Below are 112,639 nucleotides of genomic sequence, written 5' to 3'. Positions count from 1 at the left end.
CCGGTCGCTGACCGAGAAGCGCGAGTCGATCGGCATCGTCGACGTCATCAAGGCCGAGGACATTGCCGATTTCCCCGACAACAACCTGGCGGAATCGATCCAGCGCATCCCCGGCGTCGCCATCACCCGCGACCAGGGCGAAGGCCGCAACATCACCGTGCGCGGCCTCGGCCCGCTGTTCACCCGCGTGCGGATCAACGGCATTGAAGGCCTGTCGACGACCGGCGGCGCGGACGCGAGCGGCGGCGCCAACCGCAGCCGCCAGTTCGACTTCAACGTGTTTGCATCCGAACTGTTCAACCAGATCACCGTCCGCAAGAGCGCATCGGCCGATGTCGAGGAAGGCGCGCTGGGCGCGACCGTGGATCTGCAGACCGCGCGGCCGTTCGATTACAAGGAAGATCTGCTGATCGCCGGCAACGCGCAGATCGGCCTCAACGATCTGTCGGGCGCGGTCGATCCCCGCCTGTCGGCGCTGTTCTCGACCAAGCTGGCCGACGGAACGATCGGGATCCTCCTCTCCGGCTCCTACAGCGAGCGCGGCATATTGGAGGAAGGCCCGTCGACGGTCCGCTGGGAACGCGGCAGCGACAATGGCGGCTTTGCCGCCGCATCCACCCGCCCACCGGGGCGACGGCCCCCGGCTTCGGCTTCTTCCATCCGCGCATCCCGCGCTATGACAGCTTCCGCTACAAGACCGAGCGTCTGGGCCTGACCGGCTCGATCCAGTGGCAGCCGAGCGACGAGACGCTGCTGACCTTCGATGCGCTCTATGCGAACTTCAAATCGCAGCGCACCGAGCAATATCTGTCGGCCCTGTCGTTCAGCCGCTCGGGCACGGGCAAGCCGCAGACCGTCATCCTGCCCGGCGCGGTCGTCGATGCGACCAACAGCCTGGTCGCGGGCACGTTCAACAATGTCGATGTGCGCGTCGAAACCCGGTTCGACCGGCTGGAGACCGAGTTCCAGCAATATACGGCGACGCTGCATCAGGAACTGGGCGATCGGCTGCGCATCGATCTGCTGGGCGGCTATTCCAAGTCGGATTTCTCGAACCCGATCCAGACGACCGTCGCGATCGATGCGAACAACATCCAAGGCTATAGCTACGATTTCCGCGACAGCCGTTTCCCGCGCTTCGGCTATGGCAGTTTCGATCCGGCCAATGCCGCGGCCTATACGCTGGGCGAAATCCGGCTGCGGCCGCAGTTCGTGCAGAATGATTTCCGTGTCGGCCGTGTCCAGGCAGAATGGGACGCGCTCGATACGGTGAAGCTGCGGCTGGGCGGCGATTACAAAAGCTATGGGTTCGACTCGCAAGAGTTCCGCCGCGCGCTCGAAACCGATGTCGCCGGCCTGCTGGCCCCCGGGCAGCTGGCTGGCCTGACGTCGCCCTATTCGTTCAGCCGGGGTACCCCGCTCAACGGATCGCCGCGCACCTTTGCCGCGCCGGACATTGATGCGTTCGACCGCACGCTCGGTATCTATTCGAACACCGGTCGCTTTGCGCTCACCGGCATCACCAACCCGTCGGCGCGTGGCAGCTTCCGCACGGTCAATGAGCGCGATCTGGGCTTTTTCGCCCAGGCGGTGTTCGATGGCGAAGTTGCAGGTCTGAAGGTCAAGGCCGATGCCGGCGTGCGTTGGGTCGAAACGCGCCAGAACTCGACCGGCTATACCAACACCCCGACCGGCTTCCAGCTTGTCGAGGTGACGCGCACCTATGACAATTGGCTGCCCTCGGCCAATGTCAGCATCGAGTTTGCCGAAGGGCTGATCGGCCGTATCGCAGCCGCCAAGGTGCTGGCACGGCCCGATATCGGCACGGTCAATCCCGGCGGCGCCTTTTCGATCAGCGGCGGCAACCGCACGCTGAACTTTGGCAACCCGTTCATCGATCCGATCGAAGCCAATGACGTCGACATGTCGCTCGAATGGTATTTTGCGCCGGAATCGGCGCTGATTGTCGGGCTGTTTTACAAGGACATCTCAAGCTTCGTCGCCACCTCGACCCAGGCGCTGCCGTTCAACCAGCTCGGCCTGCCCAACGCGCTGCTCGACGGCACCGGGGTGCTGCCGACCGACCTGTTCCAGGTCACCCAGCCGGTCAACAGCCGCGGCGGCGACCTGAAGGGGATCGAAATCGGCTTCCAGGCGCCGTTCCGCTTCCTGCCGGGCTTCCTTTCCAACTTCGGCATCCAGGCGAACTACACCTTTGTCGACTCCGACATCGAATATCCGCTGTCGACGGCGGCGGGTGCGCCGGTCATCATCCAGCCGCTGGTCAACCTGTCGCGGCACGGCGCGAACGGCACGCTTTATTATGAAGACAAGCGCTTCTCGATCCGTGGTTCGGTGGCCTATCGCTCCGGCTTCCTGACCAACGTGCCGGGCCGCAACGGTGTGCCCGTCGGCACCGCGCCCAACTTCAACGCCAGCTCGGGCCAGCCGACCTTCAACGATGTCGAAGGCACCAAGGGCACGATCAACGTCGATGCCGCAGCGACGCTGAAGCTGACCGAGAATGTCACGCTGACCTTCGAGGCGATCAACCTGACCGACGAATATATCGACCAGTTCATCGACAGCGCTGCCGACCGTCTGAGCGTCTATCATCATTTCGGCCGGCAGTTCTATTTCGGTGCCCGGTTCAAGTTCTGATCCGCACAGGCGCGGTCACGGCCCCGTTCCGGTTCCGGCTCGGCCGGGACCACCAGCGGGGTGGTGACCGCAGCCACGGGAAACCGGGCTGGTTGACGGATCGGTCACATCCATGCCCCGCCCACCCTCTTGCCCGGCCGGTGACGATCGGGCAGGAGCAATGGCACCGGGCGGTTAGCTCAGTTGGTAGAGCATCTCGTTTACACCGAGAGGGTCGGCGGTTCGAGCCCGTCACCGCCCACCATCAAAATCAGCAAGTTGACTGGATTTCCTAAGATCGCCTGGGAATGCCGGTGGTCGGTATCGCGCGTTCCGTTCAGTGCGGGCGCCAGCCCAGTTCATGGGCCTGTTCAAACCACCGCAACAGCCCGACCAATGCTGACTCGGACAGATCGATGAATATCCGCCGGCCATCATCGGGATCGGCGCGCCGCACCAGCAGGCCGTGATCGGTCATCATCCGGATCCAGCGCAGCGCTGTGGTCGACGGCACATTGGCCGCGATGCACAGGCTCGACACGGCGACAGACACCCCTTCCAGCCGCGCAGCCAGCAGATCCAGCATCATGTCCCAGGCCGGATCGGCGAACAGCGCATCGCTGAACGCCTGGCCGCGCAGCCGGCGCAGCCGGATCATCGCCCGCACATGCCGCGCCAACAGCCGCGGCGGCGCGTCGGCCACCTCCTCCGCCCCGTTCCTGAGCGCGCCCGACATATCGGCAAGCGCAGCGGCAATCCGTGCGGTTTCGTCACTCAGCCGGCTCAGCCGCTCCGCCTCATGGCGCAGCCCCTGCTCGAACAGGCGCTCGCGCGCGGGGAACAGCACGGATCGCAGCGCGGCCAGCCGGTCGAACGGCGACGGATCGCACAGCAGTTCGACCTCACGCGCGGTCACCGTCGCCATCACCGTGTCGATGAGGGCGGCAGGGAAGCAGATGAGCGGGCGAACCCGCCCGATCCGCGCGGCCTCGTTCGCCCATTGGAGCAGCTCCAGTCCCCAGGCCCCGGCCCAACCGTCAAGCTCGATGACCACCGCTGCTGCCCGGACCTGCGCATCGAGCCGCGCGCGGCCTTCGGCCAGCGGCGCCGTGCCGACCACACGTCCGCCGGCATCGGCGACAAGATGCGCCGTCAGCGCCCGCGCCTCACCGCGATCGGCCACGACAATCACCGCCGGCGCATCGGACCATGGTTGCTCGGCGTCGATGCCGCGGTCCAGCGCTTGAATCTGCCGCTCAGGCGCGCCGATCAGGTCTTCGCCCGCCATGATCCCGTTCCCCATATGATCGGGGAAGACTGGCGCGATCCGGCCCTTCTGTCAGCCCAAGCATCCGAAGCGGATGCGGTTTCGGGACGCGTCAGAAATGCCGTCAGTCGAGTGACTTGACGATTTCCTCGACCATTTTCTTGGCATCCGCGAGCAGCATCATCGTGTTGTCGCGGTAGAAAACCTCATTGTCGACACCGGCATAGCCGACGCCGCCCATCGAGCGCTTCACGAACAGCACGGTCTTCGCCTTTTCGACGTCGAGCACCGGCATGCCGTAGATCGGCGAGGTCTTGTCGGTCTTGGCCGCCGGGTTGGTGACGTCGTTCGCGCCGATCACGAAGGCGACATCGGCCTGGGCGAATTCGGAGTTGATGTCCTCCAGCTCGAACACCTCGTCATAGGGCACGTTCGCTTCGGCGAGCAGCACGTTCATATGACCCGGCATGCGCCCGGCAACCGGATGGATCGCATATTTGACCGACACGCCCTTTTCCTTGAGCTTGTCGCCCATCTCGCGCAGCGCGTGCTGCGCCTGGCTGACGGCCATGCCGTAACCGGGGACGATGATCACGCTTTCAGCCTCGCCCATCAGGAACGCCGCATCCTCGGCCGAGCCGCGCTTCCACGGCCGGTCGGTCTTGGCCGCGCCCGCACCGCCACCGCCGGCATCGGCACCGAAGCCGCCGGCAATGACCGAAATGAAGCTGCGGTTCATCGCCTTGCACATGATGTAGCTGAGGATCGCGCCAGAGCTGCCGACCAGCGCGCCGGTGATGATCATCGCCGAGTTACCGAGCGTGAACCCCATCGCCGCCGCCGCCCAGCCCGAATAGCTGTTGAGCATGGAGACGACGACCGGCATGTCCGCGCCGCCGATCGGGATGATGAGCAAAAAGCCGATCACGAACGCGAGCGCGGTGATCCACCAGAACAGCTGCCCGCCGCCCGCCGCCGCGCCTTCGCTGAGCGTGAATGCAACGATCAGGCCGATGATCGCCCCGCCAATGCCAAGATTGAGCAGATGCCGCGCCGGCAGCAGGATCGGCGCGCCCGACATGTTGCCGTTGAGCTTCAGGAACGCGATCACCGACCCGGAAAATGTGATCGCGCCGATGGCGACACCCAGGCCCATTTCGATCCGGCTGACCGCCAGGATCCGCCCGGCCGCATCGGTGATGCCGAACGCCTCGGGATTGAGGAACGCCGCCGCCGCGACGAGCACCGCGGCAAGGCCGACCAGCGAATGGAAGGCGGCGACAAGCTGCGGCATCGCGGTCATCGCGATCCGCCGCGCCATCACGATCCCGATCACCGCGCCGATGCCGATCGCCCCGGCAATCTCGATCAGCCCGGCACCATGATGCTGCCACAGGGTCGTCCCCACGGCGAGCGCCATGCCCGCCATGCCATAGCGGTTACCCGCCCGGCTGGTCGATGGGCTGGACAGCCCGCGCAGCGCGAGGATGAAACAGATGCCCGCGATCAGATAGGCGAGCGCGACGAGCGGGTTGGCCGGTGCGGCTTCATGCATGGCGCTTACCGGTCCTTCTTCTTGTACATGGCGAGCATCCGCTCGGTGACGGCAAAGCCGCCAAAGATGTTGACCGACGCGAGCACGACGGCGAGCAGCCCCAGCCATTTCGACACCGCGCTGCCCCCGGCGGCGCTGGCGATCAGCGCGCCGACCACGATCACCGATGAAATCGCGTTCGTCACCGCCATCAGCGGCGTGTGCAGGGCCGGCGTCACCGACCAGACGACATAATAGCCGACGAAACAGGCCAGCACGAAGATCGACAGGATCGAAATGAAGGTCATCGGGCGTGCTCCGCAGCCGGATTGTTCGAAAAGGCGCGCCGCCAGGCGACGGCACGCGAACAGGAAGAAACCTGCAAGGCAGGACGGGGACCGGCCATCATCGCCAGCACCGCCACCGTCACCCCAACAGCCTTGCATTCACCACCTGGCCGCCCCGCGTCAGGCGGATGGCCTCGGTGATCTCGTCCTCGTCGGGCAGCACGGGGGCTTTCGCCTCCTTGTCCCAGAAGGCCGACAGAAAGTTGAACAGGTTGCGCGCGAACAGCGCCGAAGCGTCGGCGGCAAGCCGGCTCGGCACGTTCCTGTGGCCGACGATCCTGACGCCGTGGCGCACCACCACCTCGCCGGCAACCGCGCCCTCGACATTGCCGCCCTGCTCGACCGCAAGATCGACGATCACACTGCCCGGCTTCATCGACGCGACCTGCGCATCGCTGATCAGCCGGGGCGCGGGGCGGCCCGGGATCAGCGCGGTGGTGATGACGATATCCTGCTTGGCGATGTGCGCGGACACGAGTTCCGCCTGCGCGGCCTTATATTCATCGGACATTTCGGTGGCGTAGCCGCCCGAGCCTTCGCCCTCGATGCCCTTCACATTTTCAACGAAGATCGGCTTTGCGCCCAGCGACAGGATCTGTTCGCGGGTGGCCGAGCGGACATCGGTGGCGGAAACCTGCGCGCCCAGCCGGCGGCCGGTCGCAATCGCCTGCAGGCCGGCGACACCCACGCCCATGACGAACAGCTTGGCGGCAGAGACCGTGCCCGCCGCCGTCATCATCATCGGAAAGGCGCGGCCATATTCGGCAGCGGCATCGAGCACCGCCTTGTATCCGGCCAGGTTCGACTGGGACGACAGGATGTCCATCGACTGGGCGCGGGTGATGCGCGGCATGAACTCCATCGCCAGCGCCTCGACGCCCAGCGCGGCATATTGATCGACCCGCGAGCGCTCCCCGAACGGATTGAGGCCGGCAACCAGCAGCGCGCCGGGCTTGACGCCCTGCAGGCTGTCGGGCGGCGGCCCCTGCACGCCGAGCAGGATGTCGGCCCCGGCAATCGCCTCGCTCCGCGACGCAATCGTCGCGCCGGCGGCGGCATAATCCGCATCGGCGATCTGGGCACCGGCACCGGCACCGGACTCGACAATCACTGCCGCGCCGAGGCCGATGAACTTCTTGATGGTTTCAGGGGTTGCGGCGACGCGCTTTTCGCCGTCCGCATGCTCATTCAGGACGGCGATCCGGGTCAAGGCGTCAGCCCGCCACCAGGCCGACGACCACGGCCGTCACGATCGCCACCAGCACCGATCCCCACTTCACCATGCCGATAAAGCCCGAATAGGTTTTCTGTTGCGCGTGGATGTCGCCGTTGATCGCCATTGCCATTCCATTTCGTTGCACGTGTCCTCCGGTCTTAGCCAGCAAGGCCGCGCCACCGCAAGGCCCGTTTTGGCCTGCGCTTAACACCCCCTTTACGGTGCCGACTGTATCAGGGCTGGACAGTTCTGACGCAGAAACGAGGAACAAATGGCCCGAGGCGATACACGGATGCTGATGCTGGTCGATGACGAACCGGCCCAGCGGCGTCTCGTCGGCGCCATTGCCGGCCGCGCGGGCTGGCGTACCTTGTTCGCGGCCGACGGGGCCGCTGCGCTCGACATTCTGGCGACGCAGGACGGCATGCTGCTCGATGCCGTGCTGATCGACCAATATGGCCCCGGCGAACAGACCATCGATCTGATCGCGACGCTCCATGCCCGCCGCCCGGCGCTGCCGATTCTGCTGCTGACCGCGCATGGATCGATCGACGTGGCGGTGGCGGCGATGCGCGGCGGGGCGAGCGATTATCTGATCAAGCCGATCGCGCCGGACCGGCTGCTCGCCGCGCTCGATGCCGCAACCGCCAGCCGCGCCAATGTCGGCGAGCTGCGCCCGCTGACTGAAAAGATCAATGTCACCCTCGGCTTTGACGAGATTGTCGGCTCCGCGCCGCAATTCCGCGCCGCGCTGGCGATTGCCGCCAAGGCGGCACGGGCGCGCGTGCCGGTGCTGGTCGAAGGCGAAAGCGGCGTCGGCAAGGAGGTGGTCGCAGAGGCGATCCACGCCGCCAGCCCGCGGGCGAAAAAGGCGCTGGTCGCCGTCAATTGCGGGGCGATCCCCGCCAACCTGGTCGAATCCGAACTGTTCGGCCATGAACGCGGCGCGTTCACCGGGGCGTTTGAAAAAAAGATCGGCCGGTTTCAGGAAGCCGATGGCGGCACCCTGTTCCTCGACGAGGTCGGGGAGCTGCCGCTCGATGCGCAGGTCAAGCTGCTGCGCGTCCTGCAATCGGGCGAAATCCAGCCGATCGGCGCGCGGGTGACCCGCGATGTCGATGTGCGCGTGATCGCGGCGACCAACAAGAAGCTGGTCGATGAGGTCGCGGCGGGGCGGTTCCGCGAGGATCTCTATTACCGGCTGAACGTCGTGCAGGTGACGATCCCGCCGCTGCGCGAGCGCAAGGGCGACATCCCCGCGCTTGCCCGCCACATGCTGACGCGGATCGCCGGCCAGCCGGGGATGCGGAGCCTGGGCATCACCGACGAGGCGCTGGCGCTGCTGATGGCCTATGACTGGCCGGGCAATGTCCGCCAGCTGCAGAACGCGCTGTTCCGCGCCGCCGTGCTGTGTGACGGCGATGCGCTGACCTCAGCCGATTTCCCGCAGATCGCGCTGCACACGATGGACGGCCTGCCCCAGGCGTTCGCGCCGCAGGGCGGGATCGGCGTCACCCTGTTCGAACCGGATGGCCATATCCGCAATCTGGAAGCGATCGAGGCCGATGTGATCCGCCTTGCCATCGGCCATTATCGCGGGCGGATGACCGAAGTCGCCCGGCGGCTGGGGATCGGCCGGTCGACACTGTATCGCAAGCTCGGCGAACTCGGCATCGGAGACGCTGCCGCCTGATCCGCGCCCAGAAGACGGCGCCCAGAATACCGCGTTCAGAAATCCGCGTTCAGAACACCGCGCTCAGGGCCTGATCGCGCAGGCCGCGCCACACGCGCAGCGCCTGCACCGTTTCGGCGACGTCATGCGCCCGGATGATCTGCGCGCCCTGCTCCACGCCCTTCAGCGCCAGCGCAACCGAACCGCCCAGCCGCTGGTCGGCCGGGGCTTCGTTCGACAGCGCACCGATCATCCGCTTGCGGCTCGCGCCCAGGAACAGCGGGCAGCCAATGCCGTGCAGCAGCGCCAGCCCGTTCAGGATCGCGAGATTGTCGGCAAGCGTCTTGCCAAAGCCGATACCGGGATCGACCATGATCCGCGCCTTTGGAATGCCCGCCGCCTCGACCGCCGCCACCCGCGCCGCCAGCCAGTCGAACACATCGAACAGCGGATGGGGGCCGAGCGCGCGGTGGTGCAGATCGCGCGGATCGCCGGCATGCATCAGCACGACCGGGCAGCCCGCGCCGATCACGGTCCCAAGCGCACGGTCGTCGCCGAGCAGTGCGGACACATCGTTCACGATCACCGCCCCGGCATGAAGCGCCGCCGCCATCACCGCGCCGTTGCGCGTGTCGACCGAAACGGCAACCCCGGCCCGGGCGAGCAGCTCGATCACCGGCACAACGCGGGCAATCTCGTCCCCTTCCCAGACCGGCTCCGCGCCCGGCCGGGTCGATTCACCGCCGACATCGACAATGGCCGCGCCCGCTGCCGCCGCCATGACGCCGGCCGACGCCGCCGCTTCGGGATCGCCGGCATGGGCGCCGCCATCGGAAAAACTGTCGGGCGTGACATTGAGGATCGCCGCCACCTGGGGCTGATCGAACCGGATCGTGCGTTCGCCAAGCAGCAGCGGCGGGCGCGGCGCGGCCAGCGCGGCGCGCACCGGCTGCACGGCATCGGGCAGCGTATCGGCCTCGGCAACCGGCACCAGCCGGCGGGATGCGATGCGCCCGTCCTCGACGACCGTCAGCTCATAGGCGCTGTGCCACACCAGCCCGCCGGCCAGCCGGGCGACCTGCCCGTCAAACCCGACCGGCGTGTCGACGAACCCGGTCGGGCGCAGATAATGGCTGGCCGTCACACGGCAGCTCAGGGCTGGGTGGCGAGCAGATGGGTCTGGCGCAGCGCGTCGATGGGTTTCAGCCCGTCGCCATCCTCATAATGCCAGAAGGTCCAGCCGTTGCAGGACGGCGCCCCCTGAAGGATCGCCCCCAGCCGGTGGATCGATCCGCTGCCCCCGTCGCTCATCAGCGATCCGTCCGCCCCACGGTGGCGCGGAACCGGCGCCTGGCGTCGGTCAGCACGGTGCCGGGGCGGATCATGCCGGTTTCAACCAGCAGCCCGAACGCGACGCGCGGCGCGGCGGCGGGCGACTGCATCGTGCGCAGCGCCGATTCATCGAGCGGCAGGGCAGCGGCGATGCGTTCGCGCGCCACCTCGACATAATCGGCCTCGCGTTCGATGCCGATCCAGCGCCGGCCGAGCCGCTTGGCGACCGCGCCGGTGGTGCCGGTGCCGAAAAACGGATCGAGCACCACATCGCCCGGCTTGGTGCAGGCGAGCAGCACGCGGTAAAGCAGCGCTTCGGGCTTCTGCGTCGGATGCGCCTTGGTGCCGCCGCGCTTCAGCCGTTCCTGGCCGGCGCAGATCGGCAGCAGCCAGTCGGAGCGCATCTGCAGCTCGTCATTGAGCGTCTTCATCGCCCGGTAGTTGAAGGTGTAGCGCGCATCCTCGCTCTTCGACGCCCAGATCAGCGTTTCATGGGCGTTGGTGAAGCGCGTGCCCTTGAAGTTGGGCATCGGATTGGCCTTGCGCCAGATGATGTCGTTGAGGATCCAATAGCCCGCATCCTGGATCGCCGCGCCGACGCGGAAGATGTTGTGATAGCTGCCGATCACCCAGATCGTGCCATTGTCCTTGAGGATGCGCCGCGCCTCGGCCAGCCAGGCGCGGGTGAAGCGGTCATAGGCCTCGAAGGTGTCGAACCGGTCCCAGTCATTGGTGACGGCGTCCACCCGGCCGCCCTCGGGCCGGTAGAGGTCGCCGCCAAGCTGGAGGTTGTAGGGCGGATCGGCGAAGATCATGTCGACGCTGCGCGCCGGCAGCGCGCGCATCGCCGCGATGCAGTCGTCCATCAGGATCTGGTCGAGCGGCAGCGCCGACGCGGCGCTTTCAGCCGCTTGCGTGCGCGCGCGACCGCGCCGTTCGATCTTCGTCAAAACGCCCATAAAATGTTCCTGCATCCGGTGTTGACACCGGCATGAGTCACCGCGACTCGGCGGTCAACCGGGAACAGGGCGGGAACGGAACCGCCGGCCCGGCCGCATCGGGCCATGGCCACAACCGATTGAGTCCGGCGTTCATCGCGGGACTCAACGGCTTGTGGTGTGACCCAAAAGACTCAGGCCCGCCAAGAATATCGACCGCTGAAAAAAAGCCGACGGTCAGCCGGATGCCACCGCTTCCCCTGCCCGCCCGGCCCGCAAAGCTGCGGCCACCGGCGCAAAGCTGGTGCGGTGCAGCGGGGTCGGGCCAAGGCTGCGCAGCGCCGCCATGTGCACCGCCGAGCCATAGCCCTTGTGCGCGGCAAAGCCGTAGCCGGGGTAAAGCCGGTCGGCGGCGATCATCATCTGGTCGCGTTCATGCTTGGCGATGATCGAGGCGGCGGCGATCGACAGGCTCAGCCGGTCCCCGCCGACCAGCGCCCGCGCCGGCCTGTCCCAGCGCGGCAGCCTGTTGCCGTCGACAAGCACGAATGCCGGCTGCATGCCGAGCGCATCGACGGCGCGGGTCATGGCGAGCATGGTGGCGGCCAGAATGTTCAGCCGGTCGATCTCCTCGACCTCGGCCACCCCCAGCCCGACCTGGGCACAGCCGCGAATGGCGTCGGCCAGCGCGGCACGGCGCGCCGCAGTCAGCCGCTTGGAATCGTCGATCCCGTCCGGCAGGCCATGATCGGGCAGGATGACCGCGGCAGCGACCACCGGCCCGGCCAGCGGCCCGCGCCCGGCCTCGTCAACCCCGGCCACGGGCGCGGGGCAGCCCTGTTCGTGTGACCTGTCCGGCACCGGCTCAGCGCCCGACCAGATCGAACGGCACCACGCCCAGCGCGTGGCCCACAGGCCCATGGCCATGCCCCAGCCCCGGCGCTGCGGCCAGGGCCGCGCGGACGAACGCGACCGCGCGGGCAAAGGCGTCCTTGGGCCCCATTCCCGCCCCCAGCCCGGTCGCGAGCGCCGCGGCAAAGGTGCAGCCGGTGCCATGGCTGTGGCGCGTGTCGATCCGGGGGGCTTCCACCCGCACAATCTCGCCGTCCGGGCCGATCAGCCGGTCGATAATCATGTCGCCTTCGCCATGCCCGCCCTTGGCCGCGAGCAGGCAGCCATGGGACAGCACCGCCGCCTCCCCGCCCAGCGCCGCCAGTTCGGGCAGATTGGGCGTCACCACCGTCGCCAGCGTCATCAGCCGGGACAGTGCGGCAACCGTCGCCGCATCGGCAAGCCGGGCGCCGCTGGTGGCGACCATTACCGGATCAAGGATCACGGGAACCGCCATTCCGGCCAGCCGCGCGGCAACGGCATCCGCCGCCTCGGCCGAACCGATCATGCCGATCTTGACCGCATCGACACCGATATCGCCGGCGACCGCATCGATCTGCGCGACGATCATCTCCGGCGGCACCGGCATCACCGCATCGACGCCGCGCGTATTCTGCGCGGTGATCGCGGTGACCGCGGTCATCGGATGCGCGCCCAGCATCGTCACCGTGCGGATATCGGCCTGAATGCCCGCGCCGCCGCCCGAATCCGACCCGGCAATGATCAGGATGCGCGGGATCACCCGGGGAACCGACGCGCGGTGTCGGCGGGGTGGCGGGCGAGCGCCGCGCCGGTGCGGGTCGGCCGGTCGAGCAGCTCGCCGCCGCAATTCGGGCAATGCTCGTCGAGCGCGTCCGCGCATTCGGCGCAGAAGGTGCACTCGAACGAGCAGATGAACGCGCCCGGCGCATCGGCCGGCAGATCGGTGCCGCAGCGCTCGCAATCGGGGCGCATGGCCAGCATCAGGCAACCTCCGCCACGGCTGCGCAGATGCTGTCGACGACGCGCGCGACCTGATCGGCGTCATCGCCCTCGGCCATCACGCGGATGAGCGGCTCGGTGCCCGACGGGCGGATCACCAGCCGGCCCTTGCCTTCCAGCTCGGCCTCCGCCGCGCCGATCGCTGCCTTGACGCGGGCATCGTCGAGGGGCCGCCCGCCACCGAAGCGGACATTCTTCAAAAGCTGCGGCACCGGGTCGAACTGGCGCAGCAGCTCGCTTGCCGGGCGGCCGGACTGGACCAGTTCAGCGAGCACCTGCAGCCCCGCGCCCAGCCCGTCGCCGGTCGTCGCATGATCCGACAGGATGATATGGCCGGACTGTTCGCCGCCGACATTGAACCCGCCGGCGCGCATCCTCTCGAGCACATAGCGGTCGCCGACCTTGGTGCGTTCCAGCGTCAGCCCGGCCGCCGCCAGCCGGCGTTCCAGGCCGAGATTGGACATCACCGTCGCGACCAGCCCGCCGCCGCGCAGCTTGCCGGCCCGCGCCCAGCTGGTCGCGATCAGCGCCATCAGCTGGTCGCCATCGATGATCCGCCCGGCCTCGTCGACGACGATCAGCCGGTCGGCATCGCCGTCGAGCGCCAGGCCGATATGCGCGCCGCTGGCGACCACGGTTTCCTGCAGCGTCTGTGGCGCGGTGGACCCGCAGGCCTGGTTGATGTTGGTGCCATTGGGCTGTACGCCTAGCGGCACGACCTCGGCCCCCAGCTCCCACAGCGCGGCGGGGGCGACCTTGTAGGCAGCGCCGTTCGCGCAATCGAGCGCGACCTTCAGCCCGTCCAGCCGCAGCCCCTCCGGAAAGCTTGATTTGACCGCATGGATATAGCGCCCCTGCGCATCGTCCACACGCCGCGCCCGCCCGGTCCGCTCGGCGGCGGCGAGCAGGGGTTCGGCGTCGAGCAGCGCCTCGATCGCCAGTTCGTCATCATCGGACAGCTTGTAGCCATCGGGGCCGAACAGCTTGATGCCATTGTCGGCAAAAGGATTGTGGCTCGCTGAAATCATCACGCCCAGATCGGCGCGCATCGACCGGGTGAGCATCGCCACCGCCGGTGTCGGCATCGGCCCGACCAGCACCACATCCATCCCCACGCTGGTAAAGCCCGCGACCAGCGCCGGTTCGATCATATAGCCCGACAGGCGGGTATCCTTGCCGATGACCACGCGGTGGATATGGTCGCCGCGCAGGAAATGCGCGCCCGCCGCCATCCCCACCCGCATCGCCATTGCCGCCGTCATCCGGTCGGTGTTCACCCGACCGCGAATGCCATCCGTGCCGAAAAATTTGCGCGCCATGCCCGTCCGTCTCATGAATGTGGCAAGACCCCTAGCGCGAAGGAGAGGCCAGTGAAATATCGCACCCTGGGTCAGGGCCTGGAAGTCTCGGCCATCGGGCTCGGCTGCATGCCGATGATCCGCGACGGCAACATCAATTATGGCGGCCCGGCCGATCCCGGCGAGGCGATACGCACCATCCATGAAGCGATCGATCTGGGCGTGACCTTCCTCGACACGGCCGAGATTTACGGGCCGTTCCAGAATGAGGAGCTGGTCGGCGAGGCGATCCGGGGCCGGCGCGACCGGCTGGTGATCGCGACCAAATTCGGATTCCGGTTCGACGGCGGCCAGATCACCGGCGTCGATTCGAGCCCGGCCAACATCGCCCGCGCGGTCGACGGATCGCTGAAGCGGCTCGGCATCGACACGATCGATCTTTATTACCAGCACCGCGTCGACCCGGCGGTGCCGATCGAAGAGGTGATGGGCGCGCTGGCCGACCTCGTCCGCGCCGGCAAGATCCGCCATGTCGGCCTGTCGGAAGCCGGGCCGGCGACGCTCAGGCGCGCGGCGGCGGTGCATCCGGTCACCGCGCTGCAAAGCGAATATTCGCTGTGGGAACGCGATGTCGAAAACGACATCCTCGCCACCTGCGCCGAACTCGGCATCGGCTTCGTGCCCTATTCGCCGCTCGGGCGCGGTTTCCTGACCGGCCAGATCCGCAGCCGCGCGGACCTGCCGGCGGGCGACTGGCGGCACAATGATCCGCGCTATTCGGACGAGAATCTGCCGGCCAATCTGCGCATCGTCGATGCGATCGGCGCGGTCGCCGAACGGGTGGGCGCAAGCCTGGCCCAGGTCGCGCTCGCCTGGCTGATCGCGCAGGGGGAACACATCGTGCCGATCCCGGGCGTCAAGCGGCGCGAAACGATGCGCGACAGCGTGGCGGCGGCCGATCTGGTGCTGAGCAGCGCGGATCTGGCCGATCTATCGGCTGCCGTGCCGCCCGGCGCGGCGGCGGGGCCGCGCTATGGCGAGCGCGGGCTGCGGATGGTCAGGCTGTAACCGCTGCCGCGTCCCCGGCCGTTGCCCAGATGCCGACGGTCGGGGCACCCGCAACCGGGTGCAGCCATGTGGCGGCGAGCCACAGCAACACCCCTGCCGCCAGCACCCGCCAGCCCGGCCACATCGCGCTGGCCGGTGCCGGCCCGGTAAAGGGTACAAAGGCCGTGCGCGCGCGCCAGCCAGGCCAGAAATCCGGCTGGAGCCGCGATTTCTTGGCATCCTGACCGGCGGCACCCGTGAGCGCGAGCAGTGCGATCCCCCCGGTCAGGATCAGCACCGAGGGCTGCGGCCAGATCAGGCCGTGCACCAGCGCCCATAGCGCAAAGCCCCACATCATCGGATGGCGGGTGATCGCCAGCACGCCGCGCGGACCCGACGAATCGTGCGGCATGCCCGGCAGCGCCGGATTGCCGACCATCGATCCCGCAAGCAGGATGCTGGCAACCAGCATGATCCCGCTTGCGACCGGCCATGCCCAGCCGGGCGGCGACCACAAAAGCGCCTCCGGCCCGATGCGTTTCAGCGCCCAGACCATCAGCCCGAAGGTCGCAAAGGCGACCAGCGAATACAGGCCCTGAAAGCCCTTTTCGCCCAGCCGGGTGACAAGCGGCGCGCGCAGCGGATGCGACAGGAGCAGATGGGTGCCGACAAAACCACCCACGCCAAGCCAGACCAGGCCCAACCCGTTCATCCGCCCCTCCCCGTTCGTTTTCGCCCCGTTCGTTCCCGACTATCCGGCCCGCCGCACCTCAGCGCTGATAGGCCTTGGGCAGATCGCCCTCCTGCGGCTGCAGATAGCGGTCGCGCAGCCGCGTCTGGCGGGTGCCGAGCGGCTGCTCGACGCCGTCGATCCACACCCGCTCCGCCTTGCTCTGCAGCTCAAGCGGGTCGCCGCTCCACAGCACCACGTCGGCGCGCCGGCCCGGACGCAGCGAGCCGATCTCGCCGCCCAGCCCCAGCGCCTCTGCGGGAGCGGAGGTGATCGCGGCCAGCGCATCGCCCCAGCTCATCCCGCCCGCGCCCGGAATGCGCGACAGCGCGACCAGATTGCCGGCATATTGGGCGACATAACGTGCCTGCCGCGCCTCATTGTCGTCGATCATGCCGATCCCGACCGTGACGCCGGCCGCGCGCAGACGGCCGATATTGGACTGGGTAGCGGCCAGCATCTCGAACGATGCCGGCAGATCGTTGAGCGCCGAGGCCAGCACCGGCACCCGCGCCGCCGCGATCTCGCGCGCGACCATCCAGCCTTCGGACGCGCCGACGAGCACGAGGCGCAGCGCGGCGAACTCGCGCTTCAGGCGCAGCACGGTCAGGATGTCGGACGCGCTTTCGACATGGACGAGCAGCGGCACGCGCCCGTCGACCACCGCCACCAGAGCGGCGGCATCGGCCGCCGGCAGCAGCGCATCCTTGCTGTCGCCGCCATAGCCGGCCGGATTGCGGGCATAGGCCTGCGCCGCGCGCAGCTTGGTGCGGAACTCGAGGATCGCCGCCGGACGGCTGCCCCCGGCCTCGCGCGCGCCCGCCTCTCCCAGTTCGACGAACTGGAACGCGCGCGGCACCGTCACCGCGTCCATATCGTCGCCGGTGTCGATCACCGCGCCCTGACCGGCAAAGATCTCGTTCGCGGTTTCAGGCGCAACGACCGCACGGGTCACGCCGCCCGCGCGGCTAACCGCGATCGCCGACACGCGCGGGTTGATGCCCGGCTCGATGTCGATTGCCGCCGAATAGGGCGAACCGCGCGCGGCGGTGTCGTTGGTGTCATCGACCGCATCGACCTCGACCAGGCCAAGGCGGGTGAAGCCGGCGACAAAGCCCGGCGCCACCCATTTGCCCCTGGCGTCGATCACCCGCGCCCCCGCCGGCACCGCGACCGCGGCACCTGCAGCAACGATGCGCCCGTCGCGCAGGATGACAGTACCCGTGTCGATCGGTGCCGATCCGTCGCCCAGCGCCACGCGCCCGCCGACAATCGCGATCGTCTCGGCCCCGGCGGGGACCGCAGCGGCCAGCGCCGCCCCCAGCATCAGCAGCGCCTTCATTTCGTGTCTCCCTCACCGGGCTGGCCCAGCTCGAAATCGCTCACCGGACGGCGTTTGGGATCGAGCGCGTCATAAAGCAGCGCCCCGTCGATCCACACTTTTTCCGGCCGCGTATAGACGCTGAACGGATGGCCGTTCCACAGCACCAGATCGGCCATCTTGCCGGGCTTGAGGCTGCCGGTGCGGTCGGCAATGCCCATCGCCCGCGCCGGGTTGATCGCCAGCCAGGTCCAGGCGACCTCGTCGGGAATGTCGATGCCGATCCGGCGGCCATTGGCGATCGCCTTGGCGGTTTCCTGATTGAGCCGCTGAATGCCGTTCGCATCGTCCGAATGGGTGATCGCGCACGCACCTGCGCGGTGGACGAGCGGCAGATTCTCGTTGATCGCGTCATAGGCTTCCATCTTGAAGCCCCACCAATCGGCCCACAGCGCCGAACAAATGCCATTGTCGCGCAGCAGATCGGCGATCTTGTAGCTTTCGACCGCGTGATGGAAGGTCGAGACCGTGTAGCCGAACTCCTTGGCCATATCGATCACGATGGCCATTTCGTCGGCGCGGTAGCAGTGATTGTGGACGAGGATCTCGCCCGACAGCACGCCGCGCAGCGTGTCCATCGCGATGTCGCGGGCCGGCGGCTCACCGCCTTCCTTTTCATATTTGTCCCAGCGCCGCTTATATTCCTGCGCCCGCGCCCAGGTCTGGCGGTCGACCGCGACATTGCCCATGCGCGTCGCCGGCATCTGGTTGCGCGAGCCATAGACGCGCTTGGGATTTTCCCCGCACGCCATTTTAAGGCCATAGGGCGCGCCCGGAAACTTCATGCCCTGCATCGTGCGCGACGGCACGTTCTTGAGCGTGACCGAACGGCCGCCGAACAGATTGGCCGATCCCGGCAGGATCTGGAGCGTGGTGACGCCGCCATTGGCAAGCGCGCGCGAAAAGCCCGGATCCTGCGGCCACACGCTGTGTTCGGCCCACACCTCGGCACGCACCGGGCCGGTCGCTTCATTGCCGTCCGAATGCGCCTGAACGCCGGGCGACGGATAGTCGCCCAGATGGCTGTGAATGTCGATCACGCCCGGCGTCAGCCATTTGCCGGTGCCGTCGATGACCATGGCGCCCGCTGGCGCATCGACCGTCTGGCCGACGGCAACGATCTTGCCGCCGGCAAACAGCGCCTGGCCGCGTTCGATCCGCCCGCCCTCGCCATCGAAAATGGTGACGTTGGTCACCACGGTCGCCACGCCCGGATAGGGCTTGTAGGTCGACGGGAAAGGATCCGGATTGATCTTGAACGGCGCGGCCTTGGCGGTCGCCGGGGCGGGCTTTGCCGACGCGGTCGCGCAGCCGGCAAGGGTCAGCGCGACAAGGCTGGCCGTGGCGAGTTTATTGAACACCATGCATCCACTTCCTGATGATCGGTGAGAAGACGAGCAACACCACGCCAATCGCCATCGACGCGATGCCGATGGTCGAAAACACGCCTGCATAGGTTTCGAGGCTGACCTTGAGATTGGTCACCTGCCCGCCGACCGTCTCGACGCTCGCCACCTGGGCGACGATGCCGGCGACATATTGCGCAACCGAGATCGACAGGAACCACACGCCCATCATCAGCCCGACGATGCGGGCGATGGACAGCTTGGTGATCATCGACAGGCCGACCGGCGAAATGCACAGCTCGGCCGCCGAATGGATGAAATAGAGCCCGGCCAGCCACCAGATCGCGACCTTGAAATCAGGCCCGGCAAACTGCGCGCCCCAGACCAGGAACAGGAAGCCCGCGCCCACGCCCATCAGTGCGATGGCAAACTTGATCGGGATGGTCGGTTCGATCCCGCGCTTTGCCAGCGCGTTCCACAACAGGCTGAACACCGGCGCGAGCGCGACGATGAAGAACGCGTTGAAGAACTGGGTCTGGCCGGCGGAGATGCTGAACAGGCCGAAGATCGACAGATCGGTGTTGCGGTCGGCAAACAGGGTCAGCGACGAACCGGCCTGTTCGAACAAAGTCCAGAACACGACGTTGAACACGATCAGCGTCATCGCCGCCAGCATCATCTGGAACTCCGCCCGGCTGCCCGCGCGCGCCGCCCAGATCAGGATGCCCGGCACCGACACGAGAAAGGTGCCGAACAGCAGCTTGCCCATCAGCGGCAGCGACATCAGATAGCCGATGATCCCCGCACCCGGTTCGGGCCGGGGCGCGCCCATCAGGTTCCAGAACAGGAACAGCGACACCGGCACCGCGGCAATCGCGCCCAGATAAATCAGCATCGTCCGGTCCGGGCCGTCGGTCGCCGGCGTTTCGCCATAGCCGGACAGGCGGCCGCCATCGAACTGGATCAGGCTCCACGACGCGAGCATCCCGATCGCCGCGAGACCAAAGCCCGCCCACCAGCCGACGGTGTCGGCGAGCAGCGGGCAGAGCAGCTGCGAAAACAGCGAGCCGAGGTTGATGCCCATGTAGAAAATGGTGAAGCCGGCATCGCGCCGCCGGTCGCCCTGGGCGTAAAGCTCGCCCACGATGGTCGAGATGTTGGGCTTGAAGAAGCCGTTGCCGACGGTGACCATCGACAGGCCGAGCAGCATCAGCAGCACGAAGGTCGTGTCGCGGTCGGCCGCGCTTTCAAAACCGCCCTTGGCGATGGTGCGCGCAACCGACCCGTCGGCCCGCAGCAGCGCGACGCTGCCATCGTCATTGCCCTTGATCAGCAGCCGGTCGGCGCCATCGATGACATAGCGGCGCTCGTCATTGCCGCTCGTCGGGCGGTCGACGACATTCTCGGTCTGCACCTCGTAACGCTGCCCGTCGATCAGCGCATGGGGCTTGGCGGTCTCGCCGCCGAAGCACAGGATGAAATAGCCGAGCGCCATCAGGATGGCCCCGAACTTCACCGATTTCTTCGCGCCCAGATAGCGGTCAGCGAGCAGCCCGCCGATCAGCGGGGTCAGATAGACCAGCGCCGTGAAGCCGCCATAAAGCCCGCCGGTCGTCTGGTCGCTGAACAGGAAATGCTTGGTGAGATAAAGCGCGAGCAGCGCCCGCATCCCGTAATAGCCGAAACGCTCCCACATCTCGGTGGTGAACAGCCGCGCCAGCTGCCGGGGATGGCCGAACCATTCCGCGCCGCCTGCCGCCTCCGGCGCGCCCGACGCGCCGGCATTGACATTGACCATGTTTGAAACTGCTCCCTGGATAGTCTCTTTCGACCGCCTGACGCGGCTCTGTGACACGCGACCCTAGCGTCGAAACGCGCGCTGTGAAGCGCTAACTTGTTCACCGCCCGCCCGGCGGGGTTCAGGGCAGGATCGGCGCGCCAGCCGCCTGAAGCGCGCGGATGCGCGCAATCTCGGCCTCGGCCTTGGCGACGCGGGTGCGCCAGCCGTCATGCGTGCCGTCGGAAAATATGCCGGGATCGGCGCGGCGGCCGAACCTTTCCCAGAAAGCGGGCGCGGCGGCGATGTCGAAACCGGCGCGCGCCATCAGGTAGAGCGCCCAGCGATCGGCTTCCTCCTCGGTCGCGCGCACCCGCGACGCGCCCTTGCCCAGCCCCGCGAACAGCCCGCGCGACACGCCCGCGGCGTCGAGCCGCGCCTTGTGGCCGAGCAGATTGTGCGCCAGCTCATGCGCGATGATCAGCGCCAGCTCGTCATCGGTCGCGGCAAACTCGGCAAGCGCCCCCGACACCTGCACATAAACCCCGTCGGCCGAGGCGTTGAGCCGCCCGCCCGGCTGAAGCTGGAACCGCGTCCGGCACCCCGGCGTGGCCCCAATGCGAACGGTGAGTGCCGCACCGTCGCGGATGAGGCCAAGATTGAGCGTGCCGCGCGCCAGTGCGGCCTCGATCTGCGCCTCCACCCCGGCCATGCGGTCGAAACCGCGCGCCTTGTCGGCCGGCGGCACCGCTGCACCGTCGATCGCGACGAGCATGTCGCCGGGCCTGAGGCCGGCGACGGCGGCGGCGCTGCCGTCGAGCACCGCGACAATGGTCGGCAGATCGCCAAGGCCGAGCGCCGCCCGGGCGGGCGCGCGCAGGTCGGGCGCATATTGGACGATGTCCTGCACGATCAGCCCGGGGCTGCTGAGCGTCGCCGTGCACGGCCCGGCCCGCGCCAGCCGGTCGCCGATCCGCGCGACACGCACATCCTCGGCGATCAGCGCGCGCAGCCCCGCCGGATCGGCGGCCTCCGGACCGGCGGCGGTCAGGGCGAGAAGAAGCACAAGCCACATCGCCCAAGCATAGCCGCGCGATTGCCCGCCGCCAGCCCAGCTGTTAGCGGCAGGGCATGAGCTTCAACGACCTGTCCTCCCCGCAATCGCTGCTTGCCACCCGCCGCTCGGGCAAGCCGCGCGACATGATCGCCCCCGGGCCCGATGCCGGGCAGCTGCACGCCATTCTGTCGGCGGCGATGCGCGTGCCCGATCATGGCAAGCTGGCGCCGTGGCGGTTCGTCGTGATCGACGACCGCGCCGCGTTCGCTGCCCTGCTGCAGGATGCGTTCCGCGCGCAGCGAGGCGATGCCGCGGCTGGCGGCAGCGACGTCGCCGCCATCGACCAGTTCGCCCGGCACGCGCCGACGCTGGTCACCGTGCTGTCCACCCCCGTGCAGCCGAGCAAGATCCCGCTCTGGGAACAGCAGCTGTCGGCGGGCGCGGCCTGCATGAACCTGGTCACCGCCGCGACCGCGCACGGGTTCGTCGCCGGCTGGCTGACCGGCTGGGCGGCATTTGATGACAAGGTGTGCGCCGCGCTTGGCGGGCGCGAGGGCGACCGGATCGCCGGCTTCGTCTTCATCGGCTCGCCCGGCCAGCCGCTCGAGGAACGGCCGCGCCCGGTTTACCACGATATTGTCCGTCACTGGCCGTGACCGGACTTGACGTGGCGCACTGTGTTAGGGCAGTGATGCACATATGAGCAGCAGCGAGCGGCCCGTCTATCTCCAGCTCCGCGACCGGATCGCCGATGCGATCCTTGAAGGGCGCTATGGCGACGGCGACATGCTGCCCTCGGTCCGCGCCTTTGCCGCCGAACAGGGGGCCAACCCGCTGACCGTCGCCAAGGCCTATCAGCTGTTCCAGGAAGAAGGGCTGGTGGTCGTCCGCCGCGGCGTCGGCATGTTCGTGGCCGAAGGCGCGACCGAGCGTCTGCTCGAAAGCGAACGCCGCGCCTTTATCGACCAGCAATGGCCCCGCATCCGCGGCGTGATCGAGCGGCTGCGCATCGACCCGGCGGAACTGTTCGCCCGCGCCTGAAGCCCGGTCCGGCCCGTTCAGGGCTTCCGCGTCATCTGGCGTTCAGCACCGGATCGGCTATAGGGCAGCGCCATACCGCCTCATGGCGGCCCCGAAAATCTGCGGATTTGGCGAGAACGACGACATCATGGTCCTTGGTCTTTTCCGACGCGCCCCTACACCGCCCCCCGCCGCCATCCCCGCCGGCCAGCGCATCTATGCGATCGGCGATGTGCATGGCCGGCTCGACCTGCTCGATGATCTGCTGTTCCGCATCGACGCCGACGACCGCGCACGCGGGGCCGCCGACAGCCAGCTGATCTTCCTCGGTGATCTGGTCGATCGCGGCCCGGATTCGGCCGGGGTGGTCGAACGGGTCCGCGCGCTTGCGGGCAGCGGCCGCAAGGTCCGGGTGCTGATGGGCAATCACGAGGAAGTGTTTTTGAAGGCGCTGACCGGTTCGGCCGAGGCGCTGCGCTTCTTCGTGCGGATCGGCGGACGCGCGACCATCCTCAGCTATGGCCTGAGCGAGGACGAATATAACGCGCTCGATTTCGAAGAGCTGGCCGCGCGGCTGGCGGAGATCGTGCCGGCGGCCCATGCCGATTTCATGCGCGGCTTTGAAGACCGGATCGTCGCTGGCGATTATCTGTTCGTCCATGCCGGCATCCGCCCGCGCGTGCCGCTTGACGCGCAGCAGGGCGGCGACCTGCGCTGGATCCGCGGCGACTTCCTCGATTATCGCGGCGATCACGGCCATGTGGTCGTGCATGGCCACAGCATCACCGACGATGTCGATCAGCAGCCCAACCGCATCGGCATCGACACCGGCGCCTACCAGTCCGGCCGGCTGACCGCGCTCGGCCTTGAGGGCGCGGAGCGCTGGTTCATCCAGACCTGATCCGGAGCGGCGCCCCCGGAGGCAACGCCCCCGGGGAACACCCTGCCCACCGGCCCCGTCAGGCGGCGAGCGTTTCCGCATCGAGCTGGTAGAACAGCGCCGCGCCGCCGCGCGCCGCCGCCTCCAGCCCTGCCGCCTCGGGCACGACATGATCGAGGAAATAGCGCGCCGCGACCTGCTTCAGCGCGGCAAAGCCGGGATCGCTCGCCTCGGTCGCGGCGATCCGCGCCTGCCGCGCCATCAGCCAGCCGGCGGTCGCGACCGACAACATGGTGGTCAGCGGATAGGAGCCGGCAAGCCGGTCTTCGACCGACGCCTCGTTGCCCAGCATCCAGCGCGCGACCGATTCGATGCCGTCGACAAGCGCCATCAGCCCGGCCTCGTCCCCCGCCTCGGCGCGGATGTCGGCGACCAGTGACGCGAACACCTCGCCCCCCGCCATCGGCAGCTTGCGGTTGACCAGATCGGCCGCCTGGATGCCGTTGGTCCCCTCATAGATCGGGGCGATGCGGATATCGCGGTAATGCTGGGCAGCGCCGGTTTCCTCGACAAAGCCCATGCCGCCATGGATCTGGACGCCGAGCGAGGCGACCTCGCAGCCGATATCGGTGCCCCAGGTCTTGGCGAGCGGGGTCAGCAGGTCGAGCCGGGCGCGCGCCGCATCGTCGCCCAGATGGGCGCGGTCGGCCTGGCCGGCCGCGTAATAGACGAGCGCGCGCGCCGCCTGGGTCAGCGCGCGCATGCGCACGAGCATCCGGCGCACATCGGGATGTTCGATGATCGGCTGGCCGAGCTGAACCCGGTCGCGCGCATAGCCCAGCGCCTGCTGGGTCGCGCGCTCGGCGATCTGCACGCCCTGCAGGCCGACATTCAGCCGCGCATTGTTCATCATCGTGAACATCGCGCGCATGCCGGCCATTTCCGCGCCGATCAGCCAGCCATGGCAATCGTCATTGTCGCCAAAGCTGAGCGTGCAGGTGGGCGAGGCATTGATGCCCAGCTTGTGCTCGATCGACACGCAGCGCACATCGTTGAACGCACCGGGCGTGCCATCGGCATTCAGCCGGTATTTGGGGACGAGGAACAGCGAAATCCCCTTGGTGCCCGCCGGCGCGCCGGGGGTGCGGGCAAGGACGAGATGGACGATATTGTCCGTCAGGTCATGCTCGCCAAAGGTGATGTAGATTTTCTGCCCCTTGATGCGCCAGCTGCCATCGCCCGCCGGGGTCGCGCTGGTGCGCAGCGCGCCGACATCGGACCCGGCCTGCGGCTCGGTCAGGTTCATCGTGCCGTTCCATTCGCCGCTGATCAGCTTCGGCAGCCAGGTCGCCTGTTGTTCGGGCGAGCCATGCGCGACCAGCGCCTCGATCGCGCCCGGGGTCAGCATGTTGATGAGCGAAAAGCCCATATTGGCCGTGCCCAGATCCTCCATCACCACGGTCGCCAGCGCATAGGGCAGGCCCTGACCGCCAAAGGCCACCGGCCCGTTGATCGATCCCCAGCCGCTGTCGACAAAGGCGCGATAGGCGGCCCGATAGCCTTCGGGCATCGTCACCACGCCGTCCCGCCAGCGCGCGCCGACGGTATCGCCGATGCGGTTGAGCGGCGCATATTCGCCCGCCGCAAAGGCACCGGCGCCTTCCAAGATCGCATCCACCGTATCGGGGGTCGCATCGGCAAAGCCGGGGTGCGCGGCCAGTTCCTGGATGCGCACGACATGATCGAGCACGAAACGCTGTTCGGCAACGGGCGGGGTGTAGGTCATGGGGCTCCTTGAGAATGGCTCGGCAAGGCTATAGCGCGGGGCGGTGAGCCGCTCAAACACCCGCATCATCCCGGCGGATGCCGCCGGCATCGCCGAAGCCGCCGCCCTGATCCGCGCAGGTGCGTGCGTCGCCGTGCCGACCGAGACGGTCTACGGCCTCGCCGCCGACGCGACCGATGCAGCTGCGGTCGCCGGCATCTACGCGGCCAAGGGGCGGCCCGCGTTCAACCCGCTGATCGTCCATGTCGCCGACATGGGGATGGCGGAGGAACTGGCGCAGTTCGACGCCGCCGCGCGCGCACTCGCCGCGCGCTACTGGCCGGGGCCGCTCACCCTCGTGCTGCCGCATCGCGGCACCCTGCCCGCCATCGTCACCGCCGGTCTGCCGACGGTGGCGCTGCGCATGCCCGCGCATCCGGCGATGCGCGCGCTGATCGCGGCGGTCGGCCGCCCGCTCGCCGCGCCATCGGCCAATCTGAGCGGGACGATCAGCCCGACGCGCGCCGCCCATGTCATGAAGACGCTGGCGGGGCGGATCCCGCTGATCCTCGACGCCGGGGCGACGGCAGCGGGGCTTGAATCGACGATCGTCAAGGTTGCGGACGGTTGCACCCGGCTGCTGCGCCCCGGCCCGATCGGCGCGGATGAGCTGTCGGCGGTGGTGCCCGACGGACCGGCGGCGGTCGAAGCCCCCGGCCAGCTGAGCAGCCATTATGCCCCGCACAAGCCGCTGCGCCTCGATGCCGAAACCGCGCTGCCGGATGAATATCTGATCGGCTTCGGCGCCGTGGCCGGCGATGCGACGCTCAGCGCCGATGGTAACCTTGTCGAAGCCGCCGCCCGGCTATTCGACCTGCTCCACCAGGCCGACGAATCGGACCGGGCGCGCATCGCCGTCGCGCCCGTGCCGGCCAAAGGCCTGGGCCTTGCCATCCGCGACCGGCTTGCCCGGGCCGCCCATCGGGGGTGAATGATGACGACATTGGTGACCGGTGCTGCCGGCTTTATCGGCTTTCACCTGGCCGACCGGCTGATGGCGGCCGGCGAAACCGTGATCGGCATCGACAGCTTCGTGCCCTATTATCTGCCGCAGCTGAAGGAAGATCGCGCCGCCGAACTGGCGCGGCGGCACGGGGCGCGCTTCCGGCTGATCCGCTGCGATTTCGCCGATCATGATGCGCTCGGCACCGCGCTGGCCGGGCTCGATTTCGCGCGTATCGCCCATCTCGGCGCGCAGGCGGGCGTCCGCTATTCGATCGAAAACCCCCGCGCCTATGCCCAGGCCAATCTGGTCGGGCATCTGAACATGCTCGAAGTGGCGCGCGAACGCCGGGTGCCGATGGTCTATGCCTCGTCCTCGTCCGTCTATGGCGGCAACACCCAGCTGCCGTTCCGCGTCGAGGACCGGGTCGACCATCCGGTGTCGCTCTATGCCGCGACCAAAAAGGCCGACGAGCTGATGAGCGAGACCTACGCCCATCTCTACCGCATCCCGCTCACCGGCCTGCGTTTCTTCACCGTCTATGGCCCCTGGGGCCGGCCGGACATGGCCCCCTGGCTGTTCACCGACGCGATCCTCAGCGGTCGGCCGATCAGCGTGTTCAACCATGGCGACATGCGCCGCGATTTCACCTTCATCGACGATATCATCGACGGGGTGGTCGCCTGTCTCGATGCGCCGCCGCCCGATGACGGCCAGCCCAAGGCCGGCGGCAGCGTCGCCCCGCACCGCCTCTACAATATCGGCAACAGCCGGTCCGAGCCGCTGACCCGGCTGATCGACCTGATCGAACAGGCCTGCGGCCGCCCGGCGATCCGCGAGGAAAAGCCGATGCAGCCCGGCGACGTGAAGGACACTTTTGCCGATGTGAGCGCGATTGCCGCCGATCTCGGCTATCGCCCCCGCACGGCGCTCGATCAGGGCATCCCCGCCTTTGTCGACTGGTTCCGCGCCTATCGCGGCGGCTAGAGCGTTTTCGAGCCGGGTGGAACCACCCGGCGGCTCGCAAAACGCGGCAAACAAAAGCCCCGAGCAGCCGATCCGATGCAATCGGATCGAGAGCCGCTCGGATCCGGACGGATTACTGCCACCGCCCGGGACGCAAGGAAGAAACATCCGGGACGGATCATTATCCAGCTTTGGTCTTGCCTGACGCATGGTCTGTTGTCCTAAGGACAAGCCATCCACTGTTCTCAGACAGGGACATGCGGGGGCGTTGATGGCCAGGATCATGTTCATATTCGGCACTCGGCCGGAAGCGATCAAGCTCGCCCCGCTGATCTTGGCGATGCGCGATGACATTCGGTTCGATGTTTCCGTGTGCTTTACCGGCCAGCACCGCGATCTGGCGTGTGCGGCATTGCAACTGTTCGGCATCGTCGCCGATCATGCGCTCGATCTGATGGTCGAGGGCCAGCCACTCGACATTCTGTTCGGCCGGCTGCTGGCCGAAACCGGCGCGGCGATCGACCGCATCGCCCCCGATCAGGTGATCGTGCAGGGCGACACGGCCAGCGCCCTCGCCGGGGCGCTCGCCGCCCATTACCGGCAGCTGCCCGTCGCCCATGTCGAAGCCGGGCTGCGCAGCGGTTCGCTCGATCATCCCTGGCCCGAAGAGGCGCACAGGCGGATGATCGCCACGGTTGCCGGGCTGCATTTCGCGCCCACGCGGCGCGCGGTGCAGGCGCTGCTCGACGAAAATGTGCCCGCTGCCCGCGTCCATCTGACCGGCAACACGGTGATCGACGCGCTGGAGCAGATGCGCGACCGGCTGCGCGGCGATCCTTCGCTCGGCGCGCGCGGGCGCGATCTGGTGGCCGGGGCCGGGGACCGCCCGATCGTGCTCACGACCTGCCATAGGCGCGAGACGCTGGGGGAACCGCTTGCCGGCATTACGATGGCCCTGCGCGCCATCGCGGCGCGGGGGGCCGCGCACATTCTGATGCCGGTCCATCCGGCACCCGAGGTCCGGCGGATCATCACCGACCGGCTGGCGGATGCGCCGGGCATCAGGCTTGTCGAGCCGCTCGACTATGCCTCGCTGCTGCACGTGCTGGACTCCGCCCGGCTGGTGCTGACCGACAGTGGCGGCCTGCAGGAAGAAGCCCCGGCCATGGGCGTGCCCGTGCTGATCCTGCGCGAGACGACCGAGCGCACCGAGGCGATCGATGCCGGGGCCGCTGAGCTGGTCGGCCGCGCGCCCGAACGGATCATCGCTGCGGCGATGCGTCATCTCGGCCAGCCCGGCGGGAAACGCGCGCCGCTCTACCCGTTCGGCACAGCAGGGGCCGCGCGGCGGATCAGCGAGCTGCTGGCGGCGGCCCGGACCCGCAGTCCGGAGCCCGCCTATGCCGACCTGCCGGCCTGAGACGCCACGAAGCCCTGAATCCTGTCGACCGGCGAGCCTTCAGCCGCCCCGGCCGACCATCGCCTCGGCAAAGGCGCGCACATCCGCGCCGATGTCCACCCGTTCGAGCGCCAGCGCGAGATTGGCCTGCACGAAACCGGTCTTGTCGCCACAGTCATAGCGCGCGCCGCGAAAGGTGCGGGCGTGAAAGGGCTGCTGCCCGATCAGCTGGGCGAGCGCGTCGGTCAGCTGGATCTCGCCGCCCGCGCCGCGTTCCTGGGTTTCGAGCACCCGCATCACCTCGGGCTGGAGCACATAGCGCCCGATCGCCGCCAGCCGCGACGGCGCGGTGCCGGGGGCAGGCTTTTCAACCAGCCCGCGCACCTCGGTCACATCGCCGCTCACCGCGCCGGGATCGACGATGCCGTAACGATGGGTCTGGCTGTCCGGCACCTCGAGCACCGAAATCACGTTGCCGCCGGTCTCGGCATAGGTTTCGGCAAGCTGGCTGATCGACGGACAGGCGGGGTTCCACAGCAATTCGTCGACCAGCAGCACCGCAAACGGCTCGTCGCCCACCAGGTGCCGCGCGCACCACACGGCATGGCCCAGCCCCAGCGGCTCCTGCTGGCGCACGAACGCCATCTGGCCGGGCGGCAGCCGGGTGCCGGCAAGCGGCGCCAGCGACTTGCCGCGATCGGCCATCGTGCGTTCCAGTTCATAGGCGATGTCGAAATAATCCTCCATCGCCGCCTTGCCGCGCCCGGTGACAAAGATCAGCTGCTCGATCCCGGCAGCCAGCGCCTCGTCGACCGCATATTGAATGAGCGGCCGGTCGACGACCGGCAGCATTTCCTTCGGCACCGATTTGGTGGCCGGCAGGTTCCGGGTGCCGAGGCCGGCCACCGGGAACACCGCCTTGCGCAACGGTTTCATCGCCCCTTCTCCCCTGTGTGCTGGCGCGCGCCATAGCCAAGACGCCGGGCTCGCGCCACGCGTTTCAGCGCTTCAGCCGCTCGGCAAAGCTCTTGCGGAACTTGCGCAGTTTGGGCGCGACCACCGCCATGCAATAGGGATTCTGGTCGCCCATGCGGGCGAAATATTCCTGATGATAATCCTCAGCCGGCCACCACGGGCCATCGGCCTCGATCCTGGTCACGACCGGATCGGCCCAGTCCGCCTGCGCACGCGCGATGGCGGCGCGGGCCTCGGCCTCCTGTTCGGGCGAATGCGGAAAGATGGCCGAGCGATACTGGGTGCCGACATCGTTGCCCTGGCGGTTGAGCTGAGTCGGATCATGGGTGGCAAAGAAGATGTCGAGCAGGTCGCCATAGGCGATCACCGCGGGATCGAACACGATGCGCACCGCCTCGGCATGGCCGGTGTCGCCATTGCACACCTGCTGGTAGGTGGGGCTGGCGACATGGCCGCCGATATAGCCGCTTTCGACCGACTGGACGCCGATCACATCGTCAAACACCGCCTCGGTGCACCAGAAGCATCCGCCGGCAAAGGTCGCAGTCTCGTCCGCCATGGCCTGTCCGTTCCCGTCATCCTGACTGTCCGCCGGCTGAGCTGCCGGCAGGCGGCCGATTTGGGTATCGGCCCGCCAAAGGCAAGAAAAAAGGGGCGACCCTTTCAGGTCGCCCCTCCATAAACTTGCCGGAAAGGCTGAAGCTTACGGGCTGTTCGGCTCGTCGTCGCTGTCGGTCGCGATCACGATGCCCGCGACAACCGCGGCAGCGGCCAGAACGGCGATGATCAGGCTGCCACCAGCCAGCTCATTACCTTCAACCTTTTCACCAGCGCGCACCGAAGCGCCGCTGACCGAGAGCTTCGACGCCGAAGCCTGAGCCGCCATGGCGGCCGAGGGCACGGCAATCATCGACAGCGCGGCAATCGCCACGGTCGCTGCTTTACGGAAACCCATTCTGGACACTCCCTTTATTAACTTTCGGTCCGTTCGATGGCTTTGGCACGAAGCCCTAACCGATTCAACCATAAACTCGCCACGCTCGACTGCACAAGCTGTGCTCCCTTGAACAAGTCGCACACCCTGCACCGCCCGGCGCATGAGAAACACCGCCCACACGCGCGATCTCGCCTAACCGGCCAAAGGTTAAGATCCTGTTACGATATCAGCGTTCCGTCATGGATTCTGCGGTTGTCTTCAGAATCGGCTTGGTCAGATATCGGAAAACGGTCGTCTCGCCCGTTCTGATCTCGGCCGTTGCCGTCATCCCGGGCTGGATCACGATCTTTTCGCCCGCCCGGTGCGGCCGCATGGTGCGCGGATCGGCGGTCAGCTGCACGCGGTAATAGCTTTCCTGCGCGCCATTCGCCGCCTGACCGGTCGTCGTGTCGGGATTGACGAAGGTCACCCGCCCCTCGGCCCCGCCATAGACGGACGAGTCATAGGCATCGAACTTCACCGACGCGCTCTGCCCCGGGCGGATGAAGGCGATCTCTGCCGGCGAGACGCGCGCCTCGACGATCAGCTCGGCGCGGTCGGGCACGATCTGCATGATCTCCTCGCCGGCGCGCACGACGCCGCCAATGGTCGCGACCTTGAGGTTGCTGACCAGGCCCGACACGGGTGCGCGCAGCTCGGCATTGCCCAGATCGTCGGTGCGCTGCGTCAGCGCCTGTTCCGCACTTGCCAGTTCCTCGCGCACCCGCACCTGTTCGGCCTGAAGCTCCTCCAGATAGCGGCTGCGGCGGCTGGCGATCTGCCCCCGGAGATCGGTAACCTGCCGTTCAAGCCGGATCAGTTCGGCACGGGCGACGTCGCCGCTGCCGACAAGCGGCCGGTTCAGCTCCAGCTCCTGCCGCGCGAGCGACAGCTGCGCCGAAAGCGCGCCCACATCGGCAGCCAGCGCCTGCCGCCGCCGCGTGAGCAGCAGCCGCTGATTCTCGACCACCTCCGGATAGGCGGCAAGGTCCGCCGTCGGCACCAGCGCGCCCCCGGACAGTTCGGCTTCGATCCGGGCGAGCGCCGCGCGCAGCGCCGCCACCCGGGCGCGCCCGTCATCCACCGCAGCCCCCGCCTTGACCCGGTCAAGCGCGACAAGCAGCTGCCCGCGCTCGACCCGCTGGCCGTCGCGCACCAGGATGCGGGTGATGACGCCGTCAGTCGCCGCCTGGACGACCTGAACCCGCCCCGAGGGGATGACCTGCCCGCGCGCACGGGTGATCTGGTCAAGCTCCGCCCAGATCGACCAGACCAGAAAGGCGATCACAGCGACGCTCGACAGGCCGATGATCACAATAGATTCGCGATGCCGCATCATTCCGCCGCCTGTTCCCCGCCAGACTGTTCGGCCCCGCCAGCCCGTTCATGCCCCCGATTGCGGGCGCACCGGCATCGCCGGTTACCGCCCGCCCCTCACCCGCGCCGCCGGTCTCGGGCCGCCGCGCCGATTGCTGCAGCCGCTGCAACACCTCCTGGCGCGGCCCGTCGAGCGCGACCTGCCCGCCGACCATCACGATCACCCGGTTGACCAGCGACAGCAGCCGCATCTTGTGGGTCACGACGACCAGCGTGCTCTGCACCCCCAGCCGGGCGGCGATGGCACTGAGCGCCGCGCCCTCGACAGCGTCATCGAGATTGGCGGTCGGCTCGTCGAGCAGCAGCAGATCAGGCCGCGCCAGCAACAGCCGGGTCAGCCCGGTCAGCGTCCGCTGCCCGCCTGAAAGGCCGCGCCCGCCTTCGGCGATCTGCAGATCAAGCCCGCGCGGGTGGCCGTTGATCAGGTTGATCAGCCCGGTCTGGGCCGCGGCGGCCATCACCGCATCGTCGCCGGGATTTGACAGGCCAAGCAGCAGATTGTCGCGCAGGCTGCCATTCACCAGCCGATAGTCCTGCGGCAGATAGCCGACATGCCGCCGGAGCACATCGGGCGCGATCTGCCCGGCATCCAGCCCGCCAATCTGCACCCGCCCGGCCTGGGGCGCGTAAAGCCCGGCCATCAGCCGCAGCAATGTGGTCTTGCCCGATCCGATCCCGCCGATGATCGCCACCCGCTCCCCGGCCGCGATCTCAAGCCGGGGCACGACAATGCCGTCCCGCGCGCCCGGATAGGCGAAGCGGACGCCCTCCATCCGGACCGCCGCTTCGACCCGCGCGGGCCTGAGCGTGCCGGCATCCGGCCCCTCGTCGGTCGGCAGCCGCAAGATGTCGTCGAGCATCTTGAGCGAGGCGCGCGCATAGCCCCATTGCACGATGAAGTTGGGCAGCTGGGTGATCAGCGGGCCGTTGACCCGCCCGGCGACGATCGCGCAGGCGATAAGCGCGCCGGTGGTCATCCGCCCCTGCGCCACCTCGACCGCGCCAAAGGCGATCAGCGCGACATAGGCAAGCTGCTGCAGCGTCGAGAAGATCGATCCCGCCGCCGAAGTCCAGCGCTTGACCGGGTCTTCGGCTGCATGGACCTCGTCCATCAGGCTGTTCCAGCGCGCCAGCAACCGCCAGCCGCCGCGATTGGCCTTGACCGTTTCAGCCGCGTCGATCGATTCGACGAGCAGCCCGTTCTTGCGGTTGGCGCTGATCTGCGCCCGGTCGGTATCGCGCCGGATCAGCCGCGCCAGCCCCCAGGCGATGCCGAGCGCGACCGGCAGGCTGATCAGCGGGACGAGCGCAATCGGCCCGCCCAGCGCGAAGATGACCAGCACGAACAGCAGCGCAAAGGGCAGATCGGCAAGCAGGAACAGCGAGCCCGACGACATCACCGCGCGCACCTGTTCCAGCCCGCGCAGCTGCGCCGCCATGGTGCCGACACCGGGCGGCCGCGCGTCGAGCCGCACCGCCTGGGCGCGGGCGAAGAAAAACTCCGACACCTCTTCGTCGATCCGCGCCGCCTCGCGCTCCACCATCAGCGCACGGGTCGTGCGCAGCGCGAAATCGAGCAGCAGCGCGATGATCACCCCGATGGTGAGCACCCACAGCGTCGAATAACCAGCGCGCGGGATCACCCGGTCATAGATCTGCATCGAATAGAGCGAGGTCGCGAGCGTGATGACATTGGCCATGATCGTCGCGATGGTGGCCGACACCAGCACATCGCGCCGCGCCATGATCGCCCGCCAGAACACCCGCGCCGCCGCAGACGGCGTGCGCCGCGCCGCAATCGCGGGGAAGCGCGGTTCATAGAACAGCGCGTCGTCGGGCCGCTCGACCGTCAGGCCGCTGCCATCGCCGCGCAGGCGCAGCCGGCTTTCATCCTCCCATTGCTCGGCAATCGCCCAGCCGGTCTGGCCGCTCCACATCAGCAGCGGGAAATGCTGGGCGCGCGGGCGCGGGCCAAGCCGCTGCGGCGCCGCCCAGCCGGCAGCGGCGGCCAGTGCGACCAGCCCGTCCGAACCGGCAAGGATCGCCGGATCGAGATCGGGCGCCACCCAGTCGGGCGGCAGATCGACGCCCCGATCATGGGCGATCGCGGCAACGAGATCGGAAAGCGGCAGGGTCATGACGGGTCCACGCTCAGGGCTGGATGCCGGGCTCGAGATCGGGCCGCCAGCTGCAGGTGCGCAGGGCAATGCGCGCGGCGGTGGCCATCGCGCTGACCTCGGCATCGTCGGCGGCCAGTTCGGCCTGGGTGGTTTCAAGCGCGGCGTTCATCACATCGAGCCACGACCGGCGGCCGACGACGAACTGGCGCTGATAGCTGTCGGTCACCGCGCGCGATGCGGTGGCGGCCACGCCGCTGCTGGCGATGCGCTGCCGCGCCGCCTCGTTCTCGGCAAAGTCGGCGTTCAGCTGGTCGCGCAGGTCGCGCTCGACCGCGCCGACGCGCAGTTCGGCGGCGTCGCGGCGCAGGCGCGCCGCACCGGCGCTTTCGAACTGCGACAGCCCGCCATTGACCCCGGCGCGAAACACCAGGCCGACACGCTCGCCGGTGACTTCGTTGCTGGAAAACACCGCGCTCAGGCGCGGCATGGTCTGCGCACCGGCCAGCTTTGCGTCGGCGCGCGCCACCAGCGCCTCGGCGATCAGCCGCTGGCGCACCGGCGAACAGCTGATCGCCCGCTCGGCCGCGCCGGCGGACGACGGATGGTCGCGCGCCGGATCGTAAAAGGGAATGGCCCCCGGCTCATGCCCGACATCGCCCAGCAGCTCGCGCAGCCTGACAAGGCTTGCCGTGCGCAGCGCCTCGGCAGAGGCGCGCTGATCCTCAAGCTGGGCGGTGCGCGCGCGGGCAAGCTCCAGATCGACGCTCGGGCTGACCGACTGTTCGACGCGGCGGCCGATCGACGCGACCAGCCCGCGATGCTCGGCGAGCCCGCGGTCGAGGATCATCAGCCGCCGGGTGGCGCGGGCCAGATCGAAATAGGCGTTGGTGAGCCGGAGCGCGACGTCGAGCGCATTTTCATCGACCTGCGCCGATGCGAAGCGCTGGACGGCACGTGCGCGGTCGATCGTGCCGCCGATGCGGCCGCCCTGCCAGATCGGCTGTTCGACGGCGAGATTGAGCGAGAGATTGTCGCCGCGCACCACCGGCGCGCCGCCTTCAAAGCTCAGCGCCTCGACCGACAGGCTCGGCCCGCGCTGCCATTTCGCCGCCTTGACGTCACCGCCCGCCGCGCGCAGCCCGGCACGGGCCGCGGCAACCGCGGGATGGCTTTCGACCGCGCGCGCGGCAAGATCGGCCAGATCGGGGGCAACCGGCGGCGGCCCGACCGGCCGCGCCGGACCCGCATCGGGGGCAGCCGCCGCGTCCGGCCCCTGCACCGGCGGAACCGGGGCAGGCTGGGCGAACGCCGCCTGCGCGAGGGCCGCGTGCAGCAACAGGCCCGTCGTCCAGCGCGCAAGGCCTGCCCGTGTCATTCCGCCCTGCATCGTGCCGCCCTGCATCGTGCCGCTCTGTGTCAAACCGGTACAGCTCATCAGGTGCCAAGGCCTAGGCCAGAACGCGCGCCTGCGCCAGTGCGGATGCGGTCGTTTATCCCGCGTCGTCCGCATGCTGGTTGCCGGACCTGTCCCCAAGCTGACGCTCATGGACGATCCTTGCCGGCGCGATGGTCAAGATCGCGTTAACCAGCGCCTGCGCGCAGTTCCGCTGCCTTCCTCATGCAGCCCGGTCGCGCGCCTTGGCACGGGCGCGATAGGCGTGCAGCAGCGGCTCGGTATAGCCGCTTGGCTGGCGCGCGCCCTCGAACACCAACGCGCGCGCCGCCTGAAACGCGATGCTGGCGTCCGGGTCCGGGGCCATCGGGCGATAGGCGGGATCGCCTGCATTCTGGGCATCGACCTTGGCCGCCATGCGCCGGAGCGCGGCATCGACCTGCTCGGCCGTGCACACGCCGTGGAGCAGCCAGTTGGCAAGCGCCTGCGCCGAAATGCGCAGCGTCGCCCGGTCTTCCATCAGCCCGACATCGTTGATGTCCGGCACCTTGGAACAGCCCACGCCCTGATCGATCCAGCGCACGACATAGCCCAATATGCCCTGGGCGTTGTTGTCCAGCTCGCGCGCGACATCGGCTTCGGTCCAGTTGCGGCCAAGCGCCAGCGGGATGCGCAACAGCGCGTCGCGCGGCGGCGGCGCCTCCCCGGCCAGCCGCGCCTGCACGCCGAACACATCCACCTGATGGTAATGAAGCGCGTGCAGCGTCGCCGCAGTGGGGCTCGGCACCCAGGCGGTGTTCGCGCCGCTTTGCGGGTGCGCGATCTTCTGGGCGAGCATGTCGGCCATCATGTCGGGCGCTGCCCACATGCCCTTGCCGATCTGCGCCCGGCCCGAAAAACCGGCGGCGAGCCCGATGCGGACATTGCGGTCCTCATAGGCGCGGATCCAGTCGCTCGCCTTCATCTCGCCCTTGGGCACCATCGGCCCCGCCTCGATCGAGGTGTGGATCTCGTCGCCGGTGCGGTCGAGAAAACCGGTGTTGATGAACACGATGCGGTCGCGCACCGCATGGATGGCGGCGGCGAGATTGGCCGAAGTGCGGCGCTCCTCGTCCATCACGCCGATCTTGAGCGTGTGGCGGGCCAGCCCCAGAATGTCCTCGACCGCATCGAACAGCCGGTCGGCAAAGCCGGCTTCCTCCGGCCCGTGCATCTTGGGCTTGACGATATAGACCGAGCCGGTGCGGCTGTTCCTGAACCGGCCCAGCCCCTTCAGGTCATAAAGCGCGATCGTCGACGTCATCACCGCATCGACAATGCCCTCTGGGGCCTCGCTGCCATCGGGCAGCAGGATCGCGGGCGTCGTCATCAGATGGCCGACATTGCGGACGAACAACAGGCTGCGCCCCGGCAGCGTGCGTTCGGTGCCGTCGCGCGCGGTGAACGCCCGGTCGGCATTCAGGTGGCGCGCCCGCACCTGCCCGTCCTTTTCGAAGCTGGCCGACAGGTCGCCGCGCATCAGCCCCAGCCAGTTGGCATAGGCAGCGACCTTGTCCTCCGCATCGACGGCGGCGACCGAATCCTCGAGGTCGACGATCGTCGTCAGCGCCGCTTCCAGCAGCACATCGGCGATGCCCAGCGGATCGTCGCGGCCGATCGGGTGATTGCGGTCGACCAGCACCTCGATATGCAGGCCGTGATGGCGGAACAGCGGCGACGCCCCGCGCCAGCCGACCAGCGCGGGGTGATCGCCCCCGTCAAGCACCGCCGCCCAGCCCGGCAGGGCTTCATCCAGAAAGGCGCGGGCGCGGGCGATCACCTGTGCGCCGCGTTCAGCGTCATAGCCGCCGGGGCGCGGCGCGCCGGGCAGCGCATCGGTGCCGTAAAAGGCGTCATACAGGCTGCCCCAGCGGGCATTGGCGGCATTGAGGACGAACCGGGCGTTGAGCACCGGCACCACCAGCTGCGGCCCGGCGAGCCTCGCAATCTCGTCATCCACCCCGGTCGTGCCGATGGTGAAGGCCGCCGGTTCGGGCACCAGATAGCCGATTTCGGTCAGGAAAGCCTGATAGGCGGCCGGATCGACCGGCTGGCCGCGCCGGGCGCGGTGCCAATCGTCGATCTGCTGCTGCAGCGTTTCGCGCACGCCGAGCAGGCGGCGATTTTCGGGCACCAGCACGGCCAGCAGATCGGCAAAGCCGGTCCACCATGCCGCCGGATCGAGGCCCAGCCCGGGCAGGACACGGTCCTCGACGAACGCGGCGAACTCGCCCGCGACCCTCAGCCCTGCCCGTTCGATCCGTTCCATGATGTCGCCCCTCCCCCCAGATGTTGCGGGCCGCGACCGTGCCGGGATCGCCCCGCTGCTGTCAACGGCGGCCATTTTCGCCGCGCGGACGTTCATGGCGGCTGTTTTCGCCCTGCCGCCGTTCATGGCGGCTATTTTCGCCCTGCCGCCATCCATGGCGGCCATTTTCGCAATGTTAATCGCCGCGCGCCTATGCGGACGGGCGGAGCAGAAGAGACATGGCGGACAAGATGACCATCTCCACGGCCGGGACGTTCCGGCTCGACGACCGCCGCAGCTTCCGCCACCCGCTGGCCATCGCGACCCGGGTGCGCGAGCTGGGCGGTGCCAACTTTCCCATCATCCTGCGCAACCTGTCGGCTGTCGGCTTTCAGGGCGAATGCCGCACGGCGCTGACCGTGCCGAGCGTGATCGCGCTCAACCTGCCGCCGCTTGGCGAGGTGCGGGCGCGGGTGCGCTGGGTGCGCGACGAGATCGTCGGCGCGGAGTTCATCGAACGGCTGGAAATAGAGGATGTCGACCGGGTGCTGGCCGCCGCCCCGACCCGCTGCTGGGACCGGCCCCGGAAACCGGCACCGCCGGGGTCTGACCACCAGGCCCGCGCAACCCGGAGCGGCGCTCAGCTTTCGAGAAACGGTCTTTCGACGCGGATCATCCCGTCGTCCAGCGTCGCGGCGTGCATCGGCGCCATCACCGTGCGCCCGTCTTCGCGGCGGATGTCGATTACATCCCCGGCCCCGAAATTCTCGACCGCGACCACCGTGCCGAACTGCGGCCCGGTGCCGGCCTCGTCAACCGGATGGACGGGCAGGCCGATCAGATCGGCATGATAATATTCACCCTCGGCCAGCGGGGGCAGTTCGCTGCGCGCCACGGTCAGCGCGGTGCCGCGCAGCGCCTCGGCGGCGCTGCGATCGGATATGCCCTCGAACCGGGCAATCGCCCCCGGCCCGGCCGCGCGGACGCTCAACAGCCTGAGCGCACGCCCGGCAGCGTCGAGCGTCCGGTAACGGCCGAGGGCCTCGGCGTCGTCGGTGAACAGCTTCAGCCGCACCTCGCCGCCAAGGCCGTGTGCGCCGGTGATCGCCGCCAGCGTCACCCGGCGCTCACCGCCCGGAACCGGCGCGGCAGCCGGGGTGGGTGCCGATGCCCCCGCCCCGCCATTCGCCCGGTCCCGCGCAGCGGCCATGATCAGGCGTCAGCCGTGCCGGCGTCGTCGGCAGCCGGCGCTTCCTCAGCCGGAGCGGCAGCCGCTTCGGCGGCGGCAGCAGCCTTGGCCGCACGCTCTTCGGCGCGCTCCTTGGCCTTTTCGCCCGGCTCGGCCTTGTTCGGGTTGTTGCGCGCCGGACGCTCCTTGATGCCGGCGGCGTCGAGGAAGCGCAGCACGCGGTCGGTCGGCTGCGCGCCAACGCCCAGCCAGTAACGGGCGCGGTCGCCGTCCAGCTTCACGCGCTCGGGCGAATCCTTGGCGAGCAGCGGGTTGTAGGTGCCGATCTTCTCGATGAAGCGGCCATCACGCGGCGCGCGCGAGTTCGCCACGACGATGCGGTAATAGGGCCGCTTCTTCGCGCCGCCGCGCGCCAGCCGGATCGAAAGTGCCATGTTACGTCTTCCCTTCAGTTAAATCGGTTGATCACTTCTTCTTCAGAAAATTCTCGAAGCCCGGCGGCAGATTGCCCGGCCCGCCTAGCCCCGGCAGCCCCGAAGCGCCCGGAGACCCAAGGCCCGGAAGCCCGGCCGGGCCGCCCTTGCCGCCCAGCATGTCGGCCATGCCGCCGGGAAGCCCGCCCGGCCCGCCGCCCAGCGCACCCGCCAGACCGCCGCCCTTGCCGAACATTGCCGCCAGCCCCTTCAGCCCGCCCATTTTCTTGATCTTCTTCATGGCATTGGCCATTTCCTGGTGCATCTTGAGCAGCCGGTTCACGTCCTGCACGGTCGTGCCGCTGCCCTTGGCCACCCGGATCTTGCGCTTGGCGTTGAGCAGATCGGGGCGCGCGCGCTCCCTGGGCGTCATCGAGGTGATGATCGCGTCCATCCGCACCAGGATTTTTTCATCGACAGCGCCCGACGCCATCGCGGCCTGCGCCTTTTTCATGCCGGGGATCATGCCCGCAAGCGCGCCAAGCCCGCCCATGCGCCGCATCTGCAGCAGCTGGGCGCGCAGATCGTCCATGTCGAACTGGCCCTTGGCCATTTTTGCGGCAAGCTTTTCGGCTTCCTCGACCTGGATCGTCTCGGCGGCGCGCTCGACCAGGCTGACGACGTCGCCCATGCCCAGGATGCGCCCGGCAACGCGCTGCGGGTGGAACGCCTCCAGCCCGTCCATCTTCTCGCCGGTGCCGATGAACTTGATCGGTCGCTCGGTCACCGCGCGCATCGACAGCGCGGCACCGCCGCGCGCATCACCGTCCATGCGGGTCAGCACAACGCCGGTCAGCGGCACCTGCGCGGTGAAGGACTGGGCGACATTGACCGCATCCTGGCCGGTCAGCGCATCGACGACCAGCAGCACTTCCTGCGGCGCGGACACGTCGGCGACGGCGCGCATCTCGTCCATCAGCGCCTGATCGACATGCAGCCGCCCGGCCGTGTCGAGCAGCAGCACGTCAAAGCCTTGCAGCTTTGCCGCACTCAACGCACGGCGGGCGATATCCACCGGCTGCTGCCCGTCGACGATCGGCAGGGTTGCGACCTCGACCTGCTCGCCCAGCGTCGCCAGCTGCTGCTGCGCCGCCGGGCGATTGACGTCGAGCGACGCCATCAGCACCTTTTTGCGGTCACGCTCGGTCAGGCGGCGGGCGAGCTTGGCCGTGGTCGTCGTCTTGCCCGAGCCTTGCAGGCCGACCATCATGATCACGGCGGGCGGATTGACAGCGATGTCCAGCTCGCTCGCATCGGCGCCGAGCATCTCAACCAGCGCGTCATGGACGATCTTGACGACCTGCTGGCCCGGCGTGACCGAACGCAGCACCTGTGCGCCGACCGCCGCCTCGGTCACCTTGTCGATGAAGGTGCGGACGACCGGCAGGGCGACATCGGCCTCGAGCAGGGCGATCCGCACTTCGCGCATCGCGGTGCGGACATCCGCCTCGCTGAGCGCGCCGCGACCGCGCAGCCGGTCAAAGACCCCGCCCAGCCTTTCGCTCAAAGTCTCGAACATCGCCTGCTCCTCTGCCGTCTGGCCAAACAACGCACAAAGCGCCGGTGGGCGAAACCTCGCCGACCAGCGCCGCGCATCGCAGTGATGCGCATCATTGTCCGTCCCAACGGAAACCGTGCGTCCCTACGCGCCCGGGCCGGGAAAATCAACCGCCCGCATTGGCGGACGGGCAACAGGGGCCGGCAACGGGGCCCGGCACAATGACAGACGCCGCCGGCGTGAGGCCGGCGGCGTCCGCGATCCATCGGTCAGGAGTGACCGGCGGGATCAGGCATAGGCAACGCTGGTGCGCACCCGGCGGCGGGCGGCGGCGCCGACCAGGCCGAAGCCACCGATCATCATCGCCCAGGTCGCCGGTTCCGGCACCGCGGCCAGCGCGATGTTGTCGACTTCGAAGGCGTTGCCATACGAGTTGAAGCGCAGGCCGGTCACCGCGGTGCGGGTTTCGCCGGTGAAGTCCAGGCGGACGATGCGGTTGGTGTTGACCGCAGTCTGGTCACCATTGGCCGGGTTCCAGACATCGCTGCCGGTGAAGGTCGCGAGCACCACGCCATCGGCACCCAGCACGTCGAACGAGTTATACTCGTCGATCGAGCCCCACAGGAAGCTGATCGCGTTCAGCGGGTTGAGACCGGTCAGGTCGAACGTCCCCGTGCGGCCATCGGCCGGGCCGACCGAGATGAAACCGCCGGTGCTGCCCAGCGGGCGGGCGCGGGTTTCGGTCGTGGTGGTGAAGATCGGCCCGCTCCAGCGCGGCGTCTCACTGTCGAAATCGAAAATCAGCGCGTTGTCGTCAAACCCGCCGCCCTGATAGACGGCATTGCCCGGCGTGCTCGACAGCACAACGGCAGCGGAGGCGGGAGCCGTGGCAGCAAACGTGGCGGCGGCGGCAGTCAGACCCAGAACGAACTTCTTCATGATCACACCCCTTACAGCGCGAATCGCCACTCCAACGCGGCCGGATCCGCTAAAACTCCCGTCGCCACGCCGGGCTGCGGTTGCCCCCGGAATGCGTCGGTAAGGATTTGTTTACCGATGCCCCGGGCCAAAAATAGCGGCGAACACGGTTAACGCGGGGGCGTCCCATATCGGGGCGTTAACCAGAAACCAGAACAAATAAAAAAGCCCGGCCGAAGCCGGGCTTTTTATTCAGCAATCTGTCAGAAGATCACTTCAGGTGATTGGACAGGTGCTTGTTCATTTCGAACATCGAAACCTTGTCCAGGCCGCCGAAAACCTTCTTCAGCTTGTCGTCGGCCAGAATCTCCCGCTTGTTTTCGGGGTTCTGCAGATTGTTCTTCTTGATGTGTTCCCACACCTTGCTGACCACGTCGCTGCGCGCGATCGGCGCGCTGCCCACGATCGCCGCCAGGTCGGCCGAAGGCTGGACCGGCTTGCTCAGCGCGTTGTTGGCACGTTTCGGTTTGGCGTCCGCCATTTTGATTCCCTCCCTGTGGAAGCCCTGATTTGTGACAAAGAGTGCAAAATGCAAACAGCTTTTTGCAGTTACCCCGGGCTTTGCCGTGACTGGACGGCCCGGCGCGGCCCGGCGCGGCCCGATATGGGCGCATGGCGAAAGCCACCGGTGGCATAAACCGCGCCGCGACGGGCCGCCCCGAACGGGCCATGAACCCCGCGCAAAAGCGCCCATTGCCGCCTATTCCTCCCCTTCCGCGCCGACCGACAGCTTGGTCAGCGGGCGCGGTGCGCTTTCGACCATCGGCATTACATCGACCTGTTTCGGCCCGGCCACCTCCAGCGCCTCGAACCGCCGCGCCTGGGTGAGCACCTGGCTTTCAAGGCTGCCGACAAAGGCGTTGTAGGCAGCGTTTGCCTGTTCAAGGTTGCGGCCGAGCCGCGCGACATGACCGCCCATCGTCGCCAGCCGCGCATGCAGTTCCTTGCCCAGCGCCGCGATCTCGGCGGCGCGTTCGGCCAGCTTTTCCTGCCGCCAGACCGCAGCGACCGTGCGGGCGATGGCGACCAGATTGGTCGGCGTCGCGAGCAGCACCTTGCGCTCGAACGCCCAGTCCCACAGCCCGCCATCCTGTTCGAGGGCGGCGGTCAAGAAATGCTCGCCGGGGATATACATGACGACATAGTCGGCCGCGTCGTCGAACTGCGCCCAGTAGTTCTTCGACCCCAGCTGCTGGGCATGGGTGCGAATCGACGCGGCATGCGCCTTCAGATGCAGGCGGCGCGCCTCGTCATCGACCTGTTCGCTCGCGTCCAGATAGGCATTGAGCGAGCATTTGGCGTCGATGATCAGGCTGCGTCCGCCCGGCAGGCGCACGATCACGTCGGGGCGCAGCCGCCCGTCATCGGTGTCGACCGACACCTCCATCTCGAAATCCACCCCTTCGGCCAGCCCCGCCTGGGTGAGCACGTTGCGCAGGCTCTGCTCGCCCCAGCGCCCGCGCGCCTTGGGGCTGGAGCGAAGCGCATTGACCAGCCGGGCGGTCTCGTCGCGCACCTGGACATGGCCGGCATGCAGCATTTCGACAGCCTTGTGCAGCGCCGAATAGCTGCCGACGCGCTCCTTCTCGACCTGGCCGAGCTGTTCTTCATAGCGTTTGAGCGTCGTCTCGACCGGCTGGAGCAGCGCCTTCAGCCGCGCCTCATTTTGCTGGCCCTGATCGGCCAGCCGCTCGTTCGCGCGCTTCAGGAACGCGTCATGCGCGCTCTCGACCGCCTTGCCGGCCAGATCGCCGAACCGCGCCTCGAGCTTGGCCTCGACATCGCGCAGCTGCGCCAGCTGGGCGGCGAAGGCGCTGGCGCGCTCCTCCTCGCCGCGCTCGAACGCCGCCTTGGCAGCAGCGAGCGCCTCTTTCTCCTGCCGCAGAACCGCCAGCTCGCGGTCCTGCGCCTCGACGCGCGCGGCAACCGGTCGCAGCCCGGCCGCTTCGCCCAGCGCCGCGTCGCGCTCGCGCGTCACCTCATCGAGCGTCAGGCGCAGCAGATCGGCCTGGCGCGCCCGCTCCCCGGCCATGGCCAGCTCGCGCTCCGCCTCGCCATGCTTCAGACGCAGCGAATCGAGCTCGGCGCGCAGCCCCCCGATCGGCCGCGCGCCCAGCACATGGCCGAGCACGACGCCGATGATCGCGGCGGCAGCGACGACAGCCAGCAGCAACGGATCCAAAAGCCCTTCTCCCCAACGGAACGAAAGGCGAACTTAGCCAAAGCTTCCGCGCCGGGCAAGCGGCCCGGCCCGGCCCGGCGGAAAACCGGCTCAGGCAGCGTGCTGGCGGATCTTGGCGAGCTTTTTCAGCACCATCTCGCGCTTCAGCCGCGACAGATGGTCGATGAACAGCACGCCGTTCAGATGGTCCATCTCATGCTGCAGACAGATGGCGAGCAGCCCGTCCAGCTGCTCCTCGCGAACAGTGCCGTCACGCTCCTGCCAGCGGGCGCGGATCACCGCCGGCCGCTCGACATCGGCGAACTGCTCGGGCACCGACAGGCAGCCTTCCGAATAGACCTGCAGGTCTTCGGAGGTTTCAAGGATTTCCGGGTTGATGAACACGCGCGGCGCCTTGACCGGCTTGCCGTCCGCATCCTCTTCCTCCTGCAGGTCGATGACCAGCAGACGCTTGGCCACGCCGACCTGGATCGCCGCCAGGCCGATGCCGGGCGCGTCGTACATGGTCTCGAACATGTCGTCGATCAGGGTCTGCAGCCCGTCGTCGATCGTGTCGACCGGGGTCGAGATCTGGCGCAGGCGCGGGTCGGGCGTTTCGATGATCGGAAGGATGGCCATTGCGCGAAATTAGGGATGCGCCCGGCAAAGGTCAATCAAGCGCGCCCCGCATGCCCCCCGCTCACATCACCGGCCGCCGTGCGCGCAGGGCCTGGGCCAGCGTGCCTTCGTCCAGATAGTCAAGCTCGCCGCCGACCGGCAGGCCATGGGCAAGCTGGGTCAGCCGCACCGGATGCCCCTCCAGCCGCTCGGCAATGTAATGGGCGGTCGTCTGCCCCTCGAGCGTGGCGTTCATCGCCAGCACCACTTCATCGACGCCGCCCGCCGCCACCCGCGCGATCAGGCTGTCGATGCGCAGATCCTCCGGCCGCACGCCATCAAGCGCCGACAGCCGCCCGCCCAGCACATGATAGCGGCCGGGGAACAGCCGCGCCCGGTCAAGCGCCCAGAGATCGGCGACCTCCTCCACCACGCACAAAGCCCGCGCATCGCGGCGCGGATCGGCGCAGATCGCGCAAGGATCGCTGGTGTCGACATTGCCGCAGATGCCGCAGGTCGCCAGCCGCGCCTCCACCGCCTCCAGCGCGCGGGACAGCGGCACCAGCGCTGTTTCGCGCTTCTTGAGCAGATGCAGCACCGCGCGCCGCGCCGATCGCGGGCCGAGGCCCGGCAGGCGGGCCAGCGCCTGAACCAGCGCCTCGATCTCGGGTGAAGCCATGCGCGGCACAGATAGGGGCTTGCGCGCCGGGCCGCCAGCGGTTTGGAGAGGATCATGCGCCTGATCTTCATGGGAACCCCCGATTTCGCCGTGCCGACGCTCGATGCGCTGGCCGCTGCCGGGCACGACATCGCCGCCGTCTATTCCCAGCCGCCCCGCCCCGCCGGCCGCGGCAAGGCGCTGACCCCCACCCCCGTCGCCCGCCGCGCCGCCGAACTGGGCATCGCCGTGCTGACGCCGGTGTCGCTGAAAGGCGCGGAGGAACAGGCGGTCTTTGCCGCGTTCGGCGCGGACGCGGCGATCGTCGCGGCTTACGGCCTGATCCTGCCCCGGCCGGTCCTGGCGGCGCCGCAGTTCGGCTGTCTCAACGTCCATGCCTCGCTGCTGCCGCGCTGGCGCGGCGCGGCGCCGATCCAGCGTGCGATCCTGGCCGGCGATGCGCTGACCGGGGTGACGATCATGGACATGGAAGCGGGGCTGGACACCGGGCCGATGCGCGCCACCACCCAAACGCCGGTGGCCGGGAAAACGGCGGGCGAACTGACTGCCGAGCTTGCGGCACTGGGCGCGCGGCTGATGGTCGAGGTGCTGGCCGACCTGCCCGGCCATCCGCCACTGCCCCAGCCCGAACAGGGCGTCACCTATGCCGCCAAGATCGACAAGGCCGAGGCGCGGCTGGATTTCGCCGCCGGGGCGGTGGCAGCCGAGCGTCAGGTGCGCGCCTTCAACCCCGCGCCGGGGGCGTTTTTCGAGCTGAACGGAGAGCGGATCCGCATCCTGTCGGCGGCGGTGGAGCCGGTGCCCGGCGCACCCGGCCAGGTGGGCGACGATCGGCTGCTGATCGGCTGCGGTGCCGATTCGCTGCGGCCGGTGCGCGTCCAGCGCGCCGGGCGGGCGGCGATGAGCGTCGATGATCTGCTGCGCGGCTTTGCCGTCGCGCCGGGGACGATGCTGGGATGACGCGTTATGCGCTCACCATCGAATATGACGGGCGGCCGTTCATGGGCTGGCAGCGCCAGGCGCATGGGCCGAGCGTGCAGGAAGCGATCGAGCGCGCCGTCGAACGCATGACCGGGGAGGCCGCGACCGTCCATGCCGCCGGGCGCACCGATGCCGGCGTCCATGCGCTGGCGATGCGCGCGCATCTGGAACTGGTGACGAAGCACCCCGAGCCGTTCCGGCTGATGGAGGCGCTCAATGCGCTGCTGCGGCCCGATCCGGTGGCGGTGATTGACTGCCGGATCGTGCCCGATGACTGGCATGCGCGTTTTTCCTGCACCGGCCGGTCCTATGAATACCGGATCGTCAACCGGCGCGCGCCGCTGACGTTCGAGGCCGGGCTGGCATGGCGCGTGGTTCAGCCGCTCGACGCCGGGGCGATGCACGCGGCTGCCCAGATCCTTGTCGGCCGGCATGATTTCACCACCTTCCGTTCGGTGCATTGCCAGGCCGACAGCCCGGTCAAGACGCTCGACCGGCTGGATGTCGAGCGCGACGCCGATCTCGTCCTCGTCCATGCCGCGGCGCGCTCCTTCCTCCACCATCAGGTGCGCTCGATGGTCGGCTGCCTCGTCATGGTCGGCGACGGCCGCTGGACGGCGGCTGACCTTGCCGCCGCGCTTGCCGCGCGCGATCGGGCGGCGCTTGGCCATAACGCGCCGCCCGACGGCCTGTATTTCGTCGGCGCGCGCTACTGATGGTCAGTGATTCGCCGACCGGGCGGCTTTGCGGCTATAAAAGAAGCATGACGGGCCGATCGATCAGGACGGGCGCGAAGCTGCTGGCATCTGCACTCTTGCTTGCCGCTGCGCCGGCACGCGCGGCCGATGATGTCGCCCAGGTCTGGTATGCGACGCTCGCAACCGGGCCGATTGCAGGCAAGACACTGATCTGGTTGGAAGGGCAGGCGCGGATCGGTGAAGCGCCGCAGCGCCAGCGCCAGTTCATCCTGCGCCCGGCGATCGGACGGCAGATCGGCCGCACGACCCAGATCCATGCCGGCTATGCCTATGTGCCGACCGGAACCGCCGCCCGGCTGCGCGACGAGCACCGGTTCTGGCAGCAGATAGCGTTCCGGATCGTCCGCACCGACCGTATCCAGCTGCTCGGCCGCAGCCGGATCGAGCAAAGGCTGTTCAGCGGGGAGGACATGAGCTGGCGGCTGCGCCAGCAGATCCGCGCCAACCTGCCGCTTGGCGGCAAGGATGGCGTGTCGCTCGTCCTGTGGTCGGAGGGTTTTTTCAACCTCAACGCCCCTGCCCCGCGCTTCCGCACCGGGATCGACCGCTGGCGCAACCAGATCGGGCTCAACATCCCGGTCACGCGCAGCATTTCGTTCGAGCCCGGCTATCTGAACCAATATGTCCGCCGCCGTGGCGAAGATGCGATGGACCATATCTTCTGGTCACAGCTGGTGATCCGCCTCTGACCTGTTGCCGCAGGGGCTGAGCACGCTCTGGCAGGCCCCATCCCGCCGGTTTTGCGATGCAACACGCGCAAAGGATTGCGCCTTCCCGTCCACGCTTTCGCCGATTCCCGTGGCACCGCACAAAACATCTTCTATAGTTAATGTCAGGGGGCGGGCCGCAACCGGCGGACCAGATCGGACAGGCGTGCCCTGGGGCGGAGAAACAGATGTCGAACGGGCAAGCAATGTTGCCGGATGGCGGCGGCGATAAAGTGAAGCTGGGCGGGCTCAGAACCCATATCGGCTTTCAGTTGCGGCGCGCACATGATGTCTCGTTTCAGGCATTTGCCCGCAGGATTGGCGATGACGGCCTCAACCCCGGCCATTATGCGATCCTGTCACTGATCGCCGACAATCCCGGCCTCAACCAGACCGCGCTCAGCCAGGCGACCGGGCGCGACAAATCCACCCTGACCCCGGCAATCCGGGCGCTCGAGCATGACGGGCTGATCGTCCGGCAGCGCTCCCAGTCGGACCGGCGCGCCTATCATCTGCACCTGACGCCGACAGGCGGCGCGTATCTGGACCAGCTGGCCGCCCATGCCGATGCCGTAGACCGGCTGCTCGACGACGTGGTGGGCGAATATCACAAGCCGCTGCTCATCCACCTGCTCGAACGCATCGTCGACGAGCTGGGCCGCGACAATGAGATGGCCGAGCCGGTCACGCCCGGCAGCCTTGCCGCCTGACCGTCAGCATCGCCGTCAGGCCCTGACCCGAAATGCCCGACACAGCAAAAAACCCCGGAAGCACCGGCTTCCGGGGTTTTTGATGGTGGGCGCGGCAAGGATTGAACTTGCGACCCCTGCGGTGTGAACACAGTGCTCTACCACTGAGCTACGCGCCCACGCTGTGGAGCGACGCCTTTAGGGCGCTCCCTCGCCCCTGTCCAGACCGGAAAACATGTTCCGGGCCTGAAAATGCGTCACCGGTCAGACGTTGCACGCATCCTTGAGCGTCTTGCCCGCCTTGAACTTGGGCTGCGACGATTCCTTGATCGACATCGGCTCGCCGGTGCGCGGGTTGCGGCCGGTCGACGCCTTGCGCCGCGTCACGGTGAAGGTGCCGAAGCCGACGAGGCGGACTTCGTCGCCCTTCTTGAGCGCGGCGGAAATGGTGTCGAACACGGCCTCGACCGCTTTGACGGCATCGCCGCGGGTCAGGCCCGCGGTTTCGGCAACTGCGCCGATCAGTTCCTGTTTGTTCATTTGATACTCGTCCCCTTTTCTGGCGCGCCAAGGCAGCGCCTGCATCGGAATCGGGCCAAGCTGGCTACCGGCGGGCCACTAAGAAGAAGCCGGCCCCCGGCGTCAACGACCAATCACGGCAAAACCCGCGTGATCCGCACTGGCGGACGACGAACTGTCGGGAGGCTGGGCGCCAGGGCGGTAACCGGTGGCAGGGCGGCACCATGATTGCCGCCCCGCACCTGACCCGCCTCAGCCTCAGCCCCAACCTCAGTGGCGGACGGCGGGATCGCCCTCGCCCAGCGCGGAGGCGACCGCCACCGGCGGCTGGGCGGCCAGTTCGTCGGCCTCGGTCCATTCAATCGGGGTCAGCGGCGCAGCGAGTGCACCGGCCAGCACCTGATCGACATGGGTGACCGGCACGATGGTCAGCCCGTCGCGGATATTGGCCGGGATGTCGGCCAGATCCTTCTCATTTTCCTGCGGGATGAACACCGTGGTGATCCCGCCGCGCAGCGCCGCCAGCAGCTTTTCCTTGAGGCCGCCGATGGGCAGCACCCGGCCCCGCAGCGTGACCTCGCCGGTCATCGCCACCTCGCGGCGCACCGGAACCCCGGTCAGCGTCGAGACGATCGAGGTCACCATGCCGATGCCTGCCGACGGGCCATCCTTGGGCACCGCCCCTTCGGGCAGGTGGATGTGGATGTCCTTGCGCGCGAACAGGCTGGGCTTGATGCCATAGGCCGGGCTGCGGGCGCGGACGAAGCTGAACGCGGCTTGCACCGATTCCTGCATCACCTCGCCCAGCTTGCCGGTCGTGCGGATCTGGCCCTTGCCGGGCACGGTCACGCTTTCGATGGTCAGCAGCTCGCCGCCGACTTCGGTCCAGGCCAGCCCGGTCACCGCGCCGATCTGGTTCTCCTCCTCGCCAACGCCGTGGCGGAAGCGGCGGACGCCGGCATATTCGGCCAGATTGTCGGGCGTGATCGTCGCCGCCTCGATCTTGCCTTCAAGGATGCGGCGCAGCGCCTTGCGCGCGAGCTTGGCAATCTCGCGCTCCAGCGTGCGGACCCCGGCCTCGCGCGTGTAATGACGGATCAGCGCGCGCAGCCCGTCTTCGGTAATCGCGAACTCGCCCGGCTTCAGGCCATGCGCCTCGATCTGCTTGGCCACCAGATGGCGCTGCGCGATCTCGACCTTCTCGTCCTCCGTATAGCCCTCGACCCGGATGATCTCCATGCGGTCGAGCAGCGGCTGCGGCAGGTTGAGCGAGTTGGCCGTGGTGACGAACATCACGTCCGACAGGTCGATATCGATTTCCAGATAATGGTCCTGGAACTTGTTATTCTGTTCCGGGTCCAGCACCTCGAGCAGCGCCGACGCCGGATCGCCGCGGAAGTCCTGGCCGAGCTTGTCGATTTCATCGAGCAGGAACAGCGGGTTCGACGTGCCGGCCTTGCGCAGGTTGGTGACGATCTTGCCGGGCAGCGAGCCGATATAGGTCCGCCGGTGGCCGCGAATCTCGGCCTCGTCGCGCACCCCGCCCAGCGACTGGCGCACGAACTCGCGCCCCGTTGCGCGGGCGATCGACTTGCCAAGCGAGGTCTTGCCGACACCCGGCGGACCGACCAGGCACAGGATCGGGCCTTTCAGCTTGTTGGTGCGGGCCTGGACCGCGAGATATTCGACGATCCGTTCCTTCACCTTTTCAAGGCCGTAATGATCCTCGTCGAGCACCCGCTCGGCCTCGGCAATGTCGCGCTTGAGCTTGGACTTCTTGCCCCAGGGCAGGCCCAGCAGCACGTCCAGATAGTTGCGCACGACCGTCGCCTCGGCCGACATTGGGGCCATGGTCTTGAGCTTTTTCAGCTCCGCCCCGGCCTTGGCGCGCGCTTCCTTCGACAGTTTGAGCTTGGCGATCTTCTGCGTGAGTTCGGCGATCTCGTCGCCATCCTCCTCGCTCTCATTGCCCAGCTCGCGCTGGATCGCCTTCAGCTGCTCGTTCAGATAATATTCGCGCTGCGTCTTCTCCATCTGACGCTTGACGCGGCTGCGGATCTTCTTCTCGACCTGAAGCACGCCCAGCTCGCCCTCCATGAAGGCGAACACCATCTCCAGCCGCTTGGCCGGATCGAGCTCGACAAGCAGCGACTGCTTGTCGGCAACCTTGATCGTGATGTTGGCGGCAACCGCATCGGCCAGCCGCGACGCATCGTCGATATCGGCCAGCTGCACCGCCGTCTCGGCCGGCAGCTTGCGGTTGAGCTTGGCATAATTCTCGAACTGCTCGACGACCGAGCGCATCAGCGCCTTGGCCTCGACGCCGCTCACCTCCGGCTCTTCGGTCAGGGTGACGCTGGCGTTCAGATGCTCGCCGTCGCGCGACAGCGTGTCGAGCGTCGCGCGCTGCTTGCCCTCGACAAGCACGCGGACGGTGCCGTCCGGCAGCTTCAGCAGCTGCAGCACGGTCGCCAGCACGCCCAGATCATACAGATCATCGCGGTCGGGATCGTCATTCGCCGGGTCGAGCTGCGCGACAAGGAAGATCTGCTTGTCGGCCGCCATCGCCCGCTCAAGCGCCGCCACAGACTTTTCGCGCCCCACGAACAGGGGCACGATCATGTGCGGAAACACGACAATGTCGCGCAGCGGCAAAACTGGATAGCTTTGGGTCATCATGGCTCCGGTTACGCCTCAAGGCGTTTACAGGACTTATATGGGGCCGGATCGGCCGGCATCAATCCATGGCACCTTCTTGCGCCTGCACGCCCGCCCCGCCGGGCGCGCACAGACGAAAAGAGGCGGCCCGGCAGGGCCGCCTCCATCATGCCGCCGGCCCTGGCGGGCCGGATGCGGACAGGATCAGGCCGCGCCGGTTTCCTTCTTCGCGGCATAGACGCGGACCGGCTCCTTGCGGCCCTCGACCACGTCGCGGTCGACCATCACCTCGTCGACCCCGTCCATCGACGGCAGGTCGAACATCGTGTCGAGCAGAATGCCCTCGAGGATCGAGCGCAGGCCGCGCGCACCGGTCTTGCGCATGATCGCCTTTTTGGCGACCGCCACCAGCGCGTCGTCGGTGAAGCTCAGCTTCACATCCTCCATGTCGAACAGCTTCTGATACTGCTTGACCAGCGCATTCTTCGGCTCGGTCAGGATCTTGACCAGCGCATCGACGTCCAGGTCCTCGAGCGTCGCAATCACCGGCAGACGGCCGACAAACTCCGGGATCAGGCCGAACTTCAGCAGATCTTCCGGCTCGCACTGGCGCAGCACCTCGCCGGTGCGGCGCTCCTCGGGCGCGGCGACGAATGCGCCAAAGCCGATCGACTTGCCCTGCAGACGGTCGCCAATGATCTTTTCCAGCCCCGCAAACGCCCCGCCGCAGATGAACAGGATGTTGGTCGTGTCGACCTGCAGGAACTCCTGCTGCGGATGCTTGCGCCCGCCCTGGGGCGGCACGCTCGCCGTCGTGCCTTCCATCAGCTTCAGCAGCGCCTGCTGCACGCCTTCGCCCGACACGTCGCGGGTGATGGACGGATTCTCGGCCTTGCGGCTGATCTTGTCGATCTCGTCGATGTACACGATGCCGCGCTGCGCCCGCTCGACATTATAGTCGGACGCCTGGAGCAGCTTCAGGATGATGTTCTCGACATCCTCGCCGACATAGCCGGCCTCGGTCAGCGTCGTCGCGTCGGCCATGGTGAACGGCACGTCGAGGATGCGGGCGAGCGTCTGGGCGAGCAGGGTCTTGCCGCAGCCGGTCGGCCCGACGAGCAGGATGTTCGACTTGGCGAGTTCGACATCGGCACCCTTCGCGCCGTGCGCCAGCCGCTTGTAATGATTGTGCACCGCGACCGACAGCACGCGCTTTGCCTGCTTCTGCCCGATCACATAATCATCGAGCACGTCGCAGATTTCCTGCGGGGTCGGCACGCCGCCATCCTTCTTGGACACCAGGGCGGATTTGGTTTCCTCGCGGATGATGTCGTTGCACAGCTCCACGCATTCATCGCAGATGAACACGGTCGGGCCGGCGATCAGCTTGCGGACCTCATGCTGCGATTTGCCGCAGAACGAGCAATAGAGGGTGCTCTTGGAGTCCCCGCCGCTCAGTTTCGTCATACATCATCCTTCGGGCCAAAACTGGCCGCTTGCGCAGGCGGCATGTTAGCCACCTCTTCGATAAAACCACAATGCCCAATGTTCGGGGCCGAATGTTCGGGGCCGAATGTCCGGCCCCGTTCCCGGCACCTCTGCCAGCCGATCCGCTGCCACGTAGGCAGGGTGCCGCACCCGGATGCCGGGCCGGAAAGCCTCCGCCCCGCGCAGGGGTGCCGGTCCGGGCATCGCGGCCCGGCGGCGCCCCATGGCCGGGGCGGCGGCGGTCAGGCGGCCGCCTGACCCGGCTCTTCCGCCGGGCTCGGTCGCTTGTCGAACACCTGGTCGATCAGCCCGAACGTCTTGGCCTCGTCGGCCGACAGGAACTTGTCGCGCTCCATCGAGTCGTTGACCACCTCGATCGGCTGGCCGGTATATTTGGCATAAAGCTCGTTCATCCGCGCCCGGATGCGCAGGATTTCCTTTGCCTGGATCTCGATATCGGTCGCCTGGCCCTGCGCGCCGCCCGAGGGCTGGTGGATCATGATCCGCGCATTGGTGAGCGCGATGCGCATGCCCGGCTCGCCGGCTGCCAGCAGGAAGCTGCCCATCGACGCCGCCTGGCCGATGCACACGGTGTTCACCTTGGGCCGGATATACTGCATCGTGTCGTGGATCGCCATGCCCGCCGTCACCACGCCGCCCGGCGAGTTGATGTACATGTAGATGTCTTTCTTGGGATTTTCCGATTCAAGAAAGAGCAGCTGGGCGGTGATCAGCGAGGCCATATTGTCCTCGATCGGGCCGGTCACGAACACGATCCGCTCGCGCAGCAGCCGCGAGAAAATATCGAAGCTGCGCTCGCCGCGGTTCGACTGCTCGATAACGATCGGAACGAGCGCGTCGTGGATCTGGCCGTTCGAGAACGGGTTGTTCATGTGAAATGCGTCCTTGGACTGAAGGTCGTTAGCCGGTCCTACATCGGAGGAAAGGACCGCACGTTCAAGCCCCCCTTGCCGCTGCGCCGCTCGCCAAATGGTAAAGGGCCGCTTGCCAGCGCCAAAATCATCCCCCCGAAACGGCAAAGGCGCGGCCACCGCCCCGATGGCGATGGCCGCGCCCTTCATCCCTGACCGGCGGGGCGATATCCGCGCCCCGCGGTCAAACAGCAGTGCCGGAGCGGTTACTCCGAAGCCGCCTTGCGCGTGCGCTTCGGCTTGGCGGGCGCTTCGGCGGCGGCATCGTCGCCCTCGGCGGCGGTCGCCTTCTTGGCCGCTGCCTTCTTGGCGGGCTTGGCCGGCGCGTCTTCGCCCTCAGCCGCTTCGGCCTTCGCCTTCTTGGCGGCGGGCTTCTTTGCAGGCTTGGCGGCGCCATGGTCATGATCATGGTCATGATCATGGTCATGGCCGCAATCCGGACCATGGAAGTGACCGTCCTCGTCCGCCTCGATCTCGGCCTGGATCGCCTCGCGGGTCACTTCACGCTCGGTGATCTCGGCCTTCGAGAACAGGAAGTCGACGACCTTGTCCTCATAAAGCGGCGCGCGCAGCTGGGCGGCGGCCATCGGGTCCTGCTGGACGAACTGGATGAAGCGCTGCCGGTCTTCCGGGCGATACTGCTGCGCGGCCTGGGCGATCAGGCGGTTCATTTCCACCTGATTGACCTCGACGCCATTGGCCTGGCCGATTTCCGACAGCAACAGGCCCAGGCGCACGCGGCGCTCGGCGATGCGGCGATAATCGTCGCGGTCCTTTTCCATGTCGGCGCGCGCGGCTTCCGGGTCGGCCTCGTGGCTCGCCTCATGCTCCAGCTGCGCCCAGATCTGACCGAACTCGGCCTCGACCATCGACGGCGGCACGTCGAAATCGTGCGAAGCGGCGAGCTGGTCGAGCAGCTTGCGCTTCATATGGGTGCGGGTCAGGCCGTTATGCTCCTGCTCCAGCTGGCCCTTGATCAGCTCGCGCAGCTTGTCGATGCCTTCCAGGCCGAGCTGCTTGGCAAACTCGTCGTCAAGCGCGGTTTCCTTGGGCGCGCGGACCTTCTGGACGGTGACGTCGAAGGTCGCGTCGCGGCCGGCCAGGTGCGCGGCACCATAATCGGCCGGGAACGTGACGTTCAGGACACGCGCATCGCCGGCGGCGGCGCCGATCAGCTGGTCCTCAAAGCCCGGAATGAACTGGCCCGAACCGATTTCGAGCGAGATGCCCTCGCCCTTGCCGCCTTCGAACGGCACGCCGTCCAGCTTGCCCTCGAAATCGATGACCAGCAGGTCACCGGTCGCAGCCGGGCGGCCGGCATCGTCTTCCTCATAGCTCTTCGAGCCGGCGGCGATACGGCCGAGCGTCTCGTCGATCTGTTCGTCGGACACCGGCACCACCAGCCGCTCGAGCTTGAGCCCGTCGAGCGCCGGCACGGTGACGACCGGCAGCACTTCCAGCGACACCTTCACCTCGGCGTCCTGGCCCGGGCCATAGCCCTCGCCCAGCTCGACCTCCGGGCGGGTGGCGGGGCGCAGACCCTGCTCGGCGATCAGCTGCTGCACGCCTTCCTGGATCGTGGTCTCGAGCGCCTGCTGCTCGAGCGCCGGCCCGTGCATCTTGCGAACGAGATTGGCCGGCACCTTGCCGGGGCGAAAGCCGGGCATGCGGATCTGCGGCGCGACCTTCTTCAGCTCGCCATCCACCCGCGATTCGATCTCGGCGCGGCTGATCGTCAGCGTGTAGGCGCGCTTGAGGCCCTGGTTCAACGTCTCGACAGTCTGCATCTCGTCTCGTTCGCCTTCTTGCACGTTCAGGAGGAGGCCGGCCTTTCACCATGAACTGGAAACTGGTGCGGGCGAAGGGACTCGAACCCCCACATCTTGCGATACTGGAACCTAAATCCAGCGCGTCTACCAGTTCCGCCACGCCCGCGGCCGGACCGCCGGTCGGCGGCGTCTATAGCAAGCGGGGGTCGAAGGGCAACCCATTACCCGCGCGCCGCCCGACGGCGGCTGGAAAACCGCACATCCGCCCCCGCTGTCGAACGGCCAGCCGCGTCAGACCAGCAGCTCGGCCGCAGCACCCTGAGCCAGGAACGCCGCCGGGCTGGCGCTCGCGCCATAAGCCCCGGCGCAGAACAGCGCGACGACATCGCCGACCTGCGCCTCGGGCAGCGCCAGCTGGTCGCCCAGCCGATCGAGCGGCGTGCACAGGCAGCCGCACACCGTCGCGACCTCGGTCGCCGGCGCGCCGATCCGCCCGGCGATGGCGAGCGGATAATTGCGCCGGACGACGGTGCCGAAATTGCCGCTCGCCGCCAGCTGGTGGTGCAGGCCGCCATCGGTGATCAGGAACAGCTGGTCATGGCTGGTCTTGCGGTCGACGATCCGCGTCAGATAGACCCCCGCCTCGCCGACCAGCCAGCGCCCCAGCTCGAGCGCGAAGCGTGCGTCGCCAAGCACCGCCGGGCGCGCCGCCACCGCTTCGACCAGCGCCGCGCCGATCGCCTCGACATCAAGCGCCACATCGCCCGAAAAATAGGGAATGCCGAACCCGCCGCCCAGATTGACGAGCGGCGGCGACGCCTCTGCCGCCTCGGCAAGTGCTGCGGCAAGCGCGATCCCCGCCGCCTGCGCCTCGATCAGCGCCGCGGCATCGAGCGACTGCGACCCGGCATAGATGTGAAAGCCGCGCCAGTCGGCCCCCGCATCCACCAGCCGCCGGACCAGCGGGACCGCGCGCGCCGCATCGACGCCGAACGGCCGCGCGCCGCCGCCCATCCGCATCCCCGAACCGCGCAGCTCGAAATCGGGATTGACCCGCACCGCCAGGCGCGGCCGCACACCCAGCCGCGCGGCGATGGCGAGCGCGCGTTCGGCCTCGGTTTCGGATTCAAGATTGATGGTGACGCCGGCCAGAATCGCCGCCTCAAGCTCGGCATCGCGCTTGCCGGGGCCGGCAAAGCTGATGCGGTCGCCCATAATCCCGGCGGCTTCGGCGATGCGCAGTTCGCCGGCCGAGGCGATATCGATGCCGTCGACCTGAGCGGCGATGCGCGCAAGCAGCCCGGCATGGGGATTGGCCTTCATCGCATAATGGATGTCGATGCCCGGCATCGCGGCGCGCAGCCGGGCGATGCGCCGGGCGACCGCGCCCGAATCATACACGAAAAGGGGCGTCTGCCCGGCGGCCTCGATCAGCGCGTCATAGGGCTGGCCGGCGATCAGCAGCCGTCCGTCCGCATCGGCGGCATAATCGGGGGGAATGGGACCGGCAGGCTTCATGGCGCCAGTTCGGCCTTCAGCCCTGCCCGGTCAAGCTTGCCATTGGGGGTGCGCGGCAGGGCGGCGCGCCAGACGATGCGGGCGGGCTGCATGAAACCGGGCAGTTCGCGCTTCAGATGCGCGCGCAGCGCCGCCTCATCGCCGCCGTCGCCCGCCGCGACCAGCAGCACCGCCTGGCCCAGCCGATCATCGGCGATGCCCAGCGCCACCGCCTCATTGGTCGTGCCGCTGGCGACCGCCGCCTCCTCGATCTCGGTCGGGCTGATGCGGTTGCCGGCCGATTTGATCATCTCGTCCGCGCGGCCGACGAAGCGCAGCAGCCCGTCGGGCCCGCGCACAACGGTATCGCCCGACCACACGGCCAGCCCGGCACCACCGGCCAGGGGGCGAAACCGCTGGGCGGTGCGCTCGGGATCGCGCCAATAGCCGGCGGCGACCAGCGGCCCGGCATGGACCAGCTCGCCCGGCTCGCCGGGGCCGGCGGGCAGCCCGTCGGGGCGCAGCACATGCAGCTCGGCAAAGGGGATCGGCCCGCCGATCGCGGTCGGATGTTCATCGATCAGCCGGGGATCGAGATAGGTGGACCGGAACGCCTCGGTCAGCCCGTACATCGCATAGAGATCGGCCTGAGGCGCAAGCGTGCGCAGCCGCCGGACCAGCGGCTCGGTCAGCGCGCCGCCGCTGTTGGTCAGCCGCCTGAGCGTCGCGGTCTCCGACCAGTCGCCCTCGACCAGCTGCACCCAGAGCGGCGGCACCCCGGCAAGCGTGGTGATGCGGTGACGGCCGACCGCGCGCAGCACGTCGCGCGGGGTCAGATAATCGAGCGGAACCACCGTCCCCCCGGCGAGCCAGGTCGAAAAAAGCTGGTTCTGGCCATAATCGAACGCGAGCGGCAGCACGGCCAGCGTGCGGTCATCGGCAGCAAGACGCAGATAATGGGCAACCGCCACCGCCCCCAGCCACAGATTGGCATGGCTGAGCATCACCCCCTTGGGCCGCCCGGTCGATCCCGAGGTGTAGAGGATCGCGGCGAGCGCCTGCGGATCGGCTGCCGAGGGCCCAAGCGCCCGTTCGGGCAACGCCACATCGCCGTCCAGCATCATCCGGCATCCCGGCGGGACATCGCCCGGCATCAGGCTGTCCGCCCGCCCCGCCCCGGTCAGCAGCAGCACCGCCCCGCTATCGGCCAGGATATGCGCGACCTGGGCGCGCTTGAGCAGCGGGTTGACCGGCACATGCACGGCCCCGGCGCGCGGCGCGGCGAGCGGCAACAGGCAGGTCCACAGCCCCTTGGGCAGCCAGCTCGCCACCCGGTCGCCGGGCGCGACGCCCTGTTCGACCAGCCAGCAGGCCAGCTGCCCGACCAGCCGGTCGAGCGCGTCATAACCGATTTCGCGCTCGCCAAGCACCAGCGCCGGGCCGGGCCCGCCACGGGCGGCGGCCAGCAGAATATGGTCGATCGGGCGCGGATTCGGATCAGGCTCTTGCACGCCGTCTCCTTTCTCGGACATGGGGGAGCCTCTCAAGGGGGATTCCGGTCTCAGCCGCGCGGGAAGCAGCGATTTGTGGGTCAAGGGTGAATATTATGATTCGCTTGGGCCGGTCGAGACGATCGCGCGCGGCGCCCTTGGTGCGTCCGCACGCCCCTGGCCCTTCGACCGGCTCGACTGGCTGAAGGCCGCCGCCGCCGGGCTGGATGCGCCGCCGCTGATCGTGCGCGCGCGCAGCGAGGGGGTGGATGGCTGGCTGATGCTTGCCCCCACGGGGCGCGGGCGGTTCCGCACGCTGGGCGCGGACCATGCCCATCGCACCGCCCCGATCTTCACCGGCCCCGCCGACGGCATGCATCGCCGCCGCCTGCTGCGCGCGATCGCGACGCGGCTGCGCGGCGCGGCGCTGGGCGTGACCGAGATCGCGCTCGGCCCGCTCGACCGCGCCGATGCCGGCGAGGTGGCGCGCGCCTTTTCGCGCTGCGGCTGGGTGGTGGCGGCACGCGCCCTGCCGCCGCGCTGGCGCAGCGAGACCGCCGGGCACAGCTTTGACGACTATTGGGACGCGCGCAGCCAGAGCCTGCGCACGCGGATCGAACGCGCCGCCGCGCGCGCGCCGCTCGACCTTGAGGTGTCGACGGTGCTCAGCCCGGCGCTCTGGGACGAACTGGCGCAGCTGACCCCGGAGGCGGACGGGCCGTTCCACCATTTTGCCGCCGCCGAGAGCGCGGCGGGCACGCTCAGGCTGGCGGTCGCGCGGTGCGGCGACACGCCGATCGCGGCCCAGCTGTGGACGGTGTCGCACGGCATGGCGGTCGCGCATCTCCTTGCCCAGTCGCGCGCGCACAAGGCGCTGTCGCCGGGCGCGCAGCTGGCAGCGACGATGGTCCGCTATCTGACCAATGTCGATCATGTCGATGCGATCGAATGGGTGCCGGGCCATGGCTGGTGCGCCGAATGGGCGGAACAGGCGGTGCCGCGGGTCGCGCTGCGGCTGCTCAACCCCCGCCGCGCGGCGGCCTGGCCCGCGACGGCACTCGCCTTGATGTCCGGCGGGCTGACGTCCAGCCTTGTCCGCCGCCCCGCGCTCGATTAGCCACCGGCCGTCGCCAGGCTTTCGGAGAAAAGCATTGCAGTCGGAACACTCGTCCAACATCGATCAGGTGCTGCGCGCCGTTCTCGTTGAAACGCTCGGTCTGCCACAGGCGCGGGTTGCCGGTTTTGACGCCGAAACCGGCCTGTTCGGCGCACTGCCCGAACTGGATTCGATGGCGGTCGCCGAGTTTCTGACCGAGATCGAGGATCGCCTGGGCGTGGTGATCGAGGATGACGAGGTCGATGGCGACATGCTGGCGAGTTTTGGCAGCCTGAGCGCCTATCTCGCCCGCAAGCTCGGCTGAACGGCGGGGGCGCCGCTGCGGCGCCCCGGCCAGAGCGTTTTCAAGCCGGGTGGACGCACCCGGCGGCTCGGAAAACGCGGTAAAACGGCAACCGGAAGCCGCCTCAGGCCGCGCGGCTTGCCGCGAACTCGGCCTCGGCCAGGAAACGTTCGGCGTCGAGCGCGGCCATGCAGCCGGTGCCCGCCGCGGTCACCGCCTGGCGGTAAACCTTGTCCATCACGTCGCCACAGGCGAACACGCCCGGCACCACGGTGCGCGTCGAGCCCGTTTCGACCGCCAGATAACCGTCGCTGTCGAGCGGCAGATGCCCGGCGAATAGCTGGGTCGCCGGCTGATGACCGATGGCGACGAACGCGCCGTCCGCCGCGACATGGCTGATCTCGCCGGTCACCGTGTCCTTGAGGTCGACGCCCACCAGCCCCGCCGGCTCGCCGCCCGCCACGAAGCGTTCGACCGTCTTGTTCCACAGCACGCTGATGCGCGGATTGGCGAACAGCCGCTCCTGCAGGATCTTTTCAGCGCGCAGCGAATCGCGGCGGTGGATCAGCGTGACATCGGGGCTGTGGTTGGTGAGGTAGAGTGCCTCCTCCACCGCGGTGTTGCCGCCGCCGATCACCACCACCTTGCGCCCGCGATAGAAGAACCCGTCACAGGTCGCGCAGGCCGAAACCCCGCGCCCGGCCAGTTCCTGCTCGCTCGGCAGCCCCAGCCATTTGGCCTGAGCCCCAGTTGCGATCACCAGCGTCTCGCCCTCGTAAACGTCGCCGCTGTCGCCGGTCAGCCGGAACGGCCGGCGCGACAGATCGACCCCGGTCACGATGTCGGTGATCATCCGCGTGCCGACATGTTCGGCCTGTTTCTGCATCTGCTCCATCAGCCAGGGGCCCTGGATGACATCGGCAAAGCCCGGATAATTCTCCACATCCGTGGTCGTCATCAGCTGGCCGCCGGGCTGGATGCCCTGGACGACGATCGGGCTGAGCCCGGCGCGCGCGCCATAGATGGCGGCCGACAGACCGGCCGGGCCGGAGCCGAGGATGAGCATCTTGGTGTGGTGGACGGTCATGCTTGTTCGCGATTCTCAAATGGGGTGTTTGGCCGCCAGATAGGGACGACCGCGCCGCGCTGCAAACGGATCGGCGCGGGGCTTGAGGCTCAGGCGGGGCCGGAGGCTCAGGCGGGGCCGGAGGCTCAGCCGCCCGTCAGCACCGCGAACCGCTCGGGCGAAAACCCGGCGAGCAACTGCCCGCGCCCTTCGACGACGGGTCGGCGAATGAGCGAGGGGTTGGCGATCATCAGCGCGATCGCCCGCGCCTCGTCCAGCCCCGTCCGCTCGGCCTCGGGCAGCTTGCGGAACGTCGTGCCCTGGCGGTTGACCAGCGCCTCCCACCCCAGCGCCGCGACCCAGCGCCGGAGCGCCGCTTCGTCGACCCCGGCCTTTTTGTAATCATGAAAGCGATAGGCGATCCCGGCAGCATCGAGCCACGCCCGCGACTTCTTGACCGTATCGCAATTGGGGATGCCGTAAACGACCAGTTCCGTCATGACGCGCCCGTTCCTCCTCCTCGATCCTGCAAATCGGCCCTGGTCAGGTGGAACCACCGGGTTTTGCCCGGCCTGGCCAGCACCGCGCCTGCACCTCAGCCTTTGCGCCCTGTTCCGATATTGATGTCGGCACGGAAATCCGAGCGGAAATTCTCACGCCCGGCTGGCTGCTGCCGCAGTCCGGCCGGGCGCGCCCGTTGTTCCTCTTCGATGTGCATGATCACGGGATTGCGGCGTCGAGCATCCGGGCCAGCGAGGTTGTCGGACGGCCGATCAGCGTCGAGAGCGTTTGCGTGTCGTCATGCAGCCATCCGTCAGCCGCCTTCTGATCGACATCGACAAGCAGCGTTGCAAACCCTGCCGGCAGACCGATCTGTTCGAGAAGCGCCTGATAGGCGGACGGCGGCAGATCCTGATAGGGCAGGTCGCGGCCGATCCGGCGCGAAACCGCCGCCGCCAGCTCGGCAAGCGTGAAGCCTTCGTCGCCCGCCAGTTCATAAACCTGCCCGGCATGGTCTGCCGACGCGGCGACGATCGCCAGCGCGTCCGCATAGTCTTGCCGCGCTGCCGGTGTGAACCGGGCATCCCCGGCCGCGCCGTAAAGCGCACCGGCGGCGATGGCCCCGCCCAGCGGGGCCGTCCAGTTTTCGGTATACCAGCCGTTGCGCAGGATCGTGGCGGGAATGCCCGACCGGGCGATCAGCCCTTCGGTGTCCCGGTGATCCTGCGCGATCAGCAGTGGGGACCGGTCCGCCTTCAGGATCGAGGTGTAGACGATCCGCCCGACACCGGCGGTGCGCGCGGCATCGATCACATTGGCGTGCTGGCCGACACGGTCGTCAAAGTCGCTGGACGAAATCAGCACCAGCGTGTCGACGCCCTCCAGGCCAGGCACAAGTGTTTCGACCGCCTTGTAATCGAACCGGCGGCTGGCAACGCCGAGATCGGCCAGCTTTGCCGGATCGCGGGCCAGAGCGACCAGCCGGTCGGGCGGGCACAGGGTCATCAACCGGGTCAGGGCAAGGCGTCCGAGATGTCCGCTGGCACCGGTCATAGCGATGGTCATGTCGTCGTCTCCAAAAAGGGGTGGTGACGGCGAGATAGGCCTTCTCTAACCTTCCGGAAGTACGCACATAAATGTAAGTATCAAAATCTCCCGCCAACAGGGCTGCCGACCATGACCGACGACCGCACACCCGATGTCATGAACCCGAAATGCCCGTCGCGGCTGATGCTCAATCACGTCACCAGCCGCTGGGGCGTGCTGGTCCTGATCGCCCTGCTCGACGGAACATTGCGCTTCGGTGCCCTGAGGCGGCGGATCGGCGGGGTGTCCGAACGGATGCTGGCGCAGACGCTGCGCGTGCTGGAACAGGACGGGCTGGTGACGCGGACGGCGCATCAGACGATCCCGCCGCATGTCGACTATGATCTGACCAGCCCGGGGATCGAAATGGCGCACGCGGTCAGGGCGCTCGCCGACTTTGTCGAACGCCATCTGCAATCACGGGAAAGTAGCGGCGGAACGTCAGCCGGGGACTGACGATCGCACAGACGAGCGCCGCCGTACGGAAGGACGCCTCAGGGACGGATCATTTCGAACAGCGCGGCGCAGGCAGGACGCGCCACGGTCCGATCCGTCACTCCCACTCGATCGTGCCGGGCGGCTTCGACGTGAAGTCGTAGACGACGCGGTTGATGCCCTGCACCTCGTTGACGATGCGGGTGGCCACGCGCGCGAGGAAGGCGGCGTCGAACGGATAGATGTCGGCCGTCATCCCGTCGACCGAGGTCACGGCGCGCAGCGCGCAGACATGTTCATAGGTGCGGTGGTCGCCCATCACGCCGACGGTGCGGACCGGCAGCAGCACGGCAAATGCCTGCCAGATCGCATCGTACAGCCCGGCATTGCGGATTTCTTCCAGATAGATGGCGTCCGCCTTGCGCAGAATGTCGCACTTGTCCTTGCTGACCGCGCCGGGAATGCGGATCGCCAGGCCCGGCCCCGGAAACGGGTGGCGGCCGACGAACACGTCGGGCAGCCCCAGTTCGCGGCCGAGCGCGCGGACCTCGTCCTTGAACAGCTCGCGCAGCGGCTCGACCAGCTTCATGTTCATCCGCTCGGGCAGGCCGCCGACATTGTGGTGGCTCTTGATCGTGACCGACGGGCCGCCGGTGAAGCTGACGCTCTCGATCACGTCCGGATAGAGCGTGCCCTGGGCGAGGAAATCGGCCCCGCCGATCTTCTTGGCCTCGTCCTCGAACACGTCGATGAAGGTCTTGCCGATGAACTTGCGCTTCGCCTCGGGATCATCGAGCCCGGCCAGACCCGACAGGAACAGGGTCTCGGCGTTCACATGGACGAGCGGAATATTGTAATGGCCACGGAACAGGCTGACGACCTGATCGGCCTCGCCCTGGCGCATCAGGCCATGGTCGACGAACACGCAGGTCAGCTGATCGCCGATCGCCTCATGGATCAGCACCGCCGCCACCGCCGAATCGACGCCGCCCGACAGGCCGCAAATCACCCGCCCCTGCCCGACCTGGGCGCGGATCTCGGCGATCTTGGTCTGGCGATATTCGGCCATCGTCCAGTCGCCGGCGCAGCCGCAGATATGGCGCGCGAAGTTGGCGAGCAGCTTGTGGCCGTCGGGCGTGTGCACCACCTCGGGATGGAACATCATCGAATAGAAGCGCCGCGCCTCGTCAGTCGCGATCGCATAGGGCGCGCCTTCGGAGCGGGCGACGACGCTGAACCCTTCGGGCAGCGCCTCGACCCGGTCGCCATGGCTCATCCACACCTGATGGCGTTCGCCTTCCGACCACAGGCCGTCGAACAGCGCGCTGCGCCCGACCACCTCGATGAACGCGCGGCCGAATTCGCGGTTTTCAGACGGCGCGACCTGCCCGCCCAGCTGATGCGCCATCGTCTGCTGGCCATAGCAGATGGCGAGGATCGGCAACCCGGCCTCGAAGAAATGCTGCGGCGCGCGCGGGCTGTCGTTCCACATCACCGATGACGGGCCACCCGACAGGATGATGCCCTTGGGCGCCAGCCGCTCAAAGGCGGCGGCGGCGCTGTTGAACGGCGCGATCTCGCAATAGACGCCGGCCTCGCGCACGCGGCGCGCGATCAGCTGCGTCACCTGGCTGCCGAAATCGACGATGAGGATGGAATCGTGGGGCTGGCTTTCCATGGCCGGCTGATAGGGGACGAAGCCGGGGTGAAAAGCCCCCAACACCGTGCCGGGGTGGACTGCCTGCCCGCGTTCAGCGCCGGGCGACGAAATCGCGCAGGGTCACGTCGACCACCTCGCCGCCCGCAATCGTGCAGCGAAAGCTCATTTCGCGCCCGCGCGGCGCGCGCCAGCTGTCGCGCAGCTCGATCACGCCTTCGACGCCCCAGCCACTTCCGCCGGCACCGCTGCCTCCGGGCCGGGCACCATCGGCACCGGCAACCGGCCAGACCCGGTTGATCTGCCGGACGCTCGCCAGCCGGGCGATCGCATAGCCTTCATCCTCGGCGGCAAGGGCGCAGGCCTCGGCTGCGTCATCCTCGGTCATCACCGGCGGCGGCCCGCCTGCGCCGCGTGCCTCGGCTCCGCGCGCGTCCTCATAACCCTGCCGCGCACCGCGCGCCGCTTCGCGGGCGGCGGCGCGCATCTCGTCGGCCGCGCGCTCGGCCTGCACCGCAGCCTCGCCGACCGCCCGGCCCAGCTCGCGCGACAGCCGGGGATCGACCGCCTGCGCCGAAACGGGACCCGCCAGACCGACGCCCGCCGCGACCATCGCCAGCACCAAAGTCTTCATCGCACCCTCATCCCGGCTGACTGCCACCATGACGGGCTGGGTAGCGGGATGCGGCTGACCCGGCGATGAACCGGGCCGGGGCGGCACCAACCGCCCGGCCCGGTCCCTGCTCAGCGCACCGTCAGGCCGGTCCAGCGGGCGATGAACGCCCATTGGTCGGCGGTTTCGGCGATGATCTTGTCGGTCGGCTTGCCCGCCCCGTGCCCGGCCCGCGTCTCGATGCGGATCAGATGCGGGCGCGGCCCGATCGCGGCGGCCTGCAGGGCGGACACATATTTGAAGCTGTGGCCCGGCACGACGCGGTCGTCAGTATCGGCGGTGGTGACGAGGACCGCCGGATAATCGGTGCCGCTGCGGACATTGTGATAGGGCGAATAGGTCAGCAGGTTGCGGAAATCCGCTTCCTTCGACGGATAGCCATAATCATCGACCCAGTAGCGCCCGGCGGTGAACCGGTCGAAGCGCAGCATGTCCATCACGCCCACCGCCGGCAGCGCGGCGGCGAACAGGTCGGGGCGCTGGTTGGTGACCGCGCCGACCAGCAGCCCGCCATTCGACCCGCCCTGGATCGCCAGCTGGCCCTTGCCGGTCACGCCTTCGCGGATCAGATATTCGCCCGCCGCGATGAAATCATCGAACACATTCTGCTTGTTGAGCAGCCGCCCGGCATCGTGCCACGCCTTGCCATATTCGCCCCCGCCGCGCAGGTTGACGAGCGCGAACGCCCCGCCCTGTTCGATCCAGGCCAGCCGCCCGGCCGAAAAGGCCGGGGTATTGCTGATGTTGAACCCGCCATAGCCATACATGAGCGTCGGCGCCGGGCCGGTCACGTCCTTGCGGCGGACGATGAACATCGGCACCTGCGTGCCGTCCTTCGATGCGAAGAAACGCTGCTCGACCTTGAAATCCTCGGGCTTGAAAGTCAGGCGCGGCTGCGCCCACACCTGCGCCGTGTCCGACCGCGCATCATAGCGGAACACCGTCGTCGGCGTCGCAAAGCTGGTAAAGGCGAAGAAGGTCTCGGGATCATCGGCCTTGCCGCCAAAGCCGGCGGCGGTGCCGATGCCGGGCAGCGCCACCTTGCCGATCAGCGTGCCGTCGGGGCGGTAACGCCGCACCTCGGTCTTGGCATCGACCAGATAGGACGCGATCAGCACCCCGCCGATCACCGATGCGCCGCCCAGCGTCGCCTTGTCCTCCGGCACGATGTCGCGGGCGACGGGATTGGCCTCGGCGATGTCGAGCGCGACGATCTTGAGGCGCGGCGCGCCCTTGTTGGTCGTCCACAGGAACCGGCTGCCCTGATTGCCGACATAGTTCCAGCTATGCTCCAGCCCCTTGATCAGCGTGCGCGGCTGGGCATCGGGGCGCGACAGGTCGACGAGCGTGATCTCATAGCGGTCGTCGGTCCCTTCCGACGAGGTGATGATCAGCCATTTGCCGTCGTCGCTCACCTCGGCAATGTGGTTGAGGCGCGGCCGGTCGGGCGTGCGATAGACCAGCCGGTCTTCCGACTGGGGCGTGCCCAGCCGGTGGAAATAGACCTGCTGGTTCTCGTTCAAAGCCTGGAACTTGCCGCCGCTCGCCGGCTGCGGGAAGCGCGAATAGAAAAAGCCCGATCCGTCCTTCGCCCAGTCGAGATTGGAAAACTTCACCCATTCGACGCTGTCGGGCAGGTCCTTGCCGGTCTCGACGTCGAGCACGCGCACGGTGCGCCAGTCGGTGCCGCCATCCTGCACCGCATAGACGAGATACCGGCCATCATCCGAAGGCCGCCATTCGGCAAGCGCGGTCGCCCCGTCCTTGGCCCAGCCATTGGGATCGATCAGCACCCGCGCCGGGCCGTCGACGCGGTCGCGGACATTGAGCACCGCCTGGTTCTGCAGCCCGTCATTGCGGGCATAGAAATAGCGCCCGCCGCGCTTCACCGGCGGCGACACGCGTTCATAGTTGAACAGCTCGGTCAGCCGCCTGGCAAAGGTCGCGCGCGCCGGCAGCGTCGCCAGATAGGCATCGGTGACCTTGTTCTGCGCCGTCACCCAGTCGCGCACGCGCGCATCCTCGCGCACGTCATTTTCCAGCCAGCGATAGGGATCGGCGACCTTGACGCCGAATTGCTCCTCGACCAGCGGCTGCGCCTCGGTGCGGGGATAGGCGATGGTCGCGTCCGCCGGAGCGGCCTGGGCGGGAGAAATCGTCATGGGGGCTGTCATCACCGAGGCAAGAAGGAAATGGGTCAGAACGCGCATCGAAGGGTTCCTAGCTGGAATGGGCGGGCGCAGAGGCCATAGCCCGTTCAAAAAGCCAGACGCGGATCGCGCTGGCAAGATTGGGAGGATCGGCGACGGCGATCCGCTGCGCGTCGATGCGGGCAACGAGCGCCGACAAAGGCAGCGATGCCTGCACGGCTGCGGCCTCGAGCGCCGTCCAGAAAACGGGCTCGAGGCTGATCGACGTCGAATGACCGGCGATGGTGATCGACCGCTTGACCGGTCCGGCCGTCATCGCGCGGTCAATACATGTGCTGGCCGCCATTGATCGACAGCGTCGATCCGGTGACGAAGCCCGCATCCTCTGAGCACAGAAACGCGACGCCGCGCGCAATCTCATGCGCCTGGCCCAGCCGGCCGACCGGGATCTTGGCGACGATCTTTTCCAGCACGTCCGCCGGCACGGCGGCGACCATGTCGGTATCGATATAGCCGGGCGCGAGTGCATTGACGGTCACGCCGAACCGCGCACCTTCCTGCGCCAGCGCCTTGGTAAAGCCGTGAATGCCCGATTTGGCGGCGGCATAGTTCACCTGGCCATATTGGCCGCCCTGGCCGTTGATCGAGCCGATATTGACGATCCGGCCCCATTTACGGTCGCGCATCCCCGGAAACACCGCCTTCGCCATGTTGAAGCAGCCGCCCAGATTGATGCGGATCACCTCTTCCCACATGTCGAGCGTCATCTTCAGGATCGTGCCGTCGCGGGTGATGCCGGCATTGTTGACCAGCACGTCAACCGGGCCGAGATCGGCGGCCACCTGCGCCACCCCGTCCTGACAGGCCTGATGGTCGCCAACGTCCCATTTATAGGCGCGGATACCGGTGCGTTCGGTGAAGGCACGCGCCTTTTCGTCATTGCCGGCGTAATTGGCCGCAACGGTCATGCCCTGATCCCTGAGCGCAAGGCTGATCGCCTCGCCGATGCCCCGCGTTCCCCCGGTTACGATCGCCACACGCGCCATTTGATCCCTCTCCCCGTCATTGAAGACTTCATTTATGCAAGGCTTCTCAGAGGGATTAGGCGGCGCTCACCCAGCCTTCAAGTTCACGCGCAAGTAAAGCGCGCAGGAAATCCATGCCGACCGGGCTGTCGTTCAGGCACGGCAGATAGGCGAAGTGCGTGCCGCCCGCTTCCTCGAAACCCTCGCGGCCGCGGATCGCCAGTTCTTCCAGCGTCTCGATGCAGTCGACCGAAAATCCGGGCGCGATCACCGCGACCCGGCGCACGCCCTGTTCGGGCAGCGCCTCCAGCACCTCGTCGGTCGCCGGTTCCAGCCATTTGGCGCGGCCGAAACGCGACTGGAACGACACCCGCACCGGCCGCCCCAGCGCTTCGGACAGCAGCCGCGCGGTCTTCTGGCAGTGGCAGTGATAGGGGTCGCCCAGCTCCAGCGTGCGCAGCGGCATGCCGTGAAAGCTGGTGACGATCGCCTCCGGCTCGAAATCGAGCTGCGCCAGCCCGTCGAGCAGCGACTGTTTGAGCGCGGCGATATAGAGCGGATCGTCATAATAAGGCGGCAGCGTGCGGATCGCGGGCTGCCAGCGCAGCCGGGCGAGTGCGGCAAACGCCTTGTCGTTCGCGGTCGCCGTCGTCGCGCCGCAATATTGCGGATAGAGCGGCGCGAACAGGATGCGTTCGCAGCCCTGATCCTTGAGCGCGCGCAGCCGGTCCTCGATCGACGGATTGCCGTAGCGCATCGCCCAGTCGACGATCACGTCCGGCCCGAACGCGCCGGCCAGCCCGTCTGCCTGGCGCTTGGTCAGTGCGGCCAGCGGCGACCCGTCGGGCGTCCACACCAGCTGATAGGCCTCGGCCGATTTCTGCGGCCGGGTGTTGAGGATGAAGCCGCGCAGGATGATCTGCCAGATCAGCGGCGGAATCTCGACGACCCGCCGGTCGGACAGGAACTCCGCCAGATAGCGGCGCACCGCCGGCACCGTCGGCGCATCGGGTGTGCCGAGGTTGATCAGCAGCACGCCCACGCGGCGGGGCGCGATCGGGGGATGGTCAGTCGGCCTCATGCACCTTCCGTTCGGATTGGAAGAGTCCGATAGCGGCGTCCGGTCGCCGCGAACAGGGCGTTTGCAATCGCCGGCGCAACGGGGGCACCGCCAGTTCGCTGATCCCGCCCGGATCCTCCTCGCTGTCGAGGATTTCGATGCTGATTTCCGGCGTGTCGGCAAGCCGCGGCAGCCCCAGATCGGACAGCCGCTGCGCGGTCATGCGCCCGCCGGAAAACGATGCAGAGGCACCGAGCGCCTGGGCCATCCCGAACAGCAAAGCGCCTTCCACCTGTTGCCGGGCGATGTCGGGGTTGATGATCCGCCCGGCATCGACGACCGCGCTCAGCCGGTCGATGCGCACACGGCGTCCTTCGACCCGCGCCTCGGCGATCACCGCGACATGGCTGCCAAAGGCGCTGTGACAGGCAAGCCCCTGCCCGGTGCCCGCTGCCCCGCCCTGCCATCCAGCCAGCGTCGCCGCCGTGGCGAGGCAGCGCGCGAGGCGCGGCGACTGTCCGAGCATCGCCATGCGGAAGGTCGACGGGTCCATCCCCGCCGCCCGCGCCAGTTCATCGACAAAGCTCTCGGTGAAGAAACAGCCATAGCCATGCGCGCCGCCGCGCAGATAGCCGATCGGATAAGGCGCCGGGGCGGCATGGTGGCGGATCTCGACATTGCCGATCTGATAGGGCGGATCGGAGCCGGCAATGGCGAACCGGTCCGGCCCGCCCGCGACCAGCGCGGCGGCGACACCATGCCCGGCGAGCAGCGGCGCGGCCACCGCCCGGCCATAATCGGGCACCGCCACCGCCGCCCGCCAGCCGGCGATGCGCCCGCCCTCGACCCGCGCCACCAGCCGCGCCCGCGCCGCCGGGCGGCAGGGATCGTGCAGCAGATCCTCGCCCCGCCCCCATTGCAGCTGCACGGGCCGTTTCAGCCGCGCGCTGAGCTTTGCCGCCTGGATCGCGGCATCGGCCTCCATGCCCCGCCCGGTCGCGCCGCCGACTGGCATCGGATGGATGATGACCGCCCGCGGATCGAGATCGAGCGCCGCCGCAACCGCCTGGCGCGCCGCCTCGGGCGCGGTCGTCGCCAGCCACAGCGACAGCCGCCCGCCGGAAAAATGCGCGGTCGCCGCCACCGGCTCGACCGGCGCACGCAGCGACGGGGCGACTTGATAATCGGCGCTGAGCGTGACCCCGGCGGCCAGCGCCGTGTCAGGATCGCCGCGCCGCACCAGCGCGGTGCCGCCCTCTGCCAAGGCGTCGGCCAGCGCCGCGCCGATGGCGCGGTCGTCGGCGAGCGGCCCGTCGATGCGGAAACGCGGGCGCATGGCATCGACCGCGCGGATCGCGGCCCAGCCTGTCGTCGCGACCGCCGCCACCCAGCCGGGCGTCTGCACCACCGCGACCACGCCCGGCACCGCATCGGCTGCGGCAAGATCGACCCCGATCAACCGCCCACCGCCGAGCGGCGGCTGGCGGAGAGCCGCAAACACCATCCCCGGCAGCCGGACATCGGCGGCGAAGTTTGCCGATCCGTCGAGCTTGGCCGGGCTGTCGAGCCGGGGCAGCGCCCGGCCGGCAAGCCGGTTGTCGCTGGTCAGCCTGAGCACCGGTTCGGCCGGCGGTTCGAAGCCGGCGGCATCGGCGGCAAGCGCGCCGAAACGCAGCCGCCGGTCGCCCGCCACCACAAATCCGCCGCGCGTGTCGCACTGATCGGCCTCTACGCCCAGGCGGGCGGCGGCGGCGGCGCACAATTGCGCCCGGGCGGCGGCGGCGGCGAGGCGCATCGGCACCTCGAACATCCTGACGCTGGTCGATCCGGCCGTCACCATGATCGCCGCCCGGCGGGCAAAATCATCGGCAAGCCCGGCGGGCGCACGACCAACTTCGGCGGCAAGATCGGCAATGAAGCGCTGATTGGCGAACAGCGGGTGGATCGGCGCGGGTTCGACCGCGATCGTCCGCCAGTCCGCGCCCAGTTCATCCGCGACGATCTGGGCAAGGCCGGTCCACGCACCCTGGCCGGTTTCCGCCTGGGGCATGGCCACGATCACCCGCCCGTCCTCGGCGATGCGGACATAGGCGTTGAACAGCAGCTCGCCCGGCCCGAGCGGAATGTTGAGCGGATATTCGCGCGGCCATGCCGTCCAGCCGACGGCCAGCCCCAGGCCCAGCCCGCCGGCCACCAGCAGCCGACGGCGCGTCAGCCCTTCGCCCCCGCCCGGACCATCGGTCCCGGCCAGCCCCTTCAGCCGGGCAAGACCGGCCAGCCCGCGCCCGCCGGCCTTGCCGGAGCCTGTCTCGTTCCGCCACATCGCCCGGCTGATAGCCAAGCCCATCGCGACGCGCCACTGCCTGATCATGCGCGGCGGGATGATCGCGCGGCCACCGGCAGCAGCCGGATCTTAACGGGCCGTTCACCATCACCGTTTGCAGGGCCGTTAACCTCTTTCCGCTACGCCCAGGGCATGCCGAACCGCCGCGCCTGCCTCGCCGCGCTGCTCGCACTGATGTCGCCCCTTGTCGCGGCGAACAGTGACCGGTTGTCCCGTCTCGAGGACCGGCTGCTCGCGGCGCACAACCGTGAGCGTGCGGCCATCGGCGTGCCGCCGCTCGAATGGGATGCGCAACTCGCCGCCGATGCCGCCAACTGGGCAGAGGCGCTGGCCGCCACCAACAGCTTCGTGCATTCGCGCGCCGATCCGACCGATCCCGAGGTGCAGGGCGAAAATCTGTGGGCCGGCACGCGCGGCGCATGGGCGCCCGAGGAAATGGTCGGGCTGTGGCTGTCGGAAAAGCAGGATTACCGCCCCGGCGTGTTCCCCGCCGTGTCGCGCAGCGGCGATCTGGACCGGGTCGGCCATTACACCCAGGTGATCTGGCGCGAAACGCGCAAGGTCGGCTGCGCCATCGCCCGGGGCGAGGACGAGGATTTCCTCGTCTGCCGTTACAGCCAGGGCGGCAATGTGATGGGCCAGCAGGTCGTCTGATCCCGCCCGCAGGTGGCGGTCACCGCCCGCTGCCCGCCCCCTTCGATGATCACTGGAGCGGTGGCCGATCCGGCTGCATCGGCCCGCAGCCTGCAAATGCGCTGATCTTCGCCCGCGCCCACGATAAAAAAAAAACGGCCCGGGGGAACCGGGCCGTTTGTTCCATTCGATCAATAACACCGGTTCCGGGTCTCAGGCCTCCGCCTGCTCGCGCGCCTTGCGCTGCCGCCAGACGATGCGGGTCGCGCCGCCGACGACGCCAAAGCCGATCATCATCTGCGCCCAGGTCGCAGGCTCTGGAATGGGCGGCGGCTGATCGACGCCCGGCGGGGCGGCGGTGCGGGCGGCGGCGGGTTGGTCGGATCGCCACCTTCAGGCGGCGGGCTGCCGGGGAACAGGCCCGGATTCGGGCCGCCGGGAAAAAAAGGGCGGTTGGGCAGCGCGAACGACACCTGATCGGGCCGAACCGGTGCGCTCGCGACCGGCGCGATCGGGTTGGCAAAGGGCGTGACCAGCGGGTTGCTGGTGATCACGACAGGGTCGGGGCAGATGATCCCCGCGCCCACCGGCGTCACCGCCGCCTGGGCAGGCGTGCGAACCCGGGGCTTGGCCCGCGCCGTCCGGGTCGGCTGGGCCGGCGCGGTCGCGCGGTGCACCGCCTGGCGCACCTTCGGCACCCCCATGGTCACGGCCGCAGTGCCGACCACCGGGCACACACAGGCCGCAATCAGCTTTGCCGTGTTCGAGGCGATGATCTCTTTCAACATGTTCGACTCCCTGGACCCTGCTCTTACACAGGCAGGTAAATGTTTTAAGTGTCGTTTATGGTGAATGTCAGCGTTACTGACGGCTTAACCATGTTTGCGACCTTCCATAGCGGATTCCGCGCCGCGTGGCGATCCTTTTGCGTATCGACAAGATCATTCCCGATCATTTCCGCGTGCGGCCTTCATCTGCGCGATCGGGCCGGCGGGTGCCGCTTACCCGGTCATTTGCGCGCTGCCGCCCTATTGGCTATAGCCCCGTCATCCCGCCTCGGCAGCGCCCGCCCACCGGCGCGCCGGGGCGGCTTTATTTCCGCGCCACGCGCGCGTCAAAGGAGCTTCTGCCCATGGCCCGGCGCCGCCAGATCTACGAAGGCAAGGCCAAGATCCTTTATGAAGGCCCCGAACCCGGCACGCTGATCCAGTATTTCAAGGATGACGCGACCGCGTTCAACGCCCAGAAAAAGGGCACGATCAGCGGCAAGGGCGTGCTCAACAACCGCATTTCCGAGCATATCTTCACCCTGCTCGGCCAGATCGGCGTGCCGACCCATTTCATCCGGCGGCTCAACATGCGCGAGCAGCTGATTCGCCAGGTCGAGATCATTCCGATCGAGGTGGTGCTGCGCAACGTCGCCGCCGGCACGCTGTCCAAGCGGCTGGGGATCGAGGAAGGCACGCAGCTGCCGCGCACGATCATCGAATATTATTACAAGGATGACGCGCTCGGCGATCCGCTGGTGTCGGAAGAACATATCGCCTGTTTCGGCTGGGCCAGCCAGGACGAGATGCACGACATCCAGGACATGGCGATCCGGGTGAATGATTTCCTGTCCGGCCTGTTCGCAGGCATCGGCATCCGCCTGGTCGACTTCAAGCTGGAGTTCGGGCGGATCTGGGACAATGACTATAGCCGCGTGATCCTGGCCGACGAGATCAGCCCCGATGGCTGCCGGCTGTGGGACATGGAAACCGGCGAAAAGCTCGACAAGGACCGGTTCCGCCGCGATCTGGGCGGCGAGGTCGAGGCCTATCAGGAAGTGGCGCGGCGGCTGGGGCTGATGCCCGAAGGCGAAAATGCCGTGCTCGACCTCGAATCGCATCGCAAGCGGCGCGGCCGCTGAGCTTGCAGGACCCGCGCCGGCCCGGCATAGGGCCGGCGCATCATGCACATGATCCCCGATTTCCCAATGCAAGGCGCGCAGTCATGAAAGCCCGTATCTTCGTCACGCTCAAGAACGGCGTTCTCGATCCCCAGGGCAAGGCGATCCACCACGCGCTGACCGGGCTCGGCTTTGCCGGTGTCGAGGATGTGCGCGCGGGCAAGCTGATCGAACTCGATCTGGCCGATGGCACGTCGGATCAGGACATTGAGGCGATGTGCCAGAAGCTGCTCGCCAACACGGTGATCGAGAATTACCGCATCGAGCGGCTGTGATGGGCGGGCCGGGCATGAACAGCGCCGTCATCGTTTTCCCCGGTTCCAACTGCGACCGTGACCTTGCCGTCGCGATCCGCGACGTGACCGGCCGGGCACCGGCGATGGTCTGGCACCGCGAAACCGAACTGCCGGCCAATATCGGCCTGATCGGCATTCCCGGCGGCTTTTCCTATGGCGACTATCTGCGCTGCGGCGCGATTTCGGCGCGCAGCCCGGTGATGCGCGCGGTTGCCGAGGCCGCGGCGCGCGGCGTGCCGGTGATCGGCATCTGCAACGGCTTCCAGATCCTGACCGAGGCCGGGCTGCTGCCGGGCGCGCTGATGCGCAATGCCGGGCTGGATTTCGTCTGCCGCGACGTGACCCTGACCGTCGGCCAGACGGCCTCGCCCTTCACCAGCGGCTACCGCGCGGGCGAAACGATCACCGTGCCGGTCGCCCATCATGACGGCAATTATAACGCCGATGCCGCCACGCTCGACCGGCTGGAAGGCGAAGGCCGGGTGGCGTTCCGCTATGCAGAGCCGGTCAACGGCTCGGCGCGCGGCATTGCCGGCATTGTCAGCGAACGCGGCAATGTGCTGGGCATGATGCCCCATCCCGAACGGCGGACCGAGGCCGCGCATGGCGGCACCGATGGCCGCCGGCTGTTCGAAGGGCTGCTGGAGACGGTGGGCGCCTGATGGCGCACGACCCGCTGGGCTGCGACGATTGCCCGGTGCGCGATGTCGCCGTGTGCGCCGGGCTTGGCGAGCGCGAGCGGCAGACTCTCGCCCGGCTCGGACGGCGGCGGACGATCCGGCGCGGCGAAACCCTGTTCCTGGCGGGCGAGGACAATATCGCCTGCGCGACCCTGGTGTCGGGCGCGCTCAAACTGGCGCGGATCGACAGCGAGGGCGTTGAGCGCATCGTGGCACTTGTCCATCCCGCCGATTTCATGGCGCGGATGTTTGCAACCGCGATCGACTGCACGGCGACCGCCCTTGCCGACAGCGAAATCTGCCTGTTCCCGCGCGACGTCATCGCGCGCGAGATGCAGGGCCATGCCGCCTTTCTCGACCGGCTGCTCAGGGCGACGAGCGCCCAGCTCGACCGCGCCCGCGACCTCATCGACCTGATCGGGCGGCGCGACGCGCGGGCGCGGGTGGCGGGCCTGTTGCTGATGTTCCTTGAATCGGCGTGCATTCCCGCCCGGCCCGGTGATGTCCGCCGGATCGACCTGCCGCTGACGCGCGGCGAGATGGCGGCGCTGCTCGGCCTGACCATCGAGACGGTCAGCCGCCAGCTCACCGCATTGGAAGCGATGGGCGCGGTGCGCCGGATCGGGCTGCGCGGGCTTGAGGTGACGGACCCCGACGCCTTGCGGACGGCGGCGACCGGCTGAGCCGCCGCCCTTCTCCAACGTCCGTTCAGTCGACCCAGTCGAGCCCGATATCGCGGTAAAGCCCGCGATCCTCGTCCCAGTCTTCCTTGACCTTCACATGCAGATACAGATGCACCTTGCGCCCGAGCAGCCGGGCCAGCTCGGTGCGCGAGCGTTCGCCGATCGTCCGGATCTGCTGGCCACCCTTGCCGAGCACGATTGCCCGCTGGGTGGGCCGGGCGACCAGGATCTGCTGATGGATCTCGACCGAGCCGTCATCGCGCTCGCGATATTGTTCGGTCTCGACCGCGCTCGCATAGGGCAGCTCGGCATGAAGCTGGAGATAGAGCTGCTCGCGCGTCACCTCGGCGGCCAGCATCCGGTCGGTGGCGTCGGACACCTGATCCTCGGGGAAATGCCACGGCCCTTCGGGCATGTGCGCGGCAAGCGCGGCCTTCAGATCGGCCACCCCGTCGCCGGTCGCGGCGCTCACCATGTAGACGGCATCAAAGGCCAGCGCCTCGGTCAGCCGCGCGGCATGGACGAGCAGCTTGTCCTTGGCGGCGATGTCGACCTTGTTGAGCACCAGCACCTTGGGCTCGGGCCGGGCCTTCAGCCCCTCGACAATCGCCATCACCTTGGGGCCAAGCCCGGCGCGCGCATCGACGATCAGCGCGATCACGTCGGCATCGGCAGCGCCGCCCCAGGCCGCCTGCACCATCGCCCGGTCGAGCCGCCGGCGCGGCTCGAAAATCCCCGGCGTGTCGACGAGCATGATCTGGCTTTCGCCTGCGATGGCGATGCCCATCAGCCTTGTGCGCGTCGTCTGCGCCTTGGGGCTGACGATCGCGACCTTCTGGCCGACCAGCGCGTTCACGAGCGTCGATTTGCCCGCATTGGGCGCACCGACCACGGCGACGAGGCCGCATCTTTCCGTCATGTCTCAAGCATCTCCAGCAAAGCACGGGCGGCGGCGGTTTCGGCTTCCTGCTTGGACGCGCCAGTGCCGGTCGCCTCCCCGGCATGGCGCACCGTCACCCGCACGGTAAAGCGCGGCGCGTGTTCCGGGCCGGACCGCTCGACCTGTTCGTAAACGGGCGGCTTGCGGCGATGGGCGGCCGCCCATTCCTGCAACGCCGATTTGGGATGGCGGGGCGCGCGCTGCTGATGGTCGAGCCGCGATTCCCAGCGGGCGCGGATGAACGCGTCCACGGCGTCCAGGCCATGATCGAGATAGAGCGCGCCGATCAGCGCCTCGACGACATCGCCCAGGATATTGTCGCTGTCGGCCGCGCCATCGTCGCGCGCCTGCTTGCCCAGCCGCAGATGGACGCGAACGCCGATCTCGCGGCCGACATCGGCGCACACGCTGCCCGACACCAGAGCATTGAGCCGCCAGGACAGCTTGCCCTCCGGCTCGTCGGGAAAACGGTCATAGAGCCAGCGGGCGATGGTGAGGCCGAGCACCCGGTCACCCAGAAACTCCAGCCGTTCATAATCCGGCTCCTCGCGGCTGCCATGGGTCAGCGCGCGCTGATACAGCGCGAGCGTCTGCGGCGCGCGCCCGAGCGTGCGCGCAATCCAGTCCTCAAGCCCGGTCATGGCTGCTGTCCGATCCGTTCCCATCGCACCGCATTGCGCCAGCTTGCCGGGCTTCGCCAGTCCCCCGGTGCACGAAAGGACATCAGCACCCGCTCCGCCCGACCGGTGATGCGCGCCACCGCCACCGGGCCGATTGCGGGGGTGCGGCTGTCGCGGCTCTGGTCGCGATTGTCGCCCATGACGAACACATGGCCCGGCGGCACCGTCCACGCCCCGTCAGCCGACAGGTCGAGCGCGATGACGTCATGCCGCCGCCCGCCCGGCAGCGTCTCGCGGTGCCGGATATAGGCGCACACCAGCACGCCGCCCACGATCCGCCGCCTCAGCTGCGGACAGTCGCGCCCCGCGCCGACCGGCACCGACAGGTCGGGCAGGCGCGTCTGCGGCACCGGCACGCCATTGAGCGCCAGCCGCCCGCCGCTCAGCGCGATGCGGTCGCCGGGCAGGCCGATCACCCGCTTGACCAGATCGCGCGCCGGATCGGCGGGCGACCGGAACACGATGACGTCGCCGCGCTCCGGCAATCGCCCGGCCAGCCGCCCGCCGCCGAACGCCCGCTCGCCGAGCGCCGCCCCGCCGGGCAGGCTGAACCATGACCAGCCATAGGGATAGCGGGTGGCGATCATGTAATCGCCGGGCAACAGCGCCGGCATCATCGAGGGCGACGGGATCGCATAGGGCGCGGCCACCAGGCTGCGGACCGCGACCACGGCCAGCGCCAGCTGGGCAAGAAAGACGAGAAACCGGCGGCCGCCGCCCGCACCCGGCCGGGCGCGCCTGATCACCTGTTTCAGCGGCGGTCCCCGCCCGCTGCCAGCCCCCGCCGCGGCATTCAGTCGAACGCCCGCGACAGCAGCGCCTGGGTGGAGGGATCAAAGCCAGTCGGGCCGTCGGCCTCGATCCGGCGGGCGATCGCCTTGCCCAGTTCCACGCCGAACTGGTCGAACGGATTGATCCCCAGCATCACCGCATTGGCAAAGGTGCGGTGCTCGTAAAAGGCGATGAGCGCGCCCAGCGCCTCAGGCGTCAGATCGTCGATCAGGATCGTCACCGACGGCCGGTCGCCCGGATAGGCGCGCTGCGGATCGTCGCTTGCCTGCCCGGCCATCAGCGCCGCGCCCTGCGCGAAGCAATTGGTCAGGAGCGCGCGGTGATGCGCGGGATCGAGCGCATGGCCCGGCTCGGCCACCGCCACGAACTCGACCGGGACCAGCCTGGTGCCCTGATGGAGCAGCTGGAACACCGCATGCTGGGCATCGGTGCCGACGCCGCCCCAGGTGATCGCCGCACTCGGCCAGGACAGTTCCACGCCCTGCGGCGTCACGCGCTTGCCGTTTGATTCCATCTCCAGCTGCTGGAGATAGGAAGGCAGCAGCCGCAGCCGCTCGTCATAGGCGAACACCGCGCGCGTCTCGCAGCCGCGCAGCTGGGCATAATATTGGTCGGCAATGGCGGCGAGCAGCGGCGCATTGCGTTCCGGCGGGGCAAGGCGGAAATGCCGGTCCATCGAGGCCGCTCCCTCCAGCAGCCGCTCGAACGCTTCCCAGCCCAGCGCCAGCGCGGCGGGAAAGCCGATCGACGACCACAGCGAATAACGCCCGCCGACGCTTTCCGAAAACGGCAGCACACGGGTTTCATCGACGCCCCAGGCGACCGCCTTATCGGGTGCCGCAGTGAGGGCGACGACGCGGCCATAGGGATCCTCCACCCCGGCCTCGGCCAGCCAGGCGAGCGCCGAGGCGGCGTTGAGCATCGTCTCGGTGGTGGTGAAGGTCTTGGACGCGACCACGACCAGCGTGGCCCCCGGATCGAACCGGCTGAACGCCGCCTCCAGCGCCGCGCCGTCGACATTCGACACGACGGCGACATCATATTGGCTGTCGTGGCGCCCCAGCGCATCGACCAGCAGGTCGGGGCCGAGCGCCGATCCGCCGATGCCGATATGCAGCACATGGCGCACCGGGCCGAGCGCGCCGGCCTCGATCGCGTCGATCAGCGCGCGCATCCGCGCATGGAAACCGCGCGCCCGTGCCACGCTTTCGGGTGCGCCCTCGCCGCGCTCGGCGCTGTGTTCGGCGGCGCGGCCCTCGCTGCTGTTGATCGCGGCGCCCGCGAACAGCTGATCCCGCGCCGCGCCCAGCCCGCGCCCGGCGGCGAAATCAAGGAAACGCGCCGCCAGATCGCGGTCGAGATGGGTCTTGGAAAAATCCAGATACAGCCCCGCCGCCTCGAACGCGAAATGCCCGACCCGTTCGGGATCGGCAGCGAACAGTTCGGCCAGCGTGTGGCGTTTGGTCTCGGTCGGCCAGGCGGGCGCCTGCATTGTCCATTCCCCCTTGTTCGGCCCGGCGCGCGGGCGGCCTGCCCTCTCTACCCCGCCCCGGCCATGTGCAAGCGGACCAATCACCCGACTGCTGCGCAAGCCCCGGAGCGAGCGCGCAAGCTTCCCTTAAGCCCGTTCCTTGCGCCCCAGTTAACGCCCGCGGCCCTATAACTCGCGTCGCAACCCGTCACGCCGGAGGGTCGACCATTGGCCGCAGGATATCGCGCCGCGTTCAACCTCAACCGCCGGGAATCCCCGCGCGACGATGTTTATTACCGGACCCGCGCGACCGACGATGCCGGCCTGTCGTTCGGGCTCCAGATCGTCAACATCTCGGCTACCGGCTTCATGGCGCGCACCGAAGCGGCGCTTGCGCCCGGCAGTTGGATGACGCTGCGCCTGCCGGTGGTCGGCCAGATCCGCGCCGATGTGCGCTGGGCACTGGGCGGACGCGTGGGCTGCCAGTTCGAACAGATGATCGACCTTGCGCCCTATCTCGACCTGCTGGGCGCGCTGGTCCGCGACGCGCGCTAGCCAAGGTTCAGGCCGGGTTGGAACATCCGGCAGCGCCGAAGACTAGCTCCGAAACAGCCCGCCCAGGCCTCTGATTGGTTTAGGATTTATCCTCCGCGCAACAGCGCCACACCGGCATCGCGTTCGAACAGATACAGCGCCAGCCGCGCCGCCTGCCCGCGCGGCCCGTCCAGCCCGCCATCGCGGTCGACGAGCAGCCGCGCATCGTCGGTCGCGACGGGCAGCAGCGCCTGCACCTGCTCGGGCGTGGCAAGGCGGAAGACATGCTCGCCCGACTGGCGCGTGCCGAGAATCTCGCCCGGCCCGCGCAGCCGCAGATCCTCTTCGGCAATGCGGAAACCGTCATTGCTCTCGCGCATCAGCGCCAGCCGCGCGCGCGCCGTCTCCCCCAGTGCGCCGGAGCGCAGCAACAGGCAGGTTGACCGCCCGGTGCCGCGCCCCACCCGCCCGCGCAGCTGGTGCAGCTGCGCCAGGCCGAAGCGGTCGGCATGTTCGATCACGATCAGCGTGGCATTGGGCACATCGACGCCGACTTCGATCACCGTCGTCGCGACGAGCACGGCGATGCGCCCGGCGGCGAACCCCGCCATCACCGCGTCCTTGTCCGGCCCCTTCATCCGGCCATGGACCAGACCGACCCGCTCCGCCCCGAAACGCAGCCGCAGCGCCTCCGCCCGCGCCTCGGCGGCGGCAAGGTCGCTATTCTCGCTCTCCTCGACCAGCGGGCACACCCAATAGGCCTGGCCGCCCTGATCCATCAGCCGGCCGAGCGCCTCGACCACCTCGGCCAGCCGGTCCTCGGCGATCACCCGCGTTTCGATCGGCTGGCGCCCCGGCGGCATTTCATCGAGCCGGCTGACATCCATCTCGCCATATTGGGTGAGCGTCAGCGTGCGCGGGATCGGCGTTGCCGTCATCACCAGCACATGCGGCGGCGTCGCCGCCTTCTGCGCCAGCATCAGCCGCTGCGACACCCCGAACCGGTGCTGTTCGTCAATCACCGCAAGGCCAAGCCGGCGATAGTTCACATCCTGCTGGAAGATGGCATGAGTGCCGATCAGGATATCGATCGACCCGTCCGCCAGCCCCATCAGCGTTGCATCGCGCACCCGCCCTTTTTCCCGCCCGGTCAGGATCGCGACATTGACCGGCAGGCCAGCGAGCATGCGGGACAGCGAGGCGTGATGCTGGCGCGCGAGGATCTCGGTCGGGGCGAGCAACGCCCCCTGCGTCCCCGCCTCGACCGCGACGAGCAGCGCCATCAGCGCCACCAAAGTCTTGCCCGCGCCGACATCGCCCTGCAGCAGGCGGAGCATCGGCGCGTCCTGGCGCAGATCGCCCTCGATCTCGGCAATCGCGCGCCGCTGCGCACCGGTTGGCGCATAAGGCAGGCTGAGCGCATCGCGCAGCCGCCCGTCGCCGACCAGCGCCCGCCCGCGCCGCCGCCGCGCCGACGCGCGCACCAGCATCAGCGCCAGCTGGTTGGCGAACACCTCGTCATAGGCCAGCCGCTCGCGCGCCGCCTGATCGGCGGGGTCGGCATGGGCAGCGTTCAGGGCCGCGCGCCACGCCGGCCAGCCGCGCGCGGCCAGCAGGCTCGGCTCGATCCATTCGGGCAGCTCAGGCGCCCGCGCCAGCGCCTGCTGCGCCAGCTGGCCGAGCCGGCGTGACGTCATGCCTTCAGACAGGGGATAGACGGGCTCGCGCAGCGGTGGTTCGGCCTCGCCCGGCTGCAGGACAAGATCGGGATGGACGATCTGCAACCCCTCGCCATAGGCGTCGAGCCGCCCGGACACGCGCCGCGCCTCGCCCAGCGGGAACAGCTTGCGCGCCCAGCCGGGATTGCCGCCGAAATAGACCAGGCTCACCGGATCGCCCGCCGCATCCGCCGCCTGCACCCGGAAAGGCCCGCGCCCGGCCGCCGCGCGGTAGCCGGTTGCGGTGAGCGTCGTCAGGATCACCTGCCCCGGGCGCGCCTCGGCCAGCCGGTCGACGGCGTGGCGGTCGACCCAGCCGGTCGGCAGGTGAAAGGCGATATCGACCGCGCGCGCCAGCCCCAGCCGCTCCAGCGGCCGGCGCAGCGCCGGGCCGATGCCCTTCAACGCCTCGACTTCGGCGAACAGCGGATTGAGGATTTCGGGTCGCATGCCTATCTGGCCGCTTCTAATCACAATGCCGACGCGCCCGCCAGCGCGTTCGGCCGCAGCCGACCCCTAACCCGCTTTGTCCGATGGAGCCGATCATGGACCGCGAAATCCGCCTGAAACGCCTTGGCTTCCGTGCGACGCATCGCGGGACCAAAGAGGCGGACCTGCTGATCGGCGGCTTTTTCGAGCGCCATTCCGCCGGCTGGACGGAGGCCGAGATCGACTGGTTCGAAGCGCTGATGGACGAACAGGATGTCGACATCATGGCCTGGGCGATCGGCACTGCCGAAGTGCCAGAGGCATGGCGCGGACCAATGATGGATGATCTGAAGAAGCTCGATTATGTTCCTGTCGAAAAGTAAGATTGTCCATTCCTCCCACACCCCCGGAGCGGGCGCGTGACCGACCTTCAGCGCATTCTGGCACCTGGCGGGGCGCTGACCCTGGCCGGGGTGCCCGCCGGGTTCCTGCCCTGGCTGATGGCCGATCTTGCCCGCGCCGCGCCGGTGCGCGCGGTGTTCATCGCCTCAGACGAAGCGGCGATGCGCGCGATGGCGGAATCAGCCGGGTTTTTCGCGCCCGAGCTTGAGGTGCTCGGCTTTCCGGCGTGGGACGTGCTGCCCTATGACCGCGCCTCGCCGTCGCTGCGCATCCAGTCCGAACGGCTGGCGACGCTCAACCGGCTGCAGGCCCGCCCCGATCGGCCGCAGCTGGTGGTGACGACGGCGAGCGCCGCCGTGCAGCGCGTGCTGACCCCGTTCCGCATCCGCCAGCTGGTCGCACGGCTGGCACCAGGCGAGCGGATCGACCGCGACCGGCTGGCCGAGCGGCTGCAGGCCAATGGCTATCAGCGCGTCGATACCGTGGCCGAGGCCGGCGAATATGCGATCCGGGGCGGGCTGATCGACCTGTTCCCGACCGGCGAGCCGTTTGCGCTGCGGCTCGATTTCTTCGGCGACGAGATCGAAAATGTCCGCCGGTTCGACCCCGCCGACCAGCGGACGATCGACCGGATCGACGGCTTCACCCTGATGCCCGCGTCCGAAGCGCTGCTCGATGCCGACAGCATCAAGCGGTTCCGCGGCCGTTACCGGGAAATGTTCGGCGCGACCGCGACCGGCGATCCGCTGTACGAGGCGGTGTCGGACGGCCGCAGGCTGGCCGGGATGGAACATTGGCTGCCGCTGCTTGAAGAGCGGATGGCGACGCTGTTCGACCATCTGGGCGATGGCTGCGTGGTCGTGCGCGATTTCGGAACGACGGCGGCGACCGAGCAGCGCCTCGAGGCGATTGCCGATTATTTCGCCAACCGCCAGCGCGCCCAGTCAGCCAGCCCCGGCAGCTATCGCCCGGTCGAGCCGGCGGGCCTGTATCTGGATGCGGCGGAATGGGCCGAGGCGTGCCGGACCCGGCCGATCCACCTCGCCACCGCCTTTGCGGCCCCCGCCGGCGACCAGGTGATGGATTTCGCGGTCGAGGCGGCGCGCGACTTCGCCCCCGAACGCGCGCAGCAGGCCAATATCTATGAAGCGGTCGTCAAACACTGCGCCAAGCTGAAGAAATCCGGCCGGAAAGTCATTCTGGCCAGCTATTCGCCGGGCGCGCGCGAGCGGCTGGCGAACCTGCTCGCCGATCATGGGCTGAAGAGCGCGCGCAGCGCTGATGGCTGGCAGGAAGCGCTGGGCCAGGCCGACAGCGCGGGCGCGGCGCTGGTCGTGCTGCCGCTCGACCATGGCTTTTCGACGCCCGATGTCGCGCTGCTCACCGAACAGGACATGCTGGGCGACCGGCTGGTCAGGCGGCGCAAGCGGCGCAAACAGGCCGATGCGTTCCTGAATGAACTGGCGACGCTCAGCCCGGGCGACCTTGTCGTCCATGTCGATCACGGCATCGGCCGTTATGAGGGGCTGACCCAGGTTCCCGTCGGCCAGAGCCCGCATGACTGTGTCGCGGTCAGCTATGCCGGCGGCGACAAGCTCTATGTTCCGGTCGAAAATCTCGAAGTCCTCTCGCGCTACGGCTCCGAGAATGAGGGGGTCGCGCTCGACCGGCTGGGCGGCGAGGCGTGGCAGCGGCGCAAGGCCGCGATGCGCGAGCGCATCCGCGAGATCGCGCATGAACTGATCAAGACCGCCGCCGAACGCGCGCTGCGCCCCGCCGAAGTTGCAGTCGCCGATTCGGGCTATGCCGCCTTTGCCGACCGTTTCCCCTATGAGGAGACCGAGGATCAGGACCGGGCGATCGCCGATGTGCTCGACGATCTGGCGGCCGGCCGGCCGATGGACCGGCTGGTATGCGGCGATGTCGGCTTCGGCAAGACCGAAGTCGCGCTGCGCGCCGCCTTCGTCGCTGCCATGGCCGGGATGCAGGTGGCGGTCGTCTGCCCGACCACCCTGCTCGCCCGCCAGCATTATCAGGGGTTTGTCGAACGTTTCAGAGGATTTCCGCTCGAAATCGGCCGGCTGTCGCGCCTCGTTCCGCCCAAGGAGGCGAAGGAAACCAAGGAACGGCTTGAGGCCGGCACGATCGACATCGTCATCGGCACCCATGCGATCCTGGCCAAGACCGTCGCGTTCAAGCGGCTGGGGCTGGTGATCGTCGATGAAGAACAGCGTTTCGGCGTCACCCACAAGGAAAGGCTGAAGGCGCTCAAGACCGATGTCCACCAGCTGACGCTGACCGCGACGCCGATCCCGCGCACCCTGCAGATGGCGATGTCGGGCCTGCGCGAACTGTCGGTCATCCAGACCCCGCCGGTCGACCGGCTGGCGGTGCGCACCTATGTGATGCCCGAGGATCCGGTGGTGCTGCGCGAGGCGCTGCTGCGCGAACATTATCGCGGCGGGCAAAGCTATTTCGTCACCCCGCGCATCGCCGACCTGCCCGATATCGAGCAGTTCCTGCGCGAGGAGGTGCCCGAGATCCGCTATGTCGTCGCGCATGGCCAGATGGCGCCGACCGAGGTCGAGGAGCGGATGTCGGCCTTTTACGACAAGCGCTATGACGTGCTGGTGTCGACCACCATCGTTGAGAGCGGCCTTGATATCCCGAGCGCCAACACGCTGATCGTCAACCGCGCCGACCGCTTCGGCCTTGCCCAGCTTTACCAGCTGCGCGGGCGGGTGGGCCGCGGCAAGATCCGCGCTTATGCCTATCTGACCACCCCGGCGGACACGGCGATCACCGACACGGCCGAAAAACGGCTGAAGATCCTGTCGGACCTCGACAGCCTGGGCGCGGGCTTCCAGCTGGCCAGCCACGATCTCGACATTCGCGGCGCGGGCAATCTGCTCGGCGACGAACAATCGGGGCATATCAAGGAAGTCGGCTTTGAACTCTACCAGTCGATGCTGGAAGAGGCGATCCTCGACGCCAAGGCCGGCGGCATGGCAGCCGCGCGGCGCAGCGAGGGCTTCTCGCCGACCATCACCGTCGATGTGCCGGTGATGATCCCCGACGATTATGTGCCCGATCTGGATCTGCGCATGGGCCTTTACCGGCGGATGAACGAGCTTGATTCGGCCGAGGCGATCGAGGGCTTTGCCGCCGAGCTGATCGACCGGTTCGGCCCGCTGCCGCCCGCGACCGAGAATCTGGTGCGGCTGATCGAGATCAAGCTCAACGCCAAGCGGGCGATGGTCGCGAAGATCGAAACCGGGCCGCGCGGCGCGGTCGTCGCCTTTCACGAAGATTCACCGCCCAATGTCGCGGGGCTGCTCGCCTATGTCGCCAAGATCGGCGAGAGCGCGCGGCTGCGGCCGGATTCGCGGCTGGTCATCACGCGCGACTGGTCGAACCCGGCCAAGCGCCTCAACGGGGCATTGCAGCTGTCGCGGGGCCTGGCGAAACTGGCGGCCTGACCAGCGCCGCCAGCCGCGCCCCGTCGATGGGCTCGGAACACAGATAGCCCTGGTAAAGGGTGCAGCCCTCGGCGGTCAGCGCGGCGAGCTGCGCCTCGGTCTCGACGCCTTCGGCGATCACGCCAAGGCCGAGCGAGCGGGCCATGTCGATCACGCCGCGCACCACCACCCGGTCGCGGTTCGATCCGGCAATGTCCTGGGTCAGGCCCTTGTCGATCTTGAGATAATCGAGCGGCAGCGCCTTCAGATAGGCAAGGCTTGAATAGCCGGTGCCGAAATCGTCGATCGCCACCCGGCACCCGGCGGCGCGCAGCGTGGCGAGCGCCTCGGCCGCCGCGCCCAGATCCTCGATCAGCCCGGTCTCGGTCACCTCGATGGTCAGGCGGCGGCGCGGAAAGCCCGCAGCATCGGCCCGCGCCAGCAGCGCCGGGGCAAAGCCCGGCCGGTGCAGCTCCTCTGCCGTCACATTGACCGACAGCCGCAGCCAGGCGAGCGTTCCGGGCCATGCGGCGGCGATCGCCATCGCCTGATGCTGAACATGTTCGGACAGGGCGACCAGATGATTGGCGCGCGCAGCGGCGGTGAACAGCGCCTCTGCGCCCACATCGCCGAAATCGGGATGGTGCCAGCGGGCGAGCGCCTCCACCCCGGTGATCGCGCCCGAGGCGATCGACACCTGAGGCTGGAACACGATGTCCACCTGCCCCCCGGCAATCGCCTGGCGCAGTTCGGCGGCCAGCCGCTCGGCGCGCGACACCGCCTGCGCGGCTTCGGGATCGTGCAGGCAGATCGGCCCCGCCGCGCCCTCGCGCGCTTCGGCAAGGGCGATGCTCGCGCGCCTGAGCAGCATCGCGGGCTGCTCATCGGCACTGGCGGTGACGCCGCCAATGGTGACGCCCAGCGAGACCATGTCCGGCCCGGCCACGAAACGCCGTTCGAGCGCGGCCAGCACCTGTTCGGCCAGTTCGCGCAGCGTATCGGCATCGGGGCGGGCGACGCCGATCAGAAACTCGGTCCCGGCCATGCGCGCGACAAATGCCTTGCGCCCGAGATCCGCCGGCACCCGCGCAATCCGCCGCGCCGCCGCCTGCAGCAGCGCATCGCCGATCACCCGGCCATAAGCGGTGTTGAGCATGTTGAACCGGGTCAGCCCGACCAGCAGCAGCGCCGGCCGTTCGCCCGCGCGCAACCGGTCCGCCATCCAGCGCCGCGCGCCGCCGCCATCGTGCAGCCCGGTCAGCGCGTCGCGAAACGCCAGTTCGGGTTCCGGGTCGGGCGACAGCCGCTCGACCAGGCCGCTCAGCCGGCCGTGGCGCACCGACAGATGCAGGGCGACGCGCCCGCCGCCGGCAAGGCTGAGCGTGACCGCAGTGGTCCCCCGCCCCTCGCTGAGCCGCCGCCGTCCGGCACGCAGCGCCGCACGGCCTTCGGCGCCGAGCAGCATCAGCGCGGCGCGCACCGGCAGAGTCTCTGCGGGCGCATCGATCAGCCGGGCGAGCCCCGGTGACAGCACCACGCCATCCGCGCCGCCGCTCCACGCCAGCGGCTCGATCTGGCGCGGCTGTACCCGCACACCCAGCCGCTCGGCGTGGCGGGCGGCGAACAGCAGCGCCTGGGCAAGCTCGGCCTCGCCGAACGGGCTGGCAAGATAATGGGTCGCGCCGGCGGCATGGATTTCGCCCAGCCGCTCGACATCAGTGCGCGACACGAGCGCGAGCAAGGCGGCGGCATTGGCCTGAACGGGATCGGCGAGCGCGCGCACGGCGGCCAGCCCGTCATCGAACGCGCCGCGCGCATCGACGACGGCGATCTGTGCGCCCGACTGGAGAAAGCGGCGCTCGGCATCGAGCGCGCGGCGCGCGGCAATCGCGCGCCACCCCGCCCGGTCCGCCGCCGCAGCCAGTTCGTCGCGGTGGCGGAACGACAGCAGGAACAGCGCCGTTCCGGCGGCGGACGGCAGCTCCGCGTCGCCCAAGCCTGTCATTGCGCCCCCTTTCGTGAGCGCCGATAGTAACATGTTGTGCGCGTTCGCCAATGGCTTGCCGCATGGCCATGCGCTGCCTAGGTTGCGCGCGCGATGGCGACCTTTCCGTCATGAACGCCCCGGCGGCTCCGGGGGCGCTGAGCGACCGGCATGATCCGGCGCTGGTCGACGCTTTTGGCCGGCGGATCGACTATGTCCGCCTGTCGGTGACCGACCGCTGCGATTTCCGCTGCCGCTATTGCATGGGCGAGGACATGCGCTTCATGCCGCGCAGCCGGCTGATGCCGCCCGACATGGTCGAAGCGGTCGCCGCGCACATGGTGGCGCGCGGCATCCGGCGCATCCGCCTGACCGGCGGCGAACCGCTGGTGCGCGGCGACCTGCCCGATCTGGCGGCACGGCTCGGCCGATTGCTGGGTCAGGGGCTGGAGGAGCTGACGCTGACCACCAACGGGGCGCGGCTGGCCGGTGTCGCGGCGCGGCTGGCGGATGCGGGCATCCGCCGCATCAATGTCAGCCTCGACACGCTCGATCCCGTCCGTTTCGCAAGCATCGCGCGCCGCGACGCGCTTGCCGATGTGCTGGCGGGCATCGCCGCCGCCAGGGCGGCGGGGATGCGGATCAAGATCAACATGGTGGCGCTTGCCGGCGTCAATGACGATGAGTTCGTGGCGATGGCGCGCTGGTGCGGCGCTGACGGCCATGATCTGTCGATCATCGAGACGATGCCGCTCGGCGACGTCGCCGAGGACCGCAGCGGGCGTTTCCTCGCCGCCGGAGAGGCGCGCAGCCGGATCGCGCGCGAAATCGAACTGGTTCCAAGCCATCACCGCACCGCCGGGCCGTCGCGCTATCTCGATGCGCCGCAGCTTGGCATCCGCATCGGCTTCATCTCGCCGCTCACCGAAAACTTCTGCGCGACCTGCAACCGGGTGCGGGTGACGGCGGAAGGCCGGCTCTATCTGTGCCTCGGGCGCGACGACAGCGTCGATCTGCGCGCCGCGTGGGAGCGGGATGGCGCGGCCGGGATCGACGCCGCGCTCGACACGGCGATGCGGATCAAGCCGCGCGCCCATGATTTCCACATCGAACGCCCGGCGGTTGCCCGGCACATGAGCGTGACGGGGGGATGATGACCAGACGCGCCCTGCTCGCCGCCCCGGTCGACGTGGCGCAGGAGGCCGAGCGCGAGCTGCGCACTTATTATGACTGGGTGCCGCTCGACGAGGCCGAGATGGTCGTGGCGCTGGGCGGCGACGGCTTCATGCTGCAGACGCTGCACGCGATGCTGGAGCGGCGGCGGATCCTGCCGGTTTACGGGATGAACCGCGGCACCGTCGGCTTTCTGATGAACAACTGGAGCGTGGAGCGCCTCGACGAACGGCTGGCCCGCGCCAAAAGGTTCGACGTCTCGCCGCTCAAGATGGAAGCCGAGACGATCGACGGGCTGCGGGTCGAACTGCCGGCGATCAACGAGGTGTCGCTGCTGCGCGAAACGCGCCAGACCGCCAAGCTTGAAGTCAGGGTCAAGGGACGCGTCGTGCTCGACGAGCTGGTGTGCGACGGCGTGCTGGTGGCAACGCCGGCTGGCTCCACCGCCTATAACCTGTCGGCCAATGGCCCGATCCTGCCGCTCGGCTGCGGGCTCAACGCGCTGACGCCGATCAGCCCGTTCCGCCCCCGGCGCTGGCGCGGGGCGATTCTGCCCGAATCGATGCCGGTCCGGTTCCGCGTGCTCGATGCGGTGAAGCGCCCGGTCTCCGCCGTCGCCGACCAGCGCGAGGTGCGCGATGTCGCGGTCGTCAACGTCACCATCGACCGCGCCTTCACCCTCAGCCTGATGTTCGACCCCGAACATGCGCTCGACGAGCGGATCGCGATGGAGCAGTTCGTCGTCTAGGCGCCCGCGCACAAATGATTGCAGCGCGGGGGTTGCAAAGCCCGAAAGCCTTGGTATAGGCGCGGCCTCGCTACGGCATTCCCCGGTAGCTCAGCGGTAGAGCATCCGACTGTTAATCGGACGGCCGCCTGTTCGAATCAGGCCCGGGGAGCCAGCGAGCCTTTGATCTGCCGGCATTTTTCTCCGCTGACGGAGAATGTGCCGGCGATCCCCTCCCCCGATTTTGCACCCCAAACGCGGCGAAGCCGGCGCCAAGGCATGGCATCTGCGCGCCCAGAGCGGTTTCCGATCCGATTGTATCGGATCGGCCGCTCCCGCTTTCTGTTTTACCGCGTTTTCCGAGCCGCCGGGTCAAGTCCACCCGGCTTGAAAACGCTCCAGCCCCGCGCCCGCACCGTCAGGCAAAAAGGCCGGTGCCAGCAAAAAGGGCGGCGACACCTGCGTGCCGCCGCCCTCTGTCGTTGCGCGCTGTCCGCCCGTGTCAGCGGGTGAGCTTCTTGTAGCTCATCCGGTGCGGCCGGTCGGCCTCGTCGCCGAGGCGGCGGCGCTTGTCTTCCTCATAGGCCTCGAAATTGCCTTCGAACCATTCGACATGGCTGTCGCCCTCGAACGCGAGGATGTGCGTCGCCAGCCGGTCGAGGAAGAAGCGGTCGTGGCTGATGACCACGGCGCAGCCGGCAAAGCTCTCGATCGCCTCTTCGAGCGCGCGCAGCGTCTCAACGTCGAGATCGTTGGTCGGTTCGTCGAGCAGCAGCACATTGCCGCCCTTCTTCAGCATCTTGGCCATGTGCACGCGGTTGCGCTCACCGCCCGACAGCTGGCCGACCTTCTTCTGCTGGTCGGGCCCCTTGAAGTTGAACGCGCCGACATAGGCCCGCGTCGACATTTCATGCTTGCCGATGGTCATCAGGTCATGACCGCCCGACACCTCTTCCCAGACATTCTTATTGGGGTCGAGCGCATCGCGGCTCTGGTCGACATAGCCCAGCTGCACGGTCGGGCCGATGTCGATCTCGCCGGCATCGGGCTTTTCCTGGCCGGTGATCAGGCGGAACAGCGTGGACTTGCCGGCCCCGTTCGGGCCGATCACGCCCACAATGCCGCCCGGCGGCAGGGTGAAGCTCAGATCTTCAAACAGCAGCTTGTCGCCATAGGATTTGGTCAGCCCGCGCGCCTCGATCACCTTGCCGCCAAGGCGTTCGGGCGTCTGGATGACGATCTGGGCCTTGCCGGGCGCGCGTGCTTCCTGCCGTTCGACCAGCTCGTCGAACGCCCGGATACGCGCCTTGGACTTGGCCTGACGCGCCTTGGGCGTCTGCCGGATCCAGTCCAGCTCTTCCTTGATCGCCTTTTGCCGTCCGGCCTCGTCGCGCTCTTCCTGTTCCATGCGCTTGGCCTTGGCTTCCAGCCAGCTGCTGTAATTGCCCTCGAACGGAATGCCCCGACCGCGGTCGATTTCCAGCACCCAGCCCACGACATTGTCGAGGAAATAGCGGTCATGGGTGACGAGGATGACGTTGCCCGGATAATCGATCAGGTGCCGTTCCAGCCAGGCGACGCTTTCGGCGTCGAGATGGTTGGTCGGTTCGTCGAGCAGCAGGATTTCGGGCTTTTCGAGCAGCAGGCGGCACAGCGCGACGCGGCGACGCTCGCCGCCCGACAGATTTTCGACCGACCAGTCGCCCGGCGGGCAACGCAGCGCGTCCATCGCGATTTCAAGCTGGTTGTCGAGCGTCCAGCCATCGACCGCGTCGATCTTTTCCTGCAGCTCGCCCATTTCGGCCATCAGCGCGTCGAAATCCGCATCCTCGGGCGGATCGGCCATCAGGTTCGAAATCTCGTTGAACCGGTCGACCAGGTCGGCGACCGGGCGGACGCCGTCCATGACGTTTTCCTTGACCGTCTTGTTCGGATCAAGCTGCGGTTCCTGCTGCAGATAGCCGACGCGGATGCCCTCGGCGGCCCAGGCTTCGCCCTGATATTCGGTGTCCATGCCCGCCATGATCTTCATGAGCGTGGACTTGCCGGCGCCGTTCACGCCGATGATCGCGATCTTGGTGCCCGGCAGGAACTGCAGGTGGATGTTGTTGAGCACGGGCTTGGGCTGGCCGGGGAAGGTCTTGGTCAGCCCCTTCATGACAAAGCTGTATTGGACGGCCATCGGCCATGTCTCCGGAGTTGAGGGTCGTGGTCTGGGGGTTTGCCACGCGCCCTAGCCGAGGCGGCATGGCTTGGCAAACAGCAGCCCGGCCGATACCGGTAGGCCCATGAAAAACAACCGCTCCCGCCCGATCCGGCGGCTCGCCCTGATCCCGCTGCTCATCGGCGCGGCGCTCCCCCTTCCCGCGCTGGCGGCACCGCCGGCAGCGGAGCTGCGCGAGGCGGCACTTGGCGACGAGCTGGCCTGGTCGATTCTGGAAGGGCTGACCACCGAAATCGGCCCGCGCCCGGCGGGCAGCCCGCGCGAGGCGGCGGCGCGCGCCTGGGCGGTGGCGCGGCTGAATGCGCTGGGCTTTCAGAATGTCCGCATCGAGCCGTTCGAAATCCCCGGCTGGGAGCGCGGCGAGGAACGCGGCGAAATCATCGCCCCCGCGCCGCAGAAGCTCGCGCTGACCGCGCTCGGCAACAGCGGCGCCACGCCTGCCACCGGGCTGGAGGCGGAGGTGGTGATGTTCGCATCATTGGCAGCGCTGGAGGCCGCGCCGCCGGCATCGGTCGCGGGCCGGATCGTCTATATCGGCCATGCGATGCGCGCGACGCAGGACGGATCGAGCTATGGCTATATCGGCGGCGTCCGCCGGGCGGGGCCGAACATTGCCGCGAAAAAGGGCGCGGCGGCGATCCTCATCCGTTCGATCGGCACCGACAGCCACCGCATGCCCCATACCGGCAGCACGGTGTTCGACACCGGCGTCGCGCCGATCCCGGCGGCAGCGCTTTCCAACCCCGATGCCGACCAGATCGAAAGGCTGGCACGGCGCGGCGGCCAGGGCAGCAATACCCCGCTGCGGATCAGGCTGGTGCTCACGCCCCGCCACACCGGTCCGCAGCAATCGGGCAATGTGATCGCCGAAGTGCCGGGCACCGATCCGGACGCGGGCATCATCGCCATTGGCGGGCATCTGGACAGCTGGGATCTGGGCACCGGCGCGATCGACAATGCTGCCGGCGTCGCCATCACCATGGCGGCGGCCAAGCGGGTGATGGATGCCGGCCGCCCGCGCCGCACGATCCGCGTGATCCTGTTCGGGGCGGAGGAAATCGGCGGGCTGGGCGGCCAGGCCTATACCCGCGCCCACCGCGCCGAACCCCATGCGCTGGTCGCCGAATCGGATTTCGGGGCCGACCGGGTGTGGCGGGTGCAGACCAAGCTGCCGGACGCCGCAGCGCCGCTTGGCGACCGGCTGGCCGCGCTGCTTGCGCCGCTGGGGGTGATACGCGGGCGCGGCCCGGCGGGCGCCGGGGCCGATCTGGGGCCGCTGTCGCGCGCCGGCGTCAGCACCGTCGATCTCAATCAGGACGGCAGCCGCTATTTCGACCTGCACCACACGCCCGACGACACGCTCGACAAGATCGACCGGGCGCAGCTGCGCCAGAATGTCGCGGCCTGGACGGCGATGCTGGCCGAAACCGCCGCCGCGGCCGAGCCGCTTGTCAACCAAAACAGTTTGACTGGAACGCGCTAGGCGCTAAGAGGGCCGCTCGCGACGGCGCAGGCCGAGCGCGGATTTTCCTTTTGGGGAGCATATTGGAATGAAGAAGCTGACCTTTGTTCTCGCCGCTGCCGGCCTGATGACCCTGGCCGCCTGCGGTCAGCAGCAGTCGGAAAACGTCGAAAACGCTGCCGAGAACGTCGAAGCGGCCGTTGAGAACGTGACCGAGAACGTTGAAGTCGCCGCCGAAAACGCCGTCGACGCCACCACCAACGCGGTCGACAACGCCGCTGTTGCGGGCGACAACGCGGCTGCTGCCGCCGGCAACGCTGTCGAAGCCAAGTAAGCTTCGTCAGCCACTGGCTGAAAACAGGGGGGCGGCGATCCACGGATCGCCGCCCTTTCTGTTTGCGCGGAAGGCGGGTGCAAGACTCGACGCCCGGCGCAGGGCGCGCCATGCTGCTCCCGAAAAGGGAGGCAATGACCATGGCCACAATCCGGATCCCGGCGCGCATGCCGGCAAACGCGCGCGCGACCCCGACAGGTGACAGGCTGGGCGCTGCCCTCGCCCGACCGCTGGTTGCCGCGCTGCTGGTCGCCGCCCTGCCCGCCGCGCCGGCCGCGGCCGCCACATCGGCAGAGGCCAATGTGCGCGCCGCGCTCGACCGGATCGCCCGCCATAATGATGCGGTGCGCGCGGTGATCGCAACCGTGCCCGATGCGCTCGACCGCGCCCGCAGCGCCGACCGGCAGCGCATGGCGCGCGGGCCGCTGTTCGGCGAACCGGTGCTGATCAAGGACAATATCGATCTTGTCGGCCTGCCCAACACGGCCGGCAGCCTCGCGCTGACCGCCAATATGCCCGCGCAAGACGCGCCGCTCGTCACGCGGCTGAAGGCGGCGGGCGCGCAGGTGATCGGCAAGACCAATCTCAGCGAATGGGCGAACTTCCGCTCGTCCCAGTCCATTTCGGGCTGGAGCGCGGTTGGCGGGCAGACGCGCAACCCCCATGCGCTTGACCGCAACAGCTGCGGCTCAAGCTCGGGCAGCGGCGCGGCGGTGGCGGCGGGTATGGTGCGCATGGCGATCGGAACGGAAACCGACGGGTCGATCACCTGCCCGGCCGCGCTCAACGGCATTGTCGGGCTGAAGCCGACGGTCGGGCTGGTGTCGCGCACCGGCATCATCCCGATCAGCGCATCTCAGGATACCGCCGGCCCGATGGCAGCCAGCGTCGCCGATGCCGCGCGGCTGCTGGCCGCGATTGCGGGCAGCGACCCCGCCGATCCGGCGACCGCAGAGGCCGATGCCCGGCGCGCCGATTATGTCGCCGCGCTCGATCCGCGCGCGCTGGCGGGCAAGCGGATCGGCGTGCTGCGTTTCGCCACCGGTTATTCGCCCGCGACCGACATCGTGTTCGAACAGGCGCTGTCGCTGATGCGCGCGGCGGGTGCGGTGCTGGTCGACATTGCCGAGTTCAAGGGCCGGGGCGAAATCGGTGCGGCCGAATATCAGGTGCTGCTGACCGAGTTCAAAGCCGGGCTGAACGCGTATCTGGCGGCCACGCCGGCCACGGTCAAAACCCGCAGCCTGGCGGATCTGATCGCGTTCAACACCGCCACTGCCGACCGCGAAATGCCGCTGTTCGGGCAGGACATCTTCATCCAGGCCGAAGCGACCAAAGGGCTGGACGATCCCGACTATCTGAAAGCGCGTGCCAAGGCGCGGCGGATGGCGGGCGCGGAGGGCATCGACCGGATGCTCGCCGACAACAAGGTCGTCGCGCTGGTCGCGCCGACCATGGGCCCGGCCTTTCTGATCGATACCGTCAATGGCGACCAGATTGGCGGCGGCGGCCCCGGCGGGCTGGCGGCGGTCGCGGGCTATCCGCATCTGACCGTGCCGATGGGCAGGGTGCGCGGCCTGCCCGTCGGCCTGTCGTTCATCGGCCCGGCCTGGTCCGAGGCGCTGCTGATCGGCCTTGGCCATGCGTTCGAACAGGCGGCAGGACCGCAGACGCCGGCGCAGTTCGCCCCCTCGGTCGATCCTCGCCCCGCGCCCGCGCGGTGACCCCGCATCGCGGCTGATCCGACCCGCGCGCGATCCGCGCACCGGGCCGGGCATCGTGGCGGGCCGACGCACCGCTTGACCCGGCCGGCCGGATCGCCTTTCCGTGCCCGGCTGATTCTGGAGTGACACGTGGCCAAACGCCTGACCTATTACATCCTCGCCGGGCTGCTGCTCGGCATCCTTGTCGGCTGGGCGCTCAATGCCTCGGTCGGTGATCAGGCGCGGCTGACCGAGATTGCCGGCTATTTCTCGATCGTGACCGGCCTGTTCCTGCGCCTGATCAAGATGATCATCGCGCCGCTGGTGTTCTCAACGCTGGTCGTCGGCATCGCGCATATGGGCGATACGGCGGCGCTGGGCCGGGTGGGCGTGCGTGCGGTCGGCTGGTTCCTGACCGCAAGCCTCGTGTCGCTCAGCCTCGGGCTGGTGCTCGTCAACCTGTTCCAGCCGGGGATCGGGCTGGATTTCCCGCTGCCGCCGGTATCGGCCGATGCCGGGGTGGCCAAGGCCGGGTTCAACCTCAAGGATTTCGTCACGCACCTCGTCCCCGCCTCGATGGTCGAGGCGATGGCGGCCAATGAGATCCTGCAGATCGTCGTCTTCTCGCTGTTCCTGGGCGTCGCCATCACCGCGGTGGGCGAGAAAGCCGCGCCGCTGGTGCGCGGGCTCGAGGCGCTGGTCCAGGTGATGCTGCAGGTGACCAATTATGTGATGCGCGTCGCCCCCGTCGCGGTGTTCGCGGCGGTGGCCGGCACGCTTGCCGAACGCGGGCCGCAGGTGCTGGGCGATCTCGCCTATTTCATGGGCAGCTTCTATCTGGGGCTGCTGGTGCTGTGGCTGGTGCTGGGCGCGGCGGCGTTCCTCGTCATCGGCCGGCGCGCGGGACTTCTGGTGCGCTATATCCGCGAGCCGATCCTGCTCGCTTTCTCGACCGCCTCGTCCGAAGCCGCCTATCCGCGCACGCTCGAGGCGCTCGACCGGTTCGGGGTGCCGCCGCGCATCGCCAGCTTCGTGCTGCCGCTCGGCTATTCGTTCAACCTCGACGGTTCGATGATGTACATGACCTTTGCGACCATGTTCATCGCCCAGGCCTATGGCATCGACCTGTCGCTCAGCCAGCAGATCACGATGCTGCTGGTGCTGATGGTGACGTCAAAAGGCGTGGCCGGCGTGCCGCGCGCCAGCCTGGTCGTCATTGCCGCCACCCTGTCCTTTTTCGACATTCCCGAGGCCGGGCTGCTGCTGATCCTCGCGGTCGATCATTTCCTCGACATGGGCCGGTCGGCGACGAACGTGGTCGGCAATGCGGTGGCAAGCGCGGTCGTCGCGCGCTGGGAAGGCACGCTCGACCCCGCCGATCCTGCCGAGATCGAGGCCCCGCGCGCGCCCACCCACCGCGCCGGGCCGCCGCAGGCCGAAAGCTGGGATCCCAAGGCAGGCGGCTGATCCGGCCGCACCGCCGGGCCGCATGGGCGGCCTGCACGGCTTCTGATCCGGCGCATCCTATCGGCGCGCCGGATCGCCGAAGCCACCCCCGAGCAGGATCCGGCGGCCCGTGCCGGCACGCGGTCGGGCCGCCGCCGCGGTTAAGAGACCCAGCCGGGCCGATCAGGCGAAGGAATAAGGGCCGCCGCGCTCCAGCGCCGCCCGGTAGGCGGGCCGGGCGTGGATGCGGGCGAGCCAGGCCATCAGATTGGGGCGCCGCGCGTCAAGGCCGCCGCGCATCCGCGCCGCCTCGACCGGAAAGCTCATTATGATATCAGCGGCGGTCAGCCCGTCGCCCACCAGCCATTCGCGCCCGGCAAGCTCGCCTTCCAGATAATCGAGATGGGTGTCGATCATCGCCTGGATGCGCGGCCGCGCCGGGCGGCCGAGCAGCCCCAGCTTGCCGATCACCAGCATGACCAGCAGCGGCGGCATCAGCGAACCTTCGGCATAATGCAGGAAAAAACGGTGGCGCAGCACGGCGTCGCGGTGGGCGGGCGGCGCGAGCCGGCCATCGCCCTTTTCCAGCAGATATTCGACGATCGCGCCGGTTTCCGCGACCACATTGCCGCCATCCTCGATCACCGGCGACTTGCCGAGCGGATGCACCCGCTTCAGCTCGGGCGGGGCCAGCATCGTGCGCGGATTGCGCGCATAGCGCCTGACCTCATAGGCCAGCCCAAGCTCTTCGAGCATCCACAGCACCCGCTGCGACCGGCTGTTTTCAAGATGATGGACGATGATCGTCATGGCACGCGCAACTCCCTGGCCGGGGCGCGACCGCCCCGGCGGGAAGCATAGGCTGGACCTCAGGCCGGCGGCAATCGCCGCGCGCCGGGGCGCGGATGCGGGCGGCGGGGCCGGCTGCCCCGCACCCGGTCCGGCTTGGGTTCCGGCTTACATGTCGTCGAGATCATCCTCGGCCGACGGGCCGACCATCAGCGCTTCGGCCACATCCTCCGACTTGCCGCGAATCGAGTTTTCCAGCCGGCCCATCACATCCGCATGATCGCGCAGATATTGTTTGGCGTTTTCGCGGCCCTGACCGATCCGGATCGAATCATAGCTGAACCACGCACCCGATTTCTCGACCAGCCCGGCCTTGACGCCCAGGTCGAGAATCTCGCCAACCTTCGAAATGCCCTCGCCATACATGATGTCGAACTCGACCTGCTTGAACGGCGGCGCGACCTTGTTCTTGACGACCTTCACCCGCGTGGCGTTGCCGACAATCTCGTCCCGATCCTTGATCTGGCCGGTGCGGCGGATGTCGAGACGGACCGAGGCATAGAATTTCAGCGCATTGCCCCGGTCGTCGTCTCGGGATTGCCGTACATCACGCCGATCTTCATGCGCACCTGGTTGATGAAGATCACCAGACAGCGCGACCGGCTGATCGAGCCGGTAAGCTTGCGCAGCGCCTGGCTCATCAGCCGCGCCTGCAGGCCGACATGGCTGTCGCCCATCTCACCCTCGATTTCGGCGCGCGGGACCAGGGCTGCGACCGAATCGACCACCAGCACATCGATGGCGTTGGAACGGACCAGAGTGTCGACAATCTCCAGCGCCTGTTCGCCGGTATCGGGCTGCGAGACGATCAGTTCGTCAATGTCGACGCCCAGCTTCTTGGCATAAACCGGGTCGAGCGCATGTTCGGCATCGACAAAGGCGGCGGTGCCACCATTTTTCTGCGCCTCGGCGATCGCGTGCAGGGCAAGCGTCGTCTTGCCCGAGGATTCGGGGCCGTAAACCTCGACGATCCGGCCGCGCGGCAGGCCGCCAATACCGAGCGCGATGTCCAGCCCGAGCGATCCGGTGGAGATCGCCTCGATCTGCATCGCCTCGCGGCTGCCCAGCTTCATCGCTGAGCCCTTGCCGAACGCGCGGTCGATCTGCGCGAGTGCCGCTTCGAGTGCTTTCTGCCTGTCCATCGTTCCTGCCTGCTTGTCCGACCCGACCACCTTGAGCTGTGCCGTCATGGTGAGAAGCCTCCGTAAAGCGAACGCGACCGGCGTTCAACGCGGCTTATGTATGCCATTTGTTCCTTAGGAACAAGTGGAGAACGACGACGCAGCCATGAGCATGCCGAGAATCTCCGCCAGCGCTGCCAGCGTGAACGGCTTGGCGAGCAGCGGCCGCCCCTGATGGGCCATGGGCAGCACCATATCGAGCCCGCCCGACATGAAAGCGAAAGGAATGCCGCGCGCAGCGAGCAGATCGGCGACCGGCCAGCTGGGCACGCCGCCATCAAGATGGACATCGAGCAGCACCGCGTCGAATCCCCCTGGCCGATCGCGGCGAGGGCCTCGTCCAGCCCGGCGGCGGTCCCGGCCGGCCGGCACCCCAGCTCGATCAGGAAATCCTCGACCATCAGGCTGATCAGCGCCTCGTCCTCGACGATCAGGATCGCCGGGGACGGCAAAGGATCGGGCATGTTCATGGTCATGATCCTAACCGCTTGGCCGGGCCGGCCAAAGTGCCGCGATCAATCGGCCGGCGTAGCGCCCCCGCCCTCGCCCGCCTGCTTGGGCGCCAGCGCGGCCCGCGCCGCCTCGGCCAGCTGCTGCACCGAAAACGGCTTGGGCAGGAAGGCGACGCGGGCGATGTCGATCGATTTGCGCAGCTGTTCCTCGGCATAGCCGGACATGAACAGGATCGGCAGCTCGGGATATTTCTCGCGCGCGTGGCGGACGAGCGTCGGCCCATCCATTGTCGGCATCACCACGTCGGAAATCAGCAAGTCGAACGGCTCATGCGCTTCCAGCTGCTCCAGCGCCTCCTCGCCATTGGTCGCGGTGACGACCTTATAGCCATGGCGGGTGAGCGCGCGTTCGGCGACCGCGCGCACCATCGCCTCGTCCTCGACCAGCAGGATGGTGCCGCTGCCCCACAATTCCGACGGACGTTCCTTGGGCATGGCCGGCGCGGCACTGGCCTGCGCATCGGCTTTGTGGACGGGCAGATAGAGGACAAAGCTCGTCCCCTGGTCGAGCTCGGATTCGGCAAAGATGAACCCGCCCGACTGTTTGACGATCCCGTAAACGGTCGACAGCCCCAGCCCGGTGCCCTTGCCTACTTCCTTGGTGGTGAAGAAGGGCTCGAAGATCTTGGGCAGCACATCGGCGGGAATGCCGGTGCCGGTATCGGTGACGCGCAGCGCGGTATAATCGCCGACCGGGAGGATATCGCTGTTCATCCGCCGCACCTCGGCGTTCGACACCGCATAGGTTTGCAGGGTCAGCGTGCCGCCGGCCGGCATCGCGTCGCGCGCATTGACGGCCAGGTTGACGATCACCTGTTCAAGCTGACCGGGATCGGCGCGCACCGACCCCAGGTTGCGGCCATGCTTGACGGTCAGGGTGATCGTCTCGCCCAGCAGCCGCTTGAGCAGGTTGAACACTTCCGACACGACATCGGGCAGCTGCAGCACCTGCGGGCGCAGCGTCTGCTGGCGCGAAAAGGCGAGCAGCTGGCGCGTCAGGCTGGCCGCGCGGTTGGAGTTGGCGCGGATCTGCTGGATGTCGTCATAATCGCTGTCGCCGGGCGTGTGACGCATCAGCATCAGGTCGCAATGCCCGATGATCGCGGTCAGGATGTTGTTGAAATCATGCGCGACGCCGCCGGCCAGCTGGCCGACCGCCTGCATCTTGGTCGCCTGCGCGACCTGGCGCTTCAGCCGCGATTCCTCGGCATTGTCCTTGAGCGACAGCAGCACCGTCGCATCGCCGAGACCCCGCGCACCCGCGATCGACAGCGCGACGGGATCATCGGGCCGCGCGCGCAGGCGCACCGCAATGTCGCCCGACATTGGCGGGCCGGACGCGAAGCGGCGCACAGTGTCGGCGACCACGCCCTTGTCCTCGCGCACCACCAGATCGCTCGGGAACACCGGCGGGGCCTGGCCATCGACGCCCGCTGCACGGGCAAAGGCCTCGTTCATGAACAGGAAATGCCCGTCCCGATCGGCAAGCGCAAAGCCGAGCGGCAGCATGCCGAGCAGGGTTTCCAGATGGCTGGACGCACTGCCCTCGCCCAGCCTTGGCGTCGCATCATCGTCGAGCAGGAACACGAGCGTCGCACCGGCCGGGTCGTTGGCATCGAACGGCACCTGGAGCAGCCTGAGCGGCCCGCCGGTCGCGCCCTCGCGCTCGAAGCGGATCAGGCCGTTCTTGTCGGCCGACAACAGGGTGACGAAATCGCGCCCCTCGATTGCCGCATCGGGCCGTCCGGCGGCGCGCAGCGCAAAGGCGCGGTTGCCGCCGCTGATCCGCCCGTCGCCGCCCACGAGCGCCGCCATGATGCCCGCCTCGCCCAGCCTTTCGCCGGCATCGCCGGCCAGCAGGCGGCGCGCCTCCTTGACCAGATCAAAGCTTGCGACCGGCCGGAACCGCCAGACCAGATGATCCTCGCCAATCCCGGCCCGCACCACATCGACGCTCAGCTGCACCGCGTCGCGGTTCAGCCGCTCCACCCGGCCACGCCCGTCGCGCCAGGCGTCGCGCCCCGCCGCGGTCAGCCGGGCGACGCCGATATCGCCGACGCCCAGCCCCGGCGGCGCGCGGTAACCGTCAAACCATGCCCCGAACAGATCGTTAGCACAGACCAGCATCCCGTCCCGGTCGGTCACCGCAACGGCGATGGTGTCGCTTTCGATGACCGCGTTCATCAGCGCGGGATCGCCGCCGCGCCCCGCGGCGACCGCGACCGGGGCGGCGGCGGCAGGGCGCAGCGCCAGGGCGATGCCCGCCAGCGCCAGCGCCCCGGCACCAAAGCCCGCTGCCAGCGCCATGCTGCCAACCGCCCACAGGATCACCCCGGCCGATGCGAGCGCACCGAGCAGGATCAGGGCTAGCGCACGACCCCCGCCGCCCGCACCGGGCGCGGTGCCGCACCGGGCAGCGTGTCGGCGATCAGGGGGGTCGGAGAAATGGCGTTCATGTCAGCTCAATGCCTCACTGCGAGCCGGTTTCGGCCCAGTCCGCAGGGGTTTGCACCGCGCGGCCTATGCCTTGGGCGGCAACGCGCCCCGGGGCGCGGCGCACGGCCCGCGGCCGGAATCATTGCGGCTGCGGCTTGGCATCCTCGACGGCGCCGGGCAGCTTCGGGCTGGCCTCGGCAGACTGGACGGCGGGCGGCGGCCCCTTGTCGATCACTGCTGCGAGCGTCACCGCCTGCGGGCAGGGATCGGCGCACAACCGCTTGATCCGCGCCAGATTCTCGCGCGCCTTCGTGACTGCGCCCTTCTGGACCAGCGCATCGCCCTGCCCGGCCAGCGCGGCGACATCGTCCGGCTCCAGCTCCAGCGCCTCGCGGTAGAAGCGCACCGCCTTGCCCGGCAGCCCCTCGGCGCGGGCCGCGTCGCCCAGCGCCACGAACGCGCCCCGGTTGCGCGGATCGACGGCCAGCGCCGTTTCCAGCGCGTCGATGGCCGGCGACCGCTCACCCTTGTCGAGCTTCGCCCGCGCCTCGGCCAGCAATTGCAGCGACCGGGGATCGATATCGGCATCGCGCTTCTGGCCCTGAACCATGGTCGAAACTGCGGCAAGGCCGAGAGCGGCGACAATGGCAAAGGGCGCGTAACGCATGATCTTCTCCCAAATCAGTCGGGTCGGTCTTTCTAGCACGCCCGTTCCAGCCTCGCGACGAAAAACCCGTCGGTGCCGTCCCGCCCCGGTGAGAGCAGGACGCCACCGCCGCGATCTTCGCCGGGCGCGATGAAGGGCCGCTTAACGGCAAAGTCCGGATGGCGCGCGCAAAAGCCGGCAAGCTGGTCCGCGCCCTCGGCATCGAGCACCGAGCACACGGCATAGACGATCGCCCCGCCCGGCCGCACCAAAGCCGCGCCGAGATCGAGCAGCCGCGCCTGAATGTCCGCCAGCCGCGCCAGCCGCTGCGGCGTCAGCCGCCAGCGCGCCTCGGGGTTGCGCCGCCAGGTGCCGACGCCCGAACAGGGCGCGTCGATCAGCACGATATCCGCACCCGCGGCGAGATCGCCCAGCGCCTCGGCCTCGCGCCCGCCGCCGAGCAGCCGGGTTTCGATGCCGCCCGCCCCGGCGCGGATCGCGCGCGGCGCAAGCCGGCTGAGCCGCGCCCGGTCGGTGTCGCAGGCGATCAGCCGGCCGGATGACGGCCCGCCCATGTCGGCGGCGAGCGCCAGCGTCTTGCCCCCGGCCCCGGCGCACAGATCGATCACCGTCTGGCCGGCGCGGGCGGCACAGGCCAGCGCGATCAGCTGGCTGCCCTCGTCCTGCACCTCGATCCAGCCGTCGCGGAACGCCGGATGCGCCTCGACCGCGATCGGCGGGTCGATCCGCAGCCCGTCGGGCGCGAACGGCGTCGGCTGGCCCGCGCCCAGCGCCCGCATCGCCGCCGCCCGGTCGGTCTTCAGCCGGTTGACCCGGAGGTCGAGCGGCGCGCGGCCAAGCAGCGCGGCGATATCGACATGGCCGAGCATCGCTTCGAGCCAGGCCGGGGCCAGGCCGGGCGCAGCCGCTGCTTCGCCCGCCGCGACCGGGGCCGGGCCGTGCGGCGATCCGTCGAACAGGGCGGCAAGGTCCGGCCGCATGTCTGCCAGCGCCAGCATCGCCGCGCGGCCGCTTTCGGGCCGTTCGCCGCACAGCCGCACCGCATCATAAACCAGCGCGCGGATCGCCCGCCGGTCCTGCGACCCGGCATAGCGCCGCGCCTTCAGCCAGCCGGCGATGATCGTGTCGGCAGCCGGCCCCTGATCGCGCGCGGCGGCGATGATCAGGTCAAGCAGCTGGATCGCCGCCTCGACGCGCGCGGCCGGCGTCATCGGCGGTTACCGGGTCGGGTAATTGGGGGCCTCACGCGTGATCGTCACGTCATGGACATGGCTTTCGCGCAGGCCCGCATTGGTGATGCGCACGAACCGCGCGCGCTCCTGCAGCTCGGCGATCGTGCGTGCGCCGGTATAGCCCATCGCCGCCTTCACCCCGCCGACCAGCTGGTGGATCACGTCCTTGGCCGGTCCCTTATAGGGCACCTGCCCTTCAATGCCCTCGGGCACGAGCTTCAGCTGGTCCTTGATGTCCTGCTGGAAATAGCGGTCAGCCGAGCCGCGCGCCATCGCGCCGACCGAACCCATGCCGCGATAGCTCTTATAGGCGCGCCCCTGATACAGGAAGGTTTCGCCCGGCGCCTCCTCGGTGCCTGCCAGCAGCGATCCGACCATCACCGACGACGCGCCCGCCGCCAGCGCCTTGGCAATGTCGCCCGACGTGCGCAGCCCGCCATCGGCGATCACCGGCACTCCGGATTTCGCCGCTTCGCGCGCGGCATCCATGATTGCAGTCAGCTGCGGCACACCGACACCGGCGACCACGCGGGTCGTGCAGATGGAGCCCGGGCCGATGCCGACCTTCACCCCGTCCGCCCCGGCGTCGATCAGCGCGCGCGTCGCCTCGGCGGTCGCGACATTGCCGGCCACGATCTGCACCCGGTTGGAAATCTTGCGCACCCGCTCGACCGCGGCGGCGACCATCCGCGAATGGCCATGGGCGGTGTCGATGACGATCAGGTCGCATTCGGCGTCGAGCAGCGCCTCGGTGCGCTCATAGCCCTTGTCGCCAACGGTCGTCGCAGCCGCCACGCGCAGCCGCCCGGCCGCATCCTTGGTGGCGTTCGGATGGAGCACCGCCTTTTCAATGTCCTTGACGGTGATCAGCCCGACGCAGCGATAGGCATCGTCGACCACCAGCAGCTTTTCGATCCGGCGCTGGTGCAGGATGCGCCGCGCCTCGTCCTGGCTGACATCGGCCTTGACCGTCGCCAGATTGTCGCGGGTCATCAGTTCGGACACCGGCTGGCGCGGATTTTCGGCAAAGCGCACGTCGCGGTTCGTCAGAATGCCGACCAGCCGGCCCGACGCCTCGACCACCGGAATGCCCGAAATCCGCCGTTCGGTCATCATCGCCTGCGCGTCGGCCAGCGTCGCATCGGGAGCGATGGTGATCGGATTGACGACCATCCCCGATTCAAACCTTTTCACCTGGCGGACGGCGGCGGCCTGTTCCTCGACCGACAGGTTGCGGTGCAGCACGCCGATCCCGCCCAGCTGGGCCATGACGATCGCCATGTCGGCCTCGGTCACCGTGTCCATCGCCGATGACAGGATCGGGATGTTGAGCGAAATGTCGCGCGTCAGCTGGGTGCGGGTGTCGGCCTGGCTCGGCAGCACATCGGATTCGCCCGGCCGCAGCAGGACGTCGTCGAAAGTGAGACCGATTTCGATGTCCATGGCCAGCGCGTATCCTTCCTGCGGGTGAATCTGGGTGGCTGCGATCAGCGTGGCGCGCCATGTAACCACTCGAACGGGGAAGCGCCAGAGGAACGGCGCGGCGGCCGCAAACACGGTTTTGCGCCCCGGATGTTCGTCATCATTGTTGTCGCCCGCCGCATTCGCTAGGCAGGGGGCGGAGGAACCATGGCCGCCACCATCGCGCTCGTTGACGACGACCGCAACATCCTGACTTCGCTGTCGATCGCGCTCCAGTCCGAAGGGTTCGTGACCCGGCTTTACCCGGATGGCGAGACGGCGCTCAAGGCGCTGCTCGACAGCCCGCCCGATCTGGCGGTGTGCGATATCAAGATGCCGCGCATGGACGGGTTGGAGATGCTGCGGCGGCTGCGCGAGAAATCGGCGCTGCCGGTCATCTTCCTCACCTCCAAGACCGACGAGCTGGACGAGGCGCTGGGCCTGGCGATGGGTGCGGACGATTATATCGCCAAGCCCTTTTCCCAGCGGCTGCTGATCGCGCGCATCCGCGCGATCCTGCGCCGGGTGGAGCTGAGCCGCCCGCAGGCGGACAGCGACGCGCCGGCGGCCGAACCGCTGGTGCGCGGCGCGCTGGAGATGGACCCGGCGCGCCACCGCGTCACCTGGAAGGGCCGCGACGTCACGCTGACCGTGACCGAGTTCCTGATTCTCGAATCGCTCGCCCAGCGCCCCGGCGTGGTCAAATCGCGCAACCAGCTGATGGACGCCGCCTATCAGGACGACGTCTATGTCGATGACCGGACGATCGACAGCCATATCAAGCGTCTGCGCCGCAAATTCCGCCAGGTCGACGACCAGTTTGACGGGATCGAGACGCTGTATGGCGCGGGCTATCGCTTTGCCGAAAGCTGAGCCGCGCCGCCCGCGCGAAACCGGCGATCTGGCGCTGCGCTGGTCGGGCCGGGTGTCGCTGACGACGCGCATCCTGGCCGTCAACGTGTTCGCGCTGGCGATGCTGGCGGGCGCGTTCTTCTATCTCGACAGCTATCGCACGCGGCTGATCGACCAGCGGCTCGATCAGGCGGCGCATGATGCCCAGGCAGTGGCGATCGCGCTTGCCGCCAGCCCGGAGGCGGGCGACCGGGCGATTCTGGCCGATCATTCGTCGCTGACCGGCGCACGCATCCGCATCTATGCACCCGACGGGCGGCTGGTGCAGGACAGCTGGCGGCTGAGCCCGCCGACCTACCGGCTGCGCGACCCGCGCGAGGAACCCTGGCGCCGCCATGTCGCCCGCTTTCTCGACCGCGCGGCGGAACGGATTGTGGGCGCGCCGCTGATCGAACGCTTTGCCGAGCCGGCGGTCGACCGCGCCCAGGCATGGCCCGAAATCACCGCACTTGCCGCCGGCGGCGGCGCGCGTGTCGACCGCGCCGATCATGAGCTGTGCGAACGCTGCGGCCCGGCGACCACGCGCGTCCGCTATGCCCCGGACCGCACGCCGATGATCTCGGCCGCGACGCCGGTCAGCGGCGGCTGGCTGCTCCTCACCAGCAATGCCCGCGACATCACCCGCATCGTCCGCGCCGAACGGCTTCGCCTCGGCTTTGTGCTGCTTGGCGCGGGGCTGATGTCGGTGCTGCTGTCGCTGTTTCTTGCCCGCACCATCGTCAGGCCGCTGCGGCGGCTGGCGAGTGCGGCGATCCGCGTCAGGCTGGGCCGTGCGCGTGAAGTCGTGGTGCCCCGGCTGCCCGACCGGGGGGACGAGATCGGCGCGCTGGCCCGCGCGATTTCCGACATGAGCCAGGCGCTCAGGCAGCGCATCGACGCGACCGACGCCTTTGCCGCCGATGTGACGCATGAGCTCAAAAACCCGCTCGCCTCGCTGCGCTCCGCCGTCGACGCGCTGGAACGGGTGCAGGACGATGCGCCGCGCCGGCAGCTGCTGGCGATCATCCAGGACGATGTCCGGCGGCTGGACCGGCTGATCACCGACATTGCCGAGGCCTCGCGCCTCGATGCCGAACTGTCGCGGGCGCGTTTCGAGCCGATCGATCTGGGGCCGGTGATCGAGACGATGCTGGCCGCGCGCGAACGGCGCGGGGCCAATCCGCGCGGGGTGCAGCTGGCCTTTGCCCGGCCGCGCAAGGGCATTGCGCTGGTGATGGGCGAGGAAAACCGGCTGGTGCGCGTGCTCGACAATCTGATCGACAATGCGGTGTCCTTCTCGCCCGATCAGGGACTGGTCGAGGTGGTGGCGACCCGCATCGGCGACGAGGTGATCGTGCGGGTCGAGGATGAAGGCCCCGGCGTGCCGGCCGAGCTGCGCGACGACATTTTCCGCCGCTTCCACAGCGTGCGCCCGGCGGGCGAGCGGTTCGGCGAGCATTCGGGGCTGGGCCTTGCGATCGCCAAGGCGATTGTCGACGGCCATCTCGGCCGGATCGAGGTCGAGACGCGAGACGAGCGGCCGGCGGGTGCGGCATTCGTCATCCGCCTGCCCGCCGCCACGCCCGATGGCGGGCCGGAAAGCGCGCCGGCATGACCGGGGCCGCCCCCTCCCTCTCACCCTCCCCCGCCCCCGCGCGCATCCATGCCAGCTGCGTCGCGATCGGCGGGCGGGCGGTGCTGCTCTCCGGCCCCTCGGGCAGCGGCAAATCCGATCTGGCGCTGCGGCTGATCGACCGGGGGCGGTGCTGGTCAGCGACGATCAGGTGCTGCTCGACCGGCGCGGACAGCGGCTGTTCGCCGCCCCGCCGGCGCAGATTGCCGGGATGATCGAGGTGCGCGGCCTCGGCATCCGCCGGATCGCCTATATCACTGATATGCCTGTTGCGATGCTGATCGACCTTGCCGCGCCGCCGGAGCGCATGCCGCCCCCCGCCATCCACCGCGAGGTGGCCGGCGTTGACCTGCCGGTCATCGCCCTTGCCCCGTTCGAGGCGAGCGCGCCGATCAAGGTCGAGCTGGCGCTGGCCGACCTGGCAGCCGGGGCCGGCGCATGAGCGGGCGGATCAACCCCGCGCGGCTGCTGCTCGTCACCGGCCTGTCGGGCGCGGGACGCTCGACGGCGCTCGACACGCTGGAGGATGCGGGGTGGGAGGTGGTCGACAACATGCCCCTGCCGCTCATTGACCGGCTGCTGACCATGGCACCATCCGATGCGGTGATGGACGAGCACCGCCCGCTCGCCATCGGCATCGACACCCGCACCCGCGGCTTTGACGCCGCGCGCATGGCGACCCGCGCGGCGCGGCTGCGGGCCGAGGCCCCGTTCGAGGTCGAGACGCTGTTCCTCGACTGCGGCACCGATGAACTGGCGCGGCGCTATGACGAGACGCGGCGGCGGCATCCGCTTGCCCCCGACCGCCCGGCGCGCGACGGCATCGCCCGCGAGACCGAACTGCTGCAGCCGCTGCGCGCCGCCGCCGACCAGCTGATCGACACCACCGCGCTCAGCCGCGCCGACCTGCAGGACCAGATCCGCCGCCGCTTCGCCCCGGCGGGCGGCGCGCGCACGGTGATCTCGGTGATGTCGTTCGGCTTTGCCCGCGGGCTGCCGCGCGACGCCGATCTGGTGTTCGACATGCGCTATCTGCGCAATCCGCACTGGGACCGGGTGCTGAAGCCGCTGACCGGGCTGGACCGACCGGTCGCCGACTATGTCGCCGCCGATCCGGCGCATGACGTGTCGCTGGCGCAGATCGAATCGCTGCTGCTGACGATGGTTCCGCGCCATATCGCCAGCGGCAAGGCGTATCTGGCGATTGCCTTTGGCTGCACCGGCGGGCGTCACCGCTCGGTCCATGTCGCCGAGGAAATGGCGCGGCGGTTGCGCGATCAGGGTTTTTGTCTCACGGTATCGCACCGGGATCTTGCGACACCCCCCCAGGATGCGCTTGAAGGGCCGCCGGCACCGGCCTGATCGGCAGCCGGCTTGAAGGACTCGAAAGACTGAGATGATCGGACTGGTGCTGGTGACCCATGGACGGCTGGCGGCGGAATTCGTCGTGGCGATGGAGCATGTCGTCGGCCCGCAGGGCGCGGTCGAGGCGATCTGCATCGGTCCTGATGACGATATGGAGCTGCGCCGGGCCGATATTGCCAAGGCGATCAAGGCGGTCGATGCCGGGCGCGGCGTGATCGTGCTGACCGACCTGTTCGGCGGCACGCCGTCCAACCTCGCCATCTCGCTGATGGTGCCCGGGCGGGTCGAGGTGATCGCCGGCATCAACCTGCCGATGCTGATCCGGCTGGAAGGCGCGCGCCGCACCATGGGCGTCAAGGACGCCGTCGCCGCCGCGCGCGAGGCGGGGCGCAAATATATCTCGGTTGCATCCGAAGTGCTGGGCGAGGCGGCGTGACGACCGTTTCGCGCACCGTCACCATCACCAACCGGCGCGGCCTTCATGCCCGCGCCAGCGCCAAATTCGTGACCATGGCCAGCGCGCTCACCGCCCGGATCGAGGTGGCGAAGGACGGCGCGGCCGTCACCGGCACGTCGATCATGGGGCTGATGATGCTGGGCGCGGCGATGGGCGATCAGGTGACGATCAGCGCCGCCGGCGACGAGGCCGAGGCCGCCCTTGCCCAGCTGGTCGCGCTGGTCGAGGGCAAATTCGGCGAGGACTGAGCGGTCAGCGTGCGCCAGATCACCGGCTTTTCCAATCCGCTGGTCAAGCGGGTGCGGTCGCTGCGCGACAAGAAGCATCGCCGCCGTGAAGGGCTGTTCCTGGCCGAAGGGCTGCGGATCCTGACCGAGGCGCGCGACATGGGCGTGCTGCCCGAAATGCTGTTCCTCGCCCCCGAAGGCGCCGCCCATCCGCTGGCGCGCACGCTCATCGCCGCGACCGAGGCGGCGGGCGGCGACGTGATCGAAACCAGCGCCGACATCCTGTCCAAGCTGTCGGGTAAGGACAATCCGCAGACGCTGATCGGCGTCTATCGCGACCGGCTGACCCCGCTTGCCGCGCTCGACCGGACGGCGGCGCCGATCTGGATCGTCGCCCAGGCGCTGCGCGATCCCGGCAATCTCGGCACCATCCTGCGCACCGGCGATGCGGTGGGCGCGGGCGGGCTGATCCTGGTCGATGACTGTGTCGATCCCTTTTCGGTCGAGGCGGTGCGCGCGTCGATGGGCGCGCTGTTCACCCAGACGATCAGCATCACGCGCTGGGATGATTTCCTGGCCTGGCTGCGCGCCGGGCCGGGCACGCTTGCCGCACTCAGCCTGCGCACCGACACCGATTATCAGGCGGCACATTATCCCGCGCCGACCTTCATCCTGGTCGGCAACGAGGCGCAGGGCCTTCCTGCCGCCTATGAGGAGGCCTGCGATATCCGCGTCAAAATGCCGATGCGCGGCAAGGCCGACAGCCTGAACGCCGCCGTGGCGACCGCGGTGATGGCCTATGAGGTGCTGAACCAGCAGCGCCGGGCCTGACAACGCACGCCACAAGCCGCGCTTGGCGGGCATGAAGAATAAGGCTGTTTAGTCTACTTCATTGATTGAGAATAATCCCCACTCCAAACGGGGATCGTTCGTCATGCCTTATCCGACCATTCCGGCCGCGCTGCTGCTCGCCTCTGCCGGTCCCATTCCGGCACCCGCCGCCGACGCGGCGGTATTGGCGGCCGCCGACACCGACATTGACGATCAGGCGCAGGGCGATGTCGTCGTGGTCACCGCGCGCCGCCGCGAGGAAGGGGTGCAGGATGTGCCGCTTGCCGTGTCGGTGCTCGATTCCGCAACGCTCGACCAGACCGGCAACAACAATATCGGCCGGTTGCAGCAGCTGCTGCCGAGTTTCCAGTTCTTCTCGACCAACCCGCGCAACTCGGCCGCCAATATCCGCGGCCTCGGCGCGCCGTTCGGCCTGACCAATGACGGGATCGAACAGGGGGTCGGCATCTATGTCGATCAGGTCTATTTCAGCCGCATCGCGGCGGCGACGTTCGATTTCGTCGATGTCGAGCGGATCGAGGTGCTGCGCGGGCCGCAGGGCACGCTCTATGGCAAGAACACGACCGCCGGGGCGATCGCGATCACCACCCGCGCGCCCTCCTTCACCGCCGAGGGGCGGGGGGAGATCAGCGTCGGCAATCTGGGTTTCGTCCAGGCGCGCGGCTCGGTTTCGGGACCGCTGATCGCCGACCGGCTGGCCGCCAGCCTTGCCGTGTCGTCGACCCGCCGGCGCGGCACCATCTTCAACGTCCGCACCCAGAGCCGCGTCAACGAGCTCGACAATCTGGGGCTGCGCGCCCAGTTCCTGCTGAAGGCGACCGAGGCGATCGAGATCAACCTGACCGGCGACTATAGCCGCCAGGATCCGAACTGCTGCGCGCAGATCTATGCGCGGGTCGGCCGCACCCAGCGGCCGCTCAACCGGCAATATGACGCGCTGGCCGCCGCCTTCGGCTATCGCCCGCCCAGCACCGATCCGTTCGACCGGCTGACCGATCTCGACACCCCGCTCCGGGCGTTTCAGGAACTGGGCGGCCTGTCGCTGCGCGTCACCGCGGATGTC

103 protein-coding genes, 4 tRNA genes and 4 pseudogenes (2 of these 111 cut by a window edge) are annotated in these 112,639 nt (G+C 68.5%); 42 read left to right on the top strand and 69 right to left on the bottom strand.

What is annotated here, in order from left to right; translation table 11 throughout:
* From GVO57_RS14640 to GVO57_RS10215, 3 genes are all read left to right on the top strand, one after another.
* Nucleotides 1-715 carry the 3' portion of a TonB-dependent receptor plug domain-containing protein gene (locus GVO57_RS14640; protein ID WP_201752627.1) on the top strand. 179 nt of this gene lie to the left of the window's left edge, so the window shows 715 of its 894 coding nt (coding positions 180-894); its start codon lies off the left edge, out of view; its stop codon occupies nt 713-715.
* Nucleotides 613-2,661 (top strand): TonB-dependent receptor, encoded by a 2,049-nt coding sequence (locus GVO57_RS14635; RefSeq protein ID WP_327785561.1) that lies wholly within the window; start codon nt 613-615, stop codon nt 2,659-2,661. The genes GVO57_RS14640 and GVO57_RS14635 overlap by 103 nt, the downstream gene beginning before the upstream one ends.
* Before the next feature lie 168 nt (nt 2,662-2,829).
* A tRNA-Val gene (locus GVO57_RS10215) sits at nt 2,830-2,905 on the top strand.
* A gap of 72 nt (nt 2,906-2,977) precedes the next feature.
* Here the strand turns inward: GVO57_RS10215 and GVO57_RS10210 are convergent.
* The 5 genes from GVO57_RS10210 to GVO57_RS10190 form a co-directional block, all read right to left on the bottom strand.
* Entirely contained in the window at nt 2,978-3,928 is a 951-nt protein-coding gene (locus GVO57_RS10210; protein WP_160593056.1) for a winged helix DNA-binding protein, read from the bottom strand.
* 103 nt (nt 3,929-4,031) lie between these two features.
* Nucleotides 4,032-5,462: an NAD(P)(+) transhydrogenase (Re/Si-specific) subunit beta gene (locus GVO57_RS10205; protein WP_160593055.1), complete on the bottom strand. Its 1,431-nt coding sequence runs from the start codon at nt 5,460-5,462 to the stop codon at nt 4,032-4,034.
* Nucleotides 5,463-5,467: 5 nt separating this feature from the next.
* Nucleotides 5,468-5,749 (bottom strand): proton-translocating transhydrogenase family protein, encoded by a 282-nt coding sequence (locus GVO57_RS10200; RefSeq protein WP_160593054.1) that lies wholly within the window; start codon nt 5,747-5,749, stop codon nt 5,468-5,470.
* A gap of 118 nt (nt 5,750-5,867) precedes the next feature.
* On the bottom strand, nt 5,868-6,998 hold the full coding sequence (locus tag GVO57_RS10195) for an NAD(P) transhydrogenase subunit alpha (RefSeq protein ID WP_160593053.1): 1,131 nt from the start codon (nt 6,996-6,998) through the stop codon (nt 5,868-5,870).
* 4 nt (nt 6,999-7,002) lie between these two features.
* The gene (locus GVO57_RS10190) at nt 7,003-7,128 is read right to left on the bottom strand and encodes an aa3-type cytochrome c oxidase subunit IV (RefSeq protein ID WP_160593052.1); all 126 of its coding nucleotides are present in this window, start codon (nt 7,126-7,128) and stop codon (nt 7,003-7,005) included.
* A 147-nt stretch (nt 7,129-7,275) separates the two neighbouring features.
* Here GVO57_RS10190 and GVO57_RS10185 point away from each other — a divergent pair, with 147 nt between their 5' ends.
* A complete protein-coding gene (locus GVO57_RS10185) occupies nt 7,276-8,697 on the top strand; it encodes a sigma-54-dependent transcriptional regulator (protein ID WP_160593051.1) in 1,422 nt (473 codons plus the stop codon).
* Nucleotides 8,698-8,746: 49 nt separating this feature from the next.
* On the opposite strand, the gene folP is transcribed toward GVO57_RS10185, so the two are convergent.
* The 6 genes and pseudogenes from folP to glmM all read right to left on the bottom strand — a co-directional run bounded on the left by folP (nt 8,747) and on the right by glmM (nt 14,137).
* Nucleotides 8,747-9,820: a dihydropteroate synthase gene (gene folP, locus GVO57_RS10180; RefSeq protein WP_160593050.1), complete on the bottom strand. Its 1,074-nt coding sequence runs from the start codon at nt 9,818-9,820 to the stop codon at nt 8,747-8,749.
* A gap of 8 nt (nt 9,821-9,828) precedes the next feature.
* Nucleotides 9,829-10,967, bottom strand: a pseudogene (locus GVO57_RS10175) (DNA methyltransferase).
* Nucleotides 10,968-11,183: 216 nt separating this feature from the next.
* Entirely contained in the window at nt 11,184-11,867 is a 684-nt protein-coding gene (locus tag GVO57_RS10170; RefSeq protein ID WP_160593049.1) for a ribonuclease HII, read from the bottom strand.
* Entirely contained in the window at nt 11,812-12,579 is a 768-nt protein-coding gene (gene thiD, locus GVO57_RS10165) for a bifunctional hydroxymethylpyrimidine kinase/phosphomethylpyrimidine kinase (RefSeq protein ID WP_201752754.1), read from the bottom strand. The genes GVO57_RS10170 and thiD overlap by 56 nt, the downstream gene beginning before the upstream one ends.
* Nucleotides 12,576-12,800 carry a DUF1272 domain-containing protein gene (locus tag GVO57_RS10160; RefSeq protein ID WP_160593047.1) on the bottom strand — a complete coding sequence of 75 codons (225 nt, stop codon included), beginning with the start codon at nt 12,798-12,800 and terminating at the stop codon, nt 12,576-12,578. Before GVO57_RS10160 ends, thiD begins: the two co-directional genes overlap by 4 nt.
* Nucleotides 12,800-14,137, bottom strand: a complete 1,338-nt coding sequence (glmM, locus tag GVO57_RS10155; RefSeq protein ID WP_160593046.1) for a phosphoglucosamine mutase — start codon at nt 14,135-14,137, stop codon at nt 12,800-12,802. The genes GVO57_RS10160 and glmM overlap by 1 nt, the downstream gene beginning before the upstream one ends.
* A gap of 51 nt (nt 14,138-14,188) precedes the next feature.
* Here glmM and GVO57_RS10150 point away from each other — a divergent pair, with 51 nt between their 5' ends.
* Complete coding sequence (locus GVO57_RS10150; protein WP_160593045.1) at nt 14,189-15,184, top strand: aldo/keto reductase; 996 nt, start codon at nt 14,189-14,191, stop codon at nt 15,182-15,184.
* On the opposite strand, the gene GVO57_RS10145 is transcribed toward GVO57_RS10150, so the two are convergent.
* The 5 genes from GVO57_RS10145 to GVO57_RS10125 form a co-directional block, all read right to left on the bottom strand.
* Nucleotides 15,174-15,875: an NnrU family protein gene (locus GVO57_RS10145; protein ID WP_160593044.1), complete on the bottom strand. Its 702-nt coding sequence runs from the start codon at nt 15,873-15,875 to the stop codon at nt 15,174-15,176. The genes GVO57_RS10150 and GVO57_RS10145 overlap by 11 nt on opposite strands.
* Nucleotides 15,876-15,933: 58 nt before the next feature.
* Nucleotides 15,934-17,235, bottom strand: a complete 1,302-nt coding sequence (locus GVO57_RS10140; RefSeq protein ID WP_160593043.1) for an amidohydrolase family protein — start codon at nt 17,233-17,235, stop codon at nt 15,934-15,936.
* Nucleotides 17,232-18,638 carry an amidohydrolase gene (locus tag GVO57_RS10135; protein WP_160593042.1) on the bottom strand — a complete coding sequence of 469 codons (1,407 nt, stop codon included), beginning with the start codon at nt 18,636-18,638 and terminating at the stop codon, nt 17,232-17,234. The genes GVO57_RS10140 and GVO57_RS10135 overlap by 4 nt, the downstream gene beginning before the upstream one ends.
* Complete coding sequence (locus tag GVO57_RS10130) at nt 18,625-20,418, bottom strand: peptide MFS transporter (protein ID WP_160593041.1); 1,794 nt, start codon at nt 20,416-20,418, stop codon at nt 18,625-18,627. The genes GVO57_RS10135 and GVO57_RS10130 overlap by 14 nt, the downstream gene beginning before the upstream one ends.
* A 121-nt stretch (nt 20,419-20,539) precedes the next feature.
* Nucleotides 20,540-21,472: a M48 family metallopeptidase gene (locus GVO57_RS10125; protein ID WP_160593040.1), complete on the bottom strand. Its 933-nt coding sequence runs from the start codon at nt 21,470-21,472 to the stop codon at nt 20,540-20,542.
* Between the two features lie 56 nt (nt 21,473-21,528).
* Between GVO57_RS10125 and GVO57_RS10120 the strand changes: the two genes are divergently transcribed.
* The 3 genes from GVO57_RS10120 (at nt 21,529) to GVO57_RS10110 (ending at nt 23,375) form a co-directional block, all read left to right on the top strand.
* Nucleotides 21,529-22,110: a nitroreductase family protein gene (locus GVO57_RS10120; protein ID WP_160593039.1), complete on the top strand. Its 582-nt coding sequence runs from the start codon at nt 21,529-21,531 to the stop codon at nt 22,108-22,110.
* Between the two features lie 43 nt (nt 22,111-22,153).
* On the top strand, nt 22,154-22,495 hold the full coding sequence (locus GVO57_RS10115) for a GntR family transcriptional regulator (protein ID WP_160593038.1): 342 nt from the start codon (nt 22,154-22,156) through the stop codon (nt 22,493-22,495).
* Nucleotides 22,496-22,622: 127 nt separating this feature from the next.
* A complete protein-coding gene (locus GVO57_RS10110; RefSeq protein WP_160593037.1) occupies nt 22,623-23,375 on the top strand; it encodes a metallophosphoesterase in 753 nt (250 codons plus the stop codon).
* 58 nt (nt 23,376-23,433) lie between these two features.
* On the opposite strand, the gene GVO57_RS10105 is transcribed toward GVO57_RS10110, so the two are convergent.
* Nucleotides 23,434-25,140 carry an acyl-CoA dehydrogenase gene (locus GVO57_RS10105; protein ID WP_160593036.1) on the bottom strand — a complete coding sequence of 569 codons (1,707 nt, stop codon included), beginning with the start codon at nt 25,138-25,140 and terminating at the stop codon, nt 23,434-23,436.
* A 43-nt stretch (nt 25,141-25,183) separates the two neighbouring features.
* Here GVO57_RS10105 and GVO57_RS10100 point away from each other — a divergent pair, with 43 nt between their 5' ends.
* Nucleotides 25,184-26,110 (top strand): L-threonylcarbamoyladenylate synthase, encoded by a 927-nt coding sequence (locus GVO57_RS10100; RefSeq protein ID WP_160593035.1) that lies wholly within the window; start codon nt 25,184-25,186, stop codon nt 26,108-26,110.
* A gap of 3 nt (nt 26,111-26,113) precedes the next feature.
* A complete protein-coding gene (locus GVO57_RS10095; protein ID WP_160593950.1) occupies nt 26,114-27,109 on the top strand; it encodes a GDP-mannose 4,6-dehydratase in 996 nt (331 codons plus the stop codon).
* A gap of 160 nt (nt 27,110-27,269) precedes the next feature.
* Here GVO57_RS10095 and GVO57_RS15045 read toward each other — a convergent pair whose 3' ends face one another.
* Nucleotides 27,270-27,530 carry a hypothetical protein gene (locus GVO57_RS15045; protein WP_233281598.1) on the bottom strand — a complete coding sequence of 87 codons (261 nt, stop codon included), beginning with the start codon at nt 27,528-27,530 and terminating at the stop codon, nt 27,270-27,272.
* On the opposite strand from GVO57_RS15045, the gene wecB reads away from it, so the two are divergent.
* On the top strand, nt 27,423-28,508 hold the full coding sequence (wecB, locus tag GVO57_RS10090) for a non-hydrolyzing UDP-N-acetylglucosamine 2-epimerase (protein ID WP_233281567.1): 1,086 nt from the start codon (nt 27,423-27,425) through the stop codon (nt 28,506-28,508). The genes GVO57_RS15045 and wecB overlap by 108 nt on opposite strands.
* 39 nt (nt 28,509-28,547) lie before the next feature.
* Here wecB and GVO57_RS10085 read toward each other — a convergent pair whose 3' ends face one another.
* The 7 genes from GVO57_RS10085 to GVO57_RS10055 all read right to left on the bottom strand — a co-directional run bounded on the left by GVO57_RS10085 (nt 28,548) and on the right by GVO57_RS10055 (nt 37,636).
* Nucleotides 28,548-29,423 (bottom strand): UTP--glucose-1-phosphate uridylyltransferase, encoded by an 876-nt coding sequence (locus tag GVO57_RS10085; protein ID WP_160593033.1) that lies wholly within the window; start codon nt 29,421-29,423, stop codon nt 28,548-28,550.
* A 64-nt stretch (nt 29,424-29,487) separates the two neighbouring features.
* Nucleotides 29,488-30,021, bottom strand: a complete 534-nt coding sequence (msrA, locus tag GVO57_RS10080) for a peptide-methionine (S)-S-oxide reductase MsrA (protein WP_160593032.1) — start codon at nt 30,019-30,021, stop codon at nt 29,488-29,490.
* Nucleotides 30,022-30,165: 144 nt separating this feature from the next.
* On the bottom strand, nt 30,166-30,417 hold the full coding sequence (locus GVO57_RS10075; RefSeq protein ID WP_201752624.1) for a hypothetical protein: 252 nt from the start codon (nt 30,415-30,417) through the stop codon (nt 30,166-30,168).
* Between the two features lie 208 nt (nt 30,418-30,625).
* On the bottom strand, nt 30,626-31,753 hold the full coding sequence (locus GVO57_RS10070) for an HlyD family efflux transporter periplasmic adaptor subunit (protein WP_233281329.1): 1,128 nt from the start codon (nt 31,751-31,753) through the stop codon (nt 30,626-30,628).
* Nucleotides 31,686-33,953 carry an ATP-binding cassette domain-containing protein gene (locus GVO57_RS10065; RefSeq protein ID WP_160593030.1) on the bottom strand — a complete coding sequence of 756 codons (2,268 nt, stop codon included), beginning with the start codon at nt 33,951-33,953 and terminating at the stop codon, nt 31,686-31,688. The genes GVO57_RS10070 and GVO57_RS10065 overlap by 68 nt, the downstream gene beginning before the upstream one ends.
* 13 nt (nt 33,954-33,966) lie before the next feature.
* Nucleotides 33,967-35,310 carry a TolC family protein gene (locus GVO57_RS10060; RefSeq protein ID WP_160593029.1) on the bottom strand — a complete coding sequence of 448 codons (1,344 nt, stop codon included), beginning with the start codon at nt 35,308-35,310 and terminating at the stop codon, nt 33,967-33,969.
* A gap of 241 nt (nt 35,311-35,551) precedes the next feature.
* A complete protein-coding gene (locus GVO57_RS10055) occupies nt 35,552-37,636 on the bottom strand; it encodes a malate synthase G (protein WP_233281328.1) in 2,085 nt (694 codons plus the stop codon).
* Nucleotides 37,637-37,854: 218 nt separating this feature from the next.
* Here GVO57_RS10055 and GVO57_RS15630 point away from each other — a divergent pair.
* Nucleotides 37,855-38,100: pseudogene (locus tag GVO57_RS15630) on the top strand (hypothetical protein); the annotation flags it as partial.
* 155 nt (nt 38,101-38,255) lie between these two features.
* Here GVO57_RS15630 and rimM read toward each other — a convergent pair.
* The 8 genes from rimM to recR all read right to left on the bottom strand — a co-directional run bounded on the left by rimM (nt 38,256) and on the right by recR (nt 45,211).
* Nucleotides 38,256-38,825, bottom strand: a complete 570-nt coding sequence (rimM, locus tag GVO57_RS10045) for a ribosome maturation factor RimM (protein WP_160593026.1) — start codon at nt 38,823-38,825, stop codon at nt 38,256-38,258.
* A 2-nt stretch (nt 38,826-38,827) separates the two neighbouring features.
* A complete protein-coding gene (gene rpsP, locus GVO57_RS10040; protein WP_201752619.1) occupies nt 38,828-39,238 on the bottom strand; it encodes a 30S ribosomal protein S16 in 411 nt (136 codons plus the stop codon).
* A 31-nt stretch (nt 39,239-39,269) separates the two neighbouring features.
* Nucleotides 39,270-40,796 carry a signal recognition particle protein gene (gene ffh / locus GVO57_RS10035; RefSeq protein ID WP_160593025.1) on the bottom strand — a complete coding sequence of 509 codons (1,527 nt, stop codon included), beginning with the start codon at nt 40,794-40,796 and terminating at the stop codon, nt 39,270-39,272.
* A gap of 267 nt (nt 40,797-41,063) precedes the next feature.
* A complete protein-coding gene (locus GVO57_RS15040) occupies nt 41,064-41,714 on the bottom strand; it encodes a PEPxxWA-CTERM sorting domain-containing protein (protein WP_160593024.1) in 651 nt (216 codons plus the stop codon).
* Nucleotides 41,715-41,964: 250 nt separating this feature from the next.
* On the bottom strand, nt 41,965-42,234 hold the full coding sequence (locus tag GVO57_RS10025; protein ID WP_160593023.1) for an SWIB/MDM2 domain-containing protein: 270 nt from the start codon (nt 42,232-42,234) through the stop codon (nt 41,965-41,967).
* 219 nt (nt 42,235-42,453) lie between these two features.
* Nucleotides 42,454-43,926 carry a DNA recombination protein RmuC gene (rmuC, locus tag GVO57_RS10020; protein ID WP_327785515.1) on the bottom strand — a complete coding sequence of 491 codons (1,473 nt, stop codon included), beginning with the start codon at nt 43,924-43,926 and terminating at the stop codon, nt 42,454-42,456.
* A gap of 99 nt (nt 43,927-44,025) precedes the next feature.
* Nucleotides 44,026-44,553 (bottom strand): peptide deformylase, encoded by a 528-nt coding sequence (gene def, locus GVO57_RS10015; RefSeq protein WP_160593022.1) that lies wholly within the window; start codon nt 44,551-44,553, stop codon nt 44,026-44,028.
* A 61-nt stretch (nt 44,554-44,614) separates the two neighbouring features.
* Entirely contained in the window at nt 44,615-45,211 is a 597-nt protein-coding gene (gene recR / locus GVO57_RS10010) for a recombination mediator RecR (RefSeq protein ID WP_160593021.1), read from the bottom strand.
* 54 nt (nt 45,212-45,265) lie between these two features.
* Between recR and fmt the strand changes: the two genes are divergently transcribed.
* The 4 genes from fmt (at nt 45,266) to GVO57_RS09990 (ending at nt 48,367) form a co-directional block, all read left to right on the top strand.
* Nucleotides 45,266-46,171 carry a methionyl-tRNA formyltransferase gene (gene fmt / locus GVO57_RS10005; RefSeq protein ID WP_160593020.1) on the top strand — a complete coding sequence of 302 codons (906 nt, stop codon included), beginning with the start codon at nt 45,266-45,268 and terminating at the stop codon, nt 46,169-46,171.
* A complete protein-coding gene (gene truA, locus GVO57_RS10000; RefSeq protein WP_160593019.1) occupies nt 46,168-46,908 on the top strand; it encodes a tRNA pseudouridine(38-40) synthase TruA in 741 nt (246 codons plus the stop codon). Before fmt ends, truA begins: the two co-directional genes overlap by 4 nt.
* Nucleotides 46,909-46,955: 47 nt before the next feature.
* Nucleotides 46,956-47,639 carry a DUF2490 domain-containing protein gene (locus GVO57_RS09995; protein ID WP_160593018.1) on the top strand — a complete coding sequence of 228 codons (684 nt, stop codon included), beginning with the start codon at nt 46,956-46,958 and terminating at the stop codon, nt 47,637-47,639.
* A gap of 290 nt (nt 47,640-47,929) precedes the next feature.
* Entirely contained in the window at nt 47,930-48,367 is a 438-nt protein-coding gene (locus GVO57_RS09990) for a MarR family winged helix-turn-helix transcriptional regulator (RefSeq protein ID WP_160593017.1), read from the top strand.
* Between the two features lie 83 nt (nt 48,368-48,450).
* Here GVO57_RS09990 and GVO57_RS09985 read toward each other — a convergent pair.
* From GVO57_RS09985 to GVO57_RS09945, 9 genes are all read right to left on the bottom strand, one after another.
* A tRNA-Val gene (locus GVO57_RS09985) sits at nt 48,451-48,525 on the bottom strand.
* 85 nt (nt 48,526-48,610) lie between these two features.
* Nucleotides 48,611-48,886: an HU family DNA-binding protein gene (locus GVO57_RS09980; RefSeq protein ID WP_160593946.1), complete on the bottom strand. Its 276-nt coding sequence runs from the start codon at nt 48,884-48,886 to the stop codon at nt 48,611-48,613.
* Nucleotides 48,887-49,135: 249 nt separating this feature from the next.
* On the bottom strand, nt 49,136-51,541 hold the full coding sequence (lon, locus tag GVO57_RS09975; RefSeq protein WP_160593945.1) for an endopeptidase La: 2,406 nt from the start codon (nt 51,539-51,541) through the stop codon (nt 49,136-49,138).
* Nucleotides 51,542-51,727: 186 nt separating this feature from the next.
* The gene (gene clpX, locus GVO57_RS09970) at nt 51,728-52,990 is read right to left on the bottom strand and encodes an ATP-dependent Clp protease ATP-binding subunit ClpX (protein WP_160593016.1); all 1,263 of its coding nucleotides are present in this window, start codon (nt 52,988-52,990) and stop codon (nt 51,728-51,730) included.
* Nucleotides 52,991-53,253: 263 nt separating this feature from the next.
* Nucleotides 53,254-53,904 carry an ATP-dependent Clp endopeptidase proteolytic subunit ClpP gene (clpP, locus tag GVO57_RS09965; protein ID WP_160593015.1) on the bottom strand — a complete coding sequence of 217 codons (651 nt, stop codon included), beginning with the start codon at nt 53,902-53,904 and terminating at the stop codon, nt 53,254-53,256.
* Between the two features lie 245 nt (nt 53,905-54,149).
* Nucleotides 54,150-55,730: a trigger factor gene (tig, locus tag GVO57_RS09960; protein WP_160593014.1), complete on the bottom strand. Its 1,581-nt coding sequence runs from the start codon at nt 55,728-55,730 to the stop codon at nt 54,150-54,152.
* 63 nt (nt 55,731-55,793) lie between these two features.
* Nucleotides 55,794-55,878 (bottom strand) — tRNA-Leu (locus GVO57_RS09955).
* Nucleotides 55,879-56,003: 125 nt separating this feature from the next.
* The gene (locus tag GVO57_RS09950; RefSeq protein WP_160593013.1) at nt 56,004-57,230 is read right to left on the bottom strand and encodes a pyridoxal-dependent decarboxylase, exosortase A system-associated; all 1,227 of its coding nucleotides are present in this window, start codon (nt 57,228-57,230) and stop codon (nt 56,004-56,006) included.
* On the bottom strand, nt 57,227-58,741 hold the full coding sequence (locus GVO57_RS09945; protein WP_160593012.1) for an AMP-binding protein: 1,515 nt from the start codon (nt 58,739-58,741) through the stop codon (nt 57,227-57,229). The genes GVO57_RS09950 and GVO57_RS09945 overlap by 4 nt, the downstream gene beginning before the upstream one ends.
* A 52-nt stretch (nt 58,742-58,793) precedes the next feature.
* On the opposite strand from GVO57_RS09945, the gene GVO57_RS09940 reads away from it, so the two are divergent.
* A complete protein-coding gene (locus GVO57_RS09940; RefSeq protein WP_160593011.1) occupies nt 58,794-59,816 on the top strand; it encodes a GNAT family N-acetyltransferase in 1,023 nt (340 codons plus the stop codon).
* 34 nt (nt 59,817-59,850) lie between these two features.
* Nucleotides 59,851-60,120, top strand: coding sequence for an acyl carrier protein (locus tag GVO57_RS09935; RefSeq protein WP_160593010.1), 270 nt, complete (start codon nt 59,851-59,853; stop codon nt 60,118-60,120).
* Nucleotides 60,121-60,223: 103 nt separating this feature from the next.
* On the opposite strand, the gene trxB is transcribed toward GVO57_RS09935, so the two are convergent.
* The 4 genes from trxB to GVO57_RS09920 form a co-directional block, all read right to left on the bottom strand.
* Nucleotides 60,224-61,186, bottom strand: coding sequence for a thioredoxin-disulfide reductase (gene trxB, locus GVO57_RS09930; protein WP_160593009.1), 963 nt, complete (start codon nt 61,184-61,186; stop codon nt 60,224-60,226).
* 125 nt (nt 61,187-61,311) lie between these two features.
* Entirely contained in the window at nt 61,312-61,665 is a 354-nt protein-coding gene (locus tag GVO57_RS09925; protein WP_160593008.1) for an ArsC family reductase, read from the bottom strand.
* A 95-nt stretch (nt 61,666-61,760) separates the two neighbouring features.
* Nucleotides 61,761-61,883: a hypothetical protein gene (locus GVO57_RS15270; protein WP_268830427.1), complete on the bottom strand. Its 123-nt coding sequence runs from the start codon at nt 61,881-61,883 to the stop codon at nt 61,761-61,763.
* 2 nt (nt 61,884-61,885) lie between these two features.
* Complete coding sequence (locus GVO57_RS09920; RefSeq protein WP_233281326.1) at nt 61,886-62,671, bottom strand: NAD(P)H-binding protein; 786 nt, start codon at nt 62,669-62,671, stop codon at nt 61,886-61,888.
* A gap of 171 nt (nt 62,672-62,842) precedes the next feature.
* Between GVO57_RS09920 and GVO57_RS09915 the strand changes: the two genes are divergently transcribed.
* The gene (locus GVO57_RS09915; protein ID WP_160593006.1) at nt 62,843-63,208 is read left to right on the top strand and encodes a winged helix-turn-helix transcriptional regulator; all 366 of its coding nucleotides are present in this window, start codon (nt 62,843-62,845) and stop codon (nt 63,206-63,208) included.
* 97 nt (nt 63,209-63,305) lie between these two features.
* Here the strand turns inward: GVO57_RS09915 and guaA are convergent, their stop codons facing one another.
* The 7 genes from guaA to GVO57_RS09880 form a co-directional block, all read right to left on the bottom strand.
* Nucleotides 63,306-64,865 carry a glutamine-hydrolyzing GMP synthase gene (guaA, locus tag GVO57_RS09910; protein ID WP_160593005.1) on the bottom strand — a complete coding sequence of 520 codons (1,560 nt, stop codon included), beginning with the start codon at nt 64,863-64,865 and terminating at the stop codon, nt 63,306-63,308.
* A gap of 73 nt (nt 64,866-64,938) precedes the next feature.
* On the bottom strand, nt 64,939-65,478 hold the full coding sequence (locus tag GVO57_RS09905; protein ID WP_160593004.1) for a hypothetical protein: 540 nt from the start codon (nt 65,476-65,478) through the stop codon (nt 64,939-64,941).
* A gap of 110 nt (nt 65,479-65,588) precedes the next feature.
* Nucleotides 65,589-67,679 carry a prolyl oligopeptidase family serine peptidase gene (locus GVO57_RS09900; protein ID WP_233281325.1) on the bottom strand — a complete coding sequence of 697 codons (2,091 nt, stop codon included), beginning with the start codon at nt 67,677-67,679 and terminating at the stop codon, nt 65,589-65,591.
* 58 nt (nt 67,680-67,737) lie between these two features.
* Nucleotides 67,738-67,983, bottom strand: a complete 246-nt coding sequence (locus GVO57_RS09895) for a ribbon-helix-helix domain-containing protein (protein WP_160593002.1) — start codon at nt 67,981-67,983, stop codon at nt 67,738-67,740.
* Nucleotides 67,984-67,990: 7 nt separating this feature from the next.
* The gene (phbB, locus tag GVO57_RS09890; RefSeq protein ID WP_160593001.1) at nt 67,991-68,713 is read right to left on the bottom strand and encodes an acetoacetyl-CoA reductase; all 723 of its coding nucleotides are present in this window, start codon (nt 68,711-68,713) and stop codon (nt 67,991-67,993) included.
* Between the two features lie 55 nt (nt 68,714-68,768).
* Nucleotides 68,769-69,773, bottom strand: a complete 1,005-nt coding sequence (hemH, locus tag GVO57_RS09885) for a ferrochelatase (RefSeq protein WP_160593000.1) — start codon at nt 69,771-69,773, stop codon at nt 68,769-68,771.
* On the bottom strand, nt 69,760-72,123 hold the full coding sequence (locus tag GVO57_RS09880; protein WP_327785514.1) for a xanthine dehydrogenase family protein molybdopterin-binding subunit: 2,364 nt from the start codon (nt 72,121-72,123) through the stop codon (nt 69,760-69,762). Before GVO57_RS09880 ends, hemH begins: the two co-directional genes overlap by 14 nt.
* A gap of 105 nt (nt 72,124-72,228) precedes the next feature.
* On the opposite strand from GVO57_RS09880, the gene GVO57_RS09875 reads away from it, so the two are divergent.
* Nucleotides 72,229-72,750 carry a CAP domain-containing protein gene (locus GVO57_RS09875; protein ID WP_160592999.1) on the top strand — a complete coding sequence of 174 codons (522 nt, stop codon included), beginning with the start codon at nt 72,229-72,231 and terminating at the stop codon, nt 72,748-72,750.
* A gap of 192 nt (nt 72,751-72,942) precedes the next feature.
* On the opposite strand, the gene GVO57_RS15625 is transcribed toward GVO57_RS09875, so the two are convergent.
* Complete coding sequence (locus tag GVO57_RS15625) at nt 72,943-73,023, bottom strand: hypothetical protein (RefSeq protein ID WP_407695728.1); 81 nt, start codon at nt 73,021-73,023, stop codon at nt 72,943-72,945.
* Entirely contained in the window at nt 73,023-73,517 is a 495-nt protein-coding gene (locus GVO57_RS09865) for a hypothetical protein (RefSeq protein WP_160592998.1), read from the bottom strand. The genes GVO57_RS15625 and GVO57_RS09865 overlap by 1 nt, the downstream gene beginning before the upstream one ends.
* A gap of 344 nt (nt 73,518-73,861) precedes the next feature.
* Here GVO57_RS09865 and purC point away from each other — a divergent pair, with 344 nt between their 5' ends.
* The 4 genes from purC to GVO57_RS09845 all read left to right on the top strand — a co-directional run bounded on the left by purC (nt 73,862) and on the right by GVO57_RS09845 (nt 76,336).
* A complete protein-coding gene (gene purC, locus GVO57_RS09860; RefSeq protein WP_160592997.1) occupies nt 73,862-74,638 on the top strand; it encodes a phosphoribosylaminoimidazolesuccinocarboxamide synthase in 777 nt (258 codons plus the stop codon).
* Between the two features lie 83 nt (nt 74,639-74,721).
* Nucleotides 74,722-74,952: a phosphoribosylformylglycinamidine synthase subunit PurS gene (gene purS, locus GVO57_RS09855; RefSeq protein WP_160592996.1), complete on the top strand. Its 231-nt coding sequence runs from the start codon at nt 74,722-74,724 to the stop codon at nt 74,950-74,952.
* Between the two features lie 14 nt (nt 74,953-74,966).
* Complete coding sequence (gene purQ / locus GVO57_RS09850; RefSeq protein ID WP_160592995.1) at nt 74,967-75,635, top strand: phosphoribosylformylglycinamidine synthase subunit PurQ; 669 nt, start codon at nt 74,967-74,969, stop codon at nt 75,633-75,635.
* Entirely contained in the window at nt 75,635-76,336 is a 702-nt protein-coding gene (locus GVO57_RS09845; RefSeq protein WP_160592994.1) for a Crp/Fnr family transcriptional regulator, read from the top strand. The genes purQ and GVO57_RS09845 overlap by 1 nt, the downstream gene beginning before the upstream one ends.
* Before the next feature lie 25 nt (nt 76,337-76,361).
* Here the strand turns inward: GVO57_RS09845 and era are convergent, their stop codons facing one another.
* Genes era through pgi form a run of 4 tightly spaced genes read right to left on the bottom strand, consistent with a single transcriptional unit; the run spans nt 76,362 to nt 80,240 of the window.
* Nucleotides 76,362-77,255 (bottom strand): GTPase Era, encoded by an 894-nt coding sequence (era, locus tag GVO57_RS09840; protein ID WP_160592993.1) that lies wholly within the window; start codon nt 77,253-77,255, stop codon nt 76,362-76,364.
* Entirely contained in the window at nt 77,252-77,917 is a 666-nt protein-coding gene (rnc, locus tag GVO57_RS09835; protein ID WP_160592992.1) for a ribonuclease III, read from the bottom strand. Before rnc ends, era begins: the two co-directional genes overlap by 4 nt.
* On the bottom strand, nt 77,914-78,702 hold the full coding sequence (lepB, locus tag GVO57_RS09830; RefSeq protein ID WP_233281324.1) for a signal peptidase I: 789 nt from the start codon (nt 78,700-78,702) through the stop codon (nt 77,914-77,916). The genes rnc and lepB overlap by 4 nt, the downstream gene beginning before the upstream one ends.
* 47 nt (nt 78,703-78,749) lie before the next feature.
* Entirely contained in the window at nt 78,750-80,240 is a 1,491-nt protein-coding gene (pgi, locus tag GVO57_RS09825; protein WP_160592991.1) for a glucose-6-phosphate isomerase, read from the bottom strand.
* 207 nt (nt 80,241-80,447) lie between these two features.
* On the opposite strand from pgi, the gene GVO57_RS09820 reads away from it, so the two are divergent.
* Nucleotides 80,448-80,774 carry a PilZ domain-containing protein gene (locus GVO57_RS09820; RefSeq protein WP_160592990.1) on the top strand — a complete coding sequence of 109 codons (327 nt, stop codon included), beginning with the start codon at nt 80,448-80,450 and terminating at the stop codon, nt 80,772-80,774.
* An 86-nt stretch (nt 80,775-80,860) separates the two neighbouring features.
* Here the strand turns inward: GVO57_RS09820 and recG are convergent, their stop codons facing one another.
* Nucleotides 80,861-82,921, bottom strand: coding sequence for an ATP-dependent DNA helicase RecG (recG, locus tag GVO57_RS09815; protein WP_160592989.1), 2,061 nt, complete (start codon nt 82,919-82,921; stop codon nt 80,861-80,863).
* A gap of 95 nt (nt 82,922-83,016) precedes the next feature.
* On the opposite strand from recG, the gene GVO57_RS09810 reads away from it, so the two are divergent.
* Nucleotides 83,017-83,283, top strand: coding sequence for an FAD assembly factor SdhE (locus tag GVO57_RS09810; RefSeq protein ID WP_160592988.1), 267 nt, complete (start codon nt 83,017-83,019; stop codon nt 83,281-83,283).
* Nucleotides 83,284-83,319: 36 nt separating this feature from the next.
* On the top strand, nt 83,320-86,781 hold the full coding sequence (mfd, locus tag GVO57_RS09805; protein ID WP_233281323.1) for a transcription-repair coupling factor: 3,462 nt from the start codon (nt 83,320-83,322) through the stop codon (nt 86,779-86,781).
* Here mfd and GVO57_RS09800 read toward each other — a convergent pair.
* Entirely contained in the window at nt 86,732-88,765 is a 2,034-nt protein-coding gene (locus GVO57_RS09800) for a putative bifunctional diguanylate cyclase/phosphodiesterase (protein WP_160592987.1), read from the bottom strand. The two genes, mfd and GVO57_RS09800, sit on opposite strands and share 50 nt — an antisense overlap.
* Before the next feature lie 110 nt (nt 88,766-88,875).
* Between GVO57_RS09800 and moaA the strand changes: the two genes are divergently transcribed.
* The 3 genes from moaA to GVO57_RS09785 all read left to right on the top strand — a co-directional run bounded on the left by moaA (nt 88,876) and on the right by GVO57_RS09785 (nt 90,819).
* On the top strand, nt 88,876-89,898 hold the full coding sequence (gene moaA / locus GVO57_RS09795) for a GTP 3',8-cyclase MoaA (RefSeq protein ID WP_201752613.1): 1,023 nt from the start codon (nt 88,876-88,878) through the stop codon (nt 89,896-89,898).
* Nucleotides 89,895-90,665, top strand: a complete 771-nt coding sequence (locus GVO57_RS09790) for an NAD kinase (protein WP_407695687.1) — start codon at nt 89,895-89,897, stop codon at nt 90,663-90,665. Before moaA ends, GVO57_RS09790 begins: the two co-directional genes overlap by 4 nt.
* A gap of 79 nt (nt 90,666-90,744) precedes the next feature.
* Nucleotides 90,745-90,819, top strand: a tRNA-Asn gene (locus tag GVO57_RS09785).
* Nucleotides 90,820-91,146: 327 nt separating this feature from the next.
* On the opposite strand, the gene ettA is transcribed toward GVO57_RS09785, so the two are convergent.
* Nucleotides 91,147-92,826, bottom strand: a complete 1,680-nt coding sequence (gene ettA / locus GVO57_RS09780) for an energy-dependent translational throttle protein EttA (RefSeq protein ID WP_160592986.1) — start codon at nt 92,824-92,826, stop codon at nt 91,147-91,149.
* Nucleotides 92,827-92,932: 106 nt separating this feature from the next.
* On the opposite strand from ettA, the gene GVO57_RS09775 reads away from it, so the two are divergent.
* From GVO57_RS09775 to GVO57_RS09760, 4 genes are all read left to right on the top strand, one after another.
* Nucleotides 92,933-94,351, top strand: a complete 1,419-nt coding sequence (locus GVO57_RS09775) for a M20/M25/M40 family metallo-hydrolase (RefSeq protein WP_160592985.1) — start codon at nt 92,933-92,935, stop codon at nt 94,349-94,351.
* A 67-nt stretch (nt 94,352-94,418) separates the two neighbouring features.
* Nucleotides 94,419-94,664, top strand: a complete 246-nt coding sequence (locus tag GVO57_RS09770) for a hypothetical protein (protein ID WP_160592984.1) — start codon at nt 94,419-94,421, stop codon at nt 94,662-94,664.
* Nucleotides 94,665-94,804: 140 nt separating this feature from the next.
* Complete coding sequence (locus GVO57_RS09765; RefSeq protein ID WP_233281322.1) at nt 94,805-96,388, top strand: amidase; 1,584 nt, start codon at nt 94,805-94,807, stop codon at nt 96,386-96,388.
* 129 nt (nt 96,389-96,517) lie between these two features.
* A complete protein-coding gene (locus GVO57_RS09760; RefSeq protein WP_160592983.1) occupies nt 96,518-97,834 on the top strand; it encodes a dicarboxylate/amino acid:cation symporter in 1,317 nt (438 codons plus the stop codon).
* A 162-nt stretch (nt 97,835-97,996) separates the two neighbouring features.
* Here GVO57_RS09760 and GVO57_RS09755 read toward each other — a convergent pair whose 3' ends face one another.
* The 7 genes and pseudogenes from GVO57_RS09755 to guaB all read right to left on the bottom strand — a co-directional run bounded on the left by GVO57_RS09755 (nt 97,997) and on the right by guaB (nt 106,133).
* Nucleotides 97,997-98,623 (bottom strand): glutathione S-transferase family protein, encoded by a 627-nt coding sequence (locus GVO57_RS09755; RefSeq protein WP_160592982.1) that lies wholly within the window; start codon nt 98,621-98,623, stop codon nt 97,997-97,999.
* Nucleotides 98,624-98,770: 147 nt separating this feature from the next.
* A pseudogene (recA, locus tag GVO57_RS09750) lies at nt 98,771-99,852 on the bottom strand (recombinase RecA).
* Nucleotides 99,853-99,918: 66 nt separating this feature from the next.
* On the bottom strand, nt 99,919-100,143 hold the full coding sequence (locus GVO57_RS15475) for a response regulator (RefSeq protein WP_327785513.1): 225 nt from the start codon (nt 100,141-100,143) through the stop codon (nt 99,919-99,921).
* Nucleotides 100,144-100,358: 215 nt separating this feature from the next.
* On the bottom strand, nt 100,359-102,719 hold the full coding sequence (locus GVO57_RS09740; RefSeq protein WP_233281566.1) for a hybrid sensor histidine kinase/response regulator: 2,361 nt from the start codon (nt 102,717-102,719) through the stop codon (nt 100,359-100,361).
* Between the two features lie 211 nt (nt 102,720-102,930).
* Complete coding sequence (locus GVO57_RS09735) at nt 102,931-103,458, bottom strand: tetratricopeptide repeat protein (protein ID WP_160592981.1); 528 nt, start codon at nt 103,456-103,458, stop codon at nt 102,931-102,933.
* A gap of 32 nt (nt 103,459-103,490) precedes the next feature.
* A complete protein-coding gene (locus tag GVO57_RS09730) occupies nt 103,491-104,669 on the bottom strand; it encodes an RsmB/NOP family class I SAM-dependent RNA methyltransferase (protein ID WP_160592980.1) in 1,179 nt (392 codons plus the stop codon).
* Nucleotides 104,670-104,675: 6 nt separating this feature from the next.
* The gene (gene guaB, locus GVO57_RS09725; protein WP_160592979.1) at nt 104,676-106,133 is read right to left on the bottom strand and encodes an IMP dehydrogenase; all 1,458 of its coding nucleotides are present in this window, start codon (nt 106,131-106,133) and stop codon (nt 104,676-104,678) included.
* Between the two features lie 186 nt (nt 106,134-106,319).
* On the opposite strand from guaB, the gene GVO57_RS09720 reads away from it, so the two are divergent.
* The 8 genes and pseudogenes from GVO57_RS09720 to GVO57_RS09685 all read left to right on the top strand — a co-directional run.
* A complete protein-coding gene (locus tag GVO57_RS09720; protein ID WP_160592978.1) occupies nt 106,320-107,024 on the top strand; it encodes a response regulator transcription factor in 705 nt (234 codons plus the stop codon).
* Complete coding sequence (locus tag GVO57_RS09715) at nt 106,993-108,657, top strand: sensor histidine kinase (protein ID WP_160592977.1); 1,665 nt, start codon at nt 106,993-106,995, stop codon at nt 108,655-108,657. Before GVO57_RS09720 ends, GVO57_RS09715 begins: the two co-directional genes overlap by 32 nt.
* Nucleotides 108,654-109,117 (top strand): annotated as a pseudogene (locus GVO57_RS09710) (HPr kinase/phosphorylase). Before GVO57_RS09715 ends, GVO57_RS09710 begins: the two are co-directional and overlap by 4 nt.
* Nucleotides 109,114-110,037, top strand: a complete 924-nt coding sequence (gene rapZ, locus GVO57_RS09705) for an RNase adapter RapZ (RefSeq protein ID WP_160592976.1) — start codon at nt 109,114-109,116, stop codon at nt 110,035-110,037. The pseudogene GVO57_RS09710 and the gene rapZ overlap by 4 nt, the downstream one beginning before the upstream one ends.
* 34 nt (nt 110,038-110,071) lie before the next feature.
* Nucleotides 110,072-110,476, top strand: coding sequence for a PTS sugar transporter subunit IIA (locus tag GVO57_RS09700; RefSeq protein WP_160592975.1), 405 nt, complete (start codon nt 110,072-110,074; stop codon nt 110,474-110,476).
* Nucleotides 110,473-110,745, top strand: a complete 273-nt coding sequence (locus tag GVO57_RS09695) for an HPr family phosphocarrier protein (RefSeq protein WP_160592974.1) — start codon at nt 110,473-110,475, stop codon at nt 110,743-110,745. Before GVO57_RS09700 ends, GVO57_RS09695 begins: the two co-directional genes overlap by 4 nt.
* A gap of 9 nt (nt 110,746-110,754) precedes the next feature.
* Nucleotides 110,755-111,555 (top strand): TrmH family RNA methyltransferase, encoded by an 801-nt coding sequence (locus GVO57_RS09690; RefSeq protein WP_160592973.1) that lies wholly within the window; start codon nt 110,755-110,757, stop codon nt 111,553-111,555.
* A gap of 103 nt (nt 111,556-111,658) precedes the next feature.
* Nucleotides 111,659-112,639 carry the 5' portion of a TonB-dependent receptor gene (locus tag GVO57_RS09685; RefSeq protein WP_160592972.1) on the top strand. It continues 1,437 nt past the right edge of the window, so only the first 981 of its 2,418 coding nucleotides appear in the window; the start codon lies at nt 111,659-111,661; the stop codon falls past the right edge of the window.

This window comes from Sphingomonas changnyeongensis (genome assembly GCF_009913435.1).
GTDB lineage: Bacteria > Pseudomonadota > Alphaproteobacteria > Sphingomonadales > Sphingomonadaceae > Sphingomonas_B > Sphingomonas_B changnyeongensis.
Note: the sequence above shows the minus strand (reverse complement) of the source record. Positions and strands in the feature narration are given on the sequence as shown.

What these genes read in the sequence shown, in the direction of transcription:
- GVO57_RS10135 (WP_160593042.1), bottom strand. Translation starts at nt 18,638, where the DNA reads ATGGTGTTCAATAAACTCGCCACGGCCAGCCTTGTCGCGCTGACCCTT.
- GVO57_RS10185 (WP_160593051.1), top strand. Translation starts at nt 7,276, where the DNA reads ATGGCCCGAGGCGATACACGGATGCTGATGCTGGTCGATGACGAACCG.
- GVO57_RS10110 (WP_160593037.1), top strand. Translation starts at nt 22,623, where the DNA reads ATGGTCCTTGGTCTTTTCCGACGCGCCCCTACACCGCCCCCCGCCGCC.
- GVO57_RS10115 (WP_160593038.1), top strand. Translation starts at nt 22,154, where the DNA reads ATGAGCAGCAGCGAGCGGCCCGTCTATCTCCAGCTCCGCGACCGGATC.
- GVO57_RS09995 (WP_160593018.1), top strand. Translation starts at nt 46,956, where the DNA reads ATGACGGGCCGATCGATCAGGACGGGCGCGAAGCTGCTGGCATCTGCA.
- GVO57_RS10065 (WP_160593030.1), bottom strand. Translation starts at nt 33,953, where the DNA reads ATGACCCTGCCGCTTTCCGATCTCGTTGCCGCGATCGCCCATGATCGG.
- GVO57_RS10190 (WP_160593052.1), bottom strand. Translation starts at nt 7,128, where the DNA reads ATGGCGATCAACGGCGACATCCACGCGCAACAGAAAACCTATTCGGGC.
- guaB (WP_160592979.1), bottom strand. Translation starts at nt 106,133, where the DNA reads ATGGACATCGAAATCGGTCTCACTTTCGACGACGTCCTGCTGCGGCCG.
- GVO57_RS09735 (WP_160592981.1), bottom strand. Translation starts at nt 103,458, where the DNA reads ATGCGTTACGCGCCCTTTGCCATTGTCGCCGCTCTCGGCCTTGCCGCA.
- GVO57_RS09920 (WP_233281326.1), bottom strand. Translation starts at nt 62,671, where the DNA reads ATGACCCTGTGCCCGCCCGACCGGCTGGTCGCTCTGGCCCGCGATCCG.
- GVO57_RS09905 (WP_160593004.1), bottom strand. Translation starts at nt 65,478, where the DNA reads ATGAAGACTTTGGTGCTGGCGATGGTCGCGGCGGGCGTCGGTCTGGCG.
- GVO57_RS10170 (WP_160593049.1), bottom strand. Translation starts at nt 11,867, where the DNA reads ATGGGCCTGTGGGCCACGCGCTGGGCGTGGTGCCGTTCGATCTGGTCG.
- GVO57_RS09755 (WP_160592982.1), bottom strand. Translation starts at nt 98,623, where the DNA reads ATGACGATCATCGTCCATCATCTTGAAAACAGCCGGTCGCAGCGGGTG.
- GVO57_RS10140 (WP_160593043.1), bottom strand. Translation starts at nt 17,235, where the DNA reads ATGAAGGCGCTGCTGATGCTGGGGGCGGCGCTGGCCGCTGCGGTCCCC.
- GVO57_RS09715 (WP_160592977.1), top strand. Translation starts at nt 106,993, where the DNA reads ATGGCGCGGGCTATCGCTTTGCCGAAAGCTGAGCCGCGCCGCCCGCGC.
- GVO57_RS09950 (WP_160593013.1), bottom strand. Translation starts at nt 57,230, where the DNA reads ATGAAGCCTGCCGGTCCCATTCCCCCCGATTATGCCGCCGATGCGGAC.
- GVO57_RS15040 (WP_160593024.1), bottom strand. Translation starts at nt 41,714, where the DNA reads ATGAAGAAGTTCGTTCTGGGTCTGACTGCCGCCGCCGCCACGTTTGCT.
- GVO57_RS10085 (WP_160593033.1), bottom strand. Translation starts at nt 29,423, where the DNA reads ATGAAACCGTTGCGCAAGGCGGTGTTCCCGGTGGCCGGCCTCGGCACC.
- def (WP_160593022.1), bottom strand. Translation starts at nt 44,553, where the DNA reads ATGGCCATCCTTCCGATCATCGAAACGCCCGACCCGCGCCTGCGCCAG.
- GVO57_RS10205 (WP_160593055.1), bottom strand. Translation starts at nt 5,462, where the DNA reads ATGCATGAAGCCGCACCGGCCAACCCGCTCGTCGCGCTCGCCTATCTG.
- GVO57_RS09915 (WP_160593006.1), top strand. Translation starts at nt 62,843, where the DNA reads ATGACCGACGACCGCACACCCGATGTCATGAACCCGAAATGCCCGTCG.
- glmM (WP_160593046.1), bottom strand. Translation starts at nt 14,137, where the DNA reads ATGGCGCGCAAATTTTTCGGCACGGATGGCATTCGCGGTCGGGTGAAC.
- guaA (WP_160593005.1), bottom strand. Translation starts at nt 64,865, where the DNA reads ATGGAAAGCCAGCCCCACGATTCCATCCTCATCGTCGATTTCGGCAGC.
- GVO57_RS09845 (WP_160592994.1), top strand. Translation starts at nt 75,635, where the DNA reads ATGGCGCACGACCCGCTGGGCTGCGACGATTGCCCGGTGCGCGATGTC.
- GVO57_RS15270 (WP_268830427.1), bottom strand. Translation starts at nt 61,883, where the DNA reads ATGCACATCGAAGAGGAACAACGGGCGCGCCCGGCCGGACTGCGGCAG.
- GVO57_RS15045 (WP_233281598.1), bottom strand. Translation starts at nt 27,530, where the DNA reads ATGATCGGCGACGATGCCGAACAGTTGCAATGCCGCACACGCCAGATC.
- GVO57_RS10025 (WP_160593023.1), bottom strand. Translation starts at nt 42,234, where the DNA reads ATGGCGGACGCCAAACCGAAACGTGCCAACAACGCGCTGAGCAAGCCG.
- GVO57_RS09875 (WP_160592999.1), top strand. Translation starts at nt 72,229, where the DNA reads ATGCCGAACCGCCGCGCCTGCCTCGCCGCGCTGCTCGCACTGATGTCG.
- GVO57_RS15625 (WP_407695728.1), bottom strand. Translation starts at nt 73,023, where the DNA reads ATGATCGGCTTTGGCGTCGTCGGCGGCGCGACCCGCATCGTCTGGCGG.
- clpP (WP_160593015.1), bottom strand. Translation starts at nt 53,904, where the DNA reads ATGAACAACCCGTTCTCGAACGGCCAGATCCACGACGCGCTCGTTCCG.
- rapZ (WP_160592976.1), top strand. Translation starts at nt 109,114, where the DNA reads ATGAGCGGGCGGATCAACCCCGCGCGGCTGCTGCTCGTCACCGGCCTG.
- GVO57_RS09790 (WP_407695687.1), top strand. Translation starts at nt 89,895, where the DNA reads ATGATGACCAGACGCGCCCTGCTCGCCGCCCCGGTCGACGTGGCGCAG.
- ffh (WP_160593025.1), bottom strand. Translation starts at nt 40,796, where the DNA reads ATGTTCGAGACTTTGAGCGAAAGGCTGGGCGGGGTCTTTGACCGGCTG.
- GVO57_RS09895 (WP_160593002.1), bottom strand. Translation starts at nt 67,983, where the DNA reads ATGACGGCCGGACCGGTCAAGCGGTCGATCACCATCGCCGGTCATTCG.
- GVO57_RS09810 (WP_160592988.1), top strand. Translation starts at nt 83,017, where the DNA reads ATGGACCGCGAAATCCGCCTGAAACGCCTTGGCTTCCGTGCGACGCAT.
- GVO57_RS10200 (WP_160593054.1), bottom strand. Translation starts at nt 5,749, where the DNA reads ATGACCTTCATTTCGATCCTGTCGATCTTCGTGCTGGCCTGTTTCGTC.
- purC (WP_160592997.1), top strand. Translation starts at nt 73,862, where the DNA reads ATGGCCCGGCGCCGCCAGATCTACGAAGGCAAGGCCAAGATCCTTTAT.
- GVO57_RS09770 (WP_160592984.1), top strand. Translation starts at nt 94,419, where the DNA reads ATGAAGAAGCTGACCTTTGTTCTCGCCGCTGCCGGCCTGATGACCCTG.
- GVO57_RS09730 (WP_160592980.1), bottom strand. Translation starts at nt 104,669, where the DNA reads ATGACGCCGGCCGCGCGCGTCGAGGCGGCGATCCAGCTGCTTGACCTG.
- GVO57_RS10120 (WP_160593039.1), top strand. Translation starts at nt 21,529, where the DNA reads ATGAGCTTCAACGACCTGTCCTCCCCGCAATCGCTGCTTGCCACCCGC.
- moaA (WP_201752613.1), top strand. Translation starts at nt 88,876, where the DNA reads ATGAACGCCCCGGCGGCTCCGGGGGCGCTGAGCGACCGGCATGATCCG.
- GVO57_RS10125 (WP_160593040.1), bottom strand. Translation starts at nt 21,472, where the DNA reads ATGTGGCTTGTGCTTCTTCTCGCCCTGACCGCCGCCGGTCCGGAGGCC.
- GVO57_RS10055 (WP_233281328.1), bottom strand. Translation starts at nt 37,636, where the DNA reads ATGGAACGGATCGAACGGGCAGGGCTGAGGGTCGCGGGCGAGTTCGCC.
- pgi (WP_160592991.1), bottom strand. Translation starts at nt 80,240, where the DNA reads ATGCAGGCGCCCGCCTGGCCGACCGAGACCAAACGCCACACGCTGGCC.
- fmt (WP_160593020.1), top strand. Translation starts at nt 45,266, where the DNA reads ATGCGCCTGATCTTCATGGGAACCCCCGATTTCGCCGTGCCGACGCTC.
- GVO57_RS10075 (WP_201752624.1), bottom strand. Translation starts at nt 30,417, where the DNA reads ATGGGTTTCCGTAAAGCAGCGACCGTGGCGATTGCCGCGCTGTCGATG.
- GVO57_RS09775 (WP_160592985.1), top strand. Translation starts at nt 92,933, where the DNA reads ATGAAAAACAACCGCTCCCGCCCGATCCGGCGGCTCGCCCTGATCCCG.
- rimM (WP_160593026.1), bottom strand. Translation starts at nt 38,825, where the DNA reads ATGGCCGCTGCGCGGGACCGGGCGAATGGCGGGGCGGGGGCATCGGCA.
- GVO57_RS09800 (WP_160592987.1), bottom strand. Translation starts at nt 88,765, where the DNA reads ATGACAGGCTTGGGCGACGCGGAGCTGCCGTCCGCCGCCGGAACGGCG.
- msrA (WP_160593032.1), bottom strand. Translation starts at nt 30,021, where the DNA reads ATGGCGGACGAGACTGCGACCTTTGCCGGCGGATGCTTCTGGTGCACC.
- GVO57_RS10095 (WP_160593950.1), top strand. Translation starts at nt 26,114, where the DNA reads ATGACGACATTGGTGACCGGTGCTGCCGGCTTTATCGGCTTTCACCTG.
- era (WP_160592993.1), bottom strand. Translation starts at nt 77,255, where the DNA reads ATGACGGAAAGATGCGGCCTCGTCGCCGTGGTCGGTGCGCCCAATGCG.
- GVO57_RS09925 (WP_160593008.1), bottom strand. Translation starts at nt 61,665, where the DNA reads ATGACGGAACTGGTCGTTTACGGCATCCCCAATTGCGATACGGTCAAG.
- GVO57_RS10160 (WP_160593047.1), bottom strand. Translation starts at nt 12,800, where the DNA reads ATGCTGGCCATGCGCCCCGATTGCGAGCGCTGCGGCACCGATCTGCCG.
- GVO57_RS09880 (WP_327785514.1), bottom strand. Translation starts at nt 72,123, where the DNA reads ATGATCAGGCAGTGGCGCGTCGCGATGGGCTTGGCTATCAGCCGGGCG.
- purS (WP_160592996.1), top strand. Translation starts at nt 74,722, where the DNA reads ATGAAAGCCCGTATCTTCGTCACGCTCAAGAACGGCGTTCTCGATCCC.
- GVO57_RS09945 (WP_160593012.1), bottom strand. Translation starts at nt 58,741, where the DNA reads ATGTCCGAGAAAGGAGACGGCGTGCAAGAGCCTGATCCGAATCCGCGC.
- rnc (WP_160592992.1), bottom strand. Translation starts at nt 77,917, where the DNA reads ATGACCGGGCTTGAGGACTGGATTGCGCGCACGCTCGGGCGCGCGCCG.
- GVO57_RS09700 (WP_160592975.1), top strand. Translation starts at nt 110,072, where the DNA reads ATGATCGGACTGGTGCTGGTGACCCATGGACGGCTGGCGGCGGAATTC.
- phbB (WP_160593001.1), bottom strand. Translation starts at nt 68,713, where the DNA reads ATGGCGCGTGTGGCGATCGTAACCGGGGGAACGCGGGGCATCGGCGAG.
- hemH (WP_160593000.1), bottom strand. Translation starts at nt 69,773, where the DNA reads ATGAGGCCGACTGACCATCCCCCGATCGCGCCCCGCCGCGTGGGCGTG.
- recR (WP_160593021.1), bottom strand. Translation starts at nt 45,211, where the DNA reads ATGGCTTCACCCGAGATCGAGGCGCTGGTTCAGGCGCTGGCCCGCCTG.
- purQ (WP_160592995.1), top strand. Translation starts at nt 74,967, where the DNA reads ATGAACAGCGCCGTCATCGTTTTCCCCGGTTCCAACTGCGACCGTGAC.
- rpsP (WP_201752619.1), bottom strand. Translation starts at nt 39,238, where the DNA reads ATGGCACTTTCGATCCGGCTGGCGCGCGGCGGCGCGAAGAAGCGGCCC.
- GVO57_RS09980 (WP_160593946.1), bottom strand. Translation starts at nt 48,886, where the DNA reads ATGAACAAACAGGAACTGATCGGCGCAGTTGCCGAAACCGCGGGCCTG.
- trxB (WP_160593009.1), bottom strand. Translation starts at nt 61,186, where the DNA reads ATGACCGTCCACCACACCAAGATGCTCATCCTCGGCTCCGGCCCGGCC.
- GVO57_RS10060 (WP_160593029.1), bottom strand. Translation starts at nt 35,310, where the DNA reads ATGACACGGGCAGGCCTTGCGCGCTGGACGACGGGCCTGTTGCTGCAC.
- GVO57_RS10145 (WP_160593044.1), bottom strand. Translation starts at nt 15,875, where the DNA reads ATGAACGGGTTGGGCCTGGTCTGGCTTGGCGTGGGTGGTTTTGTCGGC.
- GVO57_RS10130 (WP_160593041.1), bottom strand. Translation starts at nt 20,418, where the DNA reads ATGGTCAATGTCAATGCCGGCGCGTCGGGCGCGCCGGAGGCGGCAGGC.
- GVO57_RS09865 (WP_160592998.1), bottom strand. Translation starts at nt 73,517, where the DNA reads ATGTTGAAAGAGATCATCGCCTCGAACACGGCAAAGCTGATTGCGGCC.
- GVO57_RS09720 (WP_160592978.1), top strand. Translation starts at nt 106,320, where the DNA reads ATGGCCGCCACCATCGCGCTCGTTGACGACGACCGCAACATCCTGACT.
- tig (WP_160593014.1), bottom strand. Translation starts at nt 55,730, where the DNA reads ATGCAGACTGTCGAGACGTTGAACCAGGGCCTCAAGCGCGCCTACACG.
- recG (WP_160592989.1), bottom strand. Translation starts at nt 82,921, where the DNA reads ATGCGACCCGAAATCCTCAATCCGCTGTTCGCCGAAGTCGAGGCGTTG.
- GVO57_RS10105 (WP_160593036.1), bottom strand. Translation starts at nt 25,140, where the DNA reads ATGACCTACACCCCGCCCGTTGCCGAACAGCGTTTCGTGCTCGATCAT.
- GVO57_RS09900 (WP_233281325.1), bottom strand. Translation starts at nt 67,679, where the DNA reads ATGACGATTTCTCCCGCCCAGGCCGCTCCGGCGGACGCGACCATCGCC.
- ettA (WP_160592986.1), bottom strand. Translation starts at nt 92,826, where the DNA reads ATGGCCGTCCAATACAGCTTTGTCATGAAGGGGCTGACCAAGACCTTC.
- lon (WP_160593945.1), bottom strand. Translation starts at nt 51,541, where the DNA reads ATGACCCAAAGCTATCCAGTTTTGCCGCTGCGCGACATTGTCGTGTTT.
- clpX (WP_160593016.1), bottom strand. Translation starts at nt 52,990, where the DNA reads ATGACGAAACTGAGCGGCGGGGACTCCAAGAGCACCCTCTATTGCTCG.
- GVO57_RS09765 (WP_233281322.1), top strand. Translation starts at nt 94,805, where the DNA reads ATGGCCACAATCCGGATCCCGGCGCGCATGCCGGCAAACGCGCGCGCG.
- GVO57_RS10210 (WP_160593056.1), bottom strand. Translation starts at nt 3,928, where the DNA reads ATGGCGGGCGAAGACCTGATCGGCGCGCCTGAGCGGCAGATTCAAGCG.
- truA (WP_160593019.1), top strand. Translation starts at nt 46,168, where the DNA reads ATGACGCGTTATGCGCTCACCATCGAATATGACGGGCGGCCGTTCATG.